At 60.4% G+C, this 112,699-nt stretch carries 112 protein-coding genes (1 of these 112 only partly in view); 62 read left to right on the top strand and 50 right to left on the bottom strand.

What is annotated here, in order from left to right; translation table 11 throughout:
- Positions 1–77: 77 nt before the first annotated feature.
- Positions 78–701 (bottom strand): c-type cytochrome, encoded by a 624-nt coding sequence (locus tag ABWV89_RS16080; protein ID WP_353399012.1) that lies wholly within the window; start codon positions 699–701, stop codon positions 78–80.
- Positions 702–800: 99 nt separating this feature from the next.
- Here ABWV89_RS16080 and yihA point away from each other — a divergent pair, with 99 nt between their 5' ends.
- Positions 801–1,535, top strand: coding sequence for a ribosome biogenesis GTP-binding protein YihA/YsxC (yihA, locus tag ABWV89_RS16075; RefSeq protein WP_353399009.1), 735 nt, complete (start codon positions 801–803; stop codon positions 1,533–1,535).
- Between the two features lie 43 nt (positions 1,536–1,578).
- Here the strand turns inward: yihA and ABWV89_RS16070 are convergent, their stop codons facing one another.
- Positions 1,579–2,502 carry a lysophospholipid acyltransferase family protein gene (locus tag ABWV89_RS16070; RefSeq protein ID WP_353399006.1) on the bottom strand — a complete coding sequence of 308 codons (924 nt, stop codon included), beginning with the start codon at positions 2,500–2,502 and terminating at the stop codon, positions 1,579–1,581.
- Between the two features lie 74 nt (positions 2,503–2,576).
- Positions 2,577–3,452 (bottom strand): lysophospholipid acyltransferase family protein, encoded by an 876-nt coding sequence (locus ABWV89_RS16065; protein WP_353399003.1) that lies wholly within the window; start codon positions 3,450–3,452, stop codon positions 2,577–2,579.
- Positions 3,453–3,671: 219 nt separating this feature from the next.
- Between ABWV89_RS16065 and metK the strand changes: the two genes are divergently transcribed.
- The 3 genes from metK (at position 3,672) to ABWV89_RS16050 (ending at position 7,755) form a co-directional block, all read left to right on the top strand.
- On the top strand, positions 3,672–4,859 hold the full coding sequence (metK, locus tag ABWV89_RS16060; protein WP_353399000.1) for a methionine adenosyltransferase: 1,188 nt from the start codon (positions 3,672–3,674) through the stop codon (positions 4,857–4,859).
- A 248-nt stretch (positions 4,860–5,107) separates the two neighbouring features.
- A complete protein-coding gene (locus ABWV89_RS16055; protein WP_353398997.1) occupies positions 5,108–7,186 on the top strand; it encodes a PAS domain-containing sensor histidine kinase in 2,079 nt (692 codons plus the stop codon).
- Positions 7,187–7,311: 125 nt separating this feature from the next.
- The gene (locus ABWV89_RS16050; RefSeq protein ID WP_353398995.1) at positions 7,312–7,755 is read left to right on the top strand and encodes a MarR family transcriptional regulator; all 444 of its coding nucleotides are present in this window, start codon (positions 7,312–7,314) and stop codon (positions 7,753–7,755) included.
- Between the two features lie 17 nt (positions 7,756–7,772).
- Here ABWV89_RS16050 and ABWV89_RS16045 read toward each other — a convergent pair whose 3' ends face one another.
- The 4 genes from ABWV89_RS16045 to imuA all read right to left on the bottom strand — a co-directional run bounded on the left by ABWV89_RS16045 (position 7,773) and on the right by imuA (position 13,938).
- Positions 7,773–8,375 carry a DUF2889 domain-containing protein gene (locus ABWV89_RS16045; RefSeq protein WP_353398993.1) on the bottom strand — a complete coding sequence of 201 codons (603 nt, stop codon included), beginning with the start codon at positions 8,373–8,375 and terminating at the stop codon, positions 7,773–7,775.
- An 89-nt stretch (positions 8,376–8,464) separates the two neighbouring features.
- Positions 8,465–11,635: an error-prone DNA polymerase gene (locus tag ABWV89_RS16040; protein ID WP_353398990.1), complete on the bottom strand. Its 3,171-nt coding sequence runs from the start codon at positions 11,633–11,635 to the stop codon at positions 8,465–8,467.
- Positions 11,636–11,654: 19 nt separating this feature from the next.
- Positions 11,655–13,100, bottom strand: a complete 1,446-nt coding sequence (locus ABWV89_RS16035) for a Y-family DNA polymerase (protein ID WP_353398988.1) — start codon at positions 13,098–13,100, stop codon at positions 11,655–11,657.
- Positions 13,033–13,938, bottom strand: a complete 906-nt coding sequence (gene imuA, locus ABWV89_RS16030) for a translesion DNA synthesis-associated protein ImuA (protein WP_353398985.1) — start codon at positions 13,936–13,938, stop codon at positions 13,033–13,035. Before imuA ends, ABWV89_RS16035 begins: the two co-directional genes overlap by 68 nt.
- Positions 13,939–14,288: 350 nt before the next feature.
- Between imuA and rfbG the strand changes: the two genes are divergently transcribed.
- The 8 genes from rfbG (at position 14,289) to ABWV89_RS15990 (ending at position 22,200) form a co-directional block, all read left to right on the top strand.
- Positions 14,289–15,371, top strand: a complete 1,083-nt coding sequence (gene rfbG / locus ABWV89_RS16025) for a CDP-glucose 4,6-dehydratase (RefSeq protein WP_353398982.1) — start codon at positions 14,289–14,291, stop codon at positions 15,369–15,371.
- Complete coding sequence (locus tag ABWV89_RS16020) at positions 15,368–16,198, top strand: NAD-dependent epimerase/dehydratase family protein (protein WP_353398978.1); 831 nt, start codon at positions 15,368–15,370, stop codon at positions 16,196–16,198. The genes rfbG and ABWV89_RS16020 overlap by 4 nt, the downstream gene beginning before the upstream one ends.
- A gap of 11 nt (positions 16,199–16,209) precedes the next feature.
- Positions 16,210–17,178 (top strand): glycosyltransferase family 2 protein, encoded by a 969-nt coding sequence (locus ABWV89_RS16015; protein WP_353398975.1) that lies wholly within the window; start codon positions 16,210–16,212, stop codon positions 17,176–17,178.
- A gap of 13 nt (positions 17,179–17,191) precedes the next feature.
- Positions 17,192–17,959 (top strand): glucose-1-phosphate cytidylyltransferase, encoded by a 768-nt coding sequence (gene rfbF, locus ABWV89_RS16010; protein ID WP_353398972.1) that lies wholly within the window; start codon positions 17,192–17,194, stop codon positions 17,957–17,959.
- The gene (locus ABWV89_RS16005) at positions 17,952–18,695 is read left to right on the top strand and encodes a class I SAM-dependent methyltransferase (protein WP_353398969.1); all 744 of its coding nucleotides are present in this window, start codon (positions 17,952–17,954) and stop codon (positions 18,693–18,695) included. The genes rfbF and ABWV89_RS16005 overlap by 8 nt, the downstream gene beginning before the upstream one ends.
- Before the next feature lie 102 nt (positions 18,696–18,797).
- Positions 18,798–19,355, top strand: a complete 558-nt coding sequence (locus ABWV89_RS16000) for a class I SAM-dependent methyltransferase (protein WP_353398966.1) — start codon at positions 18,798–18,800, stop codon at positions 19,353–19,355.
- A 27-nt stretch (positions 19,356–19,382) separates the two neighbouring features.
- Positions 19,383–20,414: a lysylphosphatidylglycerol synthase transmembrane domain-containing protein gene (locus ABWV89_RS15995; RefSeq protein WP_353398963.1), complete on the top strand. Its 1,032-nt coding sequence runs from the start codon at positions 19,383–19,385 to the stop codon at positions 20,412–20,414.
- Between the two features lie 10 nt (positions 20,415–20,424).
- Positions 20,425–22,200 carry a hypothetical protein gene (locus ABWV89_RS15990; RefSeq protein WP_353398960.1) on the top strand — a complete coding sequence of 592 codons (1,776 nt, stop codon included), beginning with the start codon at positions 20,425–20,427 and terminating at the stop codon, positions 22,198–22,200.
- A 133-nt stretch (positions 22,201–22,333) separates the two neighbouring features.
- Here ABWV89_RS15990 and phhA read toward each other — a convergent pair whose 3' ends face one another.
- Positions 22,334–23,251, bottom strand: coding sequence for a phenylalanine 4-monooxygenase (gene phhA, locus ABWV89_RS15985; protein WP_353398957.1), 918 nt, complete (start codon positions 23,249–23,251; stop codon positions 22,334–22,336).
- A gap of 1 nt (position 23,252) precedes the next feature.
- Entirely contained in the window at positions 23,253–23,570 is a 318-nt protein-coding gene (locus ABWV89_RS15980; RefSeq protein WP_353398954.1) for a 4a-hydroxytetrahydrobiopterin dehydratase, read from the bottom strand.
- A 162-nt stretch (positions 23,571–23,732) separates the two neighbouring features.
- Here ABWV89_RS15980 and ABWV89_RS15975 point away from each other — a divergent pair, with 162 nt between their 5' ends.
- From ABWV89_RS15975 to ABWV89_RS15960, 4 genes are all read left to right on the top strand, one after another.
- Positions 23,733–24,230 carry an Lrp/AsnC family transcriptional regulator gene (locus tag ABWV89_RS15975; RefSeq protein ID WP_353398951.1) on the top strand — a complete coding sequence of 166 codons (498 nt, stop codon included), beginning with the start codon at positions 23,733–23,735 and terminating at the stop codon, positions 24,228–24,230.
- Between the two features lie 260 nt (positions 24,231–24,490).
- Entirely contained in the window at positions 24,491–24,778 is a 288-nt protein-coding gene (gene groES / locus ABWV89_RS15970; RefSeq protein WP_353398948.1) for a co-chaperone GroES, read from the top strand.
- Positions 24,779–24,824: 46 nt separating this feature from the next.
- Positions 24,825–26,471, top strand: coding sequence for a chaperonin GroEL (groL, locus tag ABWV89_RS15965; protein ID WP_353398945.1), 1,647 nt, complete (start codon positions 24,825–24,827; stop codon positions 26,469–26,471).
- Between the two features lie 366 nt (positions 26,472–26,837).
- Complete coding sequence (locus ABWV89_RS15960; protein ID WP_353398941.1) at positions 26,838–28,379, top strand: C13 family peptidase; 1,542 nt, start codon at positions 26,838–26,840, stop codon at positions 28,377–28,379.
- 52 nt (positions 28,380–28,431) lie between these two features.
- On the opposite strand, the gene tal is transcribed toward ABWV89_RS15960, so the two are convergent.
- Complete coding sequence (gene tal / locus ABWV89_RS15955) at positions 28,432–29,385, bottom strand: transaldolase (RefSeq protein WP_353398938.1); 954 nt, start codon at positions 29,383–29,385, stop codon at positions 28,432–28,434.
- Between the two features lie 71 nt (positions 29,386–29,456).
- Between tal and ABWV89_RS15950 the strand changes: the two genes are divergently transcribed.
- Positions 29,457–30,305 carry a MurR/RpiR family transcriptional regulator gene (locus ABWV89_RS15950; protein ID WP_353398935.1) on the top strand — a complete coding sequence of 283 codons (849 nt, stop codon included), beginning with the start codon at positions 29,457–29,459 and terminating at the stop codon, positions 30,303–30,305.
- Positions 30,306–30,448: 143 nt separating this feature from the next.
- Here the strand turns inward: ABWV89_RS15950 and ABWV89_RS15945 are convergent, their stop codons facing one another.
- The 6 genes from ABWV89_RS15945 to ABWV89_RS15920 all read right to left on the bottom strand — a co-directional run bounded on the left by ABWV89_RS15945 (position 30,449) and on the right by ABWV89_RS15920 (position 37,380).
- Positions 30,449–31,474, bottom strand: a complete 1,026-nt coding sequence (locus ABWV89_RS15945) for an ABC transporter ATP-binding protein (RefSeq protein WP_353398932.1) — start codon at positions 31,472–31,474, stop codon at positions 30,449–30,451.
- A complete protein-coding gene (locus ABWV89_RS15940) occupies positions 31,471–32,484 on the bottom strand; it encodes an ABC transporter ATP-binding protein (protein WP_353398929.1) in 1,014 nt (337 codons plus the stop codon). The genes ABWV89_RS15945 and ABWV89_RS15940 overlap by 4 nt, the downstream gene beginning before the upstream one ends.
- Before the next feature lie 10 nt (positions 32,485–32,494).
- Positions 32,495–33,403 (bottom strand): ABC transporter permease, encoded by a 909-nt coding sequence (locus ABWV89_RS15935; RefSeq protein WP_353398927.1) that lies wholly within the window; start codon positions 33,401–33,403, stop codon positions 32,495–32,497.
- A 125-nt stretch (positions 33,404–33,528) separates the two neighbouring features.
- Complete coding sequence (locus ABWV89_RS15930) at positions 33,529–35,106, bottom strand: ABC transporter substrate-binding protein (protein WP_353398924.1); 1,578 nt, start codon at positions 35,104–35,106, stop codon at positions 33,529–33,531.
- Between the two features lie 52 nt (positions 35,107–35,158).
- A complete protein-coding gene (locus tag ABWV89_RS15925) occupies positions 35,159–36,385 on the bottom strand; it encodes a M20 aminoacylase family protein (protein WP_353398921.1) in 1,227 nt (408 codons plus the stop codon).
- Positions 36,386–36,399: 14 nt separating this feature from the next.
- On the bottom strand, positions 36,400–37,380 hold the full coding sequence (locus ABWV89_RS15920) for an ABC transporter permease (RefSeq protein ID WP_353398918.1): 981 nt from the start codon (positions 37,378–37,380) through the stop codon (positions 36,400–36,402).
- A 206-nt stretch (positions 37,381–37,586) separates the two neighbouring features.
- Here ABWV89_RS15920 and ABWV89_RS15915 point away from each other — a divergent pair, with 206 nt between their 5' ends.
- Positions 37,587–38,030 (top strand): ComEA family DNA-binding protein, encoded by a 444-nt coding sequence (locus ABWV89_RS15915; protein ID WP_353398916.1) that lies wholly within the window; start codon positions 37,587–37,589, stop codon positions 38,028–38,030.
- 102 nt (positions 38,031–38,132) lie between these two features.
- On the opposite strand, the gene ABWV89_RS15910 is transcribed toward ABWV89_RS15915, so the two are convergent.
- Positions 38,133–39,053: a porin gene (locus ABWV89_RS15910; RefSeq protein ID WP_353398913.1), complete on the bottom strand. Its 921-nt coding sequence runs from the start codon at positions 39,051–39,053 to the stop codon at positions 38,133–38,135.
- Positions 39,054–39,376: 323 nt separating this feature from the next.
- Complete coding sequence (locus tag ABWV89_RS15905; RefSeq protein WP_353398910.1) at positions 39,377–40,315, bottom strand: porin; 939 nt, start codon at positions 40,313–40,315, stop codon at positions 39,377–39,379.
- Between the two features lie 382 nt (positions 40,316–40,697).
- Between ABWV89_RS15905 and coq7 the strand changes: the two genes are divergently transcribed.
- A complete protein-coding gene (coq7, locus tag ABWV89_RS15900) occupies positions 40,698–41,333 on the top strand; it encodes a 2-polyprenyl-3-methyl-6-methoxy-1,4-benzoquinone monooxygenase (RefSeq protein WP_353398907.1) in 636 nt (211 codons plus the stop codon).
- 37 nt (positions 41,334–41,370) lie between these two features.
- On the opposite strand, the gene ABWV89_RS15895 is transcribed toward coq7, so the two are convergent.
- Positions 41,371–41,820, bottom strand: coding sequence for an OsmC family protein (locus ABWV89_RS15895; RefSeq protein WP_353398905.1), 450 nt, complete (start codon positions 41,818–41,820; stop codon positions 41,371–41,373).
- Positions 41,821–42,116: 296 nt separating this feature from the next.
- Here ABWV89_RS15895 and ilvA point away from each other — a divergent pair, with 296 nt between their 5' ends.
- Together ilvA and ABWV89_RS15885 are read left to right on the top strand one after the other, a co-directional pair.
- Positions 42,117–43,721, top strand: coding sequence for a threonine ammonia-lyase, biosynthetic (gene ilvA, locus ABWV89_RS15890; protein WP_353398902.1), 1,605 nt, complete (start codon positions 42,117–42,119; stop codon positions 43,719–43,721).
- Positions 43,722–43,732: 11 nt separating this feature from the next.
- Positions 43,733–44,854: a nicotinate-nucleotide--dimethylbenzimidazole phosphoribosyltransferase gene (locus ABWV89_RS15885; RefSeq protein WP_353398899.1), complete on the top strand. Its 1,122-nt coding sequence runs from the start codon at positions 43,733–43,735 to the stop codon at positions 44,852–44,854.
- Positions 44,855–44,900: 46 nt separating this feature from the next.
- On the opposite strand, the gene ABWV89_RS15880 is transcribed toward ABWV89_RS15885, so the two are convergent.
- The gene (locus ABWV89_RS15880) at positions 44,901–45,401 is read right to left on the bottom strand and encodes a type II secretion system protein N (RefSeq protein ID WP_353398896.1); all 501 of its coding nucleotides are present in this window, start codon (positions 45,399–45,401) and stop codon (positions 44,901–44,903) included.
- A 165-nt stretch (positions 45,402–45,566) separates the two neighbouring features.
- On the opposite strand from ABWV89_RS15880, the gene gspG reads away from it, so the two are divergent.
- The 12 genes from gspG (at position 45,567) to ABWV89_RS15820 (ending at position 57,464) form a co-directional block, all read left to right on the top strand.
- Entirely contained in the window at positions 45,567–46,007 is a 441-nt protein-coding gene (gene gspG, locus ABWV89_RS15875) for a type II secretion system major pseudopilin GspG (protein ID WP_502903231.1), read from the top strand.
- A 17-nt stretch (positions 46,008–46,024) separates the two neighbouring features.
- Positions 46,025–46,507, top strand: a complete 483-nt coding sequence (locus ABWV89_RS15870; RefSeq protein WP_353398893.1) for a prepilin-type N-terminal cleavage/methylation domain-containing protein — start codon at positions 46,025–46,027, stop codon at positions 46,505–46,507.
- Positions 46,507–46,926, top strand: coding sequence for a type II secretion system minor pseudopilin GspI (gspI, locus tag ABWV89_RS15865; protein WP_353398891.1), 420 nt, complete (start codon positions 46,507–46,509; stop codon positions 46,924–46,926). Before ABWV89_RS15870 ends, gspI begins: the two co-directional genes overlap by 1 nt.
- Positions 46,926–47,642 (top strand): PulJ/GspJ family protein, encoded by a 717-nt coding sequence (locus ABWV89_RS15860; protein WP_353398888.1) that lies wholly within the window; start codon positions 46,926–46,928, stop codon positions 47,640–47,642. The genes gspI and ABWV89_RS15860 overlap by 1 nt, the downstream gene beginning before the upstream one ends.
- On the top strand, positions 47,639–48,640 hold the full coding sequence (gene gspK, locus ABWV89_RS15855; RefSeq protein WP_353398885.1) for a type II secretion system minor pseudopilin GspK: 1,002 nt from the start codon (positions 47,639–47,641) through the stop codon (positions 48,638–48,640). Before ABWV89_RS15860 ends, gspK begins: the two co-directional genes overlap by 4 nt.
- Before the next feature lie 125 nt (positions 48,641–48,765).
- Positions 48,766–50,097 (top strand): type II secretion system protein GspL, encoded by a 1,332-nt coding sequence (gene gspL / locus ABWV89_RS15850; RefSeq protein ID WP_353398882.1) that lies wholly within the window; start codon positions 48,766–48,768, stop codon positions 50,095–50,097.
- Between the two features lie 3 nt (positions 50,098–50,100).
- Entirely contained in the window at positions 50,101–50,640 is a 540-nt protein-coding gene (locus ABWV89_RS15845) for a type II secretion system protein M (protein WP_353398879.1), read from the top strand.
- Positions 50,640–51,434 carry a type II secretion system protein N gene (gene gspN, locus ABWV89_RS15840; protein ID WP_353398876.1) on the top strand — a complete coding sequence of 265 codons (795 nt, stop codon included), beginning with the start codon at positions 50,640–50,642 and terminating at the stop codon, positions 51,432–51,434. The genes ABWV89_RS15845 and gspN overlap by 1 nt, the downstream gene beginning before the upstream one ends.
- Before the next feature lie 50 nt (positions 51,435–51,484).
- Positions 51,485–53,704 (top strand): type II secretion system secretin GspD, encoded by a 2,220-nt coding sequence (gene gspD / locus ABWV89_RS15835; protein ID WP_353398873.1) that lies wholly within the window; start codon positions 51,485–51,487, stop codon positions 53,702–53,704.
- A gap of 51 nt (positions 53,705–53,755) precedes the next feature.
- Positions 53,756–55,198, top strand: coding sequence for a type II secretion system ATPase GspE (gene gspE / locus ABWV89_RS15830; protein ID WP_353398870.1), 1,443 nt, complete (start codon positions 53,756–53,758; stop codon positions 55,196–55,198).
- 39 nt (positions 55,199–55,237) lie between these two features.
- On the top strand, positions 55,238–56,467 hold the full coding sequence (locus ABWV89_RS15825; protein WP_353398867.1) for a type II secretion system F family protein: 1,230 nt from the start codon (positions 55,238–55,240) through the stop codon (positions 56,465–56,467).
- Positions 56,468–56,561: 94 nt separating this feature from the next.
- Complete coding sequence (locus ABWV89_RS15820; protein WP_353398864.1) at positions 56,562–57,464, top strand: 5'-nucleotidase; 903 nt, start codon at positions 56,562–56,564, stop codon at positions 57,462–57,464.
- Between the two features lie 22 nt (positions 57,465–57,486).
- Here the strand turns inward: ABWV89_RS15820 and ABWV89_RS15815 are convergent, their stop codons facing one another.
- The 14 genes from ABWV89_RS15815 to flgB all read right to left on the bottom strand — a co-directional run bounded on the left by ABWV89_RS15815 (position 57,487) and on the right by flgB (position 71,648).
- A complete protein-coding gene (locus tag ABWV89_RS15815; RefSeq protein ID WP_353398861.1) occupies positions 57,487–58,776 on the bottom strand; it encodes a glycosyltransferase family 2 protein in 1,290 nt (429 codons plus the stop codon).
- Between the two features lie 249 nt (positions 58,777–59,025).
- Positions 59,026–59,802 (bottom strand): 7-cyano-7-deazaguanine synthase QueC, encoded by a 777-nt coding sequence (gene queC / locus ABWV89_RS15810; protein ID WP_353398859.1) that lies wholly within the window; start codon positions 59,800–59,802, stop codon positions 59,026–59,028.
- 62 nt (positions 59,803–59,864) lie between these two features.
- Complete coding sequence (locus ABWV89_RS15805) at positions 59,865–61,109, bottom strand: HDOD domain-containing protein (RefSeq protein WP_353398856.1); 1,245 nt, start codon at positions 61,107–61,109, stop codon at positions 59,865–59,867.
- Between the two features lie 4 nt (positions 61,110–61,113).
- The gene (gene flgL / locus ABWV89_RS15800; RefSeq protein WP_353398853.1) at positions 61,114–62,337 is read right to left on the bottom strand and encodes a flagellar hook-associated protein FlgL; all 1,224 of its coding nucleotides are present in this window, start codon (positions 62,335–62,337) and stop codon (positions 61,114–61,116) included.
- 30 nt (positions 62,338–62,367) lie between these two features.
- Entirely contained in the window at positions 62,368–64,284 is a 1,917-nt protein-coding gene (flgK, locus tag ABWV89_RS15795; RefSeq protein ID WP_353398850.1) for a flagellar hook-associated protein FlgK, read from the bottom strand.
- A gap of 19 nt (positions 64,285–64,303) precedes the next feature.
- The gene (gene flgJ, locus ABWV89_RS15790) at positions 64,304–65,224 is read right to left on the bottom strand and encodes a flagellar assembly peptidoglycan hydrolase FlgJ (protein WP_353398848.1); all 921 of its coding nucleotides are present in this window, start codon (positions 65,222–65,224) and stop codon (positions 64,304–64,306) included.
- Position 65,225: 1 nt separating this feature from the next.
- Positions 65,226–66,437, bottom strand: coding sequence for a flagellar basal body P-ring protein FlgI (locus ABWV89_RS15785; protein WP_353398846.1), 1,212 nt, complete (start codon positions 66,435–66,437; stop codon positions 65,226–65,228).
- A gap of 21 nt (positions 66,438–66,458) precedes the next feature.
- Positions 66,459–67,139, bottom strand: a complete 681-nt coding sequence (locus ABWV89_RS15780) for a flagellar basal body L-ring protein FlgH (RefSeq protein WP_353398843.1) — start codon at positions 67,137–67,139, stop codon at positions 66,459–66,461.
- A gap of 46 nt (positions 67,140–67,185) precedes the next feature.
- Entirely contained in the window at positions 67,186–67,968 is a 783-nt protein-coding gene (gene flgG / locus ABWV89_RS15775) for a flagellar basal-body rod protein FlgG (protein ID WP_353398842.1), read from the bottom strand.
- 36 nt (positions 67,969–68,004) lie between these two features.
- Entirely contained in the window at positions 68,005–68,742 is a 738-nt protein-coding gene (gene flgF, locus ABWV89_RS15770; protein ID WP_353398839.1) for a flagellar basal-body rod protein FlgF, read from the bottom strand.
- A 58-nt stretch (positions 68,743–68,800) separates the two neighbouring features.
- Positions 68,801–70,015 carry a flagellar hook protein FlgE gene (flgE, locus tag ABWV89_RS15765; protein WP_353398837.1) on the bottom strand — a complete coding sequence of 405 codons (1,215 nt, stop codon included), beginning with the start codon at positions 70,013–70,015 and terminating at the stop codon, positions 68,801–68,803.
- A 120-nt stretch (positions 70,016–70,135) separates the two neighbouring features.
- Complete coding sequence (locus tag ABWV89_RS15760; RefSeq protein WP_353398834.1) at positions 70,136–70,798, bottom strand: flagellar hook assembly protein FlgD; 663 nt, start codon at positions 70,796–70,798, stop codon at positions 70,136–70,138.
- Positions 70,799–70,815: 17 nt separating this feature from the next.
- On the bottom strand, positions 70,816–71,220 hold the full coding sequence (flgC, locus tag ABWV89_RS15755) for a flagellar basal body rod protein FlgC (protein WP_353398831.1): 405 nt from the start codon (positions 71,218–71,220) through the stop codon (positions 70,816–70,818).
- 26 nt (positions 71,221–71,246) lie between these two features.
- On the bottom strand, positions 71,247–71,648 hold the full coding sequence (gene flgB / locus ABWV89_RS15750) for a flagellar basal body rod protein FlgB (protein WP_353398828.1): 402 nt from the start codon (positions 71,646–71,648) through the stop codon (positions 71,247–71,249).
- A gap of 217 nt (positions 71,649–71,865) precedes the next feature.
- On the opposite strand from flgB, the gene flgA reads away from it, so the two are divergent.
- The 4 genes from flgA to ABWV89_RS15730 all read left to right on the top strand — a co-directional run bounded on the left by flgA (position 71,866) and on the right by ABWV89_RS15730 (position 74,220).
- Entirely contained in the window at positions 71,866–72,639 is a 774-nt protein-coding gene (gene flgA / locus ABWV89_RS15745) for a flagellar basal body P-ring formation chaperone FlgA (protein WP_353398825.1), read from the top strand.
- Positions 72,640–72,778: 139 nt separating this feature from the next.
- Positions 72,779–73,132 (top strand): flagellar biosynthesis anti-sigma factor FlgM, encoded by a 354-nt coding sequence (gene flgM, locus ABWV89_RS15740; RefSeq protein ID WP_353398822.1) that lies wholly within the window; start codon positions 72,779–72,781, stop codon positions 73,130–73,132.
- 64 nt (positions 73,133–73,196) lie between these two features.
- Positions 73,197–73,574: a hypothetical protein gene (locus ABWV89_RS15735; protein ID WP_353398819.1), complete on the top strand. Its 378-nt coding sequence runs from the start codon at positions 73,197–73,199 to the stop codon at positions 73,572–73,574.
- Between the two features lie 238 nt (positions 73,575–73,812).
- Complete coding sequence (locus ABWV89_RS15730) at positions 73,813–74,220, top strand: globin family protein (RefSeq protein WP_353398816.1); 408 nt, start codon at positions 73,813–73,815, stop codon at positions 74,218–74,220.
- A 110-nt stretch (positions 74,221–74,330) separates the two neighbouring features.
- Here ABWV89_RS15730 and ABWV89_RS15725 read toward each other — a convergent pair whose 3' ends face one another.
- The 11 genes from ABWV89_RS15725 to flhD form a co-directional block, all read right to left on the bottom strand.
- The gene (locus ABWV89_RS15725; RefSeq protein ID WP_353398813.1) at positions 74,331–75,047 is read right to left on the bottom strand and encodes an RNA polymerase sigma factor FliA; all 717 of its coding nucleotides are present in this window, start codon (positions 75,045–75,047) and stop codon (positions 74,331–74,333) included.
- Positions 75,048–75,050: 3 nt separating this feature from the next.
- Positions 75,051–75,848: a hypothetical protein gene (locus ABWV89_RS15720; RefSeq protein WP_353398810.1), complete on the bottom strand. Its 798-nt coding sequence runs from the start codon at positions 75,846–75,848 to the stop codon at positions 75,051–75,053.
- Positions 75,841–77,394, bottom strand: a complete 1,554-nt coding sequence (gene flhF / locus ABWV89_RS15715) for a flagellar biosynthesis GTPase FlhF (RefSeq protein ID WP_353398807.1) — start codon at positions 77,392–77,394, stop codon at positions 75,841–75,843. The genes ABWV89_RS15720 and flhF overlap by 8 nt, the downstream gene beginning before the upstream one ends.
- Positions 77,391–79,463 carry a flagellar biosynthesis protein FlhA gene (flhA, locus tag ABWV89_RS15710; protein WP_502903241.1) on the bottom strand — a complete coding sequence of 691 codons (2,073 nt, stop codon included), beginning with the start codon at positions 79,461–79,463 and terminating at the stop codon, positions 77,391–77,393. The genes flhF and flhA overlap by 4 nt, the downstream gene beginning before the upstream one ends.
- A gap of 5 nt (positions 79,464–79,468) precedes the next feature.
- Positions 79,469–80,626, bottom strand: coding sequence for an EscU/YscU/HrcU family type III secretion system export apparatus switch protein (locus ABWV89_RS15705; RefSeq protein WP_353398801.1), 1,158 nt, complete (start codon positions 80,624–80,626; stop codon positions 79,469–79,471).
- Between the two features lie 148 nt (positions 80,627–80,774).
- The gene (locus tag ABWV89_RS15700) at positions 80,775–81,395 is read right to left on the bottom strand and encodes a protein phosphatase CheZ (protein ID WP_353398798.1); all 621 of its coding nucleotides are present in this window, start codon (positions 81,393–81,395) and stop codon (positions 80,775–80,777) included.
- Between the two features lie 19 nt (positions 81,396–81,414).
- Entirely contained in the window at positions 81,415–81,801 is a 387-nt protein-coding gene (gene cheY / locus ABWV89_RS15695) for a chemotaxis response regulator CheY (RefSeq protein ID WP_353398795.1), read from the bottom strand.
- 52 nt (positions 81,802–81,853) lie between these two features.
- Complete coding sequence (gene motB, locus ABWV89_RS15690; RefSeq protein ID WP_353398792.1) at positions 81,854–82,816, bottom strand: flagellar motor protein MotB; 963 nt, start codon at positions 82,814–82,816, stop codon at positions 81,854–81,856.
- 27 nt (positions 82,817–82,843) lie between these two features.
- Complete coding sequence (motA, locus tag ABWV89_RS15685) at positions 82,844–83,704, bottom strand: flagellar motor stator protein MotA (RefSeq protein WP_353398789.1); 861 nt, start codon at positions 83,702–83,704, stop codon at positions 82,844–82,846.
- A gap of 171 nt (positions 83,705–83,875) precedes the next feature.
- Positions 83,876–84,412, bottom strand: coding sequence for a flagellar transcriptional regulator FlhC (gene flhC, locus ABWV89_RS15680; RefSeq protein WP_353398786.1), 537 nt, complete (start codon positions 84,410–84,412; stop codon positions 83,876–83,878).
- A gap of 56 nt (positions 84,413–84,468) precedes the next feature.
- Positions 84,469–84,810, bottom strand: a complete 342-nt coding sequence (gene flhD, locus ABWV89_RS15675; RefSeq protein WP_353398783.1) for a flagellar transcriptional regulator FlhD — start codon at positions 84,808–84,810, stop codon at positions 84,469–84,471.
- Positions 84,811–86,114: 1,304 nt separating this feature from the next.
- Between flhD and ABWV89_RS15670 the strand changes: the two genes are divergently transcribed.
- The 4 genes from ABWV89_RS15670 to ABWV89_RS15655 all read left to right on the top strand — a co-directional run bounded on the left by ABWV89_RS15670 (position 86,115) and on the right by ABWV89_RS15655 (position 89,496).
- Complete coding sequence (locus tag ABWV89_RS15670) at positions 86,115–86,939, top strand: flagellin N-terminal helical domain-containing protein (RefSeq protein WP_353398780.1); 825 nt, start codon at positions 86,115–86,117, stop codon at positions 86,937–86,939.
- Between the two features lie 178 nt (positions 86,940–87,117).
- Positions 87,118–88,536 (top strand): flagellar filament capping protein FliD, encoded by a 1,419-nt coding sequence (gene fliD / locus ABWV89_RS15665; protein ID WP_353398777.1) that lies wholly within the window; start codon positions 87,118–87,120, stop codon positions 88,534–88,536.
- Positions 88,537–88,756: 220 nt separating this feature from the next.
- A complete protein-coding gene (gene fliS, locus ABWV89_RS15660; RefSeq protein ID WP_353398773.1) occupies positions 88,757–89,194 on the top strand; it encodes a flagellar export chaperone FliS in 438 nt (145 codons plus the stop codon).
- Positions 89,195–89,196: 2 nt separating this feature from the next.
- Positions 89,197–89,496, top strand: coding sequence for a flagellar protein FliT (locus ABWV89_RS15655; protein ID WP_353398770.1), 300 nt, complete (start codon positions 89,197–89,199; stop codon positions 89,494–89,496).
- Between the two features lie 103 nt (positions 89,497–89,599).
- Here the strand turns inward: ABWV89_RS15655 and fliE are convergent, their stop codons facing one another.
- Positions 89,600–89,920: a flagellar hook-basal body complex protein FliE gene (fliE, locus tag ABWV89_RS15650; protein ID WP_353398768.1), complete on the bottom strand. Its 321-nt coding sequence runs from the start codon at positions 89,918–89,920 to the stop codon at positions 89,600–89,602.
- 178 nt (positions 89,921–90,098) lie between these two features.
- Between fliE and fliF the strand changes: the two genes are divergently transcribed.
- From fliF to fliR, 13 genes are all read left to right on the top strand, one after another.
- Positions 90,099–91,799, top strand: coding sequence for a flagellar basal-body MS-ring/collar protein FliF (gene fliF, locus ABWV89_RS15645; RefSeq protein WP_353398765.1), 1,701 nt, complete (start codon positions 90,099–90,101; stop codon positions 91,797–91,799).
- A gap of 51 nt (positions 91,800–91,850) precedes the next feature.
- Positions 91,851–92,846, top strand: coding sequence for a flagellar motor switch protein FliG (gene fliG, locus ABWV89_RS15640; RefSeq protein WP_353398762.1), 996 nt, complete (start codon positions 91,851–91,853; stop codon positions 92,844–92,846).
- Positions 92,830–93,579, top strand: a complete 750-nt coding sequence (locus tag ABWV89_RS15635) for a FliH/SctL family protein (RefSeq protein ID WP_353398760.1) — start codon at positions 92,830–92,832, stop codon at positions 93,577–93,579. Before fliG ends, ABWV89_RS15635 begins: the two co-directional genes overlap by 17 nt.
- Positions 93,572–95,119: a flagellar protein export ATPase FliI gene (gene fliI / locus ABWV89_RS15630; protein WP_353398757.1), complete on the top strand. Its 1,548-nt coding sequence runs from the start codon at positions 93,572–93,574 to the stop codon at positions 95,117–95,119. The genes ABWV89_RS15635 and fliI overlap by 8 nt, the downstream gene beginning before the upstream one ends.
- Positions 95,116–95,583 (top strand): flagellar export protein FliJ, encoded by a 468-nt coding sequence (gene fliJ / locus ABWV89_RS15625; protein WP_353398755.1) that lies wholly within the window; start codon positions 95,116–95,118, stop codon positions 95,581–95,583. The genes fliI and fliJ overlap by 4 nt, the downstream gene beginning before the upstream one ends.
- The gene (locus ABWV89_RS15620; RefSeq protein WP_353398752.1) at positions 95,580–97,250 is read left to right on the top strand and encodes a flagellar hook-length control protein FliK; all 1,671 of its coding nucleotides are present in this window, start codon (positions 95,580–95,582) and stop codon (positions 97,248–97,250) included. The genes fliJ and ABWV89_RS15620 overlap by 4 nt, the downstream gene beginning before the upstream one ends.
- A 244-nt stretch (positions 97,251–97,494) precedes the next feature.
- Positions 97,495–98,082, top strand: coding sequence for a flagellar basal body-associated FliL family protein (locus ABWV89_RS15615; protein WP_353398749.1), 588 nt, complete (start codon positions 97,495–97,497; stop codon positions 98,080–98,082).
- Between the two features lie 29 nt (positions 98,083–98,111).
- On the top strand, positions 98,112–99,116 hold the full coding sequence (fliM, locus tag ABWV89_RS15610) for a flagellar motor switch protein FliM (protein ID WP_353398746.1): 1,005 nt from the start codon (positions 98,112–98,114) through the stop codon (positions 99,114–99,116).
- Positions 99,106–99,600, top strand: a complete 495-nt coding sequence (fliN, locus tag ABWV89_RS15605; protein ID WP_502903230.1) for a flagellar motor switch protein FliN — start codon at positions 99,106–99,108, stop codon at positions 99,598–99,600. Before fliM ends, fliN begins: the two co-directional genes overlap by 11 nt.
- 5 nt (positions 99,601–99,605) lie before the next feature.
- A complete protein-coding gene (locus tag ABWV89_RS15600) occupies positions 99,606–99,998 on the top strand; it encodes a flagellar biosynthetic protein FliO (RefSeq protein ID WP_353398743.1) in 393 nt (130 codons plus the stop codon).
- 76 nt (positions 99,999–100,074) lie between these two features.
- Entirely contained in the window at positions 100,075–100,809 is a 735-nt protein-coding gene (fliP, locus tag ABWV89_RS15595) for a flagellar type III secretion system pore protein FliP (protein WP_353399284.1), read from the top strand.
- Positions 100,810–100,839: 30 nt separating this feature from the next.
- A complete protein-coding gene (fliQ, locus tag ABWV89_RS15590) occupies positions 100,840–101,109 on the top strand; it encodes a flagellar biosynthesis protein FliQ (RefSeq protein WP_353398740.1) in 270 nt (89 codons plus the stop codon).
- 37 nt (positions 101,110–101,146) lie between these two features.
- Entirely contained in the window at positions 101,147–101,914 is a 768-nt protein-coding gene (gene fliR, locus ABWV89_RS15585; RefSeq protein ID WP_353398737.1) for a flagellar biosynthetic protein FliR, read from the top strand.
- Here fliR and ABWV89_RS15580 read toward each other — a convergent pair.
- Genes ABWV89_RS15580 through ABWV89_RS15565 form a run of 4 tightly spaced genes read right to left on the bottom strand, consistent with a single transcriptional unit; the run spans position 101,911 to position 105,330 of the window.
- A complete protein-coding gene (locus ABWV89_RS15580; protein ID WP_353398734.1) occupies positions 101,911–102,708 on the bottom strand; it encodes a putative signal transducing protein in 798 nt (265 codons plus the stop codon). The genes fliR and ABWV89_RS15580 overlap by 4 nt on opposite strands.
- A gap of 14 nt (positions 102,709–102,722) precedes the next feature.
- Complete coding sequence (locus ABWV89_RS15575) at positions 102,723–103,418, bottom strand: hypothetical protein (RefSeq protein ID WP_353398731.1); 696 nt, start codon at positions 103,416–103,418, stop codon at positions 102,723–102,725.
- Positions 103,419–103,474: 56 nt separating this feature from the next.
- On the bottom strand, positions 103,475–104,104 hold the full coding sequence (locus tag ABWV89_RS15570; protein ID WP_353398728.1) for a response regulator: 630 nt from the start codon (positions 104,102–104,104) through the stop codon (positions 103,475–103,477).
- On the bottom strand, positions 104,101–105,330 hold the full coding sequence (locus tag ABWV89_RS15565; protein ID WP_353398725.1) for a hybrid sensor histidine kinase/response regulator: 1,230 nt from the start codon (positions 105,328–105,330) through the stop codon (positions 104,101–104,103). The genes ABWV89_RS15570 and ABWV89_RS15565 overlap by 4 nt, the downstream gene beginning before the upstream one ends.
- Positions 105,331–105,514: 184 nt before the next feature.
- On the opposite strand from ABWV89_RS15565, the gene ABWV89_RS15560 reads away from it, so the two are divergent.
- The 8 genes from ABWV89_RS15560 to ABWV89_RS15525 all read left to right on the top strand — a co-directional run.
- Positions 105,515–105,958: a hypothetical protein gene (locus tag ABWV89_RS15560; RefSeq protein WP_353398724.1), complete on the top strand. Its 444-nt coding sequence runs from the start codon at positions 105,515–105,517 to the stop codon at positions 105,956–105,958.
- A gap of 49 nt (positions 105,959–106,007) precedes the next feature.
- The gene (locus tag ABWV89_RS15555; RefSeq protein ID WP_353398722.1) at positions 106,008–106,370 is read left to right on the top strand and encodes a response regulator; all 363 of its coding nucleotides are present in this window, start codon (positions 106,008–106,010) and stop codon (positions 106,368–106,370) included.
- A gap of 31 nt (positions 106,371–106,401) precedes the next feature.
- On the top strand, positions 106,402–108,681 hold the full coding sequence (locus ABWV89_RS15550) for a chemotaxis protein CheA (RefSeq protein WP_353398719.1): 2,280 nt from the start codon (positions 106,402–106,404) through the stop codon (positions 108,679–108,681).
- Between the two features lie 63 nt (positions 108,682–108,744).
- Complete coding sequence (locus ABWV89_RS15545) at positions 108,745–109,626, top strand: CheR family methyltransferase (RefSeq protein ID WP_353398717.1); 882 nt, start codon at positions 108,745–108,747, stop codon at positions 109,624–109,626.
- Entirely contained in the window at positions 109,613–110,311 is a 699-nt protein-coding gene (gene cheD, locus ABWV89_RS15540; protein ID WP_353398714.1) for a chemoreceptor glutamine deamidase CheD, read from the top strand. The genes ABWV89_RS15545 and cheD overlap by 14 nt, the downstream gene beginning before the upstream one ends.
- A gap of 32 nt (positions 110,312–110,343) precedes the next feature.
- Positions 110,344–111,453, top strand: a complete 1,110-nt coding sequence (locus ABWV89_RS15535; protein ID WP_353398711.1) for a protein-glutamate methylesterase/protein-glutamine glutaminase — start codon at positions 110,344–110,346, stop codon at positions 111,451–111,453.
- Between the two features lie 58 nt (positions 111,454–111,511).
- On the top strand, positions 111,512–112,045 hold the full coding sequence (locus ABWV89_RS15530) for a putative pterin-binding protein (protein WP_353398708.1): 534 nt from the start codon (positions 111,512–111,514) through the stop codon (positions 112,043–112,045).
- Positions 112,046–112,047: 2 nt separating this feature from the next.
- Positions 112,048–112,699, top strand: the start of a protein-coding gene (locus ABWV89_RS15525) for an ATP-binding protein (RefSeq protein ID WP_353398705.1). Its footprint extends 1,790 nt past the window's final position; only the first 652 of its 2,442 coding nucleotides appear in the window; its start codon is at positions 112,048–112,050; its stop codon lies beyond the right edge, outside the window.

Raw genomic sequence — 112,699 nt, 5'->3', positions numbered from 1 at the left:
TGCCGACAAATATTAACCCTTGCTTATGGAAGGGTGGTCCCGGGGATACCCTCCCCGGAGCCGACTGGTCAGGCTGATCAGCGCAGGCCAGCAATGTAGTCGGAGACCGCCTTGATTTCCTTGTCGTTCATCTTGGCAGCGACACCCGTCATCTGGGCACTGTTGGCGCGAGCGCCGCTACGGAACGCATTGAGCTGGGCTTCGGTGTACTCTGCGTGCTGACCGGACAGGCGCGGGTACTGGGCAGGGATGCCGGCACCATTGGGGCTGTGACAGCCTGCACAAGCTGCAATCTCGCGATCGGGAATGCCACCGCGGTAGATGCGCTCGCCCAGAGCCAGCGTGTCCTTGTTCTTGGCATAGCCGGCTTTGCCGGGTTGCATGGCCAGAAAAGCCGCCACGTCCTTCATGTCCTGTTCGTTCAAGGTGGCCACCATGCCCTTCATGATGGCATTGTCACGCTTCCCCGACGCGAATTCCTTGAGCTGCTTGGCCAGGTATTCAGGGTGCTGCTGCGCCAGCTTGGGGTTTGCCGGGATCGTTGAGTTGCCGTCAGCTGCATGGCAGGCCACACAAGCACCGTACTTGGCCTGACCATTGGCCAGATCCACCTTGGCCTCCTGAGGGGCAGATTCGGCCTGGGCGCTGAACGACAGGGCTGCGAACGCAGCGGCGCAAAGGGAAGACGCAATGAATTTCATGTCGGCAAACTGGCGCAGCTTTGGACCGCGCTGTGGGGATAATGGAGTGATCGGGGTCAAAACCGCATGATTTTACAATGAGCGACCGGGAAAGCCCCAATGCCGCACCAAACATCTACCCAATCCTCTTCTGCTGACCGCTCCGCACTGGCGCGGCAGGCCAACTCATGGCTGCACACGGCCCGCTTTCTCACGGAGGCCCCCCAACTGCAGCACCTGCCGGACCTGGAAGTACCGGAAATCGCCTTTGTCGGCCGATCCAATGCCGGCAAGTCCACCTGCATCAACACGCTGACCCAGCAAAAACGCCTGGCTTTTGCCTCCAAAACCCCGGGACGGACGCAGAGCATCAACCTGTTTTCGCTGGGAAAACAAGGGCAGACGGACGCTGTGCTGGCCGATTTGCCAGGCTATGGCTATGCGGCAGTGCCGCAAGAAGCCAAGCGCCGCTGGCAGCGTGTCATGGCCAACTATCTGGTCACCCGCAAGAACCTGGTGGGCGTGGTCATCCTTTGCGATCCACGCCACGGCTTGACCGAACTGGATGAAAGCCTGCTGGAGGTGATCCGGCCACGTGTGGAAGAAGGGGTTCAGTTCCTCGTTCTGCTGACAAAGTCCGACAAGCTCAACCGTGCAGAAGGGGCCAAAGCGCTCTCCATCGCCCGCCTGCATGCCGGGGGCGGTCAGGCCATGCTGTTCTCTTCCCTCAAAAAGAGCGGTGTGGACGATGTGGCGTCTTTGCTGTGGAAGTGGGCACACCCTGACACCATTGAGGGGGCGTCATCTCCATCGTCGGCACCTGAGGCGCCCGACGAACCTCCGGCGCTGGACTGACTCCTGGACTGACACCCAGGTCCGCGCCGTGCCATGATTGGCATCAGGCGCGATCGTAAGGTGATGATTCGCCAGCCGGGCGCGTCTTGAAGCGTTTGTGTACCCAGTAGTACTGCTCGGGCATCTGCCGGATGTACTCTTCCAGACGACGGTTCATCAGCGCAGTGTCCACAGACACCTCGTCGCCTGGGACATCTGGCCATGCTGGAAGTGCAGTGACTTCGTAGCCCTGCGGCGTCATTCTGGCCACCACGGGCACAACTGGCGCCCTACCCATTTTTGCGAAGCGGGTCAGCGACGGGACGGTCGCCGCCAGGTGTCCGAAAAACGGAACAAAGATGGAATCGCGCCTGCCATAGTCCATGTCCGGCAGCACGTACAAGGGTTCGCCAGCGCGCACGGCCGAAACGAGGGGTTTGAGGCCTGCTTTCTTGGCCACGATATGAGGGTCCCCAAAGCGCCTTCTGCCTTGCGCCATCCAATGATCCACATCCGGGTTGGGCTGCTTGGCGTACATGCCGCAGAAACGACGCTTGCCATGTGCTGTCAGCGCAATCCATCCAGCGTCCATGCCGACAAAATGCGGGGCAAACAACACCGCCGGCTGATGGCCTTCCAGCACGCCTGCCTGATCAACAAAAGTCAAGCGGCTGCGCACAAGGTCTGCTTTGCCCTGCCAAAGCCAGCTGCGGTCGAGCCATGCCTGGGTGAAATAAATGAAATGGCGTCGAATCGCACGCCGGCGTTGCGCAGCAGATTGGTCCGGGAAACAGAGTGCCCAATTGGTCGAGGCGATGTGCCGGCGCCGAGCAGCCAGCCCATAGGCCAAGATACCCAGCACAAGCCCCATGGCACGCAACATCGGCAATGGAAGGCCAGACAGGGCTTGCATCAGCCACACCCCCAGCCGGCTACCGAGGTGGGAGCGGCGCTTGTAGGCTTCGTCTGGAGCAACGTGTTGGGACATCAAGTCTGGGTCGGCAAAAGAGACAATGAGAAGAGACGCACAAAAGCCCCGTCATGGCGAACCGCCGCGGGCCGCTATTGTGCCTCGCCTGACCGGCTGGGCGTAACACGCTGGTGGTCTGCGGACGGTGGCTTGTACCGGTTGTACGACCAGAGGTATTGACCGGGTCGCTCTTTGATAAGCGACTCCATGGCCTGATTGATCTGTCCTGCCGCCTCGACCGGATCTCGGGACAAGACGCCTTCAAAAGGCCTGACCCGAACGATGTACCCACGCCCCCAACTGAGCCGCTCCCCCCAGATCAGCAGCAGTTTCACGTTGCTGGTGTGGGCCAGTCTCGCCGAGAGGGTCATGGTGTAGGCGTCGCGGCCAAAGAATGGCGCCCATACCCCTTGTCCGTCAGGTGGCACCTGATCGGGCAACAGGCCGACAACGTCGCCGGCCTTCAAGGCCTTGATGAGCTGTTTGACGCCGGCGAGCGAAGTTGGAGCAGTGTGCAGTCCCGGCCTGACACGAGCCTGCGCTGCCAGTCCCTGCAGCGGCTTCTGGCGTGGCGGGCGGAACAGGACCGTGATGGGTTTGGCATCGCCGAACTTCTCCGCGTAAGCCCGTGCGCAGATCTCAAAGCAGCCCAGGTGAGGCGTGAGCAGTAACAAGCCATTGCCATGGGCTTGCGCAGCTTCTATGTGGGCCGCCCCCTCCCAGCCGATTCTGGAGATGCGGCCCAACCAGAGACGAGGCAGCTCTGCCACCATCTTGCCCGCCTCTCCCACAGAAGCGAAAGACACGCCGGTGTCCAGACCAGCCTGACGGACATTGGCCATCAAGCGCATCCGGTACCGGCTGGACAAGGCGAACGCCACCCACCCCATGAGCCATCCCACCGAATGGAGGAAGATCAATGGAACCACAGACAGGAGGCGAAAAAGCCTCTCAACCAAAAAAGTCATGCTTGCAATTGTGGCAAAGCCTGCAATTGACCCGAATCCGAAAACTTGATCGGGACTTGTCCCGAGTCTTTGACCCCGGGTATCAGGTTCGACCTGGGCTAAAATCAATGGGTCGCCGAGTTACTGAACTACTTGCGGGGCGACTGAAAAATGCCGCTAAAGCGTTCGCCGACCCTGAAGAACAGACCGGCAACGCCGATCAACCTGACAGGAGTTTATATGGCGAGCGACTTTCTCTTTACATCTGAATCCGTTTCCGAAGGCCACCCCGACAAGGTCGCTGACCAGATCTCTGACGCGATTCTGGACGCAATTCTCGAACAGGACCCACGCTCGCGTGTTGCAGCTGAGACTTTGACCAACACCGGATTGGTCGTCTTGGCCGGAGAAATCACCACCAATGCGCACGTGGATTACATCCAGGTGGCGCGCGACACGATCAAGCGCATCGGCTACGACAATACCGACTACGGCATTGATTACAAGGGCTGCGCTGTCCTGGTCGCCTACGACAAGCAGTCCAACGACATCGCCCAGGGCGTGGACCACGCGTCCGATGATCATCTGAACACTGGTGCTGGTGATCAGGGCCTGATGTTTGGCTATGCCTGTGACGAAACGCCTGAGCTGATGCCCGCGCCCATCTACTATGCCCATCGCATCGTGGAGCGCCAGGCTCAGTTGCGCAAGGATGGCCGGCTGGCCTTTCTTGGCCCGGACGCCAAGAGCCAGGTGACCATGCGCTATGTCGACGGCAAACCGCACAGCATCGACACCATCGTGCTCTCAAGCCAGCACACCCCGGACCAGAGTGAGTCCGCAACCAAGATGAAGGCCTCGTTCACCGAGGCGCTGATTGAAGAGATCATCAAGCCGGTTCTGCCCAAGGAGTGGCTCAATGACACGAACTACCTGATCAATCCGACCGGACGCTTTGTGGTGGGTGGCCCGCAGGGAGACTGTGGCCTGACCGGCCGCAAGATCATTGTGGACACTTATGGTGGCGCTTGCCCACACGGCGGTGGCGCTTTCAGCGGCAAGGATCCCACCAAGGTTGACCGTTCTGCCGCCTATGCCGCCCGCTATGTGGCCAAGAACGTGGTGGCCGCCGGTCTGGCTCGCCAATGCCAGGTCCAGGTGGCCTATGCGATCGGCGTCGCCCGCCCGATGAACATCACCGTTTACACGGAAGGGACAGGGGTGATCCCCGACGCTGACATCGCAAAGCTGGTGGCCGAGCAATTCGATCTGCGCCCGAAAGGCATCATCCAGATGCTGGACCTGCTCAGACCCATCTATAGCAAGACCGCGGCCTATGGGCACTTCGGTCGCGAGGAGCCCGAGTTCACCTGGGAGCACACTGACAAGGCTGCTGCACTCAAAGCGGCCGCGGGTCTCAAGAGCTGAACCCAGCGAGAGCGGACGAATCCGCCTGGCCGGCATACCAGGCCGTACCAAACCGCACCGGATCGTACAAATTGGTCCGAATGAATCCAAAGGGCCCCATCGCCAGAGATGGGGCTTTTTTCATGCTCAATTGTGAATACGTTCACCTTCTATCCAAGTGCCGCTGAATTTTCGGACAATCTCTCCGATAAGAACTACAGGTAGTGCTTTGCCCACTGCAAAGCTGTCAAAACACTGGAGCTCTGAGCATGGAAACCGACGTCAGCCCGACCAACAGCGTGCCCGACGAACAGGATCTGGAACAACAACTGGCGCAACGCACTGCGCAGCTTGAAAGCGCGCTTGCGCATGCGCAAGCCTTGTATGACAACGCGCCCTGCGGATACGTGTCGTTCGACAGGGATCTGAAGTTTGTCAAGGTCAATCAGACCTTGCGGGACTGGCTGGGTTATTCGGCCGACGCACTCCATGAGCGAAATCTCCTCGGGTTCGTGGATTCAAGCCAGGCCAACGACGTGCAACGGCGCTTTGACCGCTTTTTCAATGGTGAAGATTCGGACCCCATTGAGCTGGAATTACGCTGCCACGATGGAACGCGCTTTCAGGCCTTGTGCACATCGGTCCCGGTCGTCAATGAGGACGGCGAGTTTGTCTGCACCAACACCACGGTAGTTGACATCACCGACCGCAAGGCGGCCGAGCAGCGGCAAAGCTCGCACAGCCGGTTTCTTCAAACCATTACCGACCGGATTCCGGTGCAACTGGCTTACTACGACAAAGATCTGATCTGCCGTTTTGCCAATGCTGCCCATGCCAGCCGCTGTGGCAAGCTGCCCGGGGACATGATCGGCGCACACATGAGTGACCTGGTACACCCAGACCTGCTGCCGGTGATCCTGCCGCACGTCGCCGATGCGCTCAGTGGCTCGCCCCAGACGTTCGAGGCCGAACGCGACGCAGCGACAGGTAACCGCCACTGCTACGAAATTCACTACATCCCCGACCACCAGATGGGCAGCGTCGAAGGTATCTTCGTCGAACTGCATGACATCACCGAACGCAGGCGCACCGAAGAATTCGTGCTGGAAGCCAACCGCGATCTGGAAGAGAGGGTCAAGGAGCGGACGGCTGAACTGTTCAAGAGCGAGCAACGGTACCGGCTGATGGTGGACGCCATCCACGACTATTGCGTCTATTTTGTCGACGAGACCGGCAGCGTGACCGAATGGAGCGACAGCGCCCAGAGAATGCACGGTTTCGCTCGCGACCGGATTCTGGGTCAACACTATCGCCAGCTGCTGGCGGCTTCACGCGCCACGGACGAAGACGACGTCGTCGACGCGGACGAAGTTCTGAAGCTGGCGATGGCACATGGCCAGTGGGAAACGCGAGGCTGGAGGCTGCGTGATGATGGATCCCGGTTCTGGGCACACACCATCCTGACCGCCTTGCGCAACGAAGAGGGTGAACTGCAGGGGCTGTCGGCCATCACACGCGACATGACAGCGGCCAAGAGCCTGGAAGATGTGATGAACGACCTGAACCGCGAACTGGAGAAGCGGGTCGCTGAGCGGACACAGCAATTGGTGGCCGCCAACAAGGATCTGGACGTCTTCTCCCACATGGTCTCTCATGATTTGCGCGCGCCATTGCGTCACATCAACAGCTTTCTCACGCTTCTGATCGAAGACATGGGTGAGGTCAAGGATCCCGCGATCAAGCAGTACCTGGACAACATTTCATCTGCAGCAAAGCGCATGGCAACCATGATCGAAGGTCTGCTGGAATATGCGCGCCTGGGCCGTGTGGCCATCGAGTCTCAGCCTGTTCCCCTGGCACCCTTGGTCGAAGGCGTCATTGGTCACCTCAAGCAGGAAAACGCCGAGCGAAACATCAGCTGGCAAGTCGAAGGCGACCTGCCCGTGGTGCGAGGCGATGCCATGCTGCTTGCCGAGGTATTCACCAATCTGCTCAACAACTCCGTCAAATACACGCGACGCGAAACCCTGGCAGAGATCAAGATTGGCTGGCAGATCAGTCCAGTAGGCGGTCGCACTTTCTATGTGCACGACAATGGCGTCGGCTTTGACCTGGAAAAGGCCACCAACCTGTTCGTCATGTTCCAGCGCCAGCACCACTCGATGGACTTTGAGGGGAATGGCACGGGGCTGGCCTTGTCCCAGCGCATCATCGAGCGCCATGGTGGACGCATTTGGGCGGAGACTTCTCCTGGTGAAGGCTGTACGTTCTACTTCACACTGCCTTTTGACGGCCTTGAGCCTGAACTGGAGTTCCCTCAATCGGCCATGGCCGAACTGGCAGCCTGACCTGCAGGCTGCTTATCGCAAAAATATCCCCGGACGGCCGTTGTCGTGACGGGGATATTTCTTCCTGGGACTACACTCTTCACGATCGACGGCGGCTGTACCGCTGGCTCGAATATGCATAATGCATGTTGATGCGCGCCAGAGAATCCAAGCTTCTCCAAGCCAGCCAACTGGCTGACCTCGGTGTACTGCTGCAGAGGCATGTGCTGGCTCCCGCGCGCGGAGGTCAGTCGCAAGCATCGGCTGAAATATTGATGGGTTTGCTGAGATCGTCTGCGTTGACGGTCACGGCACTGGCCCGTGTGTCGGATCTTTCTCAACCGGCTTGCACTCGTGCTTTGGACAGGCTGGAAGCTGACGGAAAGATCAAGCGCTTGGCAAAGGGGCGGACGACACTCGTCCGCCTGACGGCGAAGGGAACACGGCAAGCCACTTCGATCCAGCGCAAACGACTGAGCATGGCCGTTGACTTCATCGATCTGCTATCGCCTGCTGAGCGAAAGTGCTTCGGTTCGGTTCTGGACAAATGGCTGGCTTGCGAGGCCAATCAGTCGCCAGACTTGAATTAGCAGGCGTCAAACACGGCTCAGGCAGCGGGCACGGAAGACCCGGAACTTTCGTCGTCTGACCTGCCCGGCGCCTTGCGGGATTTCGGATCCCACTGGAAGAACACGGGATAGAGGCGCTCGACCACTGGCCCGTTGAAATCCCAGGTCAGACATTGCCCCAGAAATGATGGGGGCAGGTTCGGATCGGCCGGCTGGAACGAACCGGATTTGGACTGGAACGCTGCCGTGGCCAGGTTGAACAGCAGCTCGCGCATGTGGGTGCAGCCCTGCACGCCACCCAGGTGGCGCTGGATGGTCTGCCGCCAGCCGCGTCCCAAGGTTTCGCCAATGAAACGCTGCATGGGTGGTTTGGCCTGCGGGCAGGTCTCGTGCGGGAAGCTGTCCATGTCCACGGCAATGTCGTGGATGACCATGTCGTCATCGATGGTCACGCGGATCAGCATGTGGTGGATGGCTTCGCCGGGCTCCCAGGTGCGCTCTTCGGGAATCACGAAGCGATAGGGCTTGGTGTCCTTGAGTTCGCCCTCGATATCCCACAGGCCGTCCTCGCGTTGGTAACCACGGTATTCGACGGCGCGGGTGTGTTTGAGTTGGCGGGGTTGGGGTGGCGGCAGCGGCAAAGTCAGGCCTCGTTCGGAAATCGTTTATGGGTTGAAAGCATTTTCGCTGACGGATGCCTGAAGCGCTGTCGCCAGGTTTTTCAGATGCCCTACCGGAAGTCCCGGCTCGACGTCATCAAGCTGCCCAGCAATGGCGTGAGGTCTTCCAGATGGCCGGCGATCAGGTTGCAGACTTCGCCTTCGCGCTGCCAGGTGCCGTAGATGGCCAGCAGGCGTGAGCGGGTCAAAGCGTCCCGGTGGCGCTCACGGATCTGGCGCCAGACCACGGCCTGCACCACGCCGGTTTCGTCTTCAAGACTGACGAACACCACGCCACTGGCGGTGTCGGGCTGCTGACGGATGGTGACGATGCCGGCGTAGCGCACCAGCCGGCCATTGGGCATGGCGTGCAGGGCTTCGGCGGTTTGCAGGCGCCGGCGGGTGAGCACCGGCCGCAACAGCTTGAGCGGATGACTGCGCAGCGTCAGGCCCAGTGAGGCGTAATCCCACACCACGGCCTCGCCCTCGGCGGCCTCGGGCAGCTCGTGCAGATCTTCCTCAACCGGTGCGCATTTGAGCAGGGCGGGCGCTGTTTTGAGCGCCGCTGCGTCCCACACCTGCTGGCGGCGGTGGCCGCTGAGAGAGAGCAAGGCATCGGCAGCGGCCAGGCACTTCATCTGGCCTTGATCGAGGCCCGCCCGCAAGGCCAGGTCTTCGCTGCTGTGAAACCAGTGTTCGCGCGCAGCCATGATGCGTTGCGCGGCATCCGCCTTCAGCCCGCTGACCAGACGCAGACCCAGGCGCACGGCCGGCATGGGGCTTTGCTGCCCCACCTGCAGCCCCTCCAGCGTGCAGTCCCAGTCGCTGTAGAGCACATCGGCTGGCCGCACTTCCACCCCATGGCGTTTGGCATCCTGCACCAACTGGCTGGGAGAGTAAAACCCAAGCGGCTGGCTGTTGAGCATGGCCGCCAGAAATTCGGCCGGGTGGTGGTGTTTGACCCAGCAACTGGCGTAGACCAGCAAGGCAAAGCTGGCGGCATGGCTCTCGGGAAAGCCATAGCTGGAAAAGCCTTTGATCTGCTCGAACACGCCTTGGGCGAATTCCAGCGTGTAGCCCCGCTCGGTCATGCCATCGATCAGGCGACGCTCGTATTTCTCCAGCCCACCCTTGCGTTTCCAGGCGGCCATGGCCCGGCGCAGGCCATCGGCTTCGTCAGGGGTAAAACCTGCGGCCAGGATGGCGATCTGCATGCATTGCTCCTGGAACACCGGTACACCCAAGGTGCGGCCGAGTGCTTCCCTGAGGGCCTCGCTGGGATAGCTCACCGGCACCTTGCCTTGGCGTCGGTCCAGATAAGGATGCACCGCACCGCCCTGGATAGGGCCCGGGCGGACCAGCGCCACCTCGATCACCAGGTCATAAAAGCAGCGCGGTTTCAGGCGCGGCAGCATGCTCATCTGTGCACGACTCTCGATCTGGAACACGCCCACCGTGTCGGCCTTGCAGATCATGTCGTAGGTGGATTCGTCCTCGGCCGGAATGTCCTGCATCTGGAAGTCGAAGCCGCGCCGTTGGCTGATGAAGTCGAGCGACTTGCGCAAGGCTGTGAGCATGCCCAGAGCCAGCACATCGACCTTCAGCAAACCCAGGGCATCGAGGTCGTCCTTGTCCCATTCGATCACCGTGCGGTCGGGCATGGCGGCGTTTTCCACTGGGACCATGCGCGTGAGCGGGCCGCGCGTGAGCACGAAGCCCCCGGTGTGTTGCGACAGGTGGCGTGGAAACCCCATGAGCTGCGAGGTGAGCTCGCCCAACTGACGCACGGCCATGCTGTCGGGATCCAGGCCGGCTTCCTGCAGACGCTCGGCGTCCACGCTCTTTTTGCCGTCCCAGCGGAAATGCCCTTTGGCCAATTCGTCGATGACGGGTTCGTCAAACCCGAGGGCCTTGCCCACATCGCGCACGGCGCTGCGTGGCCGGTAGGTGATGACCGCCGCGGTGAGGGCCGCACGCTCACGCCCGTATTTGCGGTACAGGTACTGGATGACCTCTTCGCGCCGCTCGTGCTCGAAATCGACGTCGATATCAGGCGGCTCGTTGCGCTCTTTGGAGATGAAGCGCTCAAACAGCACCTTGGTGCGATCCGGGTCCACCTCGGTGACGCCGATGCAATAGCACACCGCGCTGTTGGCGGCCGACCCCCTGCCCTGACACAGAATGCCTTGCGAACGTGCAAAGGCCACGATGTCGTACACGGTGAGGAAGTAGTGTTCGTATTTCAGCTCACTGATCAGGGCGAGCTCGTGCTCGATCTGCCCGTGCACCTTGGCCGGCACGCCCGCCGGCCAGCGCCGCCCTGCCCCTTCCCAGGCCAGTCGGCGCAGATAGCTGGCAGGTGTCTCGCCCGGCGGCACCACTTCATCCGGGTATTGGTAGCGCAGCTCGTCGAGCGAAAAGTCGCAACGTGCGGCCACGGCCAATGTCGCTTCCAGCAGGTCTGCCGGATAGCGTTGCGCCAGGGTCAGGCGGGTGCGCAGGTGCTGCTCGGCATTCGCCGCCAGGGCAAAGCCACAACGCGTCAAAGGCTTGCCCACCCGGGTGGCGGTGAGCACATCCTGCAAGGGTTTGCGTGAGCGGCGGTGCATGTGCACATCGCCCACAGCCACCAGCGGCACGGCCGTGAGCTCACTGCTCTGTCGCAGGCGATGCAGCCGGATTTCATCGTCCATCAGGCGCTGCTGGTCCACACCCAGCCAGCAGCGGCCGGTGAAATGGCGCAACAGCCATCGGGCCACCGCATCACTGAATGTCTGAGAAGTGCCCCGTGGCGGCACCGCAATCGCCAGGCAATCATCGAGCCGGTCGATCTGCCCGGTGGTGTCGTCCCAGGTGAGCTGGTAGTGGCCTTTGTCCGGACTCCGACGGCGCAAAAAGGTGATGAACTCGCACAGATTGCCGTAGCCGTTCAGGTTGCACGCCAGCAGCACCAGGGTGAAATGTTCTCCGCCCGATGCAGCCTCGACCTTGAACTGGCTGCCGATGAGCAGCTTCAGCCCGCAGGCCTTGGCCGCCACATGGGCACGCACCACACCGGCCACCGAGCATTCATCGGTGATGGCCAAGGCTTCGTAGCCCAGGGCATGTGCCCGATCGACCAGTTCTTCGGGATGGCTTGCGCCGCGCAGAAAACTGAAATTGGTCAGGCAACGCAACTCGGCATAGGCCGGCAGCGATGGCGGTGAAGATGGCAACGACGGTGGTGATGACCGGTCAGGCATGGGCGGATTCCTTCAACGCTCATGCAAAGTGACCGTGCAGGAACCAGGCAGGCTCGGTCTGCAAGCGGGTCTGAAACACCCAGAGCAGCCCTGCATGCTCAGAGAAGGCCACCCAGTAATCGCGCGCCACGTTGCGGTGCTGGTTGGCACTGGCGTCGCGGTCCCACCAGCCGCCTTCAATGCGCTGCGGCCCCATGAGCAGTTGCAACTCGCCCTGGTAGTGCGGCCGATGCTGGCGCACCAGCAGACGCAACGGTTCGGCCAGGATGAAGCTGGGCTGTGGCAGATCACCGCCATGGGCTATCGATGGCGAAGATGAAGGGCTTGAGCGCTTGCCTGAGCGGGTGCGGGTACGCTTGCGCGGCACCGACTTGAGCAACGCCACCGGTTCGCGCACCTGCAAAGGGCCGGCCGGCGGCTCGGCCACCGGCTGCCACTGGCACATCCATTCCAGCCGATGGTCTTCCAGCAACTGTGGGCGCACAACCTTGTCCGGCCCCAGCCGAGCCGACACCCGCTCCAGCACCAAGGGCAAAGGCTCACTGCCGGCTGTGCGCGGGTCATCGGGCAACCAGGACGCGCTGACCTCGGTGAGCGCATGCACCTCGTCGGCCGACAGGCGCAATTCGCACACCGGCGCTTCCAGCGTGACATGGGCCAGGTGTTCGGCCAACAAACGGCTGAGGTGCTCGACCTGCCGGGTGGGCTCTGCCGTGCGCACGGTCAAGGCGTCGCCCGCCTGGGTGCCTCGCGCCCGCATGGCATCGTGCAGCCAATGCAAAGTGAAGGCCGTGACCCCGCTGTGGCGCGCCGCCAGCCAGCCGGCCAGTTGCAACAACAGGCGGCGCGCACCGAAGACCAGGGCAGCCGCATCGTCCACCCGAAAAGGCAACTCCAGCCGTTGTTCAAACGCTTCGGGCAGTTGCACCCAGGTGTGCGCCTCGGGCGCATGACCGTAGAGCTGATCCAGCGCCTGCAACAGGTGTTTGTCGAAACGTCGGGCCATACCGCCACGCGGCAAGCGCCGAACATCCCCCAAGGTGCGGCAACCAATATGGGCCAAGGTGGTCTGGTGCGGCCAGGCGGCACTGAGCGCTTGCATGGGCAAAGCATCGAGGCGATCGGTCAACAGCGCTGCCTGGCGCATGCCAGGCAAACCCGCCACACCGGCTCGCGCAAACGCCAGTGCCGACAAGCCGTTCGGCCCCCAGGCCACCTGCCCCACGCCCAACTCGGCCGCTTCGACCTCCAGCCGCTCCCGTAAGGCGCGCGCACCACCGAACAGCCGCAAGCTGGCGGCCAACTCCATCAGCACGGATTCGTCTTGCAGCGTCACCCGCGGCGTGAACTGCAAAGCCCACACCGCCACCGCCTGCAGCGCCGCCTGAACCGTGGCGTCAAGCCCGGCGGACGGCAAGGGCAGTGCGTCGCCGGCTTCGGCCAGTCGCAGTGCGGACCACAACATGATCATCAGACTCCACGGGCCGCTCATTGGCGGCGACGGCCACGGTCTCTGCCGCCGGCTGGCCATGCGCTGCCTGCTGCGACAGCAGGGCTTTCACCCGTGGCGTCAGCAGTGCCTGCAAGCCACCGGGCACCGAAGGCAAGGACAAGGTTCGGGCCAGCGGCGGGCCTTTGCGTTTGAGAATGTCCACGGCCAGCGCCCAATCGGCATCGACCCGTGCCAATACGCGCAGCGGCGCTGGCGACGATTCCTGGGCGGCTTGTGCCGGACGGCACACAAACACCGGCGCTTTCGCTCCCCCGGCCAGCACCTGCAAACGGCGCAACTGATCGGGCCGAGCCTGCGGCAACCAGCTCAACACCAGCGCACCGGTGTTGGCCTTGAGCAGTTGCTCGGTCACCCACAAACGCTCGGCTGGTGTCTCGGCCCGGACCCAGACCAACTGTTGCGCGCTCACCCCCATCAATTGCAGCCCGGGCGGGTGCGGGTGCCGGGGTGGCCCGATGACCACCACCGTGCCCTCCGCCTGGCAAAACGGCCCCAGCATGGGGGCCAGCAGCCGCCACTCCAACACGCCGCTCTGGGCATAAAGGATTTCGGTCAGGTGGCCACAGGGCCAGCCGCCGCCGGGCAACTCGGCGTCCAGCGCGGCATGGCCACTGGCACACACCTGCTCCATGGGTGCGCCGAGCTGATCGGCACGCCACACCGCAGCAGCCACGGCAGGCGGCAAAGCTGGCGGCTGGTCAGGACGGCCGGGAGGTGAATGAAGAACAACAGAGGGGGCAGAAACGGCAGGGGGCACTGTGGCCTCCTGCCGGACAAGGGCGGGCTTCATGGCAGTTCAACTGGGCTGTGGTGCTCCGTATGGAGTGTCAAATACTGTTTATATATACAGTACTTAAAAGCCAGCGAAATGTCTAGAGCCTGTTCGCACTATTTTCACAAGATCCGCCGGGCATCATCGGCCTTGCGCATTTGGTTACAGCGACAAAAGCGCGCATCTCAACGCCTGGGAGCGAACCATTACAGTGATGCTCCGAAGCTACGCGACGAGGTCACCTCACAGGCAGGTCAGCCCCTTTGGCAAAATACACCGTATGGTTCTGCCGCACATTGCCTGGAAAGGCCTCCACCTCGCCCGCCACTCGCTGTCCTGAGCGAAACAAACTGGCACCCTTTTCCTCCATGCAACAAACACTTGATTTTGAAAAGCAGCTCGCTGGCCGCAAGATACTGGTCACGGGACACACGGGATTCACAGGCGGGTGGGTATGCACCTGGCTCAAGCGGATAGGTGCCGACGTGTCGGGATATGCCTTGCCGCCAGAAACCCGTCCGTCGTTGTTTGATTCGCTGGGGCTGGCAAAGTCCATCCCCACAACGTTTGCCGACATCTCTGATCTGAACCGGTTGCAAGAAGCTGTTCGCCAAGCCGAACCCGACCTCATACTGCACCTGGCTGCCCAGCCTTTGGTCAGACGGTCATACAGCGATCCCGTGGGAACCTTTCTGGTCAACGCCCAGGGAACAGCGCATGTTCTTGAAGCTGCACGTCACACCAAAAGCGTCAAGGGCGTGGTCTGCGTGACAACGGACAAGGTCTATCACAACAACGAATGGCATTGGCCGTACCGGGAGTCAGACGCACTGGGCGGGAAAGATCCCTACAGCGCATCAAAGTCCGCAGCAGAAATGGTCATCCAGTCTTATGCAGCGTCGTTTCCATTCGAAAAGGGTCTTGGACCAGCCATCGCTGTGGCTCGTGGAGGCAACATCGTCGGAGGGGGTGACTGGTCAGATGATCGGCTGATTCCGGATTTCGTGCGCAGCGTGACCCAAAACAAACCATTGATGCTGCGCTACCCCAAAGCCACCCGCCCGTGGCAGCATGTGCTCGCACTGGTACACGGCTATTTTGAGTTGATGGCCAGGCTGCTGGGCGACCAGGCATCGGAATTCGCCCGCCCCTGGAACCTCGGACCCACTGACACCGAGAGCCTCACGGTCGAAGCTGTCATGAACCTCATGAGCGCTGAATGGACAAGGCCTGATATCTCTTATACAGAACCCAACCTGGCCGAATCCGGCCTTCTGGCACTGGACAGCTCTCTGGCCAGGTCGAAACTGGGGTGGCGTCCTGTATGGGATACAACGCGCGTCATCCAGGAAACTGCTGCCTGGTATCGCGCGTACTATAAAGCCCCGGAGTCAGCGGAAGAGATCACTGTGGCGCAGATCGACTCCTGGCGCCAATCGCTGTTGTCATGATCTACGTCGTCGGGTCCCAGGGCCGCCTTGGCGCGGCACTTTCCGCGCAGCTTGAGCCAGAGGCCGTGTGCACCCCACACCGCTCCGTGTACGAAAGCTGGTGGGAAGACAGCGCAGCAAGCCGCATCGCCAAGTGGTTCGAGAGCAGTCCTGCAGGATCGACTGTCATCGTCGCTTCTGGCATCCTCGACCCACGGGCCCCAGCAGAGCAGATCAAAAAAGTAAACGTCGCTCTACCCACGCGCATCGCCGAGGGAGCGTCCATGGCTGGACTTCGGGTGCTCACACTGGGGACGATCATGGAGCACCTTGAGGATTCGTCAAATGCCTACATTCAGTCCAAGATCGCCCTGGGCCGGACGGTCACCGAGATGGCGGCTTCAGGCGACAACACTGTCCACGCACAACTGCATACGTTGTACGGTGGCGGACCGCCGGCACCTCACATGTTCCTTGGGCAGATGCTGAGCGCTCTGCGCAAACGCACCACGTTCAACATGTCTCCAGGGCATCAGCTACGCGAGTACCATCATGTTGAAGACCTTGCTGCAGCTTTGATTCGCCTGATTGACCAACCGGTCACAGGCATCACCACAATCAGCCACGGCAGCCCGACATCACTGAGGGATCTGGCACTGTACATCTATGAGCAGCTGGACCAACCCGGTAATCTGGTCCTTTCCGCCCTTCCTGAGCCAGCGAACGATAATTTCAATAGAGCATTCCCTCGCCCTGATTGGCTGTCAGGCGTCCGGTTCAGACCGCAGGCCAGCGGCGTATCAGACTATCTGAAAGAAATGCTGGCACTCCCTCCATTGAACTCATAAGGCCTCAAGAGTTGTCCAACGCCTGCTCCAAACCGCTGATTTCCATCTCGATTCCTGTTCTCAATGAAGCAGGCAATCTGCCCGTCCTGTATGAGCGCCTGGACTCCCTCGCACACAAGATGGAGAACCATTGCGAGATGGAGTTTCTGTTCACTGACAACCGGTCTGAGGATGGCACCTGGGAACAACTCAAGGAGCTGTCCAAGCGAGACCCTCGAGTGAGGGCAATGCGCTTTTCCAAAAATTTCGGATTTCAAAACTCGATCCTGGCCAACTATCTGCACACACGAGGCGACGCTGTTCTACAGATTGATGCCGATTTGCAAGATCCACCTGAACTGCTTGAACAGTTCTTTGAACTCTGGCAGCAAGGATACAAAGTCGTTTATGGCGTTCGCATCAAGCGTCCGGATGGCTTTTTTCTGGCAACCTTCCGACGTTTTGGCTACTGGCTGATTGACAAACTCAGCGAACACGAAATTCCACGGGACGCCGGCGATTTCAGACTCATTGACCGGTCGGTTGTGAAGGCGATTGCGCAATCAAAATCGGCATCCCCCTACATCCGTGGTCAGATCGCAGGCATGGGTTTCCAGCAGATTGGTGTGCCCTACGCGCGTGATGCCCGCCTGTCTGGAAAAAGCAAGTTCAATTTGTCTCGGCTTCTGCGCCTGGGCATTACAGCCGTTTTCAACCATTCGACGATTCCGCTCAGAGCCGCCACTTTTCTGGGTGTTGGCATATTGGTTCTGAGCCTGCTCGGAACAGCGTACTACCTGGCTCTCTACGCTCTTGACTCAACGCTGCCTCGGGGCTTTACGAGCATCCAGCTCATGATTCTTTTTGGCATAGGACTCAATGCCTTTTTCCTCGGCATCATTGGAGAGTACATTCTGCGCATTTATCGCCTGATGCGGTCAGACCCGATTGCCATCGTCGATGAATGCCTGAACATCAACACCAACGACCTGAAACTTTGAACGCAAGATGCCAATGAAAGCCGTCATACTCGCTGGAGGACTCGGTACCCGTATAGCGGAAGAGTCAGACACCAAACCCAAACCCATGGTGGAAATCGGTGGCCGCCCTCTGCTCTGGCACATCATGCGATCCTATGCACACCATGGCGTAAAGGACTTTGTCATCTGCCTCGGCTACAAGGGATATGTCATCAAGGAGTTTTTCTTCAACTACCACCGCCACATGTCCGACCTCCATATTGATCTGAGCACTGGCGAGCACCGCCTGGTCAACAGTCAAGCAGAGGACTGGCGCATCACCCTGGTCGATACGGGCGCAGAGACCATGACTGGCGGGAGGCTGAAGCGTGTCAAACACCTGGTCGATCAGGACACCTTCTGCCTGACCTATGGCGACGGACTGAGCAACGTTGATATCGGCGCCGAGATCGAATTTCACAGAAAGCACGGAAAGAAGGCCACCGTTTGCGCGGTTCAGCCACCTGGACGCTTTGGCGTCTTGAACATGGGACAGGAGCAACAGGTCTCGAGCTTTGAAGAAAAACCCCAGGACGAAATCGGCTGGATCAACGGGGGGTTTTTCGTGCTCGAGCCAACCGTCTTTGACACGATTGCCGGCGACCAGACATCCTGGGAGCGAGAACCTCTTGGAGAACTCGCCCGCCAAGGCGAACTGATGGCGTTCCAGCATCACGGGTTCTGGCGCCCATGCGACACTTTGCGAGACAAGCGCGAGCTTGAATCTCTGTGGAACAGCGGAAACGCTCCGTGGCATGTCTGATAAGACAACTGATATGCAGCGCCACGAAGTCGATGCCACTCCTCACAAGAAGCAGCCTTCGGAATCCATCGACTTTGATGACTATGCTGGATCCTACGATGCGCTCATGCACGAGAGCGTCGGCGCTTACACAAGCGATGTCGCCTACTTTGCTCAATACAAGGTAGATTTCGTCAAGCAGCGGCGTGCCCGCCCAGTGAAGAAGATTCTCGAGTACGGGTGCGGGACCGGACGAAACATACCGATGCTCAGAGATGCGTTCGAAGAAGCAGAGGTAATTGGCACCGACATCTCCCCAGCCAGCCTGGACATCGCGCGTCAGCACAACCCCGGTATACGCTTTGAAGTTGAAACCCCCGATCTCAAGCTCGACGGTTTTGACCTGGTCTTCGTCGCCAATGTGTTTCACCACATTCCACCGCCGGAGCGGGGGGGCGCCATGAAAGTCCTGTCATCGCGAATGGCGCCAGATGCAGAGATCTGCATCTTCGAGCACAACCCTTTCAACCCTGTGACACGCAGAATTGTCAGCACCTGTCCCTTTGATGCTGATGCCGTTCTCCTCAGGCCTTCTGAGCTTCGCAGACTGTACGACCGCTCGGGTATTGAGCTTGTTGACCAGTCATACTGCCTCTTTGTTCCCCCGAGATTCTCTGGATTGCTGTTTTTGGAACGGCACCTGACATGGCTTCCTCTGGGCGGGCAATACGTGGTAATCGGAACACCTCGTGCCTAACGTGCCTTCTCCGCAGATCAATCATTTTTTTCAGACATGCGCTCTATTCTGAAGTCCCCTCAGATCTATATGGCTTTTCAGAAACTCGTGGGAGGAATTCAAATGAGAAGCCACTGCCTGGACATTCTCCAGGCACATGAAGGCGAGAGGGTGCTCGACGTAGGCTGCGGGCCGGCCTATTACCTGAACGACTTGCCACGCCTCGACTACTATGGCTTTGATACCGATGAGCGGTACATTGACCATGCGAAGAGGCGTTTTGGCGAGAGAGGCCATTTCTTTGCAGAGCCGTTTGACGAGTCACGTGCACGCGAGCTGGGTCCTTTTGACGGCGTACTGCTCATGGGTTTGCTGCACCATCTGGATGATCAGTCTTGCCACTCGCTGCTTGGCGCGATCGCCGCTTCGCTGCGCCCAGGGGGCCGAGTTGTTGCTCTTGACACCGTTATCCATGAGGGCCAGCATCGGTTTGAGCACTGGCTCGCAGTTCACGATCGCGGTGAATTCGTCAGAACGCCTGAGGCTTTTCTCGATTTGGCCAAGCCACACTTTGAGTCAGTGCAAGGACAGCTGCCAAAGGCATCACTGACACCATCTATCTACTGGGTGATGACCATGCGCAAGCCAATCGCTGTCAGCGATGAGCCTGCCACCCCCTGAGTCGACGAGATTGCAGCTGGACGAACCGTGCTCGACTCGGATATTCACAGCCAGGCCGGGAATCATATGGCGCCCATGGCAATGAGTCGTCGCCGACACTGGGCAACTGCGTTCAAAGCGGCCGTCACTCTCACACTACTGGTCTACCTGTTTCGCAGTGGTTCCCTGGACCCATCTGCGATGGGCCTGCTGGCGACCAACCCAGTGCTTGCAGCGGCCACCGTTATCAACTGGGTATTGGTGTCCGCAGTCCTCGGTGCCTGGCGATATCGAACCTTGCTGTTTACTGTGAACATCCACCTCGACTGGATGCGAGCTCTTCATCTTCAGTTGTCGAGCCTGTTTCTCAATACTGTTGTTCCTGGCAGTATCGGGGGTGATGTGTGGAAGAGCCTGGCGGTAGCCAAGCATCATTCAGAACGGAAGCGAACGCTGCTTTTTCTCCTTCTGGTCGAGCGAGGCATTGGCCTTTCAGCACTTCTGGCGGCTTCTTCTCTCATTTGGTTGCTGACGGGCCGGTGGGGAAGTGATGCGGTGCAGCCTGACGAACACCTAACCCTGCTTTTCATCGTTCTGTCAGCAGGATTGGTCGGGCTACCCGTCGCCATGGGGCTTTTGATAGAGTGGAAAGCAGGATGGATCCGCCTTGGGACGATTTCCGGCAAGTTCTCCTGGCTTGGCAAGCTACTAGAGGGTGCAGAGGTCCTGCGCGGTCATCGACGACACCTCATCGGCGCGTATGTCATTTCCATGGCAATGCACTCGATCAGCATTGGCTACTTCTTTCTCCTGACCCGGGCCTTTCCTGAAGCATCTCTGGATGTGCAGGCAGTCGCCACTGTGTTTCCCATTGGAATATTGAGCGTCATGCTGCCCGTCTCGCTTGCTGGACTGGGCGTTGGCCACCTGGCATTCGAAACCTTGTTTGCCAGCATGGGGGCAAAGGGTGGTGCCAACGTGTTCAACCTCTACATTCTTGGTCAAGTCGGCCCCAACCTTCTCGGCGCGATTCCATTTGTTGTAGTGCGCAATCATGCGCAAATTGAAAAGCAGCCTTGAGTCAGCGGTCATGCAACCTCAGATGTCATCCAACTACACATTGCGTGATCGTGGCCTGACGCTCCCTCTGACGCTGGCTTTTGTTTCGCTGGCTGTGACTGTCGTGTGGATGGCTTCCACCAGGCATCTGCACATTGACGAACCTCACAACGTCTTCACGATGCAACTCGTGATGGCATGGGGTGATCCCGGGGCAGGCAATCCGGTGGACTTGCACCATGTGATCGGCGGCTTGATCACTCGCAACCTGCCAACGGCCAGTCAGCACTACCTGGTCTTGCGCATCCTGTTCGCGGCGATTTTCATCACAACCATGCTGGGTGTGGGGTTCGCTCTCCCGGTTTCTCCCCCAACTGGCACGAATGCAGGCAACACAAAGCTGGGTTGGCAGGTTCTGGCCCCTGCCGTGATCGCATTGTCCATGGGCGGCGCCTGGTTGCACGGCTTTGAGATCCGCCATGACCTGCTACAAGCATGTGGCATAGTTGCATTTGCCTGGTTGATTCGATCAGCTCGTGACCAGGTCTATGGCTGGGGAGCCAGATGGATGGCGGCTGCGATTATCGCGCTGATGCAACTGACGTCGCACAAAGCGTTCACGCTATGGATACCCGCATTGTTTCTGCTGGCCTACACCTATGGCCGCCATGGCAACAATGGCGACAGGTTCACCACACGAATCTTGTCCATGGTGCAAGAGTTGGCCAGGCTTTCCGCCCCTTGCGCAGTAGCCGCAGCGGCGGGGCTGGGCCTGCTTGCCTCAGCAGGCGCTCTTTCTGCTTACCTGGACAAATTGCAGGAGTTCGCCAACTACAGCGTCGTGTCGCGGCGATCGTCCTCGGTCCCTGCATTTCGTACGATGCTGCTGGCCTCACCTGTGGCATTTGTATTGTCTTTCGTCTCGCTGTGCTCAGTAGCCATTCATTTTCTTCGCGGCCTGAGAGTGTCACTGCCGCGTGCTTTGGACACGATTTCGCCCGGTGTGGCAATGCTGGCGTTCTGTGTGGTCGCGCTGATTGCCAACCCAAGGCCATATTCCTACAACCTGGTTTGGGTGTCTGCGGGCCTGGCTCTCGCTACAGCTGAAGGCTTGCAGCTGGTTCTTGGGCGGTGGTGGAATCGCCGTACAACGCTCCTAGCCCTGCTTGTGTCCGCTTCCATCGCGACACTTTTCCCTTTGTATCGCACACCATGGTTCTCTCAGTCCATGAGCGAGCAGATGCAGACAACCAAGGCGGTGGAGGCCATTACCAGCCCCCAAGATCGCGTGCTGGATGGAACCGGCCTGGTGACCAGCCGACAGGCGCCAAGCCGCGACTGGTTGCTGCACTCCTTGTTCTTGAAGAGCTATCACCGCACCCCATCTGCTCAGTTTGCCAACATCGTCAAACAAACCTATCCACCGGTGGTCATACTGGGCCACTATCGATGGCGCTGGCTGAAGCGCCGGGACAGGGAAGCAGTTGCCATGTGGTATCGACCCGCTTCACCTACATTCTGGGTGCTGGGCTATGACCTGAAGTCGCCAGATGGCGAAGTCGTTGAAATCAAGCGCACGGGTCGCTACGAAGTCACCGGCGGTAGTCAGCTTGATGGCCAACCCATCTTGAATCCATCAGTCCATCTCCTTTCCGAAGGCAAGGTACAGGTCAGTGGACCCGGTAAGGTCAGCATCAGATGGGTGGGGCCCAAGGCACCGAGCCTCATGGAAGTAGAGATGCCGAAGGTGCGGCAGCTCTACTTCCGTCCAAGTGCCGCGATGCTCAAATGGGGCTATTGGAAGTAGCACCTCAGGTTGGCTTGGTGGTTCCGGTGGTTTGGCTGGCCTAATGGTCTCACCCATCCAAGGACGCCTCTCGCTCTGTATCATTCTTGGCGCTCAGCTGCCGCGCACCGGGGTCATACCCCTGGCACAGCAACTAATCCCCTGCCATCGTCCGGTGATACCCGCCATGCCCGCGCTGCCACACCGTGTCGTCACCCAGCACGTCACCGGGCGCCAGATCCCCCCCCAGCACTGCCTGCTCGTACAAGGGAGCGAAGTCCACACGGGTGAAGTCCAGCAAGCTGTCCAGGTCGGGCAGCACGAAATAGGTTTCCTGGAAATCGTCGATGCGGTAGCGGGTGCGCATGACGCGCTCCAGCCCAAACCCGACCCGGTTGGGCGATGCACTCTCCAGGCAAAAGACCGACTCCGCCCGTGACGAGGCAATGCCAGCCCCGTAGATGCGCAATTCATCTCCCTCCTGCACCAGACCAAACTCCACGGTGTACCAGTACACCCGTGCCAGTTGCGCCAGATGCCCCAGGCGCTGAGCCCGCAAGCCGCCTTCACCGTAGGCCTGGATAAAGTCAGCCAACGCCGGGTGCATCAGCATCGGCACATGGCCGAACACATCGTGAAAGACATCCGGCTCTTGCAGGTAGTCCAGCTCGTGCGCTCCGCGAATGAACTGCCCCGCCGGGAAGCGCCGGTTGGCCAGATGTTCGAAGAAAACTTCATCCGGCACCAGCCCGGGCACCGCCACCACTTGCCACCCCGTCCGCTTCATCAAGGCTTCTGACAATGCCTCGAAGTCGGGAATCTGGTTGGCCGACATGGGCAAGTCGCGCATGCCTTCCACAAAAGCCGAACAGGCCCGCCCTGGCAGCAAATGCGTCTGGCGCTCGAACAAGGTCTTCCAGACGGCGTGCTCATCGGCCGTGTAGCGATCCCATCGTTGGGGAATGGTCCAGTCGGCGCGATCTGGCTGGTAAGCCTCACCAGCGGCCAGCCCGTGTAAAGCTTTTGAAGCCGGGCCGATCGAGCCCGCTTCGCTCGTGTCAGATGCGCTCATCTCACGCCCCGTCGGGTGATGCCATCGCCACAAAAGCGGCATCGGCCTGCTCGGCCCATTCAATGTCCAGCGTGGACAGCCCGCCCACATCGTGTGTGGTCAAGGTGATGTCCACCCGGTTGTAGACATTGAACCATTCAGGGTGATGGTTCATGCGCTCCGACACCTCTGCCATCCGGGTCATGAAGGCAAAGGCCTGGACAAAGTCGTCGAAGCGAAACGATCGCTGAATGCTGGTTTTGTCTGCGCCAGCAGTCCACAAAGGGGCTTTCTGAGTCAGCTGCGCCTGCAGCACTGAAGTATCGATGGGGGTGGCCATGGGCAGTCTCCTTATGTCCTTTTTTCCTTATGTCTTTTTGCTTTTTGATGATCACACCGGGTGGAGGGATGAATGTCATTCCGATGTTCAGTTTCATCCACATCGAAGACAATTTGCTCTCATTTCCCATCCGGTTCAGACACCAACAGGAGAGACCCTTTCATGAGTGACGACATCAGCGATCTTTCCTTGCACCCATCATCACTGGACCGGCTCGACCGGCGCATCCTGGCTGCGCTGCAATCCAACGGCCGCATGAGCAACCAGGACCTGGCCCAGGCCGTGCACCTGTCCCCCGCCCAAAGCAACCGCCGTCACCGCCGACTGGAGAGCCTGGGCTACATCAGGGGCTACGAAGCCCGGCTCGACCGGGAAAAGCTGGGGCTGGGGGTCATGGCCTTCGTCCATGTGTCGATGGACCGCGGCCAGCACAAGGAAGTGCAGAAATTCCAGCGCACCGTGGCCAAGATGCCCCAGATCCTGGAGTGCCACGCCGTCACCGGCGACTTTGACTATGTCTGCAAGGTCGTCGCCCGTGACCTCAAAAGCCTCTCGGACTTCCTGCTCGGCTCCCTGGCCCAGCTCAATGGCGTCAGCAGTGTGCGCTCCAGCATCTGCCTCAACGAGCTGAAGTCATCGGGCGAGATGCCCCTGGATTGAAGAACGTCCAACCGCACAGACTGATTTCGCCATATGGAAATATCGGGTTTTCCCGGTATTTCACCTTTCTTTTCAAGACCTCGTCTTGAAATCGACATACACCGCCCTTATCATTAGCACTCGTTGGGATTGAGTGCTAACAGCACCTCCCCACATCGATCTGCGGTCAACGTACAGGGCCGCCCCTGAGGCGGACATTGACGTTGGCCGTCCTGTTTGATGACTGCAACCAAACCAACCAACTCTCTACAGGAGATGAAATGAAACTTCGTCCTCTCGCCGATCGCGTGATCGTCAAGCGCCTGGAAAACGAAACCAAGACCGCTTCGGGCATCGTGCTTCCCGACAACGCAGCAGAGAAGCCCGACCAGGGTGAAGTGCTGGCCGTCGGCCCAGGCAAGACCAACGACAAGGGCGAAACCAAAGCCCTGAGCGTGAAGGTCGGCGACCGCGTCCTGTTTGGCAAGTACAGCGGCCAGGCCGTCAAGGTTGATGGCGACGAGCTGCTGGTCATGAAAGAAGACGACCTGTTCGCAGTGGTCGAGTAATCACTTCACTCTGACAACACCAATTTTCTGTAAAGGAACCTGAACAATGGCAGCAAAAGACGTAGTTTTCGGCGGTGAAGCCCGCGCCCGCATGGTTGAGGGTGTGAACATCCTGGCCAACGCCGTCAAGACCACCCTGGGCCCTAAAGGCCGCAACGTGGTGCTCGAGCGCTCCTTCGGCGCCCCTACCGTGACCAAGGACGGTGTGTCCGTGGCCAAGGAAATCGAACTCAAGGACAAGCTCCAGAACATGGGCGCCCAGATGGTCAAGGAAGTCGCTTCCAAGACGTCTGACAACGCCGGTGACGGTACCACCACCGCTACCGTTCTGGCCCAGTCCATCGTCCGCGAAGGCATGAAGTATGTCGCCGCCGGCATGAACCCCATGGACCTCAAGCGCGGCATCGACCGTGCTGTTGAAGCCCTGATCGCCGAACTGCAAAAGTCCTCCAAGCCCACCACCACCAGCAAGGAAATTGCTCAGGTCGGCTCCATCTCTGCCAACAGCGACGCCTCCATCGGTGAAATCATCGCTGCTGCAATGGACAAGGTCGGCAAAGAAGGCGTGATCACCGTTGAAGACGGCAAGTCACTGCAGAACGAACTCGACGTCGTCGAGGGCATGCAGTTCGACCGCGGCTACCTCAGCCCCTACTTCGTGAACAACCCAGAAAAACAAGCCGCGATCCTGGAGAACCCGTTTGTTCTGCTGTTCGACAAGAAGATCAGCAACATCCGTGACCTGCTGCCTACCCTGGAAGCTGTGGCCAAAGCCAGCCGTCCTCTGCTGATCATCGCAGAGGAAGTCGAAGGCGAAGCCCTGGCAACGCTGGTGGTCAACACCATCCGTGGCATCCTGAAGGTTGTGGCCGTCAAGGCACCTGGCTTCGGCGACCGTCGCAAGGCCATGCTGGAAGACATCGCCATCCTGACCGGCGGCAAAGTCATTTCCGAAGAAGTGGGCCTGAGCCTCGAGAAAGTCACCCTGGCTGACCTGGGCCAAGCTCAGCGTATCGAAGTCGGCAAGGAAAACACCACCATCATCGACGGCGCTGGCGCTGCTGAAGACATCGAAGCACGTGTCAAGCAGATCCGTGTTCAGATCGAAGAAGCCACCAGCGACTACGACCGCGAGAAGCTGCAAGAGCGCGTGGCCAAGCTGGCTGGCGGCGTGGCCGTCATCAAAGTCGGTGCTGCTACCGAAGTCGAGATGAAGGAAAAGAAAGCCCGCGTGGAAGACGCCCTGCACGCTACCCGCGCTGCTGTGGAAGAAGGCATCGTGGCTGGTGGTGGTGTGGCTCTGCTGCGCGCCAAGCAATCCGTTGGCGAAGTCAAGGGCGACAACGCCGACCAGCAAGCTGGCGTGAACCTGATCCTCAAGGCCATCGAAGCACCTCTGCGCGAGATCGTCTCCAACGCCGGTGGCGAGCCATCCGTCGTGATCAACAAGGTGCTGGAAGGCAAGGGCAACTTCGGCTTCAACGCTGCCAACGACACCTATGGCGACATGATCGAAATGGGTATCCTGGACCCAACGAAGGTGACCCGGACGGCTCTGCAGAACGCAGCTTCCGTCGCGTCCCTGATGCTGACCACCGAGTGCATGGTTGCCGAGACACCGAAGGAAGACGCACCGATGCCTATGGGTGGTGGTGACATGGGTGGTATGGGCGGCATGGGCATGGGCATGTAATGTTGCTCCTTGCCTGAGGCGCCATGGCGGCGTTGCAAAGGCTTGCCGTAGCGATGCTACTGCCTACGCCCTTGTGCCTTGCCATGACGTCTCATGCTGCGTCGTAGCCGCATTATTGGCTCGCGACTGCACACCTCGAAGCCCCGCGATAACTTCGCGGGGTTTTTCTTTTTGGGCAAGCCTTTCCTGAGAAGCCACACCGCGCATTGCAAAGGCTTGCCATGACGTCTCATGCTGCGTCGTAGCGGCCTCATTGGCGCACGATTGCACACCGAAGCCCTGCGATGAGGTCGGGCGAGCCATATGGCTGTACGTTCTTCGTGCACACTAAGGGCCTGGAAAACAAGAACTGCAAGGGAGAACCCAGTGAACGAATCCGTCGATTCCGTCGATTCCGTCGAACCCGTCAAGCCCACTGCTCTACCAGACGCTCCGGTTCACACCACTTCAGCCGTGAAGTGGATTGCACAGGGTCTGCGTGGCGGCATAGGTCTGAGGATTGGTCCATTGCCACCGCAAGCGAGCTGGATCGCGCTCGTCCTCTCGCTGCTGGCATTGAACGCACTCAACCTTGCCAACGAGCGCTTCTACATGGATGGCGAAGTCTTGTTCAGCCTCAGCGGGTTTCTGTACGGATGGGCTGCAACCGGGCTGACCTTGCTTGCTGCCATGTGCTTGTTCGCCTCCAGTACGCAGCATCACAGGCATGCCCAGGCCCTGACCGCCTGGTTCACCCTGCTGACCGCGGCCCATATTCCCATTCTGCTTGTCTCTCTGGGGATGGCATGGCTGTACATGGGAGACCACCTGTCACCCGTCATGATGACCACCACTGGCAGCACATTGACCATGGTCGTCATGTTGTCCTGGGTGCTGTTGGTCAATGTTCGAGCGGCGAGCCGGGTGGTTTCACACAAGGGCTATGTCTCAGCCATTGCCCTGCTGGTTCTGGCCATCATGCTGGTTGAGTTGCGGTGGTTGAACTCAAGCGCATGGGAGTACGACTACTCATCCGAACCGGAGCGCCCACGCCTTGAACTGAGCCAGGAACTCTTTGAGCGTCAGCAGGCCCTGTTGCAACAGACGCTGGATCAGGTCGAACCGTCACAGCCAGGCGATAGCCCCAGGGTATACGCCCTCTTCTACGCCCCATACAACGAAGACGTGTTCTTGCGCGAAAGTCGGATGATGCAGTCGGTGGCCCACGAGCGAATGGACGCTGAGGGCAGAACCGTCACACTGCTTAATCACCCGACCACCGCCGATTCGATCGCCTGGGCAACGCCACGAAACTTGAAACACAGCATAGAAGCCCTGGCCAGCAAGATGAACCGCGAGCAGGACGTCCTTTTGCTCTATCTCACCTCGCACGGTGGACGGGACCACCGCCTGGCGAGCTACCACTGGCCTCTTGAAGTGCCCAGCCTGACGGCAATCGAGCTCAAGTCCATGCTCGATACCAGTGGTATCAAGTACAGAAGCATCGCTGTCTCCGCGTGCTATTCCGGCGGCTGGGTCCCGCCGCTGGAAGATGACAACACATTGGTATTGACCGCCTCTGACAAAGACCACACTTCATATGGCTGTGGCAACCGTTCGGACCTGACCTATTTCGGGCGCGCCATGTTCGATGAAGGCATGCGAGAAACGTTCTCTTGGGAGGCCGCGTTCGTCGGCGCAGTTGAACGCATCAAGCGCCGGGAGGAGGAAGGGAAAAAACGCGATGGTTTTTCCAACCCGCAGATGTCTGCAGGCCAGGGCTTTCTGGCTCATTGGGATAGCGCGTTTGAAGACGCGCTTTCCCGCCGTGCTCACCAACAGAAAGCCAAGGTTCTGGCCGGCTGCGTCAAGGATTCAGCCGATGCCGGAGCCGGAAATCAACCCCCAGCCAGCGAACAGGCATGCTGATGAGCCCACGCACCCGCCACCGCCTCGCTGGTTGGACCGGCGGCTAACCTCGCTATTGGCTTTGCGCCTTCATCAGGTCTTCCAACTTGAAGGTATCTGCAGCAAATGCGCGGATACCTTCAGCCAGTTTTTCTGTGGCCATCGCGTCCTCGTTCATGGCGTAGCGGAAGCTGCGCTCATCCAGGCTGACGAATGGAATGTCCATGGACTTGGCCGCGTCTGCATCCAGCGCTTTCGACAGCGGTGCGTCACTGGCCGCCAGCTGGCCCAGCAGATCCGGGCTGATCGTCAGCAGGTCTGAGCCGGCCAGCGCAGTGACTTGGCCAATGTTGCGGAAGCTCGCCCCCATCACCTCAGTGGCAATACCGAACTTCTTGTAGAAATTGAAAATGCGTTTGACCGACTGGACGCCAGGATCATTGGCACCTGCCATCGCAGCCTCGTCCCAGTTCGCGCCTGCCTGCTTCTTGTACCAGTCATAGATACGGCCAACGAAAGGTGAGATAAGCTGAACTTTGGCCTGACCGCAAGCCACCGCCTGCGGGAAAGAGAACAGCAGCGTCAGATTGGTATGGATACCGTCTTTTTCCAGCCGCTCGGCAGCCTGAATGCCTTCCCATGTCGCGGCAATCTTGATGAGCACCCGGTCCACATGCACGCCATCGCCCTGGTACAGATCGATGATGCGGCGGGCACGCGTGACCGTGGCTTCCGTGTCAAAACTCAGGCGTGCGTCCACTTCAGTAGAAACTCGGCCGGGGATCAAACCCAGGATTTCGCGGCCAAACCGCACCAGCAGGCGGTTCATGGTCTCGTCCAGGTCGCTCAAGCCGTACTGCTTGACCGTTTCCTTCAAAAGATGAGCGTACTCTGGCTTCTGGACCGCCTTGAGCACCAGAGACGGATTGGTGGTCGCGTCCTGGGGCGCATACGCCGCGAGCTGGTTGAAATCGCCCGTGTCTGCGACCACGGTGGTGAATTGTTTGAGGGCTTCAAGTTGGTTCATGCGACCATTATCCTGTAATAATGTTACGTTGTCGTTCCAAGATTGTTTTTCCCGTCACCGAGTTCGCCCCCATGCTTGATCGCATCAAGGCTTCATTGCCATCTCTCGCTCCGGCCGAACAGCGCGTCGGCAAGCTAGTCCTTGCTGACCCGAGAGCATTTGCCAGCCTGCCTGTAACGGAACTGGCAGAGCGGGCCCACGTCAGCAAACCCACAGTGGTGCGATTTTGCCGCAGCATGGGCTATGACGGGCTGTCGGACTTCAAACTCAAGCTGGCCGGCACGGTGAGTGAGGGCGTGCCGTTCATTCACCGCAGCGTCGATGTGGACGACAAAGTCAGTGATGTACTGGTGAAGGTGGTCGACAACACCGTCGCCGCCTTTCTCAAGTACCGCAACGACGCATCGACACACGCCGTCGAGAAGGCTGTGGATGCGCTGGTGGCCACCTACCGCCAGAAAGGCCGAATCGAGTTTTTTGGCGCCGGCAACTCCGGCATTGTGGCGCTGGATGCCCAGCACAAGTTTTTCCGCCTGGGCATCAATGCCATCGCCTACAGCGACGGTCACATGCAGGTCATGAGTGCGTCACTGCTCGGCCCAGGGGATTGCGTCGTCATCATCTCCAACTCGGGCCGTACTCGAGACCTGATGGACGCGGCAGACATCGCGCGCCGACACGGTGCCACCGTCATCACCATCACTGCCAGCGGGTCACCACTGGCTGCGGCAGGCCATATTCATCTGGCGGCCGATCATCCTGAAGGCTACGACCGCTACAGTCCCATGACCTCGCGCCTGCTGCATCTGATGATCATCGATGTCGTGGCCACCTGTCTGGCCCTGCGCATTGGAGGCAAACAGCTGCAGCCGCTGCTCAAGGAAATGAAGAACAACTTGCGGAGCAAAAGGTACGCTTGATCGTGCGCGTTGCGCACTGATCAAGCACCCCCTGCGCCGCTGATGCCGCTTCCCCCAGAGGGGGACGATGCCTGCGGCTCGGCGAAGCCTGCGCCGCGGCATCCCGGTAGAACGCACGAACTCGGGACCAAGCCTGCCTCGGATCAGATTCGGCCTTCTTCGACGGCATGGCAGGCGATGCGAATGCCTGCGAAAGACTGGAGCACCGGTCGTTCCGACCGGCAGCGCTCATTCGCGTGAGGGCAACGTGGGTTGAAAGCACAGCCGCTTGGCGGATTCAACGGGTTGGGCACTTCACCCTGCACCGGCGTCCTGGCCTGTCCGGTGTCGTGCATTTTTGGAATGGCATCAAGAAGCATCCTGGTGTATGGGTGCCGAGGCGAGGCAAACAGGCTGGTCTTGTCTGCCAGTTCCACCAGACGCCCCAGGTACATCACGCCCACCTCGTCACTCACATGCCGCACCACCGCAAGGTTGTGGCTGATGAACAGGTAAGTCAGGCCACGCTCCCGCTGCAATCGCTTCATGAGATTGAGGACCTGCGCCTGGACGCTCACATCCAGCGCGGATGTGGGCTCATCACACACCAGAAAATCAGGCGCCGTGGCCATGGCCCGTGCAATGGAGATACGCTGCCGCTGGCCACCAGAGAACTGGTGAGGAAAGCGCGACGCATCCGCCGGGCTCAGGCCGACTGAACTCAACAACTCTCCCACCCTATCATCTACGGCGGCATCCGACTGGAGCAAGCCATGCTCGCGCAACGGTTCCCCCACAATGTCAGCCACCCGCCATCGCGGATTCAGGCTGGCATAGGGGTCCTGAAAAATCATCTGGACCCGGCGCCGCAAAGCGCGCCCGTTGTCGCCGCCGGCATAGGTTTGATGGGCATCCTTCCCGTCGAACACAAACTGCCCCCGGGACGGTCCATACAGGCCGACAAGAAGCTTCGCCACCGTGCTCTTGCCGCACCCCGACTCACCCACCAATGCCAGCGTTTTCCCCTTCTCAATCGAGAACGAGACGCCGTCCACGGCGTGCAGCAATTGCCTGGGCTTTCTCTCCAGCAGGCGGTTGAGCCAAGGCGCTGAAACGTCGAAGCTCCGCGCCAGATCATCCACTTGCACCAGCGGGCTGGAGACAACCGCACTCATCTCATTGCCACTCATTCATTGACTCCTGCGGTTCGCACCGAAGACGGGTCATGAAGCCAGCAAGCCGCTTGAGTGGCCCCCGCGTTCATCAGGTCGGGGCGTTGCGCGTGGCAACGGTCAAACGCTCTCTCACAACGAGGATTGAACGCGCAACCCTGTGGAATCGCATTGAGTCGCGGCATGCTGCCATCGATCTGGTGCAGAAACTCGCGCTCCATGGACATGTCCGGAATGCAGTCCATCAGTCCGCGGGTATAAGGGTGTGCAGGGTGGTTGATGACCTCATGGACTGGCCCGATCTCTGCCACACGGCCAGCGTACATCACCGCCACGCGGTCGCAGGTTTCCGCGATGACGCCCATGTCATGGGTGATCAGCATGACCGCAGCCCCCCGCTCCTGGCAAACCCTCTTGAGCAGCGCAATGATCTGCGCCTGGATGGAGACATCCAATGCAGTCGTAGGCTCATCTGCCACAATCAGGCTCGGCTGAGCCGCCAAGGCAAGCGCGATCACCACCCGCTGACGCATACCTCCGGAGAACTGGTGAGGATAGTGATCGATGCGTTCTTCGGCAGCAGGGATGCCGGTATCGACCAGCAGCTGAATGGCCCTCGCACGCGCTTCCGCCTTGCTCACCGGCAGATGCGCAGTGATGGTTTCCATCAACTGACGCCCTACTGAGTACAAGGGATTCAGCGAGGTCAATGGATCCTGGAAGATCGCACCGATTTTCCTGCCCCGGATTCGTTGCATCTCGCGCCCATTCAATTGATCGATGCGCACTCCTTGCAACCAGATTTCTCCCGAGGCCACATGCCCTGGCGCCTCCAGCAAGCCAATCACAGACGCACCGGTCAAGGACTTTCCTGCGCCTGACTCTCCCACTACGCCCAGTATTTCACCTGGGGCAATGGAGAGCGATACACCATCCAACGCGCGCAGCGTCTGATGACGTGTCGGAAACTCCACCACCAGGTCCCGAATTTCCAGCAATGCACCAGCAGCCTCCTTGTCAGCAGTCACGTCAGGCCTTTCATTGCAGCTTGGGATTGAGCGCATCGCGAAGCCAGTCACCCAGCAGGTTCACGCTCAATGCAATCAGCACCAGCATGGCGCCTGGGAAAATACTGATCCACCAGCTTCCAGCAAACAGATAGTCGTTACCAGTGCGGATCAGTGTGCCCAACGATGGTGTCGTTGGTGGCACACCAACACCCAAGTACGATAAGGTGGCCTCAGTGATGATTGCAGTGGCGACCTGGATCGTCGCCAACACCAATACAGGCCCCATCACATTCGGGAGCACATGGCGAAGCATGATCCGCAGTCTCGAAACGCCAATCACGCGTGCCGCCTGTACATATTCCTTTTGGCGCTCCACCAGGGTTGACCCTCTGACCGTCCGCGCATACAGCACCCATCCAGTCAAAGTGATGGACACCACCAGCACCCCGTAGGCCACCATGCCTTCTGAGTTGGGAAAGATCGCGCGGCCGACGCCTGCAATCATCAGGGCAACGAGAATCGCCGGAAACGACAGCATGACATCGCACAGTCGCATCAACAGTGCATCGACCCAGCCACCCAGAAACCCCGAGACAAGCCCCAGCACCACGCCGATGACGGCAGACAACAGTACCGACGTCAGGCCCACCACCAGGGAGATGCGCGTTCCATAAAGGATCACCGACAGCATGTCGCGCCCCTGGTCATCAGTTCCCAACACAAAATCGGATGTCCCGTCTTCCATCCAGACAGGAGGCAACTCGGCATTCATCAAATCCAGCGTGGCCAGATCAAACGGATTGTGCGGAGAAATCCAGGGTGCGAGCAGAGCGCCCAGCACACACAGGAGGGCGATCAGTGCAGCCATCCACGCCGAAGGCGTTTTGACAAAACTGAACCCTATGTCGCTGTCGAGCCAGCGGCGAATGGCTTGCATGCAGGTGACGGGTATAAAGCGGAAAAGGTGAAAGCAATACAACCAGGGCAATGCCCGGATGCGGGAGCAGTATGAACAAAAAAGGGGCGCCGCGTGTTCACGGCACCCCGATCCAGAACGTCCGATTACTTCACTGACATGTAACGGAACGGCATCATGTTGTCGGCCTGCTGGGTCAGCTTGACCTTGTTCGCCACACCCCAGGCCAGCGCTTGCTGGTGCAGGGGCAAGTGGCCGATGTCATCCGAATGCATCTTGAAGGCTTCCCGAATCATGGCATCGCGCTTGGACTTGTCCGTCTCGGACTGAATCTTCGCTGTGAGCTCATCAATCTTGGGGTTGCAATAGGCTCCCAGGTTGAACTGTCCCGCCCCCTTTTCTTCCACGCAGTGGATGTTGGCCATGAGCACGTTGTGGGCATCATAGGTGCTGGGTGTCCACCCCAGCATGAAGAAGCTGGTGTCGCGCTTGAGAACCTTGGGGAAATACGTCGCCTTCGGCTCTGCCTGCAGATTCACCTTGACATTGATCTTCGCAAGGTTCGCGGCCACGGCCTGACAAATGCCTCCGTCATTGACGTAGCGGTCGTTGGGGCAATTCATACTGATTTCGAAGCCGTCGGCGTAGCCCGCATCTGCCATCAACTTCTTGGCTGCTTCCACGTCATACGGCAGGCGCTTGTTCAGCGATGCATCGAATCCGTTGACCCCCTCTCCCACCATCAGCCCCGTGGGCTTGGATGCACCCCGCATCACGGCGCGCTGAATACCCTTGATGTCGATGGACTGATAGAAGGCTTGGCGAACACGCTTGTCCTTGAACGGGTTCTTGCCCTTCACGCTCGAGTAGAGCAGTTCGTCGCGTTGCTGGTCCATGCCCAGGAAAATGGTGCGCAGCTCTGGTCCTTGCTGAACCTTGGCCTTGCCGCTGCCATTGATGCGAGCCACGTCCTGAAGCGGAACCGGCTCGACCACATCGACCTGCCCGGACAGGAGCGCGGCTACCCGCGTCGCGTCGTTGCTGATCGGCGTGTACTCCACATTGACCACGTTGCCTTCAATCTTGCCCCAGTAGTTGCCATTGCGGACAAAGGTGGTCTTCACGCCAGGCTGACGTGAGCGCAGGCGGAACGGCCCCGTGCCGTTGGCCTTGAAGGAAGCTGCATTCTCGATACCCTTTCGGCGGTCAACCGGCAGGGTTGCCTTGTTCTCTTCACACCAGGCCTGGCTCATCACATATACCGTGGCCAACGCGTCCGGCAACAATGGATCTGGAGCCTTGGTCACTATCTCAATGGTGAAGTCATCCTTCTTTCTCACCTCGGCAATCGAGGAGGTGGCCGCCTTCTGGTCCGAGCCTTCACCTTGCGCGCGCGCAATGCTGAACAGGACATCGTCAGCAGTAAAAGGCTTGCCATCATGGAACGTCACACCTTTGCGCAGCTTGAACTCCCACACAGTCGGCGATGTTTGTGTCCAGCTGGTGGCCAGACGAGGTGTCAGCTTGAGGCCTGAATCGCGGCCAACCAAGGGCTCATAGACGTTGCCTGTCACGCTCAGCAGTGTTGTTTCATTGAGCGAGTGCGGGTCCATCGACAAGGCATCACCCTGATTGCCGATCCGGATGGTTTGGGCCTGCACGGCACTCGTCAGGCCCAAAGCTGACACCACCAAGGTGGCTGCCAGTGTTTTCTTGAACGTCATCTCGCTCTCCTCTCGCATGGATTGGTTGGATAGAACACAAAATGCCGCAGTCTCAATCGCTGCGGTTTTCACCAGTCAGCGGCATGGCCGCCTCCACCAGACTGGCATGTAACGCTGCCCCCAAGGGTAAAACGTCGTCGTTGAAATCGTAACGGCTATTGTGCAGCACACAGCTGCCTCGTCCACCCTGCCCGAGCCTCAGGTAAGCCCCGGGCTTGACTTGCAGCATGAAAGCAAAGTCTTCTGCGCCCATACTGGGCTCCATGGCCTCGTCGACCTGGTCATGACCGACCAGCTTTCGGGCAACATTGGCAGCAAAGTGCGCCTCTGCCCTTGTGTTGATCGTTGCCGGATACAGGCGTTCATAGTGCACATGAGCCTGCGCGCCCATCGCCATCGCAACGCCGCTGCAAACCTCGTTAAGTCGCTGCTCCAGCATGTCCTGCACCGCCGGATCGAACGCCCGCGCGGTGCCCGTCAGCCTGGCCGTCGAAGGCACAACACTGAATGCACCAGGGTCGCCCGCCTCCATCGCGCACAAGCTGATCACTGCCTGGTCCAGTGCACGCACATTCCGGGCCACGATGCTCTGCACGGCCGTGATGATATGGCCCGCTACGACCACCGGATCAACAGTCTGATAGGCATGCGCGCCGTGGCCACCTTTGCCTGTGATGTCGATGGTCACACGGTCGGCAGCGGCCATCATCGGTCCAGGATTGACGCCAACGAAACCGGGCGGCATTTGCGGCCAGTTATGCATGGCATAAACCTGGTCCACAGGAAAACGCTCAAACAGCCCATCTTCAATCATGGCGCGCGCGCCCGCATACCCCTCCTCGCCCGGCTGGAAGATGAGCACCGCGGTTCCGTCGAAGTTCCGGGTTTCGGCGAGATATCGGGCTGCACCGACCAGCATGGCAGTATGCCCGTCATGGCCACAGCCATGCATGAGGCCCGGCTTGGTGGACTTCCATGCAAAGTCGTTGTGCTCTGCCATTGGCAAGGCGTCCATGTCAGCCCGCAATCCCACCGCCTGACCGGAAGCAGTACCTCGTCCATGGACGACCGCCACCACGCCAGTCTTGCCAATACCCGTGTGCAGCTCATCCACACCACAGACCTTGAGCGCGTCAACCACGCGTCCGGCAGTGAAATGCTCCTCGAAACCCAGCTCGGGGTGAGCATGCAATTCGCGGCGAAAAGCCGTCAACTCCGAGTGCATCTTTGCAATGTGTGCAAAGGGTCGGCCATGGGGTTTGATTTGTGCCATCGACATGGGAGAGCAAGGTATCAATGCGCTGCCGTCCGCTCGGCACGCAAGCGGGGATCAACAGAGAAATAGAGCAGGTCCACCACCAGGTTGATCACCACAAAGATAAGCGCGATCATGCAAAGATAGGCCGCCATGATGGGCACATCGGCAAACGTCACCGCCTGAATGAACAGCAAGCCCATGCCAGGCCACTGGAACACCGTCTCGGTGATGATGGAAAAGGCGATCACCTGCCCCAGCTGAAGCCCCGTGATCGTCATCACGGGCACCAGGGTATTGCGCAAAGCATGACCGAAGTGCACTGCCTTGTCTGAAAGTCCTCTCGCTCGTGCAAACTTGATGTAGTCGGTTCGCAGCACTTCCAGCATTTCAGAACGCACCAGACGCAGGATCAGCGTCAGCTGAAACACCGCCAGAGTGACGGCTGGAAGCAGTACATGACGCCACCCTTCCACGGTCAACAAGCCTGACGACCAAGCTCCGACCATCACAGGATCACCCCGCCCGAAGCTGGGCAGCCAGGACAACTCCACGGAAAACACCAGTATCAGCAGGATGCCGATGAGGAAGGTGGGGAGAGACACGCCCAGCAACGAACCTGCCATCACCACCTGTCCGAGCCAGCTGCCGCGCCTGAGAGCAGCGAACACACCCAAGGGAACACCGATGAGCACCGCCAGGGCGGAAGCAACAGCCGCCAGTTCGAAAGTCGCCGGGAATCGTTCCACGATCAGCCGGGAAACACTTGCCCCCTGTTGAAGGCTGATCCCGAAATCACCCTGTATGGCATTACCCAGGAAGCGCCAGAACTGCACCACAAAGCTCTGATCCAGCCCCAGATCTGCCCTCAACTGACGAATCTGTTCTGGAGATGCATCCTGTCCCAGCATGGCATACACCGGGTCGCCCACGTACTGAAAGAGAAGAAAAGCGACCAGTGCCACCACGACCATGACCACAAGGGCTTGAACGAGGCGCCGGAGTATGAAGGCAAGCATGCAGTGAAATGAAGGGTTCTATGCTGACGGTGGCCTCGTCAACGGCCTGACTCGTCCAGATCCTGAGTGTAGCGTTCATCGCTCGGGCGCGGGGCATTCACTTGCCGGCACCTGTCGCAGACACAAGTTTGCGACGGATCACGTGCCCCATCATGGGTATGCACTCCCCAGACTGGTGGATTTCTTGGCGCGTGGACTTGCATAGCATGGACCCAAGAAAGCAAAACGATGTCAGGGAGGATGAGATGCAAATCATGCGCCAGTGTGGCCGATACATGGTTGTCGGCTTGATGATTGCCGTTCAAGCAACGGCCTTTGGCTTTGTTGAGGCCAATACGGCCCCACCGGATGACCTGAGCTCCATCCGGGGCATCGGACCCGCAACTGCGAAGCGGATCATTCAGGCCAGAGAGACCCGTTCATTTGCTCACTGGAAGGATTTCATTGCACGGGTTCGCGGCATCGGAGAGAAGCGCGCCAAGCAACTTTCCCGAGGCGGTTTGCGTGTCCGCGGCAAAGCTTACGGAGACGAACAGAAGTGGCACTCCATCGCGCCGAGGTCTCCTGGCCAGCGCAAACACCGGCAACTTGTCGACCCGTTTGCAACGCCTGCCCCCAGTCACCCCGCCGCCGAAGCCTCCGCCGAATAGATACAACTGACATGCCACGCCGCGCGAGACAAAAAAAAGCCGCTGGCAGCTGCCAGCGGCTTTTTGAGCATCACTGCAAGCACCCGCGAGGGGTGCGGCACATCAGAAGGTGTGCTTGATGCCAGCGCCGATGCGGCTCTCAACGCCACCGTAGTTAGCCACGGCTGCGTCGTTGTCCTTGCGGAAACCAGCGTAAACGGTGGTGCGCTTGGACAGGGAGTAAGCCACTGCCACGCCGAAGCTGTTGGCGTCGTCGCCAGCGTCAGGACGAACCATGGTGTAGCCGGCAGACAGGGTGGTCTGACCGAAAGGAACGTCAACACCAACGGTGAAATCGTTGGAATCAGCTTCCTTCTCGTTGCCGTAAGCGGCCAGGATCTTGGCAGCGCCCAGATCGTAAGAACCGTTCACGCGCAGCAACTTGCGATCAGCCATGCCGTCCATGCTCTCGACCTGGTAACCCAGAGCCACGAACACAGGGCCATTGCCGTAGTTCACGTTGAAAGCGGTAGCGCGCAGGTTGGCTTCAGCAGCGCTCTTGAAGTTGGTGCTGACTGCACCGCCGAAACCGCCCATGGAAGGCAGGCTGTAGTACACGCCGCTGTTGGGGTTGGCGATGTAGTTGTAGCTAGGAGCGATGCCAGCTGGGGACAGCACGGAATCGAACACTGGGTTGGAAGCACCAGCGACGTCGTCGTATGCGTTCCAGAACTTGCCCAGCTTGACGGCACCGAAGCCACCGCTCAGGCCCAGCCATGCCTGGCGGGTGAAGTCGCCAGAAGCGCCGTTGGTCAGGTCGACCTTGGACTCGTAGTTGAAGTTGGCAGACACGCCGCCGCCCAGATCTTCAGAGCCCTTGATGCCCCAGCGGCTGGTGCTCACACCACCGTTGGACATTCTGGCGCTGGCGTCCTTGTCCTTGTGGATGACGACGTCGGCGATACCGTACAGGGTGACGCTGGATTGAGCCATGGCAGCGCCGGAAGCGACCAGGACTGCCAGTGCAATCAGAGACTTTTTCATGTCAGAGGTTCCTTAATTGAAAAACCGACCCGGTCAGTGTTTTTGAGTCGGTGTGTTTTGCATTCACAGGGATATTGTTAAACGACTCTGACTGCCAGCCAAGGGTTTTCCCCTGCAATTTGATGAGCCAAGGGTTTTTTGTATTTTTTATGACACAGCGCCCCTGAGCAGCCAATCGCAACAGGCACTGGGATCTGATTCTTTCGATTTAGTTTCAGCCGTCGGGTAGAACACCGATAAGACATGGCGCATAAAAAAACCCGCCGTTTTCACGGCGGGTTTTTGATCTGATCAGATCAGAGCTGGGTCACCCCAGCGCTGGATCAGAAGTTGTGGCGAATGCCCAGGCCGAAACCGGTTGATGCCTCACCAGCATCAGCTGCTTTGAGAGCGCCATTCTTCTTTTCGCCGTCACGCAGGACTGCAACATAAGCGAAGGTGCGCTTGCTCAGAGGGTATTTTGCCTCGACCATCAGGTCGGTGTCTTTGGCTTCGGTATCGCGAGCGATATCGAGTGCCAAGCTCACAGGACCGGCCTTGGCCATGCCGCCGATGGTGAAGCCCTTGGAAACGCCAGCCGGGTCGTTGTAAGACAGAGCAACAGCAAAGTCACCCATGGTGTAACGGCCACCCAGGGTCACGTTCTTCTCGGCGTCTTGCACCTTGTTGTAGCCCAGAGCCACGCGGAAAGGACCATTGATGTAACGAGCGTTCAGGTCGTACTTGGCCTTCTCGTCTTCACGGTTGCCCTTCAGCACGTAACCGATGGTGGCGTCGAAACCGCCCATGTTAGGAGTGGTGTATGCAATCTGACCACTGTTACGAGCACCGCCCAGCACTGCACCAAACTGGCTGATAGCAGCCGAGTAGTTGGCGGCACCAGTCAGTTCCCAAGTAGCAACAGAGTAGAAAGTGGGGTTCAGCGTGCGGCCCAGGGACAGCTTACCGAAGCCGCCAGCCAGGTACATATACGAATGGCGGGAGAAGTAGTTACCGCCGCCTTGACCGGTGGAACCATCTTCCAGGCTCAGGCCCGCTTCGTAGTTGAAGCCAGCCTTCAAACCGCCGCCCAGGTCCTCTTCACCCTTGATGCCCCAACGGCTGGTACCGTTGTTCATCGTGCCAGGGCTCGCCAGCTTTGCAGAGGTGCCCGTGGATTTGGACAGAGCGACGTCGGCCACGCCGTACAGGGTAACGGAAGACTGAGCAGATGCAACGCCAGCAGCGGCGATTGCTGCCATGGCGATCAGGGTCTTTTTCATATTGAAAGTTCTCCAAGGTTGAGTAATGAGGCTGCGGGTCTTTGCGCCCCCGAGCCAAGCTCCGTTTAGGGAAGCTAGAGCGATTGCACCAGATCGGGACGTCACATGCAAAGAAATTGATGATTTCAGCCATGCTTTGTCGCGACCGGGCAACAGGGTATCGGTGAATTGAAACCGTATTAACCCGTTTGTTTGCAATCACCCCGTGGTCTGCAATTGCTGGTTTCAGAAGAAAGCAAATGTGTCCGACCATTGAGTTTGGAATCGCCCTGCCGATGAACCCACTTTCGCCGTAGGGTCATTCGATTTTCGGTGCTGCGACAGGGCCCGGCAAGGGGCAGTCAGCGACCACCGCGCATGGCTTGGGCGCACAATAGTGCCCATGGATGCACTGATTCATGCCGCCGACGAGGCGCTTCGAACCCTTTTTGCCAAACCGGGGGCCTCGCGCGCATGCCCGACCTTGCCTGCTGATTCCGATGGTGAGATGAGCGACTCGGAGCGCGCGCTCTCAGGTGCACTGATGCGCGTCAATCATGTGGGTGAAGTGTGTGCACAGGCGTTGTACACCGCCCAGGCCCTCGCTGCACGAACCGGGCCGCATGCCGACGAGTCTTTGGCGCGCCACCTGGAAGCCGCCGGACGAGAGGAAACCGACCATCTGGCCTGGACGCAGCAGCGGCTGGATGAACTGGGAGCCCGGCCCTCGGTGCTGAACCCGCTTTGGTACTCGGGTGCCTTCGCCATTGGCTGGGTAGCTGGCAAGCTGGGCCCGGGCATCAGCCTGGGCTTCGTCGTAGAGACCGAACGTCAGGTAGAAGCCCATCTGGACGGCCACATGAGCCGCTTGCCCGCAGGCGACCAGACGTCAAGAGCCATCGTGGCGCAGATGAAGGACGACGAAGCCCGCCACGCCAGCGAAGCCCAGCGCGCCGGCGCAAAGGAACTGCCGGCCCCGGTCAGGGGGCTGATGACCGCAGCGGCGAAAGTCATGACCACGGTGGCCCACAGAATCTGATTCCGGGACGGTAGCGCGGCTGCTTCCGACAGGGCGATCAGGCTTCTACGAGCTCATAGCCGGTGGTGACTTCCGCAGTCTTGCTCAGCATGATCGTGGCAGAGCAGTATTTCTCGTGACTCAGTGCAATGGCCCGCTCGACAGCTGCCGCCGGCACACCTTTGCCAGTCACGGTGAAATGCAGGTGGATCTTCGTGAACACCTTGGGCTCTTTCTCTGCGCGCTCTGCCGTGAGTTTGACGGAGCAACCGCGAACATCATGCCGGCCGCGCTTGAGCATCAGGACAATGTCGTAGGCAGTGCAACCGCCAGCGCCGGCCAACAGCATTTCCATGGGCCGGGCGGCCAGATTGGCGCCCCCATTCTCCGGACGGGCTTCATCCGGGGCGCCATCCATGGCCACCACATGGCCACTGCCAGTTTCCGCCACAAACCCCATTGCCGACCGGGCACCCGTTGCGCCGGTCCATGTCACTGTGCATTCCATGCTGAAAAACTTCCTGTTCACGCAACAAGCGTGAGAAAAACGTCACACCATATAGAGTCAGCTACCTAAAAAATAGCGAAAACCTGGCCAACTCTGTTGCGACGCAACATAAATTAGTTATACTGAGATCATTGTATTGAAGGTTGTCTCCTCTACCCTCCACGGGTGGATTCAAACCCGGACCGCTACGCGCGAGTCCGGGTTTTTTTTGCCTGCAACGCAGCACTGCAGGCCGGCGAACACAGAAGCCCGGAGTCGGGGCCGTATGATGCGCTTCTGTGCCCGGATCAGATCCTATGACCAAGCGAACGCCTACCAAAACACCGCCAGACGCCTCCGCAAGCCCCAAAACCCGCCTCAAGCCGGCTGATTACCTCAAGAGAATCCTGACGGCCCGGGTATATGACGTTGCCAAGGTCTCCAACCTGGACCGGGCCAAGCAGCTGAGCAAGCGGCTGCACAACACCGTCCTGCTCAAGCGCGAAGACCAGCAACCTGTGTTCAGCTTCAAGCTTCGAGGCGCCTACAACAAGATGGCACACCTCTCGCCTGAGCAACTCCAGCGCGGCGTCATTTGCGCGTCTGCTGGCAACCATGCCCAAGGCGTCGCTTTGGGCGCCACCAAACTTGGCACACGGGCTGTGATCGTGATGCCAACCACAACCCCCCAGCTCAAGGTCGATGCCGTCCGGTCGCATGGCGGCGAAGTGGTCCTGTATGGCGAGAGCTACTCGGATGCATACAAGCACGCTGTAACACTGCAGAAGAAGGAGGGGCTGACGTTCGTGCATCCGTTCGACGATCCGGACGTGATCGCCGGACAGGGAACCATCGCCATGGAACTCCTTCGGCAGCTGCAACAACTGGGGTCGACTCAGCTCGATGCCGTGTTTGTGGCCATTGGTGGTGGCGGGCTGGTCTCGGGCGTGGCGAATTACATCAAGGCGGTCAGGCCGGAGATCAAGGTCATCGGTGTCCAAACCGACGATTCCGACGCCATGCTCCAGTCGGTTCAGGCCAGAAAGAGAGTGACCCTGAACGATGTAGGCCTGTTTGCCGACGGCACGGCCGTCAAACTGGTGGGCGAGGAGACGTTCCGCATCGCCAAGGGCCTGGTTGACGAGTTTGTGGTGGTCAACACCGACGAAGTCTGCGCAGCCATCAAGGACATTTTTGTCGACACGCGCAGCATTGTGGAGCCCTCAGGGGCAATGGCCGTCGCCGCCATGAAGCAATACGTCGCGAAGCACAAGACGAAAGGCGAGACATACGCCGCCATCCTGTGCGGCGCCAACATGAACTTCGATCGTCTGCGGTTTGTCGCCGAGCGCGCAGAAGTGGGCGAGGAGCGTGAGGCACTTTTCGCCGTCACCATTCCAGAGGAACGTGGCAGCTTCCGGCGGTTTTGCGAATTGATCGGCGACCTGCCGGGCGGCGCACGCAACGTCACCGAGTTCAACTACCGGATTTCCGACCAGGACGAAGCTCATGTGTTCGTCGGTTTGACGACACACGGCAGGGGCGAATCGGAAAAGATCGCCAAGACCCTGCGAAAGAACGGCTTTGACGCCCTGGATCTGACCCACGACGATCTGGCCAAGGAACACGTTCGACACATGGTGGGCGGTCACTCGCCACTGGCCCAGGACGAGCGCCTGCTCCGGTTTATCTTTCCTGAGCGCCCCGGCGCACTGCTGAAGTTCCTCAGCCTGATGCGCCCCGGGTGGAACATCAGCCTGTTCCATTACCGCAACCAGGGCGCTGACTACGGGCGAATCCTCGTGGGCCTGCAAGTGCCTGCCAAGGATGACAAAGCGTTTGCCCGATTCCTCGACACACTGGGTTACCCTTATGTCGAAGAAACCGACAACCCGGTATACCGGTTGTTCTTGCGACGATAAGGACAGACTGAATGACAACGGCCACCGAGCGTTCTGCATCCCAACATACTCCGCCACCGGTGGCCGTGACCATGGCCCTTCCCGAGATCGAGCCAACCGGCGACGCCCAGCTGGATCACACGCTGGCTGGCATGCTCTCCAAGCCATACCAGCCGCGTCGGGCACTCGGCCGCATCGAGAGCCTGGCTTCCCAGTTGGCACGTATCCAGCAGCAAGGCGAAACGGGATTTGGCAGCCTGTCATTCCAGTTTCCACAGGCGGTTGTCTTCGCCTCAGACCATGGCGTAGCGGATGAAGGTGTAGCTGATTTGCCACAATCAGCCACACTGGAGACCGTTCGAGCACTTCTGGATGGAGAAGCGCACACCAACCGCCTGGCAGTGCAGCACGGATTTGGACTCACGGTGGTGGACGCTGGAGTGGCCACTCATGTGACACCCGGGCAAGACTCGCCAGTTTCTGCGCAGCTCATGCAGCGCAAGATCGGCTACGGCACCCGAAATATGTTGCTCAGCCCAGCCATGTCCGGTGCTCAGGCGGTTTCGGCGGTCAATGCAGGCATGGATGTGGTCAAGCATTTGCCGGGCAATGTGCTGGCCATTGGCAGCACAGGCGTGGCGGGCCATGCCAGCGCAAGTGTGTTGCTGTCCCGTTTGTGTGGCGTCCCGCTGGTGGATGCACTGGGTCAGGACGGAGACCTGGACGAAACAAAGCAGCAGAGCCGCTCAGAGAAACTGTTCGCCGCGTTGACGCGACACCGCAAGGCCACGTCTCCCATGGATGCATTGGCTTCGCTGGGAGGTTTTGAGATTGCCATGATGACGGGCGCCATGCTGCAGGCAGCCAGTGAACGCCGCATCATCCTGGTGGACGGATTTGTGGCTGGTGCTGCTGCATTGGTCGCAAGAGGCATGTCCCCCAACGTGGATGACTATCTTGTCCATACACACCGCTCCCACCATGCTGGCCATCGCTTGTTGCTGATTCACATGCAAGCCCAGCCACTGCTCGACCTTGATATACGAGCAGGTGAGGCTGTCGGCGCATTGACCGCCTGGCCATTGCTGCAGTCAGTCCAGACGCTACTGAGCGAGGTGCCGGGACAGACCATCCCGGAAGTCCAGCTTCCATGACCCTCGCTGGCTGACCGCTTCGAAGCGCTTGGTGGTCTGACGCCTCTCAGAACGGAAGCAACGGCTTCTGGGGCGGCTTGGGCATGTCCAGTTCCAGCTCCCTGGCATTGTCTTCGGTCGACAGTCGCACCCCCTGGGCAGAGACTGATCTGAGGATCAGCCCATCCGCCACCACCGAACCAACCCTGTATGGACGTGGCGGCTTGTCATCAATGGCGATCAGGGCAGCCCCCTCCTCGCCTCGCTGGTTGACCAGCCCCATCAATGCCAGGCGGGTTTGCACCACCGGGGCTTCCGCTTCGGGCGCGTCCGCGGGGGTGGAATCGAGCAGCATGGCCACGGCCACCGGGTTGGCTTCTACCGGAGACTGCAAGCTTGTGTTGACGGGCGTCCATTCCGAACGACCGGCCCACCGCAAGCCCCAATAAGTGGCGCTGAGCGCGACCAGAAGCCACAGCAAGGCTGCCAGAGCGGCAGGCCAGCCAGAGCTTTGACCAGACGTCAACATGCCGCCAGTGTGACGGCCGAATGCGAATGAGGGCGACATATGCGCATTATGATCGAGGCTGGCTCACTGGCCAATCGATGGCCGATCGATCGCATGCGGCCTTGAAGGCCCATGCCGGTTGAACTTTTCAGGCCCTGGTTGGTCGGACGACCTGTCTGCCCACAGGCCAAGGCGCTGTCCAATTTGATGCGGGAGAGGACCCAAGTGATTTCCAGAACCCAGATCGCCCGACAACGAGGCGAGCGAGGCTTTACCTTGATCGAACTGCTGGTGGTGCTCGTCATCATCTCGGTTCTGGCCGTTCTGATCGTGCCGAACGTACTGGACCGCGCGGACGATGCGAGGTCGACGGCGGCACGTTCGGACGTCAACAACCTCATGCAGATGCTCAAGCTCTACAAGCTGGACAATCAGCGTTACCCCACAACAGAGCAAGGCCTGCAAGCGCTTGTCACCAAACCGACCACTGGGCCCAAGCCACTGAACTGGCGACCCTACATCGACAAGCTTCCGGCAGATCCGTGGAATCAGCCTTATCAGTACCTCAATCCGGGCCAGCACGGCGCCGTCGACGTCTTGTCCCTCGGTGCTGACGGCCAGCCCGGTGGCGAGGGCGTTGACGCAGACATTGGCAGCTGGCAGTAAGCCGGCAACTGACGCCTATGCAGGTAGCGCGTCATGAGCAGGGGTTCACCCTTCTTGAGCTCCTGGTCGTCCTCACCATCGTGGCGTTGGTCACCACGGGCGTGAGCTTTGCGATTCGGGATGACCGGTCGACCCAGCTCGAGAGGGAAGCCCTGCGCATTTCGGCCATGCTGGAATCTGCCCGAGCGCAATCGAGAACCAGCGGTGTGCCCGTGCGGTTCACGCCCAGTGCGACCGGGTTCGAGTTCACAGGTATTCGAGCCCACAAGACTGACCGGGCGGATCTCACTGGAACCAAGCCATGGATGCAGTCAGACACGCGAGTGAGCATCGTTTTTCCCGCCAATGAGGAAAGCCTGATCCTGGGGCCTGAACCCATGATCGGCCGGCAGCAACTGGTCCTTCGCCTTGGCGACCGACGCCTGGTCGTTGCCACTGACGGGCTTGGGCCGTTCGAGGTGGTCGCATCAGAATCAGAAGGCGGTGGGAGCGAACAGTGATGTGTCAACCTATCCCTCACCATGCCCCTCGCAGGCGCCTGCCACCGTGGCGCACCCGGTCGGGAGGATTCACACTCATCGAAATCCTGGTGGCTTTGACCGTCGTGGCGATCACGGTTGCTGCCGGCATGCAGGCCACTGCAGCGCTGACCAGCATGTCCTCACGCCAGTCGGAGCAATGGTTGGCCCAGATGTGTGCGGAAAACGAACTGGTGCGCCTTCGCCTGGCTCGCAGACTGCCCGAGGTGGGAGAAAGCGACATCGACTGCCAGCAAGCGGGTGAATCGATGCGTGTTCACCTTTCCGTCCAGCACACGCCTAACCCGAACTTCCGCCGAGTGGACGCCGTGGTCGAGGGTTTGCAGTATTCGCCGCCACGCAGGCTGATGAACATTTCAACGGTGCAAGGGCGCTTCTGATGACGAAGCCAAGCCACGCCATATCGAGAGGGTTCACACTCATAGAGGTGTTGGTGGCCATCACACTGACGGCCATTCTCGCTTTGATGAGCTGGAGGGCCATTGACGGCATGAGCCGTTCGCAGACGCTGTTGCAGGACAGGTCCAATGCACTGCTCAGGATTCAGGGCGGACTCGATCAGTGGCAGGCGGACCTTGATGCCCTCGCCCAGACCGGGGAACTCGACGCCTTGCGTTTTGATGGCAGAGTGTTGCTGCTCACCCGCCGCGACAGCGCGGAGTTCGGTATCGACAGCCCGGGCGTGCGCGTCGTGGCCTGGACCCGCCACGATGGCCTCGATGACGCCACGCGCGGGCAGTGGGCAAGGTGGCAATCTCCTCCGCTTCAGCAACGAGAGCAGTTGGCACGCGCGTGGACCGCTGCCATCAAATGGGGAAACGGCGATAGAGACTCCGGTGACGGTGAGCGCATGGAGGGACAGTCCATCGCCTTGTTCGGCATCGATGACTGGCAGATCTACTACCACCGCGGCGATGGATGGAGCAACCCGCAGTCTGACGCTGAAATGGATGATGCGCCCAGCGCAGCCGCGGGCGCCGGCGGCAACCAGATCCCCAACGGTGTTCGGCTGGTGCTCGACGTGGCTGAAGGCCAGGGGGTCAGCGGGAAAATCACGCGCGACTGGGTTCGCCCCACGCTGGAGGCTGGCCGATGAACAGCGCGTTTGCACGTCAAACGCTCCGCCGACAACAGGGCGCCGCATTGCTGCTGGCGATGCTGACCGTGGCCCTGGTGGCAACCCTGGCTGCTGGCGCAGCCTGGCAGCAGTGGCGGGCCATCGAAATCGAAACAGCCGAAAGACAAAGAGTCCAGGCATCCTGGATTCTCACCGGCGCTCTGGACTGGTCCAGACTCATTCTCAGGGAAGACGCTCGCGCCAATCGCAACAGTGGCAACGCCGATCACCTGGGTGAACCATGGGCCACACCGCTTGAAGAGGCACGCCTGTCGAGTTTTCTTGCCGTGGACAAAGACAACAACGCAGACGAAGACGTCATGGAGGCCTTCTTGTCGGGCGAGATCATCGACGCCCAGTCACGCCTGAATTTTGCCAACCTGACCAAACGTGTGGGTGGTCGCGACAATGCCGTTCACATCGTCATCTCCACCGAAGACCTCCAGACCTTCAAAAGGTTGTTTGAAACCCTGGGCCTGCCCCCTGAAGAATTGGAGAACGCCGCCAACCTCATGGCCAGAAGCGCCGACCTCGCCATCAATGACCCCAAGCCATCTGCGACCCCGCTGGTCCCGACGCGTTACTCCCAATTGAGCTGGCTCGGGCTGAGTGACGCCACGCTGGCGACCATCGAGCCGTACGTGACCATGCTGCCTGAGCGCTCCAAACTCAATATCAACACGGCCAGCGCAGAGGTACTGAGCGCAGTGATCGAAGGCATGGATCTGGCACTCGCCCAGTATCTCGTGGCGCAAAGAGCCGTCACCCCCATGGGAACTGTGGAGGATTTGCAACGCTTGACCCCCACTTTGAGTGAGGAAGCCATCGATGCCGACCTGCTGGATGTGAGAAGCCGCTACTTTGAGGTGAGAGGCAGGCTCAGGCTGGATAACACCATCATCGAGGAGCGCTCACTTGTTTCGCGAAGAGGCCTGTTCATGCAGGTGGTGTGGCGCGAGCGAATGAAAGGCGGTTGAGGCTCGATGAATCTCACAAACTCCAACCAGACACTGGGGTCTCGACCACTACAATCACTCAGCACAGGCTCGCAAGTGCTTGTCATGCCTGAATATTTCAATTTTTCACGCCCTCACTGACCGACGTGCTCATCGTATCTCCCGCTCACCTCTCTCGCCATGTCGAGCCTGGCCCCACGGCAGAGGTCGAATGGCGCTCGAGTGCTGATGGCCGCCAGATCGGCCGCCAGGGCCACAGCGGCCTTTCGGTACTGGAAGACGCGTCGACGTCGGGCGTGGTGGGGCTGTCGCTGTTGCCCAAGGACCCGGAAGTCATTCTGGTTCTTCCACCGCTGTCGGTGTCCTGGCACCGGGTCACTCTGCCCAAGGCGCCGCAGAACAAGATGCGAGCCGTGCTTGAAGGCCTGCTGGAGGACGATGTCCTCACTGACGCGGCCGATCTGCACTTCGCGCTGGAACCTGGCGCCAAGCCAGGAAAGCCCGCCTGGGTGGCTGCCTGCAACAAACCATGGCTGAAAGGCTGGCTCAACGCACTCGAGGCGTCCGGGCACCCGGTTTCCAGAATCGTGCCGGCTCTGGCGCCTGTGCTCGAAACGAGTATGGACATGGGTCACAGCAAGATGCCTTCGGTGCGACCCGTCATGCACTGGGCACACATGGCAGAACAAAGTCAGTGGGTGGCCAGTGCCAGCCTAGACGGGGCCAGCTGCCTGCCGCTGCCTGCCTCGAAGGGCGACGCCATGCACTTCATCTCGGGCCTGTCCCGACAGGTGCAGGCTGGCGATCAGGGACCAGCGGCCGGCGAGACCCTGGTGGAGTGGATGGCAGATCCCGCTGTTTCGGCTTTGGCCGAGGCAGCGCTGCAAAACAAGGTGGAGCTGATCACAACCAATGAATGGCTGCTCAGAGCCACCCAGGGTCGGTGGAACCTTGCTCAGTTCGATCTGACCTTGTCGTCCAGAACACGTGCTGGACAAAGATGGCGTGAGGGCTGGCGGCAATGGTTGAGCGCGCCGCAGTGGCGACCGGTTCGATGGGGTGCCGCCTCTCTGGTGGCCATTTCGCTGCTCGGGCTGAACTTGACAGCCTGGCAGGAGTCATACGCCATTGACGCCAAAAAAGCCTATGCGGCACGTCTGTTCAAAGAGACGTTCCCCAATCAGCCCATGGTCCTGGAACCCGAACTTCAGATGCAACGAGAGCTCAACCAGATCAGACAGGCCAAAGGGCAGCTGGGAGCAGGTGACTTTGAAGCCATGCTGGCGGCAGCGGCCCAAGCGATGCCGGATGGCATGGAGTCCCCCATGCAACTGACCTTTGCCAGCGGGCAGACCCAGATCAGTGGCTGGAGTGGCCCTGACCATGAAGCAGACACGATGCGGCGGGCACTGTCGATGAAGGGTTGGCGAACAGCCATGGACGCAGACAGCCTGATCATCGAACCGGGTGAGGATTGATCCATGAGTGCGGCATCAACTCTCAAGGCAGGCGCAACACTTTCCAGGCTGAGGGCTGCCATGAGCGCCCAGCTTCAGGGGATGAACCAGCGTGAACGCGTCATGGTCGGCGTGGCCGCTGCACTGGTGGCTGGAGCCCTTTTGTGGGTCGTCCTGATCGCCCCTGCCATCAGAACACTGCAGTCAGCCCCCGAGCAGCATGCATCGCTCGACGCGACGCTGGAGCGCATGCAGCGCTGGGCCGAGCAGGCAGAAGCCATCAAGAGCGTGCCAACCGGAGACGTACCGGCACGAGGCAAGGTGCTGGCGGCGATCCAGGGGTCGCGAAGCACCCTGGGCGAAGGCAGCGTTGTCACTGTCAATGGAGACAGGGCTGTCGTGCAGCTGGGGCCAACCAATGCGCAAGCCTTTGCGCGCTGGCTCAGCCAGATGCGTGTGAATGCCAGGGTCGTGCCCGTGGAGGCGCAGATTCGCCGCGTGGGGCGCAACTGGACAGGCCGCATAGAGCTGGCGGGACCAGGACTGAGCGGAGGAGGCAACTGATGCGATGGCCATCCCCTTCCCGTCTCGCCTGGCTATTCGGCATTGCCGGCGTCGTCATTGGGACCGTCATGTTCGCTCCGGCGTCATGGCTGGCAGCTGCTGTCATGTCGGCGACGCAAAACAAGGTGCAACTTGTCAATGCCCGTGGAACCATCTGGCGTGGGCATGCTGATCTGGTGCTCACCGGAGGCGACGGCAGCAGGACCTTGACTGCTCTACCCAAAGGTGTTCACTGGCAAATGGGATTGCGCTGGGCCACCTCACAGCCAGCCTTCGAAGTGAAGCTGAGTGCACCTTGCTGCACACCAGAGGTCCTCAATGCGCTGATTTTGCCCGGCTTCTCCAGCAGCACAGTCCGTGTTCATGCACCCAGGAGTCAGTGGCCAGCCCAGTTGCTGGCGGGACTGGGTACGCCCTGGAACACCTTGCAGCTCGACGGAATGCTCACAGTGGAGGCTCGCCGATTCGAACTGAACTGGGCCAAGGGCCGGCTGATCGCTGACGGCAATGTCCGCCTCGAGGCCGTGGATGTGTCTTCTCGTGTGGCCACCATCCGTCCGCTGGGCTCATACAGGGTAGAAGTCTCCGCCAGCAGGCAATCCCAGCAGGCTGTCATTCTGCTTCAGACTGAGCGGGGAGCACTGGAGCTTGAAGGCGACGGCATGTGGGTAGGCGGAAGACTGCGGTTTGAAGGCGAAGCCAGCGCTGCGCCTGGCAAGGAAACCGCTTTGAACAACTTGCTGAACATCCTCGGCCGCCGCCGGGGCCCGATTTCCGTGATAAAGATCGGTTGAGCAGGTGCTATGAAAGAGGACATTGGCGCTCGCGCGCTAGGATTGAACGAATGAAACAAGATCGACGGCAGCCTGGAGCACCCTACCCTGACGCACACACGCGCCCGCTGGCGCTGGCGCTGCGCAGTGGCAAGGCAGCAGTCATTGCGCTGAGCCTGAGCGTCGCAGCAGTGGGCGCATCGCTCACCGGCAGCTCAGCGCTGGCGCAAACCAAGGGCAGCAAGGAACCCGTGGAGCTCAATTTCGTCGAAGCAGACATCGAGGCAGTGGCGCGCACCATGGCCGCCATCACCGGACGCAGCGTCGTCGTTGACCCGAGGGTCAAAGGAGTGGTGACACTGTCGACCGACCGCCCTGTTCCGCCGATGGCTGCGCTGGACCAGTTTGCCGCAGCGCTGCGCATGCAGGGCTTCACTCTGGTTGACAACAATGGCCTGTACAAGATCGTGCCGGAAGCGGAAGGCAAGTTGCAAGGCGCAGTGGTCAGCGCTGGAGGCGTCGAGGACATCAAGGCTTCCAACCAGATCGTCACGCAGATTTTCAGGCTCAACCATGAGTCGGCCAACAATCTCGTCCCGATCCTGCGCCCTCTCATCGGCGCCAACAACACAATCAACGTCAACCCTGGCAACAACTCGCTGGTCATCACGGACTACGCTGACAACCTCCAACGCATCGGCCGCATCATTTCTGCGCTGGACATTTCAGAGGCGACCGACGTCGAGATCATTCCCCTGCAGCATGCACTGGCCATCGACATCGTCCCCCTCGTTGCCAAGCTGGTGGAGCAAGAGGGTGCGGGCTCAGCTGCGGCCAAAGGCGTCACCACGTACCAGACAACATTGGTGGCCGACCCGCGCAGCAACAGTGTGATCCTGCGTGCAGCCAACCCTGCGCGACTGGCGCTGGTCCGGTCGGTGGTCGAAAAGCTCGATCGCCCCATGTCGGATCAGGTCTCGGGCAATATTCACGTTGTCTACCTCAAGAATGCCGACGCCAAATCACTCGCAGCGACCTTGCGCGCCGCACTGGCCGGAGAAGCATCGTCAGTCAGCAGCTCCGGGGGCTCCGGCTCTCGCGGCATGGTGCAGGCTTCTGCCGGAGGCGCTGGCGCAGCAGAGGGAAACAAGGCCACAGCCCCGGTAGCGGCTTCTGCCGAGCCTTCCACCGGCGGCCAGATTCAGGCTGATCCGGCAACGAATTCCCTGATCATCACGGCGCCAGAACCCCAGTACCGGCAACTGCGCGCTGTCATCGACCAGCTCGACTCCAGACGGGCCCAGGTGTTCGTGGAGAGTCTGATCGCAGAGGTCAATGCAGACAAGGCTGCTGAATTCGGCATCCAGTGGCAAGGCCCGCTGGGCAATCTGGGGGAAAGCCTGATCGGTGTCATGGGGACAAACTTCGGCTCGGGTGGAGACAACATCCTGACCAACACCATGGCCATTGCCCAAGGTGATTACACCTCGGTCACGGCACCATCCACAGGCATGAACTTCGGGCTGGCGCAGCGGCGCAATGGTGTCTATGTGCTGGGCTTTCTCGCGAGATTCCTGCAGGAGAACGGTGACGGCAACATTCTTTCAACGCCAAATCTGCTCACGCTTGACAACGAGGAAGCCAAGATCGTGATCGGCCAGAACGTGCCGTTCGTGACTGGCCAATACACCAACAACAACACCTCGGGCGACACGGTCAACCCGTTCCAGACCATCGAACGCAAGGATGTGGGCCTGACTTTGAGGGTGAAGCCTCAGATCAGCGAAGACGGCACCATCAAGATGACCATCTTTCAGGAGGTCAGCAGCGTGCAGGCCTCCTCGGTCAACTCATCGACGGGCCTGATCACCAACAAGCGCACCATTGAATCCACGGTGCTGGTCGACGACGGTCAGATTGTGGTGCTGGGTGGATTGCTTCAGGACGAATACTCCGGCAACGAAGAGAAGGTGCCGGGCCTGGGCGATGTACCCATTCTGGGCAACCTGTTCAAATCAGAGGCACGCAGCCGCCGCAAGACCAATCTGATGGTATTCCTGCGGCCAGTCGTGCTGCGTGATGCCAAACGGACGCAGGACTTTTCCCTGGACCGCTACGAGTTGATGCGCGTGTTCCAGAAAGATGCGCAGCCGTCCAAGAGCTATCTGGCGCCCGTCAACGAGGCACCCGTGATGCCTCCCCAACGCGCGCCACAAGCGTCCGAACAACCCGAGGTGAGCAAGCCACAAGAGGCTCCCACCCCAGCGGTACAGATCCCTCTGGCAAACTGATCTTCCGTTCGCCATCACCCTCTCATTGCCCCAGTCCACGCCAAGAGCCACATGAAGCACCCACTGCCCTATGCCTTCGCCCGCGAGCATTTGTGGCTCCTGGAAGACGACGGCCAGCGTGTTGCCCTGGTCGGCAGTGAGTCTCCTGCTGGCACCAGCGCGGAACAGGCCAAGCGCATGAGTGCCCTCTCGGAGATCATGCGCCAGCACGAAGTGCATGAATTGCTCTGGGAGCCGGCCGAGACACTGAAGCAACGAATCAGCGCAGCCTACTCGCAGGGAGAATCCAGCGCGGCCGCCATCGTCTCCGAGGTTCAAAGCGATGCCGACCTCAGCCGCATGATGCAGGAGCTGCCGGCTATCGAGGACTTGCTGGAAACGGCAGACGATGCGCCCATCATCCGGATGCTCAACGCCTTGCTGACCCAGGCGGCCCGGGATGGTGCAAGCGACATTCACATTGAACCTTACGAACGCCACTCCAGCGTCCGCTTTCGGGTCGACGGTTCCCTGCGGGAAGTCGTACAGCCCAACCGGGCTTTGCATGCTGCACTGATCTCCCGGCTGAAGATCATGGCCGAGCTGGACATCTCGGAGAAGCGCTTGCCGCAAGACGGGCGCATCAGCTTGCGCATCGGCACCAGGGCGGTGGACGTGCGCGTCTCGACACTGCCCAGTGCCCACGGCGAACGTGCCGTGTTGCGATTGCTCGACAAGAGTGAAAACAAACTAAACCTTGAAGCGGTCGGCATGCAGGGCGACGTGCTGGAGCAGTTCAAGCAACTGATTGAGCAGCCACATGGCATCATCCTCGTGACAGGCCCCACTGGCTCGGGAAAGACCACCACGCTCTATGCAGCGCTGCAGCGCCTGGATGCCAGCACGCTCAACATCATGACCGTGGAAGACCCGATCGAGTACGAACTCGCCGGGGTTGGTCAGACGCAGGTCAATGCCAAAATTGAACTGACCTTTGCCAAAGCGCTTCGTGCCTTGCTGCGACAGGATCCGGACGTCATCATGATCGGCGAGATTCGCGACTTCGAAACCGCCCAGATTGCGATTCAGGCCTCCTTGACCGGGCACCTGGTGCTGGCCACATTGCACACCAATGATGCCCCCAGTGCCGTGACCCGACTGACAGACATGGGCGTTGAGCCTTTCTTGCTGTCCAGTTCGCTGCTGGGCGTGCTGGCACAACGCCTGGTGCGACGTTTGTGCGAGCGCTGCAAGCGGGAAGATGATCAGGGCCGCTGGCACCCGGTGGGCTGTGATCACTGCAACCAGACTGGCTACAAAGGGCGAACCGGCATTTACGAGCTGCTGGTCACAGACGAGAACATTCGCGCACTGGTGCACAAGCAGTCTGCAGAGGCTGAGATCGCCAAGGCGGCACGTGCCACCGGGATGCGGACGATGCGAGAAGATGGTCAACGTCTGGTCGAGACGGGTGTGACCTCGGCCCAGGAAGTGATCAGCGTCACACGCGATTGAAGCAATTGAAGCGATTGAACGCCACAGCACAAGACGCCCATGCCTGCCTACGCATTTGAAGCTCTCGACACCAAAGGCTCCACGCAAAAGGGGCTGATCGACGCTGAAACCGCCAGGGCTGCCCGAGGCATCTTGCGCTCGCGAAATCTGGTTCCTCTTGCGGTAGAACCAGCCACGCAATCCGAGTCCGAGCAGCGCGGTTCCGGCTTGAACAGAACGCTGTGGAACGCCAGGGTGTTCAACTCCACTGCGCTGGCGGTATGGACCCGGCAGCTGGCGGGCCTCGTCAGTTCTGGTCTTCCGCTGGAGCGCGCACTGACCGCACTGTCGGAAGAGGCTGAGGACCCGAGGCAGCAACGCCTGGTCGCCACCTTGCGCTCCGAGGTGAACGCCGGTTCACCCTTTGCTCAGGCACTCTCGCAGTTCAGACGCGAGTTTCCCGTGACCTACACGGCCGTGATTGCGGCGGGAGAGCAGACCGGGCAGTTGGGCGATGTCCTGGAGCTGTTGGCAGACGACATGGAGAACCGTGAGGCGCTCAAGAGCAAGGTGGTGACTGCATCGTTCTACCCTGCCATCGTCGCGATCGCTGCTGTGGTCATCGTCATGTTCCTGATGGCTTATGTCGTACCCCAGATTGCCACCGTGTTTGAAGGCTCCAAGCGTGCCTTGCCCACGCTGACCGTGATCGTGCTTGGCATCAGCAGTGCTGTTCGCAACCATGGCTGGTGGCTGCTGGCAGGTTTTGCGGCGGCCATGGGAGGCATGTACATGGCGTACAGGCACGAAGCGACCCGCCTTCGCCTGGATGCCATGTGGCTTCGTATGCCGCTCATCGGCCGGCTTGCGCGGGGCTACAACGCCGCCCGGTTCACCGGAACCCTGGCCATGCTCGCAGGCGCTGGTGTGCCCATCCTGAAGGCGCTCCAGACAGCCGCAGAGACCTTGTCCAATACAGCGATGCGAGCTGACGCACTTGATGCGCTGATCCTTGTGCGTGAGGGTGCGCCCCTGGCGTCGGCATTGTCGAGCAAGAAGCGTTTTCCCCCGCTGGTGGCGATGTTCTGCCGCCTGGGTGAGCAAACCGGTGAGCTGCCCGTGATGCTGCAGCGGGCGGCAACACAGCTGGGCGCCGAAGTCCAGCGCCGTTCGATGCGAATGGCCACCATTCTGGAGCCATTGCTGATTCTCGGTATGGGCGGTATCGTCCTCATCATTGTGCTGGCCGTCATGCTGCCCATCATCCAGATGAACCAGCTGGTCAAATAGGCGCTGCCTTTCACAACGGCTTCCCTGCCTCTACACTCACTACTCTCTCATTGGACTGACCGCCCCAGGGCGGCCAGGGTTTGGACTCTCAATCATGGCTGTCAGTCTGGAAGGCAAACTGGTGGTGGCGATCTCGTCACGCGCCCTCTTCAATTTCGAAGAGGAAAACCGCGTGTTCGAGACAAGCGACGACCATGCCTACATGCAGATGCAACTCGAGCGGCTTGAAGAGCCCGCCAAGCCAGGCGTCGCGTTTTCTCTGGTGCGCAAGCTGCTCGCTTTCAATGACACGAACACACAGCGTGTGGAAGTCGTGATCCTCTCCCGCAACGACCCTGTCTCAGGCATGCGCGTCTTTCGCTCGGCCCAGCACTATGGCCTCACGATTCAGCGCGGAAGTTTCACACGGGGTCAGCCACCCTGGCGTTACCTTCGTCCGTTGCGGGCCAACCTGTTTCTCTCCACGCACCTGGCTGATGTGCGTGCAGCGCTTGATGCTGGTGTGCCTGCTGCGCAGGTCTACCCCCAATCGGTTCTGGCCAGCGATGCCCACCCCAACGAAGTCCGCATCGCATTCGACGGAGATGCCGTCCTGTTCTCTGACGAGGCTGAGCGGGTTTTCCAGTCGGAAGGCCTCAATGCCTTCCAGGCCCACGAGGCGAGCAAAGCCTCGCAGCCCCTGGCTGGCGGCCCGTTCAAGCCTGTGCTGGAAGCGCTGCACCGACTTCAGGCCGAAGGTCGGCAGCCGGATCAGCCCATGCGCATCAGAACGGCCCTGGTAACCGCTCGCAGCGCACCTGCACATGAGCGGGCCATCAGGACCTTGATGTCGTGGGGTATTGAAGTCGACGAGGCGATGTTCCTCGGCGGTTTGCCCAAGGGCGAATTCTTGCGTGAATTCGAACCAGACTTCTTTTTCGATGACCAGACAGGGCACATCGAGTCTGCCTCGCAACATGTCCCGGCCGGCCACGTCGCCAGTGGCGTGAGCAACTGAGCAACTGAGCTTGTGAAGCGGATCAGTTCACCGCTGTCACTGCCCCACCCACTGGCGCCCAGATGATGGGCGACGACCGCTCGCCTCCCTCCATGACCGCTTCTACGCTGATCTGGTGCAATGGCTCGGCGGGACTCTCTTTCAAGGACAAGGTGAATCCGCACATGGGATCGGCTTCGGCGAACATGACCTTGACGTCCGGTCGCGCCTGCCTGCTGACCTGAAGCATCTGTCCTTCAGCCGCACCGTTGATGCGCACCACGCAGTGGTCGATCGGATCCTTGAACCAGGCCAGTGCCCACCCTTTAATCTCGATGGGTCCGTCGGCCGTCCTCTGCACATCGTCGAGGTGCCCCAGAATGGGAACGCCAGAGAGATCTTCTTCCATGACGGGGAAGGCCAGCTGCCGTGGCGCCGCCGTGTAGTCCAGCATGCGCTGCAGCGACGCCATCTCGGCTTGCAGAAGCTGCAGGTAGTCGGGTGAGGGAAGGGTTTCTTCATCACAGCGGTTGTGCATGAGGAAGAACTGGCTATCGAGGCAATGCGAGCTGAACGCCCTGCCCCTGACCGATTTGCGATGCTTGAACTCTTGCCATGAACGGGTGACATAGTGATTGATCCGGAAGGCATCCCAGCACACCACTTGACTCAGGGCGTGCTCAAAAGCAGGCGGACGCTCGAAGCCCAGCATCGTCGTTTTGGGTTCTCCATTGGTGTGCACATAGGCTTTGCCCGCCTGAAGCCTGACGTTGTGCGGGCAGGTGAAGTCGAGGATGCTCTGCGGACGGACGATGGTCTTGAAATGGTGATTGACCAGGCGGTGTTGTCCGGCGTGCCAGGTAAAGCGCTCGACCGAACTGCCCGGCTGATGCCGCAGTTGCATCGAAGCTCCGTAGGTGGCCCAGTTCAGGGCGACAGCTCCAACGTTCCGCCCCTGCTGTGCCAGGAAGGGCAGCAGACCGGGGTTGCCGGCGCTCGGCCAGATGAGCTCGTCAGCATCGATGAACGCCATCCAGTCCACCTGCCGGCCGTAAGTGCTGGCCAGATACCGGTAGGCAGGCAGCTGTGGCTTCCATCCGGGCAGGCTGGGCCAGTCCACCAGATCAACCACTCCTGCAATGGCCAGTTGCTGGAGCATCTCGGTGGTGCCATCCGTGCTCCGGTTGTCGGCGATGAAGAAACGCCGCACGCCCATCAGACGATGGTGTGCCACCCACTCCAGCAGATAGGGTGCTTCATTCTTGACAATACACGCCACACCCAGACGTGGCCATGCACCATCGCCGGGCCTGGCCCCGGGATTCCACATCATGGTCGGCCAAGCAATTTGGAAGTGATGGCAACGCGGCGTTGGCCGCCATTGCCCGTGCTGAATCCTCTGCACAGAGGTGTTCAGACTCAACGAACCAGCACAAACCGTGCCCAATGGAAAGCACTGGTACCAATCCGGTCAGGCACAGATGATGCCGATTTTTGCGGCGAGAGGCTACCCACATTCGAGGGTGAATCTGGCCAATGAAATCCCCTCTCTCACCTCTTCAACGTGGGGAAAGTCCACACATCATGGCGATGGTGAGCGATCACTCATGGAGTAGGCTTCCCAGCCTTTGGCCCGCAGTTCGCAGGCAGGACAACGCCCACAGCCATACCCCCAAGCATGGCGGTGATCGCGGTCGCCCAGATAGCAAGTGTGTGTGTGCTCCAACATCAGCTCGATCAGCTTGTTGCCACCTTCAGGAACCCCGCTGGCTTCTCCCATATCGTGCGCCAGCGCCCAGGTCTGTGCCTTGTCGATCCACATCAAGGGCGTCTCGACCAGAAAACGGTGGTCCATGCCCAGAGAGAGTGCCAGTTGCATGGCCTTCATGGTGTCATCGCGGCAATCGGGGTAACCGGAAAAGTCGGTTTCACACACTCCGGTCACGAGGGCCGTCAGACCACGCCGGTAGGCCAGCGCAGCTGCCAGTGTCAGGAACAGCAGGTTGCGTCCGGGAACGAACGTATTGGGCAAACCGTTGCTTTCCATGGCGAACGCCATGTCGCGTGTGAGGGAGGTCTCGCTGACCTGGCCCAACACGCCGACGTCGAGCACATGGTCCTGCCCCAACTTCCCGGACCACATGGGAAACGTCTCGCGAAGCCTGGCCAGTACATCAAGGCGTGCCTGCATTTCGACGCTGTGGCGCTGGCCGTACAGGAAACCCAGTGTCTCCACCCGTTCATATTGCTGCAATGCCTGCGCCAGGCAGGTCGTGGAGTCCTGCCCACCGGAGAAGAGCACAAGAGCAGCGCGATGGACGCCGACAGGGCGAGGCGACGAAGTAGATGGCGTTGGCATACGCCGATGTTAGCGTCGTATACCCCTGTTGCGCCGCATTTGCCGCGCAAACGCCGCGGCTTTCACGCGGCAGCCAAAGCTTTCTCGGCGAAATGATCTCGGCTGGTGGCGATCATTCGCAGCAACGCCCTGTTCGCATGATCGAGACTGAAATCGTACTCGTCGCACGCTTTGGGGATGTCCCCCAACTGGTCGACTCTTGTCTGCGCTTTGGCCATGCCAATGTAGGCGCTGTAAGGGCCGGAATCTCTCAGCGCCGCATCCAGCAGGCGACCGGAGAGGGGCAGGCGATGCAGCACAGCCCCCAGGGACTCGTGCATGAACTGGTCAAGCTCGGTAAAAGTGCTGGCCAGGTGTACCTCTGCACGCAGGTTGCGATCGGCACTGCTGTCCAGCAGGTGCTGCGCCAGGCGCGCACGCATGACCGCAGCATATCGAACGGGATGCATGTCCATGTCCTGACAGGCGCCGCGCTGCTGCTGAAGCAGCCAGCGACCAAACGCGTCGAAGCCAATCATCATCAAGGCGTGTTTGAGAGACCCGATCTCCTGACTCAGGCCAAATGCCGCCGAATTGGCCATGAGGAGCAGCCGATACGTCATGACAGGGTCCTGACGAACCAGGCGTTCGATCCGGTCAATCGATGTGTCTCGCCTGAGCAGCTGCCGCAGCTGCTCGATAACCAGAGCATCGCAGCCCGGCTTGGACGCCTTGCTGTTGTGCAAGACATCCTCGTTGGGCCACTCAAGCAGCCCCCAGGCTCCCGATTCATCCAGACAATGGGCCGCCAGGGCCTGGCTCGCAACGCCCTCGTAGAGCTGACCGCGCACGATGGGATTGGGCACCACATTGCCGCCTGACCTGCCGCCGGGTCTGGACTGCAGCGCCACCAGCGCATCGTGCGGACTGATGGTAAGCAAGCTGCGAACATCCACTGGCGGGATCACTTCCCCCTGCACTTCTTGCAGCGACGCGTGGCGAAGCACGCGATGGCCACGGCGTACGGCCACGGCCACATGGGCCAGCCGGTCCGGCACCTGAAACCAGCCAGCTGGCAACTCCAGCCAGGTATTGCCCAGCGGAGGCAATGACAGCAGATCATGCGCAAGCGACTCGTCTTCAGGCGCCAGTATGAGTGATGGCGCGGCCTTGGGCCAGTCGTTGCCCATGGCCCGAAGCAAATGCTCTCCGTCCACATCCTGCCGAACCAGCGTGCGAATCACCAGCCTGACCGCTACGAGCTGTCGCGTGCGGCTCCAGACCGGCTGATAGCCCATCGCAACGCTGTCAAGAACGGTCCGGGGCATGGTGTTATCCGATGTACTGGAAGAGCGACAGGCGCTGGACCTGCGCGTACGACTGCAACGCGGCCTGCAAGCCCACCTGCTGGTTCTGGAAATCCGAGATAGCCTCTACCAGATCGACGTCTTCCAGATTCGAGATTTCGCCTTCCAGCGCAGCCTGCCGGTCGCTGAGCAACATGTCCGTGGAATCTGCGCGATTGAGCCAGGCGCCCGCCGCGCTTCGGGCCTGCATGATGCGATCCAGACCGGCATCCAGCTCCGATGTGGCGTTGCCCACAGACTGGGTCAGCGCCGCACTGGTGGTGGTGTCCGAAGTGCGAAGGGCGTCGATGGCGTCCTGCATGACCTGGAAGATATCGGTCGAGGCCGTCACAGCGGTCAGGTCGACGCTATCGCCATTTGCCGGCATGCCAGAGACTTGCACGGCCATACCGTCGAATCCGATCTGCATGCCCGACTGGTAGGGCTGATTCACTTGTCCCGGTACTGGCGTACCTGTGGTGACGTTGGTCACCGTGTACTCGATCACACCGCCACCCACGTCCGCGAAGCTGATGGCATAGTCGTTGCCGGTGAGAGCCGCCGGATCTGTGACTTCGCCGATGTCCGTGCGAACACTGCCGGTGTTGGTCGCTGGCAAAGACGGATCGAAAACGCCATTGCCCTGGGGTACTCTCATGAAGACGGCATGCCCATCCATGGATTGGGGCAATGATGAGCTGGTGGCAGCCTCCTGTCCCCGCTGCCCCTGAAACTGGACACCCCCACCCGAAGGCCCCTGCACTTCGACGAAGGGCAAGGAGCTGCCACCCAGGCCGCCGAACAGGGTGCGCCCCGATGTGTCCGTTCTGTTGGCCACGGCCAGCAACTCGTCGCGCAGGCCTTCGATTTGCTGGGCAAGATCCTTGTGCTCGCGAGGTGTGTAGGTGGCATTCCCCGCCGCGATGAACAGTTCGCGCACCTGCTGGATCAGCTCTGTGGCATCACCCAGTGCGCTTTCCACCTGGGACAGGCTGGTGCGTGAGGCTTCGATGGAGCGCTGATCAAACGCCGCGCGCTCCTGTCGATTGCGCGCCGCCTCCGCCATCACCGCAGCCACGGGGTCGTCGCTGGCCCGCAAGACACGCTTTCCTGTCGAAATGCGCTCCTGCTGCTGGGACAGATCGTTCTGTCGCTTCTGAAGCGTCGCGATCGTGGTTTCGTAGCTGTGTGCGGTGGCAATGCGGGTCATGTTGATCCTCTTTCACATGGCAGAGGAGGTTTAACGTCCAACGGTCTGCATCAGGGTATCGAAACTGCCCTGCGCAACTTGCAGAAACTTGGCTGCCGCTTGGTACGACTGCTGATACTGCAGCAAGCGGGCTGCTTCTTCATCCAGGTTGACCCCGGCAACCGACGAACGGGCATCCTCGGCCGAAGCAGCGACCTGCTCTGAAAATTGGGCGGAGAACTTGGCACCCTGGACTTTCGTGCCGAGGTGGGAGATCAGGCTGCTGTAGCTGTCACCCATGGCAATGCCGTCATAGGCCGGGGTATCGCGCAGCGCCAGCATGGCTTCAGCATTGCCTCCGTTCTGGGCAATCTGGCCAGGAAGTGCCGCCGTGACATCGAAAGAGTCACCCGGCGCAGGGGAGCCGCGCAAGGTAAGACTCCAGCCATTGAACTCGATGGGCTGACCGGGTGTGTAGTTGTAGGTCGCTGGAGGTCCCGGGTTGTCTGGCGCAGGGTTGCCCGGCCCCAGACCAGTGGCGACAAAACTGCCGTCGGCCTGAAACGTGATGGTGACCGGATCGGTCAGATTGGCTGACGGGCTGACCGGATACAAGGCTTCGACGCTGACGCCGCCATTGTTCGAGACACCGGGTGAAACCTGCACCGGGCTGGCAACTGCGAGCTGGTTGGGAGCACTGAGTGCCACATCCAGATTCTTGGCTGCCTGCGCGTAAGGCCGGATGAGGAACTTGTCACCATTGTTGGCCGCCCCTGCATCAAGCTCGATGGACAGACCGTCAATCTGTACTGGCAGGCCCGGATAACTCGTCACGGTGTTGTCCGAGATGCGACGGATACTCACGCCGGCAGCATCAAAGCTCAACTCGTAGTCAGACGCCACCAACTGGCTGGCATCCAGCACCGAAGCGTGCAACTGGGCCGTCCCGGTGTTGTCCGTGTGAGCAAGCCCCGGTGCGTCCGCTGGCGGGACGAACAAGTCGGCGCCAGGATTGCCGTTCATGTCCAACCCCAGTGTGTGCTGGGTGTTCATCTGGGTGGCAATGGACAATGCCATGCGGCCCAGCTGGTTGGTCATGGAGGGAAGGTCATCGTTGAGAAAGACCATCAGACCGCCAAGCTCTCCGCCCAGGTTGGCGTCAGCCATCTCCATGGACACACCCGCCTGCATGAAGGTCACATGGGACCTGCTGGCGTCCATGGGGTCCCGAGTGACTTTCAATTCGTTCGCGTTGCGACCCAGCACCAGCGGCTGGCTCCCGCCTGCAAACACGCTGATGCTGCCATCGTCTGCATTGACGGTGCTCACCTGCACCAGTTTGCTGAGCTCGGCAATGAGCTGATCTCGCTGGTCCAGCAAGTCGTTGGGTTCGCCCCATGCCCCCTGGTTCTCGAGCACCTGCTGGTTGAGTTCGGCAATTTCGCCAGCCAGACGATTCACGTCCGCCACTGTCTGAATCGCTTGCTGGCGACCGCTCGAAGCCAGGTAGTCCAGCTGAGCAGCGGTGTCGCGCATGCGCGAGGCCAGATCGTCGGCTCGCGACAAGGCCACGACGCGTGCTGAGAGGTCGGACGGAGAGTCGGCGACATCCGACCAGGCATTGAGCATGTCATTGACCGCAGCACCCAGCCCATCGTCACCCAATGGAAAGAACGACTCCAGGCGCTGCATCTGGCTCAGACGGGTGGAGTCTGCCGCCGCCACGGATGCAGTAACCTGCGCTTCGCGTGTGAGGAACGCGTCGTGCGCACGGCGCACTGTCGACAGCTCGACACCTTTGCCGTAGAACAGGCCACCAAGCTCCTGGTAGCCAGCCTGCCGTGTATGAACTTCCTGACGGGAATAGCCTTCGGTGTTGACGTTGGCGATGTTGTGCCCCACGACCTGCAAGGCCGAGAGGTGCGTGGTCAGAGCACGTGAACCGATATTGAGCGCAGCCGTTGACATGTCATGGTCCTCCTGGACATCAGCTGTCTTGGGCGCGTTGCAGCGATAGCGCCATGTTGATGGCCCGGCCAAGCTTGGAGGCGTAGTTCGGGTCGGTTGCGTAGCCAGCTTGCTGCAAGCCGCGTGCGAAGCCCTCGACGGAGTCGAGCTCCTTCATCACCTTGGAATAACGTGGACTGTTGCCGATGAGCTTTGCGTAATCACGGAAAGCATCTGCGTAAGAGTCATAGGCGCGGAATTTGGCCACCAGCTTGCGCGGCTTGCCATTGATGTACTCCGTGGTCACCACCTCGGCCACATCGCCCTTCCATGAGGAAGTCGCCTTGATACCAAAGAGGTTGTGTGAGTTGCTGCCGTCCCGGTGGCGGATTTCGCTCTTGCCCCAGCCAGTCTCGTGCCCCGCCTGTCCGATCATGAAGCTGGCCGGAATCCCGGTCTCGCTTTCGACCTGCCGGGCCGCCCTGGCATGCTGATCCACGAAGTTGGCGCTGCGCCCGCCTGAGCTGGCCTTTGCGACCGTGCTCGTACCCTGGCTTCGGCGGCCACTCCACGAAGGCTCTTCCTTGGCACTGGTGATCGGTTGCGCTGGCAGACCGCTTCGCGCTTCCTGGCTCAGCGAAGCCATTTGCTGGCTGAGTTGGCGTTCAATCGCCGAGGACAGGCCACCCGGCATGCCCGCCAGATGCCCTGCCAGCTGCTGATCGAGCAGATCCTCCCCGAGGTTCTGCCCTCCGCTGTCAAGCAGGCCGGACTTCATGGTCGCCTGGCGCATGCTCTTGATGATTTCCCGCATGAACAACGATTCGAACTGGCGAGCGGCTTCCTTGAGGGCCGCCTTGCCCTTTTCCCCGCCTTGCGACGCACCGTAATGCAAGCTGTTGAGCGCGGTCGGGTCCGCGCTCAGGCCTTGCACCGACGTCATGGACGAGGTGGCGTTCATGTCAGATGACCTCCAGCTCCGCGTTCATCGCGCCTGCGGCATCAATGGCCTGGAGAATGGCCAGCAGATCCTGCGGGGTGGCGCCCAGCCCATTGAGCATGCGCACCAGATCCGACAACTGCGGGGCCGCGTTCATCTCGATCATTGACCCACCCTCCTGGGTGATCTTGATGTCGCTTTGCTCTGCGACCACCGTCTCGCCTTTGGGTGAAAGCGGGTTGGGCTGGCTGATCACAGGTGTGCTGCTGATGGTCACCGACAGATTGCCGTGAGCCACTGCGCATGGACCCAGCGTGACAGCCTGGTTCATCACTATCGATCCCGTCCGTGTATTGATGACCACCTTCGCACGCGGAATGGTCGCTTCCATCGGAATTTCTTCCACTTCAGCCAGGAAGCCGACACGCTCATGAGGATTTGCCGGGGCCAGAAGGCGCACGGTGCGGCCATCGACCGCTTGCGCTGTGCCGCTGCCCATGCGCACGTTGATGGCATCGGCCACACGCTTGGCAGTCTGGAAATCCGCAGACTTCAGCCCGAGATCGATGGTCTGCCCCAGTGCGAAGGGCGTCGGAACCGAGCGCTCTACCTGTGCACCATTGGGAATGCGGCCAGCGCTGAGATGGTTGATCTGCACTGACGAGCCACCTGCCGAGGCCCCGGCTCCGCCCACGACGAGGTTGCCCTGCGCCAGTGCATAAATCTGTCCGTCCACGCCCTTGAGTGGCGTCGCGATAAGGGTGCCTCCCCGAAGGGATTTGGCGTTGCCAATGGAGGACACGGTCACGTCGATGGCCTGACCGGGCTGCGCAAAGGCTGGCAACTCGGCCGTGACCAGCACCGCCGCCACGTTCTTGAACTGCAGCTTGGCGTCTGCAGGAAGTGTCATGCCAAGGCTTTGGAGATAGTTCTGCAGGCCCTGAGAAGCATAGGGCATCTGGGTGGTCTGGTCGCCCGTTCCATCGAGGCCGACAACGACGCCAAAGCCGGTGAGCTGGTTGGTGCGAACGCCCTGAACTGCGGCGATCTCCTTGATGCGCATGGCGTTGGCGTCTTCCACGGCCAAAGCCAATGACGCGACCAGAATGGTCAGCAGCCACAACAGCCGGACGCCGAGTGGGAGCCAGCTGCGCCGCAGCCAGCGCGTGGCATCCAGACCTGCGCCGCATGGCGGCCGGGGTGCCGTGTGATCGATGAGAACGCCGAATTTCATGATCATCATCCTAAGAAGAGATCAGAACGGGAAAACGTTCAAAAAGATGCGGCTTAACCAGCCAATTGTTTGCGCTTCGCCGATGGCACCCCTGCTACGGGAATCGACACGAACGTCAGCAACTTGAGCCGAAGCGACCACATTGCCTGGCCGGATGGTCCGTGGATCCACACGCCCCGAGAAGCGCAGGACGTCCACGTTGTCGTTGACGCCCACCTGTTTTTCGCCAACCACGACCAGGTGGCCATTGGGCAGGACCTGCTGCACGGTGGCTGTGATCGAGCCTGAGAAGGCGCTGTCATTGACGGTATCGCCCTTGCCCGCAAAATTGTTGGCCGACTCTCCGCCCAGGTCGAAATTCTTGGTCTTGACCAGATCGGCCGCCCGGATACCCGGAATCGCCGAGACGCCACCCGAGGCGCTGCCCGTGCGATCGATGGAGGAAGTCGACTTCTGGGAAGCGCTGACTTTCTCGGTGATCTGGATGGTCAGGGTGTCCCCCGGGAATCTGGCCCGCGGATCTTCAAAGGCCGGGCGGTAGCTCGCGGCCTGGAACAGGCTTCCCGTGTGTTGGGCCGGCGCAGGCGCGACGTTTGCGTAGTCGATGGGCTGAGCGGGCGCCACTTCGACCGGCTTGGTCATGCAACCGGCGACCAGAGCGGTCACACCAACAAACATAAGAGTGGCAATGGAGCGAGACATGGGCACAACCTTGAATCAGGTGAACGGGTTCAGGACAGCAGCTTGATCACAGCTGGCCCAGGCGCTGGAGCATCTGGTCAGAAGTCTGAATGGACTTGGAGTTCATCTCGTAGGCGCGTTGGGTCTGGATCATGGAAACCAGCTCCTGCACCACATTGACGTTGGACGTCTCGACGTAGCCTTGCATGATCTCGCCCAGGCCTGCTGTGCCAGGCGCGCCGACGATGGGTGCGCCCGAAGCGACAGATTCGCTGTAGAGATTTTTCCCTCGGGGTTCAAGCCCTGCAGCATTGATGAAATTGGCCAACTCGATGTTGCCGACCTGCTGAGGCTCAGGGTTGGCAGGCAGCTTCACGGTCACGATGCCGTCGGCACCCACGGTGATGCTCTGGGCCTCCGCCGGCACCGTGATGTCCCCGGCAACCGGCAGTCCGCCCGATGTAACCAGGCGGCCATTGGCGTCCACCTGCAGGCTTCCGTCCCGGGTATATCCTGTGGTGCCATCAGGCATGGTGACCTGGATGAAACCCGCCCCATTGACCGCCAGATCCAGCTGGTTGCCTGATTGCTGCAGACTTCCCTGGGTGAACTGACGCGCAGTGGCCACGGTGCGGACACCCAGGCCAAGCTGCAGGCCGGTGGGCAACTGGTTTTGCTCGCCGGTGTTCGCACCTACCTGCCGCAGGTTCTGGTACATCAGGTCCTCGAACACGGCGTTCGATCGCTTGAAGCCATTCGTCGACACATTGGCCATGTTGTTGGCAATGACATCCAGCTGAGTCTGCTGGGCCTGCATGCCCGTCTTGGAAATCCACAGTGAGTTGATCATGGTGGGCCTCTATCGTTGTCTCGGATGGGTAGGGAATCAGTTGTGGCTGAGCAGCTGACTGGCGGCCTTGTCGTTGGCTTCGCCGTTCTGCATCATTCGCATCTGGATTTCGAACTGGCGGGCGACGGCGATCATGCCGACCATCGCTTCGATCGGGTTCACGTTCGAGCCTTCGAGCGCACCGCTCTGCACGCGGGCGTTGGGATCGGCCAGCAATGGCGCCTGCTGCGCCGTGCGGAACAGTCCGTCTTCACCACGCTGCAGCGGGTTGTCTTCAGTGGGCGTCACCAGCTTCAGGCGGCCCAGCGGCTGTGCGGGCAGGTCACCCACCTTGGCGCTGATGTTGCCGTCGTCACCGATGTTGATGGTGGCGTTGTTGGGCACCACGATGGGCGTCTCGCCCTCACCCAGCACAGGCAATCCCTGAGGATTGACCAACGTGCCGTCAGCATTGACCTGGAAGGCGCCGGCACGGGTGTAGGCCTCCGTACCGTTCAGGCTTTGCACAGTGAACCATGCACCGTCCCTGGCCGCAACATCAAGCGGCCGACCGGTCGGGTTGATGGCGCCAGGCGCGGCATCGTGTCCCGCCGTTGCCTCGAGGTTGAACACACGGGTGGTCGCACCATCTCCACGCACGGGCACCGAGCGAAATGTGGCCAGCTCGGCTCGAAAGCCGGGCGTAGACACATTGGCCAGGTTGTTGGCCAGGAGCTGCTGCCGGTGTGACGCGGCGGTGGCGCCGGTCATGGCGGTGTAGATCATGCGGTCCATGGCAATCTCGCTTCAGTTCGGTCGCAGGTGTGCGTGACTCAGTGCGGGGGTGAGTTCATCAACGCATGTTGAACAGCGTGCTGAGGATCTGGTCCTGCGTCTTGATGGACTGTGCACTGGCCTGATAGGCGCGCTGGGCTGTCATCATGTTCACCAGCTCGGCGGTGAGGTCGACGTTGGAGTCCTCCAGCGCACCTGCACGCAAGTAGCCAAGCTTGCCTTCACCGGGAGCGCCCCGCACCGGTTCGCCGGAGTCGAACGTCATGGTCCAGTTGCCGCCACCGGTGGGCTGCAGACCCTGAACGTTTCGGAAGTTGACCAGTGCAATCTGGCCGGCGGCTTGTGACTGGCCGTTGGAGTAGCGAGCGGTGATCACACCAGCGTCACTGATGCCCAGACTGGTGAGTTCGCCCGGGCGATAGCCATCTTGCGCCAGGTTGGTCACGGCAAAGTCTGCACCGAACTGGGTGACCTCGGTGAAGTCAAGGTCCACCTGGAACACCTGTGCAGGGTCGTTGGGCGAGGCCAGTTGAAGCTGCGGAATCACAGTGGCTGGATCAAGCGTTCCGTCATCCAGAAAGTTGATCTGGAATGGCACCGAGGCGGCCGCGTCGGCTCCGTTGACACTGGTGTAGACGTTCCACTGGTTGTTGCCGATCTTCTCGAACACCAGACCCACTGGAATTTCGATACCTTGGGGGTCGAAGGCATTGAGCGAGGTGCTGTATGTGCCAAAGGGGGTGGGCGGGACCACAGCCGCTGCGATCGGTGCGCGCGCATCGAGGTTGAACTCGGCGGTGATTTCTTCGGTCTGCCTGGCGGGAATCGGGCCACCGGTGGGCAAGGTGAGTGGCACCGACTCAAAGCCCTGGCGGACGCCGTCATTGTCTGTCTGGTAGCCCATGAGCTGGCCGCCATCGTTGGTCACGATGTTGCCGTCACGATCGAGCTTGAACATGCCAGCTCGCGAATAGGCCATGGACCCGTCAGGCATGCTCAGCTCAAAGAAACCGTTGCCGTTGATTGCCACGTCCAGATCGTTGCCGGTCACTGTGATGTTGCCCTGGGTGAACTCCTGGGACACCGTGGCCACAGCCACACCAATACCGGCATTGATACCGCCGGATGCGTTGATGGAGGCCGCGTAAACTTCGGAAAACTCGGCTCGGGAAGCTTTCATGCCGACGGTGTTGGCGTTGGCAATGTTGTGGCCGATCACGTCGAGGTTGCGGCTGGCGGCGTTGAGGCCGGAGAGTCCTTGCTGGAATGACATGTTGTGGTCCCTTTCTGGTGGGAAGGCTGCTTGGCCGTTAGGCGGTCAGTCCCTGAAGCGTGTTGGAGTGGCTGAGCGAATGATGTGAAAGAGGTGTCTGAGTGGTCAGGTGCTGCCGGTCTACATGAAGGCGCTGACCTGGTCGTAAGTCATGGTCCGCCCGTTTTGGAGGTTGAGCTGGACGGCACCGTTGGAGAAGCTGACCGAGTCGACCTTGTAGCGGGCCATGGGTTGAGCCACCACAGCTTCGTCACCGTTGGTGGCGCGAATGGCAAATCCCCTGACCTGGCCGACGTCGACCGAGTCAGCGTCCCACTCGAAAGCGTGGGTGCCCGCGCTGAGCGAACCCATGTCGACGGTATCGATGATCTCGCCGTTGACACCCATGATGTCCACGTAGACCTGGCTGGCATCGGTGTCGACCTTGACCGCGCCTTTGCCGACGGTTTCTTCCCAGGCAAGGTCGTTGCCTTCGACCAGCGCTTCACGGCCGATCAGGGAGGCGCCCTGGAGCGACTGCATCGACGCGTTCTGAGCTGCCATGCCCTCGAGCGTTTCGTTGAGCTTCTGGATGCCACTGACCGTGTTGATCTGTGCCATCTGGGTGGTCATCTGTGCGTTATCCATCGGGTTGAGCGGATCCTGGTTGTTGATCTGCGCAACCAGTAGCTTGAGAAACCGGTCCTGCATCTCCTCCGCGTTCTGCGGCTTGTTGGAGGTGGTGGCGGTGGTGCTGCCGATGGTGGTGCCGAGATTGGATATGTCGATTTGCTGGGCAAACATGGTGGTTCACTCCTGGGTCACTGTCCCATTTGCAGGGTCTTGAGGAGCAGCGTCTTGGCGGTGTTCATGACCTCGACGTTGTTCTGATACGAGCGCGATGCGGAAATCATGTTGACCATCTCTTCCACCGGGTTCACGTTGGAGTGGGTCACATAGCCTTCGCCGTCGGCAGCTGGGTGATGCGGGGCATACTCCCGGCGGCCGGGTGCATCGCTTTCCTTGATGTCCTGAACCTTCACCCCCGCAGAGCCCTCGTTGCCCATGGGCACGGTCTGGAACATGATGTGGCGGGACTTGTAGGTCTCGCCATCGGGTCCGGCCACGGCGTCGGCATTGGCCAGGTTGCTGGCTACAACGTTGAGGCGCTGGGCCTGCGAGCTGACGGCGCTGCCCGAGACATTGAAGATGGTGAACATTGACATGTTTCAGTCCTTCCCGTGTGTGCCGATCACTGACCCGTGATGGCACTGAGCATGGTCTTGACGTGACCATTGATGAACCGCAAGGTCGACTCGTAGCGGATGCTGTTGTCGACGAAGTTGGCGCGTTGCTGATCCAGGTCGACCGAGTTGCCATCCTGGCTGGGCTGGGTTTGTACCGTGTATGCCAGCTCGGGGTTTTGCACGCTCGGTGCGTTCAGGCGCATGTGGCTGGCGTGTGTCACAGCAGCTGTCTTGACGTCTGCTCCGCCCGAAACGGACTTGAGCGCATCGGCAAAGTCGAAGTCGCGAGCGACGTAGCCTGGGGTGTCCGCGTTGGCGATGTTCGATGCCAGTACTTGCTGCCGGTGCGAGCGCAGCATGAGTGCGTCGCCATGAAAGTCCAGGCGGGCAGTCATTTGTTCGAGCATGCAGACCTCCGGTGCGGATGGTGTTTGTGGTCGCCTGAAACCGGTGTTTCATGCGGGCTTGGCGTCAGTATGGAAAAACTTGAGGGTTGGCAATGGACCGAACAAAACCCCTGAATCGCCGTATTTCCCCGCTTCGCCCTGCACGAGCCGCTACTAAAGTGAGATCTGCCAGACATCGTCTGGTGACTTGAACAGCAAGCACCAGGAGCCGACTGCCATGCACCACTTTCACACCCTCATATCAAAGCTCAGCCAGTTGCCCCGCGGGGCATGGGCGATGGCGTTCCTCTCTCTGGCTGTCTGCGTCTGCGTGCCTCCCGCCCAGGCACAACAGGCCCGGCAGGCGGACGGCGTTCAGCAATTGCAGCAACTTGCCTACGACTGGCTTCAGCCCGCACTGGCCTCTTCGTTGGGCAACACCAGCACTGGCCCGCTGCGGCCGGAAGTGGTCATGGGCACGCTTGACCCCCGCCTCAAACTGGCAGCCTGCTACCGGGTAGAGCCCTACCTGCCCACTGGCACCCGGCTGTGGGGGCGAAGCCGCATCGGTCTTCGCTGCCTGGAGGGGCAGGTCAGGTGGAACGTTTTCTTGCCCATCACCATCAAGGCCTGGGGACCCGCCTGGGTGCTCAAGCGAAACGTCACCGCTGGTGAGGTTCTGACTGAAGAAGACGCTGCGCTGGCCGAAATTGATTGGGCGGAACAGCATGCCAGCGTGCTGGCCAACCCTGAAAACTGGGTGGGCACGCAGGCGTCCTATTCATTGCTCGCCGGGCAGGCACTGCGCCAGAACATGGTCAGACAGGTCCCGGTATTCAAGCCGGGCGCTCAGGTTCGGGTGCTCAGCAAGGGCAATGGATTCCTGGTCACGGTGATCGGCCGCGCCATGACCCATGGGATCGAAGGCGAGTCAGTGCGCATCCGGCTCAAGGGTGGCCGGATCGTGACGGGTACGGTGCGCAACGGGCAGGTTGAGGACGTGCTTTTGTAGATTTCGTGCATTTTTGGGCCATCTGGGCTCTCGAGTGTGAAAAAAATCTCAAGAAATCGGATGGCTAGGGCTAAAGTTCTCTCAGGGCAGGCCGATGCTCACTGCATGACGCCCAATTCTCTTGGGCCTGGAGAGTGATATGAAGATTGATTCAAACCCCGATTCCTACATTGGATCGGTTGCAGGTGGCCCGCAGAAGGCTGACCAGGCAAACCAATCCAATGAAGCCGCCAATGCCGCTCAGGCAGGGCAGGCTGCGCAAGCCAAAGGCGCGGCGCCAGCTGCCACTGCTGCACAGCCCGGCGTGTCCGTCTCCCTGTCGGACTCGACCACGCAAGCGCTTTCGAGCGGCGGCAGCGAAGTGTTCAACAGCGAAAAAGTCGAAGCCATGAAGCAAGCCATCGCCAGCGGTACCTTCGAAGTCAACGCAGAAGCGATCGCCGACAAGATGCTGTCCAACGCAGCAGAGATGCTGGGTGGCGCCAAGTCCTGAGCATTGATTTGATCGAGCGGCCTTCCTTCTCACGCACAACCGTCCTTTACAAGGGGTAGCGATCATGACAGCAGAATCCCAAATTGCCAGCGCAAAGTCCCATCCTTGGATCCTGACCTTGCGCGCCGAGCTCGACAAGCTCGAACTCGCACTGCTGGAGAATGACGCACACGGTGTGCGAGACAGCAGCGAACGCATCAATGCCGTGCTGCAGGCGCCGCCGCCGGCATCGGACTTCAAAGCGGCCGGAGAGGCCTTGATCGACGAATTCGAGAAAGCAGCACAACGCTTTGCACGCCTTCGCCAGGCTGTGCTCCGGTCTGCCGCGCAGACGGACCGTGCTGTCAACTCACTGATGCCGCACCGCCAAAGTGCCACCTACGGCCCTGGCATGGGGCAAGGCCGGCCAGGCGGCCCCGGTCAGGCCTACCTGAGCGCCTGACGCCCCAGCCCCAGCCCCAGCAGGATCACTCTCCCTCCAAACGCCGGCCATGCCGGCTTTTGGCGTTTCTGGGGCGGCATCTCCTGCTGGCCACGGTCTCAGGCCAATGGCCAGGCACATGTCTTGCATTTCCTTGTACATGCTCCGTTTCAGGCACCACAGGCGTGCATGGCGCGGCGAGGGCACCAGCGAGCCCATTGACTTGACTCTGCAACTGACTGCATGACCGGGAGAAACCATGACACCATCCACCATCGCCACCGTTCAATCCACCTGGCCTGCCGTCGCCGCCATCGCCCCTCAAGCCGCCGCCCTCTTCTACCAGAACCTGTTTGAAGCCGACCCCAAGCTCAAACCCCTCTTCAAGGGTGACATGGCTGAGCAGGGCAACAAGCTCATGCAGATGCTGGGGTTGGCCGTGAAAGGTCTGAGCGATGTGGAATCGCTCTTGCCTGCTTTGCACCAGCTGGGCGAAAAGCACGTTGACTACGGAGTCAAACCAGAGCATTACGATACTGTTGGCGCCGCTTTGCTCAAGACGCTTGAGCAAGGCCTGGGTGACGCCTTCACTCCCGAGGTGAAGACCGCCTGGGCCGAGGTGTATGGCGCAGTGGCCACGGAGATGAAAGCTGCGGCTTACGCCTGAACCATCCCGTTCAGCCGCTGACGTTTGCTTCCCAAAAAAGAAGCTGCAGATGCCTTCCTGGCATGTGCAGCTTTTTCAACCTTGGGGCAAAGAAACTGGTTCAATCGATATCAATGGGCTCGCAGCTTGGTGCGCAGTCTTGCGATGGACTGGCTGTGGAGCTGGCAGACGCGGCTTTCGGTCACACCGAGCACAGCCGCAATCTCTTTCAGGTTCATGTCATGCTCGTAGTACATGCTCATGATGTACTGCTCGCGCTCGGGCAGTGTTTTGATCGCGTCAACCAGCGCCATGCGCATGCGCTGATCTGTGAGCACCGCTGAGGGATCTGCCTCCGACTCGCCCATGTGACGGTCCAGAAAATTCTCGTCATCGCCGCTGGAGCCACCCAGGTCTTCGATGTAGACAAGCTGCGTTCCCCTGACCTTGGCCAGGAGATGCTGGTAGTCGTCAAGCGCCATGCCCAGCTCATCAGCAATTTCCGATTCCTTGGGTGCACGGTGCAAACGCTGCTGCAGTCGGTTCACGGCCTGCTCGATTTCCTTCTGACTCTTGCGCGACCCACGGGACATCCAGTCACCATCGCGCAGCTCATCAATCATGGCGCCGCGTATGCGCTGACTGGCAAAGGTCTCGAACTGAACCCCCTGCGTGGGCTGAAACCGTGCAATGGCCTCGGTCAGCCCGATCATGCCGACCTGGATCAGATCATCCAGCTCGACACTCGGTGGCAACTTGGCAATCATGTGATGGGCCAATCGCCTGACCAGCGGACTGTACTTGCGCAGCTGGTCTTCTCTGTTGAGTGTGCCTTTGGCGGTGTACATTGTTCAACTCCAGTACGTGGCGCCTGCCACGGCAAACTTTCCCAGCACGGGCTCTTCTGGCTCGTGCTCCCCCCAGTTCACGGCGGCTGAGCTGGCTTGATCCAGCGCCAGATGCCCCCAGGATTGCTCCGGCCAGGCCACCACTTGGTGGCCCAGATATCGTTGCGCACATTCCCCGACGTTGCTCATCACTCGCGTGAGCAATTCGCTTTCTGTGTATCCAGATCTTTTATCGGCACCTGGCAGCAAAGCTGGAGACAGTCCTGCGTGGTACAGGACTTTCACCGCGCCGTAAGCGTCCAGGCAGGACTGTGGATCAGCCACCACGGGCACCACTGCCGTGGCTTTCATGCCGCCCATCAAACTGGCAATATGCTGCGCAGGCGCGTAGAGAAGCGTGATGACCGAACTGCCAAAAGGTGCCAGAAGACGCGAAACCGCGAGGCGCGCGCCCCCTGCCCTGGCCGTCGCCTGCAATGTCTTGATGCCTTGCTGCGCGGGCAGTACCAGCCAGTCTTCCCGGGAGCCGCCGCGCTCGACGTTGACCACCGAGGAATCATGCAGTGCATGCAGCAGTCCCCAGCGCTTTCCTGGCGAAGCCTGATGCAGCGGTGCCTCACAGGCATGCGCATCCAGCACCACTGCCTGTCGGCCGGCTGCATTGATCTGTGCCGCCAGCTCGCAAAGAATCTCATAGCCCTGCTCGGCGAAAGCAGGACAGGCCACACACAACACCAGCGGCCCCTCATGGAGCTTTGAGCGTTGCAGGCCCAGCGCCTGATGGACGCCGGGATCAAACATTCAGCGCCCCCATGTTCATCTGGGTCTCGCCAGAGAATGCGCCAAAGTACAGACCCATCTCGGCAGAAGTGGGGTCGAAGGCCGACTTGCCGTTGGTGGCCATGGACGCGCGCACGAGGGCAGGCGCATCCGGGTTCTGCCAGTCCTCAGGCACACGCTGACCATTGGCCACGCCCCGAAGCGTGACTTGATGACGGATCAGGGAATCCAGTGCTGGCCCCAGCTTGACGGCCTCATCCACCTTGGAGAGGATCACGCCGTGCAGCTTCTTGGCCTTGAAGCCGCGCAACACATCATCGATCGTGTCGCCATGGGAGCCCGCATTGAGCACCAGCGTCTTCTTGACCTGTGGCATCTCAAGCATGTCGAGCATGTCCTGCAGGCGTTGGTCGCGCTGGCCCAGGCCGGCGGTGTCGATGATGACCATGCGCTTGTTGCTGAGCAGGCCCAACAAGTCCTTGAGCGCCGCCCGATCGTGCGCGAGATGGGCGACGACGCCGATCATGCGTCCATAGGTACGCAGCTGCTCGTAGCCCGAGACCCGATAGGAATCCAGCGTGATCAGGCCCACACTGCCGGCACCGTGCATCTGGATGCACTGGGCTGCAAGCTTGGCTGCCGTGGTGGTCTTGCCGACGCCTGTTGCGCCGACGAGTGACACAACACCACCCTCTTCGCACAAGGTCTGACCGGCACCTGCAACCTTCAGGTTGCGCACAATCACATCCATGATCCAGCGCATGGCGCCCGCGGCATCCAGCTCGGCAGGCAGGCGCTCGAGCAATGCCTTGGACATGCTTGGCGAGAAGCCACCACGAATGAGTTTGAGCATCATCCCCGACTGGATGGGGTTCTGCTTGGAGGAACCCAGCCAGGCCAGGGTATTGAAGCGCTCCTCAATCATGTCCTTGAGAGCATTGAGCTCTACCTGGACGTGCCCGTCCTGGCCGCCGCCGCTCTTGACAGGCGGCATGGCCAGCGTGGGCGAAGACGGCGGTGCAACCGGGCGGGTGCGGATCGGCGCTGGCGCCTGCGCGGAGGTCACCGGACGAGCCTGAGGCTGAGGTGCTGACTGAGGTTGGTTGAAGCGCTGAATCGGTACATGGATTTGCGGCTGGCGCTGCGCTGGAGCAGCAGTTTGCTCTGCCTGCTGGCGTGCAGCCGCCTGTGATGCGGGTGTCTCGGGCGCTCCGCCCATGGCTTCACGGCGTTTGCGCAGCATGCGTTCACGCACGTAGTCCTGGAAAGACAGGGTGCTCATGGCCATGGCTTCGGTGTCGTCTTCGACCGAGCTGCCGGATTCAGGTTGAGCAAAGCCGGGGCGCTCCAGCGCCGACCGTTCGGTCAGGTCCGCTTTCGGCATGGGCGAAGGCTTGGGCAGACCGCCAGGCATGACGTTGGCCAGACTCTCTTCGCTGGTTGCCATCACTTCAAACCCTCCATCAATTGACTTGCTGGAGAGGATCACGGCGTCTTCGCCAAAGACCTGGCGTGCCTTGTCCATGGCTTCACGAGAGGTGGATGCAAAAAAGCGCTGGATGTTCATGCGGAAATCTCCCCAAGAATCGGGCCGATACGAATCAGATGGGTTTCAGGAATCTCGCTGTGTGCCAGTACCTGAAGGCGTGGCGCAGAGCGTCGGAGAAGCCGGGCCATGGCGGTCCGGATGGCGTCGGGTACGAGCAGGCAGGCGGGCACGCCCTTTTCTTCCTGCTGGTTGGCCACGTCGGTGGCTGACTTGCTGAGCATTTCGGCCACACCCGGGTCGAGCGCTGTGCCATTGACGCCAGACAGTGCCTGCATCAGGAGGCGTTCCAGTCCAGGTTCGATGGCGATGACTTCCAGCTCTTTGACCGGGCCATAGATCTGCTGAACGATGGCCGGCGCCAGCGCCACACGGACACGGCGGGCCAGCTCGACCGGGTCGGTTGTGCTGGCGGCATGCTCGGCCAGGGATTCGATGATCGATCGCATGTCGCGCACGTGTACCGCTTCTTCCAGCAACAGCTGAAGCACTTTCTGGAATGCGGCGATCGTGATCATCTTGGGTACGACTTCCTCGATCAGTTTCGGGGCCAGGCGGGTCACATGTTCGACCAGCTCCTGGGTCTCGGTCCGGCTGAGCAGCTTGGCTGCCTGGACTTGCATCAAGTGTGACAAATGGGTTGCCAGCACAGTCTCGGAATCAACCACCGTAAAACCGGCCATCTGCGCGTTTTCACGTTGCTTCTCGTCGATCCAGTGCGCAGGCAGGCCAAAGGCGGGGTCTTTGGTGGGTGTACCGATCAGAGGCGTGTTGATGCCACCTGGATCAATGGCCAGGAACATGCCGGGGTAGCACTCGCCTTCTCCCACCACCACGCCACGCAAGGTGATGCGGTAGGCACTGGGGCTGAGCTCGAGGTTGTCCCGCACATGGACTGCTGGAGGCAGAAAGCCCACCTCCTGCGCAAACTTCTTGCGCACACCCTTGATGCGTGTGAGCAGGTCTCCCTGGCGGTTCTTGTCCACCATGGCAATCAGTCGATAACCCAGCTCGAGCCCCAGCAGGTCGACCGGCTGGAGGTCGTCCCAAGTAGCCTCGCCATCGGACTCCTCCTTGGGCGCCTCTTCCACGGGTGGTGGGCGGCGCTCAGCCTGCAGGCGGAACCAGGCGGCAGCCAGCAGACCAGAGCCAAAGCTGAGGAAAAGGAAGTGAGGCATGCCGGGCACCAGGCCCAGCAAGAACAGCACACCGCCGGTGATGCCCAGCACACGCGAGGACATGAGCAGCTGGTTGACAATCTGGCCACCCAGGTCGTTGTCCTTGCCCACGCGCGAGACCACCATGGCGGCTGCCACCGAGATCAGCAAAGCGGGAATCTGGGCGACCAGTGCGTCACCGACGGCCAGCAGAATGTAGCTGTTGGCCGCTTCGCTTGCACCCAGGTCATGCTGGGCCATGCCGATGATCAAACCGCCGATGATGTTGATCAGCAGAATCAGAATGCCTGCAATCGCGTCACCCCGAACGAACTTGGATGCACCGTCCATGGAGCCGAAGAACTCGGCTTCTTCGCCAATCTCCGAGCGGCGCCGGCGTGCCTCTGCCTCGTCAATCATGCCCGCACCCAGGTCGGCATCGATGGCCATCTGCTTGCCAGGCATGGCATCCAGGGTAAAGCGTGCCGAGACCTCTGCAATCCGCTCAGAACCCTTGGTGATCACCACAAAGTTGATGACCACCAGAATCGCAAAGACGATCAGGCCGACCGCAAAGTTTCCGCCAATCAGGAACTGTCCGAAAGCTTCAATCACCGCACCTGCGGCCCCAGGCCCAGTATGGCCGTCCATCAGCACCACACGCGTGGAAGCGACGTTGAGCGAAAGGCGCAGCAAAGTGGTCAGCAGCAGCACCGTCGGGAAGACCGAGAAGTCCAGAGGACGGCGCATGTATGCCGAGACCATCATCACGATCACGGCCAGCGCAATGTTGGTGGAGAAAAAGGTGTCCAGCAGCCAGGCAGGCAGTGGCAGCACCATCATCGACAACACGGCAATCACCAGCATGGGCGCTGCCAGCCCTTTGATGACTTCCGGCTGTCCGCCGAGCAAAGTTTGCAACTTGCGCAACATCGGGTTCATCGGTCAGTCTCCGAAACGTTCTTCTTCCAGTGCGGATCGAGTTCTTCTGGAACCTCTGGCACCGGAACGGCGCCTGGCATCGCGCCCCGGCCGTCAAGGGCAGCCTTGAGCTGGTAGACGTAGGCCAGCACTTGCGCCACTGCGGTGTACAGGGCCGACGGAATCTCCTGATCCAGTTCCGCGTGGGCGTAGAGTGCACGTGCCAGCATGGGAGACTGCAGAACAGGTACCTCGTGTGCTTTGGCCACATCGCGAATGCGCATGGCCAGCAGGTCCGCGCCTTTGGCAATGACCCGGGGTGCGTTCATGGTCACATCGTCGTACTGGATGGCCACGGCATAGTGAGTCGGGTTCATCACCACCAGGTCGGCCTTGGGCACGGCGGTGATACTGCTGCGTTGCGCAAGTTCGCGCTGGCGGGCGCGACGCTTGCCCTTCATCTGGGGATCGCCCTCGGTTTCCTTGTTCTCGTCCTTGACTTCCTGGAGGGACATCTTCAGGCGATGTGCATGCAGGACTTTCTGCATCGGAAAATCGATCAGCGCGAACAGAAGCACCACGGCCAGCAGCATGCCAACACCGAGCGACATCCAGGTACCCAGTTGGCCCAACGCGCCTTCCAGCGGACGCAGCAGCAAGGTGCCGAACACTTCAATGTGGCCATCGACAAAAAACCAGGCGACTGCGCCCACCACAGCTGTGGTCCCGGACAACTTGGCGGTCTCGAAGACTTGCTGGCGTGAAAACAGTCGCTTGACGCCCGCCAGTGGGCTCAGACGGGTGATATCGGGGACCAATGGCTTGGTCGACAGTGCCCATGCCCCGGAGGCGAAGGTGGTGAGCACCGCGACCACCACCATCAGAATCCCCAGTGGGACATAGACCAGCAGTCCGTCACCCAGCGCTTCGTGCAGTCGCTCAAGCAGTATCTGGGGACGTGTGAGTGTCGCGTGGTCAAAGGCAAACTGATTGCGCAAACCGGTGAGCAGGCGCTCAAAACCAAGCGGCATCAACAGCATCAGCGCTACAGAGCCCCCACCGAGCACCGCCAGATTGCTCAGATCCTTGGAGCGCGCAACCTGACCGTCGTCACGCGCCTTTTTCAGGCGCCTGGCGGTAGCGGGTAAGTTTTTATCCTGGCTGGAGGAGTCCATTGATCTGATTCATCTTGGGGGTGATGAACCAGATTCTGCGAGTCAGCCGCCAAAACTAAAGTGAGATAAAGCGGGAGGAACCCCCGCTTTTCAACTGGCATGGTCCAAACGCCAGTTTCGTCACACCGGTTGACCCCGGCGATAGCCTTCAGAAGCCAAGGCTGGCGAGAAGATCGTCCACTTGCTGCTGGTTGGTGACGACATCGGCCCGACCTTCCGGGCTGACCACGGGGCCGGCCAGCTCATGCGCCTCGTCCTGGCCCGGGGTACCTGTCGGAGCGGATTCCAGCAACAAGCCCAGCAACTGCTCTTCTATCGTGGCAGCCAGATCCACCACCCTGGTGATGACCTGACCGGTCAGATCGTGAAAGTCCTGCGCCATCATGATCTCGGTCAGACGGGCATCGTTCTGCTCACTTTTGTCGGCGACTTCTCGCGCCCATTCGATCAGCTCCGGCATGGCTTTTCCGAGGCCTGGCACAGCGCTGATGGTGTCGGCCAGCTGGCGTGCACGCGCGGTGATGTCGGCCTGATCCGTCTTGGCCAGCTCCACTTGGCCCAGCACTTTCTCAGCCGCTTCTCCGGTCAGCCGCTTGATGTAGTTCAACCGGCTCTGCGCGTCCGGCAGCTGGTCGGCGGTGCCTTTGAGCTTGTCCTGATAGCCCAGCTGTTTCAGCGCATCGTGCAACTGGCGGGTGATGGTCCCCAGCTTCTGGAACATCTCGGGATTGCCCTGAGCTTGAGCCTGTTCCTTTTCTTGCTCTTCCATGGATGACTCCGTTGTCGACTCAGAGGCCCAGTTTCTTGAAAATGTTCGCGAGCTTGTCTTCGAGGGTTGCCTTGGTGAAAGGCTTGACGATGTAACCAGCCGCCCCACCCTGGGCCGCCTGGACAATGTCTTCCTTTCGAGCCTCGGCGGTCACCATCAGCACCGGCAAGTGCTTGAGGTTCTCGTCCGCCTTGATCTCGTTGAGCAGCTGGAAGCCATTCATGTTGGGCATATTGATGTCGGTCACGACGAAGTTGAAGTTCCCGTTGCGCAGCTTGTTCAACGCAATGGATCCATCTTCTGCCTCATCGGCATCAGTGTGCCCAATTTCCTTGAGCAGGTTGCGCACGATGCGGCGCATGGTCGAGAAGTCGTCAACGATCAGAAATTTCATCGGACTGGACATGGATACCTCCGTAGAGGAAGGTTACAAAGCAGGGAGTCGCAGCGAAAGCTTTTTAGCGACGCCCATCCGTAGGTTTCGACATATTGAGCGGAATCTGAAGCTCAGGGATCGGTGTAATGGTCTTCGGCCGTGAAGAAGGCATCAGCCTTTGTTCTGCATCGCGGGTCATGACCAGAAGGCTGATGCGCCGGTTGGCTGGCGACAGGGGGTCGTCCTCAATCAAGAGCTGGCTGGAGGCCACCCCTTCAACGCGCGCCATCTTGCTCGAAGGTAATCCGCCAGCGACCAGCTCCCGCCGCGACGCATTTGCCCGGTCTGTCGACAATTCCCAGTTGCTGTAGCCGCTGTCGCCCGTGCTGTATGGCGTTGCATCGGTATGACCGGACAGCGCAATCTTGTTTCGCACGTCGGCCAGCGTGGCGCCGATCTCACGCAGGATCGTTCGCATGTGGGGCCTGACAAGGGCACTGCCTGAATCGAACATCGGCCGGTTCTGCCCATCGACAATCTGGATCTGCAGCCCGTCGTCGGTCTGCATCATCTGGATCTGGTCACTGAACTCGGACAGGACCGGATTGCTCGCCACCAGCTCGGTCAGCTTTTGCTGCAACTGTTCGATCTGCTTTTCTTCCTGTGCCCTGGTCAACTCGGGGTCGGATTTCACGTCCGCGAGCTGAGCACCCATGGTTTTTTCGGCACGCTCGGCGTCGCCCCCATCGACCTGGCCAGAGGCTTTGCTCAGATCTCGTCCGCCACCAGGCAGGATGGCATTGCTGTTGCCAGTGCCGTTGCCCCCGATCAGGGTGACCCGCATCGGGTTATGAAAGTAGCTTGCAATGCCTTGCAACTCGCCTTTCGACGTGGATCCCAGCAGCCACATGAGAAGGAAGAAGGCCATCATGGCGGTCACAAAGTCGGCGTAGGCAATCTTCCAGGCACCACCGTGTGCAGCGTGACCACCTTTTTTGATCCGCTTGATGATGATGGGTTGAAGTTTCTTGCCGTCGCCCGCCATGGTTGCGTCCTGCCTCTCCGTTCCGGGTTACTTGTTGCCCTTGACGTGGCCTTCCAGCTCGGTGAAGGTCGGTCGCACGTCAGAGAAGAGCACCTTGCGGCCAAATTCGATGGCGGTCGCTGGCGCGTACCCTTGCATACTTGCCAGCAGCGTGGTCTTGATGCACACAAACTCCTTGCTGGCCTCTTCCATCTTCTGCTCCATCAGGCCGCCAATCGGTTCGAACACGCCATATGCGAGCAAGATGCCCAGGAAGGTTCCCACCAGCGCGGAGGCAATCATGCCGCCCAGAACCGCAGGCGGCTGACCGACCGAACCCATGGTGTTCACCACACCTAGCACGGCAGCCACAATGCCGAACGCCGGCAGCCCGCCGGCCAGGCGCCCCACAGCAGCCACTGGCGCATGCGCTTCCTGGTGATGGGTTTCAATCTCGGCGTCCATCAGGGACTCGATTTCGTGTGCATTGAGGTTGCCAGAGACCATCATGCGCAGGTAGTCGGTGATGAACTCCACCACGTGGTGGTCACTGGAAATGTTCTCGTACTTCTTGAACAGGGGTGATTGCTCCGGGTTCTCCACGTCCTGCTCGATCGCCATCAGGCCTTCCTTGCGAGCCTTCTGCAAGATGTCGAACTGCAGCGCGAGCAATTCCATGTAGCGAGCCTTGGTCAGATGGCTGCCCTTGAGACAACCGGCCATACCCTTGAAGGCTGCCTTGACCACTTTCATCTGGTTGTTGATCAGGAACGCGCCAAGCGCCGCCCCCAAAATGGTGGTCATCTCGAAAGGCAGCGCCTTAAGCACCACGCCAATGTTTCCTCCGTGCCCGATGTAGACACCGAAGATGCAGGCCATGGAAAAAAGAAAACCGATGACAACAAACATGCTGTTTATCCCTCTGATGGACGGGTCCAGTGACGGCTTTTAACCCCTCTTCATTTCTATCGACCAACTGTAGGACTGATTGAGAGAGGGCATAAACGCAAAATGGACCCTTGCAAGGGTCCATTTCGTCCGATGAACAATGCGCGTGCCCGACGCGCCCCGGTTGCACCGTCAGTGCAGGCGCAAACCGCCTCGGGCTGCACCCTTGCCTGCGCGGGCTGGTGGTGCGCACAAGCCACAGACAAAGTTCTTGGCGTTCTCGTATGGCTCGGTCACGAAGTGACCGCCGCAGCAGGAGCAGGTGGTCAGCGTCAGCATGCCGTTGTCGACAAACTTCACCAGGCGCCAGGCGCGTGTGACCGAGAGAAGTGGCTCCACCCCACTGGCCTGCATCTGATCAGAGTAGAGTCGGAAGGCGCGGATGACGGCGTCGATCTCTTCGAGTTCGCTCGTCTTGGACAGATACTCGTGGATGTTCAGGAACAGCGACGCATGAATGTTGGGCTGCCAGGTCAGAAACCAGTCGGTGGAGAACGGCAGTTGCCCCTTGGATGGAGAGCGGCCAGCCACTTCCTTGTACAGGCGCAGAAGACGCTCGTAGGACAAGCCGGTTTCGTACTCCAGCACCTGCAGGCGTGCGCCCAGCTGAATCAGGGAAATCGCGCGATCAATATCGCGGGACTCGTTCAGAATGCTCTTCGCTGCCATGATTGTGTTCCCTCGTGAGTTGTTTCAGTCCAGTTCTTGCCGCTGCGCACCGGCTATCAGTGCGTGATGCTGGTTACCGACTCGTTGAAACGGCCAGCCATCAGGATGGAAGCGTGCAACTGGGTGGTCGTGGTGTTGTCCACTTTCTTGACGTTGTGGTTTGTCAGCAGGTTCCACACCATTTCGTCGTCGATGCGGAAGCGGCACAGCAACATGTTGCTGGAGGCAATCTTGAGCATCTGGCCTGGCGAGAGCATGACCAGCAGGTCAGCGGCTTCTTCCGTCAGACCCAGGCGGAACAGTGCTTCAGCACGGTCCTTGCGGATCAGATTCTGGGCCAGCATCAGGTAGGTGAGGTTGGCTTCGCGGATCTCGGCGAGAAGTTGTTCGCTGTCCATCGTGTTCTCCTTGAATGTGTGCGTTGCTGTGTTCATCGGGTAGAGCCGCTTGGGTTTGCAATTTCTTGCGGCATGTGAGTAATTGTGTCGACCCTGAAACATTCTTGAATCGGGAAACAGATGATTGGTGCGTCAGCATGGCACTGACGTCGTGTCATCCAGCTTCCTAACTCGGAAGTACTCAGTTGATGCTATTTCGTGACGCTCCTCACGAAAATATGCGTCCTCAAGACCACAAAACGTTCATGACCACCCCCACGGCCCTACACGCTCGCCACACGGTGTCTGGTGGTCGCTGCAGGCGGATTTCTCGCGATGCGTGCGAAACATCACGAAACAAATAGGCTCAAGTTTGTCTGCGCACTGGCGATGCTCAAAAGCGCATGCAGTGTGACGAGATCACATGGAAGCGAGCATCAACCTCAAGGCGTGCTTGCCATCGAGCCCGCTCCTTCGCTTGTGACGGCCAATAGGCACCGGCACAAACCAGCGCAAGGTGTCGGTGTGCTTCTGTGCTCAATCTGCGGGCCCCTCATCCTGTTGCCCCCTGCCGAGCAAGTTCCTGACGACAGGCGCTGCACCGTCTTGCATGTTGTCCGTTCCCTCTTCCCCGACAGCAAGGCATGAAGACCATGCGGATACCAGGAGGGTCTACCAGGAGGGTTGATGCGGCGGGTCTGCCTCGACCGCTTGCGAATTGCCGCTTGCCAACGCCGATCGGCACACCAAAGAACGGCATCCATCGGTGAACATCAAAGCCATCACATGCAACATGCATATTTTGAAGAATCTTCAAGTTGAACTTGTATCTGTACCCTCCAGGTGAACCGATGAGGGTTCAACGCGCCGCCGCACTTTCCATGCTTTCCATTCGGCCTGCCCGCATGACGCACACAAGCCAATGCGTTGATTCCATCGGCGCTCCTGCAAACCAGCAACACACAAATGCAAGTTTGCCTGCCATCAAAGAAGAGAAAGCGGAACATAAGCGAGCGAAAGCAAGCCCATCTTCAGTGACGCATTCCACGAAACGCTCGAATTGCCTTGCTCTTCCCCGTCTTTTCCAAGCAACTGCTTACATGTTGCGGCTAAAGAATGTCGTCGTGCCACCGACATTGAACTCAACGAACTTCTAAAAAGGTTCGTCGTCCGGCAAGCGAAACCGCGAGCAAGGTCGGTAGCCAGATAAACAGGCAGCCGACAACGCGCGGAAGCACAACCGGTCAAAGCCGTCAGCTCTTCGGAGCAGGCAGTCAGATCGGCAGCGATGCCGGAGTACCTTTGTCATTTATTAGGAGTTAGACATGAGCACCATCAACACCAACGTGATGTCTCTGAACGCACAGCGCAACCTGGCCCAGTCCTCTATGTCGCTGTCCACATCCATGCAACGCCTCTCCTCGGGTCTGCGCGTCAACAGTGCAAAAGACGATTCGGCCGGCCTGGCCATCGCCGAGCGCATGAACGCACAGGTCAAGGGCATGAACGTTGCCATTCGCAATGCCAACGACGCCATCAGCCTTTCGCAGACCGCTGAAGGCGCGCTGGGCAAGGTTGGCGATTCCCTGCAGCGTATGCGTGAGCTGGCAGTGCAGTCTGCCAACGCCACGAACTCTTCCAGCGACCGCACCAACCTGGACGCCGAGTTCCAGCAGCTCAACGCTGAAGTGACCCGTGTGCTGACCGGCACCGAGTTCAACGGCACCTCTTTGCTCGACACCTCGGCCACCCTGACCTTCCAGGTCGGCGCCAACAACGTGTCTACCGATCAGATCGACATCGCAACAGGCGACCTGACCGCTGGCACCGGCATCACCGCTGTGACCTCTGGTGACATCACCACTGCAGCCAACGCCCTGTCCGCCATGGACAACCTGGACACTGCCATCGACGAGATCACTTCTGCTCGCGCCGACTTCGGTGCTGCCCAGAACCGCTTCGAGTCGGTGATCGGCAACCTGCAGGTCGCCTCCGAGAACCAGGCGGCTTCCCGCGGTCGAATCATGGACGCAGACTTCGCAGTGGAAACGGCGAACCTCTCACGCGGCCAGATTCTGCAGCAGGCAGGTACCGCCATGGTGGCCCAGGCCAACCAGATGCCACAGGGCGTACTGTCCCTGCTGCGCTGATCGGCACAGCCAGAAACGCGCGCCTCATCTGGCGCGCGCTTTCCCCGGTGGCGGTGGGCGGCAACGCCCCCGCCACTGTCTGCTTTTGAAGCGCTGCAACGCATTCAGCATGCGCAGATCATATGACTCCAGCACACCTGAGCCCCGTGTGATCTGCACATTCTGAGGAGTTCCCATCATGGCTACCATCAGTTCACCAGGCCTCGCAACCGGCCTCGACATCCAGGGCATCGTCAGCCAGCTGGTGGCGCTCGAGAAGGCGCCCCTGACGCAGTTGTCCGAACAAAAGACATCGCTGCAAACCAAGATGTCGACCTACGGCAACATCAAGTCGCAGTTCTCTTCGCTGGCAGACGCGGCCAACCTGCTCAAAGGCAATGGCGGCTGGGACTCGGTCACGGCCAGTTCATCCAACGACTCCGCCATCAAGGTTTCTGCGGCCGCTGGTACAGCGCCAACATCGATTTCGATGGAAGTGCAATCGCTGGCCAAGGCCCAGTCCATCGCCACCGGCTCGTTTGCCGACGGTGAGGCAGTCGGCACTGGCAGCATCACGATTGAACTCGGCGCATGGAACACCGGAACCTTCACTGGCAACGGCAGTACCCCTGTCAGCATCACCGTTGGTGCAGGCGAGGATTCTCTGAGCGACATTGCCGCCGCCATCAACGATGCCGAGGCAGGCGTCACCGCTACGGTCCTCAAGGATTCCAACGGTGAGCGTCTGCTGCTGCGTTCTGCCGAGACCGGCGAAGAAAACGGATTCCGGATCACGGTGGATGACGACGACAACACCGACAGCGATGGCGCCGGTCTCTCCCGCCTGGCTTTCGGTGCCGTCAACACCAACGGAACGAGCCAGACTCAGGCAGGCCAGAACGCCATCTCCTTTATCAACGGGGTGCAGATCAGTACGGCGAGCAACACGTTGTCCGACACCATCGCCGGCATGACGATCGAGCTCAAGCAAGAGACCACCGCACCAGTGGAAGTCAGCGTGGGCATCGACAAGGAGAGCGTCAAGGGCAATATCGATGCCTTCGTTCAGGCCTACAACATGATCAACACCACGATCGCCACGGCCACCCGCTATGACCCGGGTACCGAGGTTGCAGGCCCCCTGCAAGGTGATTCGACCGCGGTCGGCCTCCAGAACGCCTTGCGCGCCATGATGCGGTCGGTGACCAGCGGGGACACCTACAGCCGCCTGTCCGACATCGGCATCGAATTTGGTGAAGGCGGTGCACTCAATATTGACTCGGCCAAACTCGACGCTGCCCTGGACGGTGAGTTCCAGGGCGTCAAAAACCTGTTCACAGTGGATACAGGGGATGCAGCCACGGAAGGCTTTGGCCGCAAGATCGAATCTTTCGCCCAGGGGCTGATCGACGCCGACGGCATGATCAGCAACCGTCGGGAGGCTTTGCAAAAGGCCATTGAACGCAATGAAGACGAGCAGGACAGGGTCAATGACCGCGCCTCTCGCGTTGAAGCCCGATATCTGGCACAGTACAACTCAATGGATGCCGCTGTAGGGCGGCTCAATGCGCTGAGCAGTTTCGTTTCGCAACAAATTGCCCTCTGGAACGCCAGCTGAACCGGTTTTCCTCAGGACTTTGGTCCTCTTTGGCCAGGAATTGGGTCTTTTGACCTGATCCTGGCCATTTTTATGCCCGTTTGGCCACTCCTGCCGGACTTGAATGATCTGAAGCCGTGAACACCGTGATTTGCCACCGGCATTTGCGGTACCACCGCCCCTACAGTCGCCGCACAGGCTGCCGATAGGAATAAGCATCAGATACAAGGAATCGAAACCCATGTTCACTTCCGTCCATGCCCGTGCCGCCCGTGCCTATCAGCGCGTTGCCACCGAGACCAGCGTCCAGGGCGCTGACGCACACAAGCTGGTGGAACTGCTCTTTGACGCTCTCCAGCGTCACCTGGGCACGGCCGCCAGCGCCATTGAACGACGAGACATCGGTGCCAAAGGCACGTCCATCGGCAAAGCTGTCCGCATCATCGAGGAAGGCCTCAAGGCTGGCCTCAACGTGCGCGAAGGCGGTGAGCTAGCGGTCAACCTCCGTCAGGTCTATGACTACAGCATTGTCCGCCTGACCCACGCCAACCTGCACAACGACGCAGCTGCAGTGGCAGAGGTTCAGGCATTGATCGAACCCATTGCTGAGTCCTGGAGCCGCATCAAGGGCCCCGAGCCGGCCTACCTGCAACCTGTGACCACCCCCGCTGGAGCCTGATCATGGAGCACACTTTGCTGGACTACTACAAAGCCATCGAGAACGCCAGCCTGAAGATGCTGGAAGCGGCCCAGACCGAAGACTGGGACGAGGTTGTCAAACTCGAAGGCGCATGCGCCATCCTGATTGCGCAGCTTCGCCACCGTTCCAAGAGCCTGCCTCTGGCGCCCGAAGATCGCAAGGAAAAGACCCGGATCATGCAACGCATCCTCCGCACCGACGCAGAGATCCGTTGCCTGGCAGAACCCTGGCTCGCCGACCTGGAGAACATGCTTGAGGCACAAGGTCAGCCACTTCACTGAACCCTGGTCAGGGGGGAAACCCTCACACCAACAGGACCGGCCGCAGTCTCCTGCCAGGGAGACACGGCCGGTTTTGCGCTTTTGCGCAGCGAATGACGCTGGTTCAGACGCTCATGTTCATGATGTCGGTGTAGGCCTGAACCATGCGATTTCGCACGTTCAGCGTAGCCTGGAATCCGATCTGGGCCTTTTGCATGGCCAGCATGGTCTCTTCCAGGCTCACGTTGGGGTTGCCCATCTGAAGCTCGGTTTGCAGCTCGGCGACCTTGTTCTGCGAGGCACTGACCGACTGCAAGGCCGACTTGAAATTGTCGGCAAACCCCGTCCCTACGCCGTCGGCTGCGCCCGTGGCAGGGCGCTTGAAGGCAGCGGCGCCTGTCGGGCTCAGCGCCTGACTCTGCATGGGGTTGATTCGCATATCCATGACGGACTCCTTCCATTGAACGGACAGGAACCAATGCTAGAGGCCGCCCGTTTTCAGTGCTGGAGGAATAAGGCGGGAAAGCGCCGCCTTTTTGTTGCTATGGCCGCTCAGGCAGGGCCGAATAATCAATGTCAATCAGGGGCGAAACCCCATCGACAACGATAGAGCGAACACCACCATGAGCACAACGCTAGCCGAAACGCCAGTGACCCCCCAGGTCACACCGCCACGCAACGCGCTGACTGCCGGGTTTTCCCGGCTGAGCAATGCACAGAAATTGCGCCTGGGTGGAGGCGTCCTGGCCATGTTCATCCTTGCCCTCGCAGCGTTTTTCATGACGCGCGAGCCTCAATGGCGGGTGCTCTACTCGAACCTCAGTGACAAGGACGGCGGCGCCATCGTTGCACAGCTGACCCAGATGAATGTGCAATACAAGCACAGCGACAGCGGCCAGTCCATCATGGTTCCGGCAGACCGCGTCCATGACGTGCGGCTTCGACTCGCCTCTCAGGGCCTGCCCAAAGGGTCCGTGGCGGGCTTCGAGCTGATGGAAAACAACCGCTTCGGCATGACGCAATTTCAGGAACGCCTGACCTTCCAGCGAGGACTGGAAGGCGAGCTCACCCGTTCCATCCAGTCGCTGTCCTCGGTCGAAGCTGCTCGCGTCCACCTTGCGCTTCCCAATCAAAACGGATTTTTCCGCGCCCAACAAAAGCCTTCAGCGTCCGTCCTGCTCACGCTTCACCCAGGCCGCTCGCTGGACAAGGCGCAGGTCGCCGGGATCATCCACCTGGTCGCCTCCAGCGTCCCGGAGATGAACCCCAAGGCGGTCAGTGTCGTCGACGAAGGCGGCAACCTCCTCTCTGCCAGCCCGGACGCCAATGCACAGACAGCCGACGTCAAGAAGCTGCAGTACACCCAGCAGATCGAGCAGCTCTACACCCGACGCATTCTGGACATGATCGAGCCACTGGTTGGTGTGGGCAACGTCAAGGCACAGGTCAGTGCACTGGTGGACTTTTCAGAAGTCGAATCCACCAGCGAGCAGCATCGGCCCAACCAGGGCGGAGAGCCAGGCACCATCCGCAGCCAGCAAATTGTGGAAGACGGTACCGCACCACAGGCACAGCCCGCTGGTGTGCCAGGTGCCGTGACCAACCAGCCTCCCGAAACCGGCACTGCTCCCATCAATGGCGATGCAGCGCCGGTAGGCGCCGGCCAGACCAGCGAAACAGCTGGCAAGACGCGCCGCGAATCAGTGACCAACTACGAAGTCGACAAGACCGTTCGTGTGGTCCGGGAATCCAGCGGAAACGTCAAACGCCTCACGGCCGCCGTGGTGGTCAACAACCGCACTACGCTCGACAAGAACGGCAAGGAAACCTCCACGGCCATCCCGCAGGAGCAGCTGGACAAGATGGCCGCCCTGGTGCGAGAGACCATTGGCTTCAGCCAGGAGCGCGGTGACTCCGTCAATGTGGTCAATGCCGAATTCAACGTGGTCAAGGAAGAAGAACCCGAGCCAATTGCCTGGTACCAGGCGCCAGACAACGTTGCGCTGGCCAAGGACATGGCCATGCCGGCCAGCCTGATCGCGATCGGCTTGCTCATCTTCATGGGTCTGGTGCGCCCCATGCTCAAGCTCATCAAGGCGCCCGCCCCGGTGGAAAAGTCTCCCGAAGTCTCGCAGATCAGCGCCATCGTCAACGACTCCCCCGAACGCCCTGGTCTGCCGCAGCCCGCCCAGGAGGAGGCCTCGACCGACCTCATGTCGCCAGAAGAGGCCCGGATGGCCGATGCTCGCCGGCTGGCGATCGAGAACCCCATGGCCGTTGCCAACATCGTCAAGGGCTGGGTCAACGGCGAGGTGCCGGCCTGATCGGCTTCGATCTGACTGCACCACGAATACACGCTACACGGATCAATCACCATGGAAGAACAGGGACTCCAAGACGCCGCCATCTTCCTCGTCTCACTCGGCGAGGAGGAAGCCGCCGAAGTGTTCAAGCACCTGGCCCCCAAAGAGGTCCAGAAGCTGGGCGAAGCCATCGCCAACATGCGTTCGGTCTCGCGCGAGCGTGTCGAAGAGGTGATGTCTCGCTTCACGGACGAGGCTGCATCCCAGAGCCTGCTTGTCTCCGACACCAACAACTACGTCAAGGCAGTGCTGCGCAGGGCACTGGGCGACGACAAGGCGTCTCTGCTCATCGACCGGATCATGCAAGGCAGCGACGTCTCGGGCATCGAAAGCCTGAAATGGATGGATGCACAGTCCATCGCCGAGCTGCTTCGCAACGAGCATCCGCAGATCATGGCCGCCATCCTGGTTCACCTGGAAACCGACCTGATCTCTGGCGTGCTCAAGCACCTGACCGAGCGCATGCGCAATGAAGTGATGATCCGCATTGCCACACTCGAAGGCATTCAGCCCGCGGCGCTCAACGACCTCAACGAAGTGCTCTACAAAGTGCTGCAGGGCGGAGACAAGGTACGCAAGACTTCTCTGGGTGGCGTGCAGACAGCCGCCGACATCATCAACATGATGGGCTCGGCCATCGAATCCACCGTGATGGAGTCGATCCGTGAAGTCGACCAGGATCTGGCGCAAAAGATCGAAGACAAGATGTTCACATTCGAGGATCTGTCCAAGCTCGACAACAAGTCGGTACAGACCATCCTCAAGGAAGTGTCGACAGATGCGCTGGTTGTGGCTCTCAAAGGTTCCTCCGACGAGCTCAAGGAGCTCATTCTGGGCAACATGTCTTCTCGTGCTGCCGAAGCATTGCGCGAAGACCTTGACTCACGTGGCCCGGTGCGGCTGTCCGAGGTCGAGGGCCAGCAGAAGGAAATTCTCAAGATTGTTCGTCGCCTGTCCGACGAAGGCACCATTGTGATTGCAGGAGGCGGTGATGACGGCTTCGTTTAAACCCCTGTCCAAGAACGAGCCGCCCAAGCCGACGTCTCATCATCAGCGATTCATTCCCCGCGAAGAAATCTCTGAATTCGACAGCTGGAGCTTCGGCGCCGTCGACGGCAGCGACATCCCGCCGCCGGTCGACAAGGAGGCGGAAATTGCGGCCGAGCGGGCGATCCAGGATCGCATCGACCATGCCGTGCGCGAGGCGCGCCAGCAGGCCTACGCAGAAGGCCACGAGCAAGGCCGACAGCTGGGTGCGAAGGAAACACGCGAAGCCCTCGAAGCGACCATCCGCAAAACCGCCGAGCAAGCGGGTGTTCGGATGGCCCAACTGCTGCACAACGTCACCGACCAGCTGCGCCGAGCCGAAGACGGCATGGCACACCAGATGCTGGAACTGGCCTGCGAGATCGCCCGACAAGTGCTGCGCCAGGAGCTGTCAATGGACAAAAAGGCCGTTCATCTGGTCACCATTGAAGCGCTGTCCCAACTGATTGATGACGGCTTGCCAGCTTCGGTTCGAATGAACCCGGTCGACCATGCGCTCATGAAGGGCGCGCTGGAAGAAAACCTGAGCAAGCACCCGATCGAGCTGATCGCCGACCCTTCCATTACCCCTGGCGGTTGCATGGTCGAGTCTCCCAGCACATCTGTCGACGCCACGCTGGAAAAGCGCTGGAAGCGTGCCATCGGCAATATCGGCATGGACATGCCCTGGAACCCGGAGGCCGCCGATGAGTGAGTCGGGCAACAGTCGCTGGGAGAACTTTCTCGACGATGCGTGCCACAACGCCAGCACGCCGACGCCGCTGGAAGTGCGCGGCACCCTCACGCGCCTGGCCGGCCTGGTGCTCGAGGCTGTCGGCCTGAAGGTCCCTGTCGGCTCCCAATGCGAGATCGGCAACGGACAGAAAGAGCCCGTGCTGGCAGAGGTGGTGGGTTTCTCGAGTGACCGAGCCTACCTGATGCCCGCTGGCGACACGCACGGCCTGTCCAGTGGCGCATATGTCGCCCCTCTTTCGCCCTACCGGCCAGAACCCCGGGTGGGCCGGGACAACCCCAAGCCATCGTCCGCAGATCGAGGTGTCCTCCGTCTGCCCATGGGTGCCGGTCTTCTTGGCCGGGTGGTCGATTCGCATGGAAATCCGCTGGACCACCAGGGTCCGATTCAGAACGTCCATGTCAGCCCGATGGACCGCGCCCCGCTCAATGCCATGGACCGCGATCCTGTCCGGGAGCCGCTGGACACCGGTGTGCGCGCCATCAACGCACTGCTGACGGTCGGCCGCGGACAGCGACTGGGACTGTTCGCCGGCTCCGGAGTCGGAAAAAGTGTCTTGCTGGGCATGATGGCCCGTTACACAAAAGCTGACGTGATTGTGGTTGGCCTGATCGGCGAACGTGGCCGCGAAGTCAAGGAATTCATCGAGGACATCCTCGGTGAAGAAGGTCGCCAGCGATCTGTCGTGGTGGCGGCGCCTGCCGATGCACCACCGCTGGTGCGGATGCAAGGCGCTGCCTATGCCACCGCCATTGCAGAAGGCTTCAGGGATGACGGTCTGCATGTGCTGTTGCTCATGGACTCTCTCACCCGCTATGCCATGGCCCAGCGAGAGATCGCCCTGGCCATCGGAGAACCGCCGGCGACCAAAGGGTATCCGCCCAGCTGCTTCGCTCGCCTGCCGCAGCTGGTCGAGCGAAGCGGAAACGGTCTCAACGGACGCGGCTCGATCACGGCCTTCTATACAGTCCTGTCAGAAGGCGACGACCAGCAGGACCCCATCGCCGATGCGGCACGGGCCATTCTGGACGGACACATTGTGCTCTCCCGATCACTGGCGGAGTCCGGGCACTTTCCGGCCATCGACGTCGAAGCGTCGGCTTCCCGCGTCATGCACAACGTCGTCAAGCCCGAGCATTTCGAGATGGCAAGGCGGTTCCGGGGTCTGTACTCGCGCTACCAGAAGAGCCGGGACCTCATTCAGCTCGGCGCCTATGTGGCGGGCAGTGACCCTGAAACAGACTCTGCCATCGCCCTGCACCCGGCCATGCAAGAGTTTCTCCAGCAAGGCATGCACGAAGCGTCGACACTGGATGCCACCCTCAAGGGCATGGCTGCCACTTTGCAGGAGAAGAAGCAGCCCAATGCGTCACAGGCCTTTGCACAGCAACAGGCTGCCTATGCCCAGGCACATGCCCAGGGTCAGACCCAACCTGTCCATGCCGCAGAGGGCATGGACCCCAACCCATCCTATCCCACCCATGAAGGGAGCATCGCATGACATCCATGACCAGCCTGAACAAGGTCGTCGATCTGGCTGAAAAGCGACGTGATGCCGCCTTGAGCGCACTGGCACAGCAACAGCGGGAAATGGCCATGGCACAGGCCCAGCTGGACCAGCTCGAGAGCTACTCGGCCGAAGCACAGCAACGCTGGGCCGGACGCACCGGCGTCCAGCTCGATGCATCCCTGCTGCACCACCACCGACACTTCATGGACAAGATTCGCCATGCCGTGGAGTTCCAGCGCAGCGTCATCGGCAACAAGCAAGCCCAGATTGACCGTTGCCAGATCGCGGTGCATGCGGCAGAGCGTGACGTGGCCGGACTCAAAAAATATGTCGAACGCCAGCTCTCGGCACAGGAGCTCTCGCGCCGCAAGCGCGAGCAGAAAGACACCGACGAAATGGCCATGAACGTCTACCTTCGTCAAATGCGCGCCAACAGTGAAGGAGCACGCCCATGAGTACCGCCAGCAGTGCCACCCAAGCGACCAGCGCCGCTGCTGCAGCAGGCCATCGCACCCATGGACACGTCACAGGCCAGGACACACCTGGTGATGTCTTCTCCAACCTGCTGTCACTGCTCAGCGCAACGCACGACGGCGATGATGCGGCCTTGACACTCTCCGCTCCGGACGATGAAGCCCAGGGCGATATGGATGCACCGCCTTCACTGACGGCCGCTCCCGACGATGCAACGCCTCTCCCGACGGGCAGCCCTTCCGGGATTGCGGCTGCCGTGATGAGCGGATGGCCTTTGTCGCCCGCTGCCGTGAAGACTCCAGGCTCCCACGAGCTGGCGGCCAGCCGGCAGGTCCTCAGCCAACTGTCACAGCCAGTCACCGGCAAAGAAGACCTGCTCCAGGCCGCACCTGGAAAAGCTCTGGCCGATGCCAGCCAGGAGGCACTGCCCCAAGTCAGTGCCATGCGCACGGAAGGCGAAGGCACGGCAAAGGCGCAGCCTGATGTCACCCCGCTCGCTACCGAGTCAACGGCGAGCAGAAGTTCAAAACCGGGCATCGACACCCGAGCCCTGGGCATGCAGACCACCGCGCCCGGACAGCGGATGGATTTGCCCCCACATGGCGCAACGGCCATGCAAGCCAGCCAGACCTCGGCGGCAGCGTCCACACAGGCGGTCGCTTCCGGGCAGAGTGCCGTGACCAACACCAACGGTCTTGAGGCCGGCGTTGCGCCAGCACCGGGCTCAGAAGCCGCCGGCGCGGAAGCTGGAGCCGAAGCAGGCAAAGCAGCGCCGCCAGCCCAGGGTGTCTCAGCACAGCAAAAGCAGGCTGCCAGGCTCAAGGCTCACGCACCTGCCAACGCACAGGTATCGGTCACGACCCAATCCTGGCGCAGCACAACCAGCCTCACACCTGGCAATGTGGCTGCCGCCAGCTCAGGTCGCCTCAATGGATTTGCAGCCCGCGGCGCAGAGCCCGGCACCGCTGCATCACCTGCGGCCGGTGAAAGTGCCACGCGCATGGTCGAGCAGGAAGCGGCAGACATCGTCAGACCGGCGGCCGACACGCAGACAGGCGGACAGTCATCTGCCCGCCAGGGCGATCAAAGGCCCGCCGCGCTACCTGAGCATCTTGCCAGCCAGCTCCCGGATTCGGCTGCAGAAAGCACAGAATCCGACGCCTACAACTCTGCCGACAAGCTGCCAGAAGCACAGGACCCGCTGGCCACCGCCGATGCCGAGGAAGAAATATCCCCCGAACTGGGTCGATGGGGCGCGAACCAGGTGCGCCAGGCCACTTTGCGGGTGGGCGACTCCGCCTCCGACGCCATTGACATCCAGTTGCGCATGAACGGCCAGGAAGCTCAAGTGTCGTTCCGCACCGACAACGCGGAAGCGCGTGCCAGCCTTGAGCAAAACGCCAACGAATCCCTGCAGGACATGCTCGGTCGCAGCGGCATCCAGCTCTCGGATGTCTCTGTCAGCGGTCAGCACCAGGACGGCAGCCAGGCATCCCAGCAAGGCAACGGGCAGCCAGGCAGCAGCCAGAACGGCAGCGCCCACCGCTCCGGAGATCGCCACGGCGAAGCAGAGGCAGTGGCGCCCCAAACGGCCAGACCGGTGCAGCGCCGAAGCGACGGCAGCGAGCCACTGGACCTGTTCGTGTGATCTGAAAGACCCTCTGCATCACCTGCACCGGACGCGCCGTGGGCTTTGCGAGATGAGGCATCCGAAACAAAGCGCATCGTCCGAAAAGTCACGGCCCGCTTCGGGTTCGGGCCAAAACGGGCGTCTGGGCGTCGGAATAAGGGGGTTTTCCGGCGCTTTTCTGCCCTACACCGCTTCGACTGCCATCGAATAATTCCTTCAACACCTGCCGAATCACCACGGCAAGACCACCTGGAGGAAAACCATGTCTGACGCTGCTGCTGCCACCGCCGATGCTTCGGCGGCAAAGCCCAAGAAGAGCAAGAAGATGCTCTTCATCATTCTGGGCGTCGTGCTGCTGCTCGGCCTTGTGGCCGGGGGTGGTGCCCTGTACATGATCAAGGCCAATACCACCGAAGAAGGTGATCATGAGGCGGAAGAGGAAGAGGTGCACTACGAAGCACCCGATCCTGGCACGCCACCGACGTTTCTTCCCCTCGAAAGCATGGTGGTGAACCTCGCCGACCCGGGCGGAAACCGATACGCCCAGCTGGGCATCACGCTTCAGCTGCAAGATGCAGCCACGGAAGAGGCCATCAAGGTCTACATGCCAACCATCCGCAATGGCATTCTGCTGATCATTTCACAGCGCACTTCCGAGCAAATGCTGGGCATCGAAGGCAAGGAAAAACTGGCCAGAGACATCATTGCCGAGATCGCTCACGTCATGGGCTACCAGGTAGAAGAGCCCGAAGGAGCTGAGGAAGCTGACCGCCACAAGCGCCGCAAGCGTCGCCGTGCCCCACCCAATCCGGTGCAGGAAGTCCTCTTCTCAAGCTTCATCATCCAGTAACCCCGCAGGCATCTCACAGAGAGTACAGCATGGCCGAGTCGTTTCTCTCACAGGAAGAAGTCGACGCGCTCCTTGAAGGCGTGACAGGCGAAAGCCAGGCACCCAAGGAAGAGGCAGCGCCGACCGGCGGCGTCCGCGACTACAACCTGTCTAACCAGGAGCGGATTGTTCGCGGGCGCATGCCCACGATGGAGATCGTCAATGAGCGTTTCTCCCGCAATCTGCGCCTCGGCCTGTTCAAGATGATCCGCAAGAGTCCGGAGATATCCACCACGCCGGCCAAGGTCCAGAAGTACAGTGCCTTCCTGCGTGAACTGGTGGTCCCCACCAACCTCAACATCATGGCCGTGCGGCCCCTGCGCGGCAATGGTCTGGTGGTGTGTGAACCCACCTTGCTCTTTGGTGTGATCGACAGCCTGTTCGGCGGCAACGGCAAGTACCAGACCCGCATCGAAGGCCGCGATTTCTCCCCGACGGAGCAGCGCGTGATCATGCGCCTGGTGGAAGTCATCTCGGAGGAATACAAGAAAGCCTGGACGGGCATCTATCCTCTGGAGCTCGACTATCAGCGCTCCGAGATGCAGCCCCAGTTCGCCACGGTAGCCACTTCGGGTGAGATCGTGGTGTCCTCGTCCTTCACCCTCGAAATTGGCGACCTCACCGGCTCATTGCACATCGTCATCCCCTACGCCACCCTGGAGCCGATCCGTGACGTGCTGTATTCCACCGTCCAGGGCGACGCCATGGAAGTCGACCGACGCTGGGTGCGACTGCTCAGCAACGAGATTCAGGCGGCCGAGCTCAACATCGTCGCAGAACTGGCCCAGACGGAAGCCACGGTGGAGCAACTGCTGGCCATGCAGGTCGGCGACTTCATCGAGCTGGATCGTTCCCCCACCATCGAAGCCAAGGTCGAAGGTGTTCCCCTCTTCGAGTGCCAGTACGGCACTCACAAAGGCAAATACGCACTGCGCGTCGAGCGAAAGCTGCGAGGCGCGGAAATGAACTGGTTGGGAGACAACTATGTCAACTGATACCCCTGAAAACACTGAAGCCGAGACCGACGTCGACGCCGCATTTGCCGCCGCTGCCGAACCTCAGGGCGACAAGTCTGCCGAAGAGGCGATGGCCGATGACTGGGCGCAGGCGCTGGAAGAGCAGGCCACCAACGTCACTGTGGATGAGGACGGCGCGCCGGCCTTTGAAACCGTCACATCGCCGACATCACCCCAGCAGGCCAACGCAGCGCTCAATGACATCCAGATGGTGATGGACATTCCGGTGCAGCTCTCCGTGGAGCTGGGCCGGACCAAGGTACCCATCAAGTACATCCTCCAGCTTGCACAGGGGTCCATCGTCGAACTCGACGCACTGGCGGGCGAGCCCATGGACGTCCTCATCAATGGCTATCTGATCGCCCAGGGTGAGGTGGTCGTGGTCAACGACAAGTTTGGCATCCGGCTGACCGACATCGTCACCCCGTCCGAGCGCATGCGCCGCATCTCCAAAGGAAGCTGAACCACATGCTTCAAAACGCCCTGCCCGCACTGTTCCTGTTGGTCGTCATGGTGGTTGTGGCCGTTGTGCTGCAACGCTATCGACGCAACCTCCCGGGTCTGCGAAGCAAGCAGGGACCTGCGCTCACAGTGATGAATGGCGTCTCTCTCGGTCCCCAGCAGCGACTGGTGTCCGTGCAGGTGGGCAGCGGCGAGAACAGTACCTGCCTGGTGCTCGGCGTGGCGCCCGGCGGCATCCAGCTCTTGCATCAGATGCCAATGGCAGACCTGGGCATACCGACTGCGGATGGTGGCTCGGCCACGGAATCCGGCACCGCTGCCGAGGCAGATGCATCAGTGACTGGCGCATTCGCACGCAAGCTGGCCGACCTCAAAGGGGGCAAGCAAGATGCCAGCTGAACGCATTGCAACGGGTGCCGGCGGCCTCAGAGTGAAAGCGGTCCTGTACGCGCTCATGCTGCTGATGCTGGGCTGCATGCTGGCCGGCACAGCGCATGCACAAGGCACCACAGGCAACCCACCCATCGGCCCAGGCGCCACACTGCCACTCGTGGTGGGCGAAGGCCCGCAAGGAACCTCATACTCGGTGCCCATCCAGACACTGCTGTTCTTCACGGCACTGTCCTTCCTGCCGGCCATTCTGCTGCTGATGACTGGCTTCACCCGCATTGTCATCGTCCTTTCCCTGATTCGTCAGGCTTTGGGCACGCAGGCCGCACCGCCCAACCAGGTGATCGTCGGGCTGTCCCTGTTCCTGACCTTCTTTGTCATGGGTCCGACGCTCGACAAAGTCTACACCGATGCCTACGAACCCTATACGCAAAACCAGATCAGCTTTGACGTCGCGCTCGATCGCGCACAAGGACCCGTGCGCGGCTTCATGCTCAAGCAGACGCGGCAATCCGACTTCGAGCTGTTCGCCCGCCTGGCCCAGCTACCTGAGAACGTGACTGCGGAAGAAGCCCCGTTTCGCGTGTTGGTACCAGCCTTCGTGACCAGCGAGCTCAAGACAGCGTTCCAGATCGGGTTCATGATCTTCATTCCGTTTCTGGTGATCGACATGGTCGTGGCCAGCGTGCTCATGTCACTGGGCATGATGATGCTATCGCCGGTTCTGGTGGCCTTGCCATTCAAGCTCATGCTCTTTGTGCTGGCCGACGGATGGAACCTGCTTATCGGCTCGCTGGCAGCCAGCTTTGTCACCTCTTAGCGACGCCATCACTTCAGGAGTGCAACCCACATGGATCCGCAAGCTGTACTGACCATGGGGCAAAACGCCCTGTTTCTCATACTCACGGTCGCTGCCCCCATTCTCGCCACGGTGCTTGGCGTGGGTCTGCTGATCAGCCTGTTTCAGGCCATCACGCAGATTCACGAAGCCACGCTCTCGTTTGTGCCCAAGCTGGTGGCAGCGATTGCCGTGTTTGCGCTGGCAGGTCCGTGGATGCTGACCACCATGGTCGAGTTCATCCGCTCCACCATCCTGGCCATCCCGCAACACGCAGTCTGAGCCAGAAAGTCCAAAAGGCAGACTGGAAGCGGCACCCGTGCTGACCTTCACCGAAGCGCAAATCATGGCCTGGGTATCGCCCATATTCTGGCCTTTCTTGCGCGTGCTGGCCGTGTTCTCCAGCGCGCCCATCTTTTCTGCCCGCTCAGTCCCCATGCGCACCCGCGTGGCGCTGGCCTTTCTGGTCGCTTTGTGTGCACAGGCATTCCTCGGCGACCAGCCGACCATTGCACTCAATGACTCGCGGGCCTTTGCCGTGGTTCTGCAGCAAGTCGTGGTGGGCGTGGCCATTGGCCTGGCCGTGCGCATCGTCTTCTCTGCGGTGGAACTCGCGGGCGAGATCATCGGCCTGCAGATGGGCTTGAACTATGCAGGCTTTTTCGATCCCACCACCAACTCACAGACCAGCGCCGTCGGCCGGTTTTTTGGCAACACCACCATGCTTCTGTTCATCGTGATGAACGGTCACCTGATGGTGTTGCATGTGGTGGCCTCGAGCTTCCAGACCTTCCCGGTCGACGGCAGCGCCTTTGATTCGCTGGCACGTCTGCAGATGCACGAACTCGGCACCGTGGTGTTTCGCTACGGCTTGTGGATAGCGCTGCCCATGATCGGCATGCTGCTGTTCATCAACATCGTGCTGGGCTTCATCTCTCGCATTGCGCCTCAGATGAACGCCTTTGCCATCGGCTTCCCGCTCACCCTCTCCGCTGGCTTGCTGGGCATTGCCTTCACGGTTCCCATGCTGGACAGGCCCATTGTCGGCCTGCTCAAGGTCGCGACAGACCTGTTCCTGGGAAGCTAACGTTCCCTGGCCAAGGGCCTGAGCTGCCCGTCGTATTTGACGACTTCGTCGATGGTGCCATCGGCCTCGTGGTCCAGTTCTGTGCGGATCAGTTTGTCGAGCTGAAAGTACTCCACGCGATACGGATGCCCGGTCTGCTGATCGAGGTAACGCATGCTGTGCATGACGCCATGAACAAACTGCATCTCCATGTCGACCACCTTGTCTCCGTTGGTGTCGACAGCTGTCAGCACCGGCCGATGGGCTTCAATTGAAGATGTCGTCTCGAAAACACCATCAAAGTCGTTGTCGAACAACTCTGTGGCATCTGCACCCCCGTTTGCGTACTGCACGTCGACGTCGACTTTCCCATCACGGTTTCGGTCCTGCTGGTAACGCACCGGTTCGCCCCGATGGTCATACGTCCACTGCACTTCTGGCAACCCGTTCGAATGGATTGCGACGCTGCTATGGGTGGTATCCGGGAAAGGCAGCACCAGCCCCACAGCGATGCCAAGGCCGCAGGCCAGACCCAGGGAGAGCCACGACCCTGATCGCCCGGCGCTCGCATTCCGGCTCTGGAGGCTGCTCCCATCATCTTGAGGTGACGCAGCTTCCCACTCGCTGATCAGCTCACGCGCGCGGTCGACCTCCTGGTCGTCCACTTCTACCCTGACAAGGTTGGCCGCGGGCAGCTCTCCCATGGCCCCTTGCAGGTGTTCGCCCAGCACCACTGACGAGATCCCCTGCTGACGCAACACATCCTTGACCACATGCGCTTCCAGCGAGTTGGCGGCCTGGTAAACGATTTGCATGCCTGGCTCCTGATTTATCGGGTCGAGAAGCCGGTGCAGCTGGGGTAAGGTGCAGGCTCATTCGGAATGCGCTGGCACACCTTGATCGGCATCAGGGCCGAGAGGCGCTGCAACCAGTTGGCTTGCTCGAACAGTTTGTCGGCCGTGGTCGTCGGGCCGCGCTGGGACCACTGCACGGTGTACATGTCCTGCTCGCCCTTGATGGTAGTGATCAGCGCCACTTCGCTCACAGGTTTCGCGCCCGATCGAACTTCTCCGCACCCTACCAGCACGGTGAATGCATCGCCGCCCGTCAGCTTGCCTTCGTTGACCTTGGTGGCCCGAAACGTCGAAGGGCAGGCCTTCTGGTAGCCGCCAGCGATCATCTCCGCCAACAGCCTCGGGGTGGCTCGCGGCTGGGTGGCCATACCTTTGGCGCCCGTGACGGTGATCATCTGGCTCCAGTTGTCCAGCGACTCGCCGCGTGGAATGGCCTCCTGGATGAACGACTGCCCGTTGTCATTGCTGTGGACCACCTGAAACGTCAGGGGCGCCCTGAATGCGACCAGCTGGTGGTAGATGGGCATGACCATGGTGGCCATCTTCTGCGCCTTGGCCGCCGGTGTGGCACTGGTGGCGCCTACCGGATTGACGGCGCTCAAGACAGCCGGCACAAGCGCCAGTGCGAGAAGCCTGCGCATCTGGCGCAATGGCATTGTTTGACACTTCATCTGCCTCCCCCTGCTCTCGGCTCAGCCGCTATGGGTTTTATGTTCTGGCGCCAGGTTCAGACCAGTCCGTTGCGAATGGCGTAGACGGTCAGTTCGGCGTTGTTGCTCAGGTGAAGCTTCTCCAGCACGCGCGCCCGATAGACGCTCACCGTCTTGGGGCTGAGCATCAGTTCTTCTGCAATGTCAGAGAGCTTCTTGCCCGATGCAATCTTCTGCAGTGTCTGCAGCTCGCGCTCGGACAGGCTGGCATGCAGCTCTTCGGACTCGGGGGCATTGAGGTTGTCCACCAGCATCTGCGCGACCTCGGGCGTCACATACTTGCGCCCATCCATCACCGTCCGAATCGCTCCCACCAGCTCGGCCGGCTCCCCCGCCTTGTTCAGATAGCCACGGGCGCCTGCCCTCAGGCAACGAATGGCATATTGGTCCTCCGGGTACATGGACACCACCAGGGTCTTGATCTCGGAGCCCTCTTCCCGCAAGGTGGACAAGACTTCGAGCCCGCCCCGGCCCGGCATGTTCAGGTCGAGCACCAGCACATCACAGGTGGTATTGCGCAGCAGCTCCCTGAGTTCCGGATAGCTGCCGGCCTCACCCACCACCTGGATGTCAACCGCCTCGGCAATGGTGTCCCGGATACCGCGGCGCACAACAGCGTGGTCGTCGCAAAGAATGACGCGAATCATGATGCAGAGTTTCCTTCAGAGGGAGGCGACAGTGGCAAGTCGGACTGGGCCGCCGGCTGTGTGGCAGCAACGGGAGTGACAGCTTGCACAGCCTGTGCCAGCAGCGCGTCCTGCCCAAGAGCGGCTGCCGCTGCGAGGCTTTCTTCATCCAGTGGCACAGACAGAATGATGGATGTCCCGCGCGAGGACGAGCTCACGTCCAGCCAGCCGCCTACTTTGGCCGCTCGCTCTTTGAGCCCCAGCAGCCCGAATGACTTGGCCTTTCGCATGGCGTCGGGTCGCATGCCTTGCCCGTTGTCACTGACTTCCAGTGTCAGAACGCCCTCGCGATCGCTCAGATCGATCTCGACACTGCGAGCCGCCGGTGCATGCTTGGCGACATTGGTCAGGGCTTCCTGGGCGGTGCGGTAGGCCACGAGCTGCACCGGCCGCGACACGTCCAGTTGCTCGGAAGAAGACCTCACCGTCACACGGACCCCGGTTCGCCGCTCGAAGCTCGCCGCCAGCCATTGGACGGCGGCCACCAGGCCTTGATCGAGGATCGGAGGGCGCAGGTTCATCATGATGCGCTGACTCGCGCCCAACGCATGCTGGAGCATCTCAAGCGCCGTGTGGACGTGTTGCCGCGTTTCATCGTCCAGTGCGCGGCGCGACACCCACGACAGGTCAAGCTTCACGGCAGCGAGCGAGCCACCAATATCGTCGTGGATCTCACGCGCGATGTCGGCACGCTCCTGCTCGATGGTGGTCTGCAAGTGCTCTGCCAGTTCGGCCAGGCGCTGTCGGCTCTCAGCCAGTTCTTCGTCCGCTCTGGCTTTGGCCTCCCGGGTACGAGAAACCTCCATCGCGCGTTCGATCACGTGCGCCAGGCGGCTCATGTCGTCCTTGAGCAAATAGTCGTGCACCCCTTCATGCATGGCATCCACCGCAGCGGCTTCGCCAATGGCACCCGAAAGCAGCACAAACGGAATCTGCACATCCCGCTTGCAGACCTGGTGCCACGCATCCAGTCCGGTGAACCCCGGCAGGTGGTAGTCGGCCAGGACCATGTCGTACTTTCCACTGTCAAGTTCGCGCAAGAAGGCGTCCATGGAGTCAACCAAAGTCAACTCATGGACCAGCTGGCTGCGTTGCAGGGCGAACTTCACCAACGCGTGATCGACGCGGGAATCTTCCAGGTGAAGGATGCGAACCGGGGGTTGGTTCTCGCTGGTCTCCGGGTTCATGTGAAGCAATTAGGGGTAATTACCGTGTTGTTTGGACGATCAAAACCCAATCTGGACGCCTGCAGCACGAAATGACGCTGAATTTGGCCCGTAATTGGTCGATAGAGGAAATTCCCACTCGGGAAAATTGTACTGCCCGAGCCGAAGAAGCACTGTCTACAACCAACCGTCACACCAAATGCACATGGAACAACCAGCGACGCAGCCCAATCAGCCGTCTGTTGCACTGCCCGTGAACCTCGTGGCAGACCTGCAGGACTCGTTGATCATGGCAATGACTGACCTACAGCGGCTCGAGGGGCTGCTAGACCATGCAACTGGCAACCTGATGGACCGCTTCGGCACCGCCAATCGGGCACTCAGTCACCTGACAGTCAACCAGGACGACGACCTCAGCAATATCCGCAAGAGTCTGCATCAGGCCGTGACGGAGCTGCAGTTTCACGACATGGCCACCCAGCTGATCGTGCACACCGGCAAGGTGCTGCAGGGATGCGCCTTCCGCCTGGCCAATGAGGCCATGGAGCCGGAAGAAGACGAGATTCCCGTCGACATGGACCCCATGCCGGACAGGCCGAGCCCTGTCACACAGAGCGAGATGGACGCCGGTTCCGTCGAGCTCTTCTAAAGCCCCCGATCCCACCAGCCGATACAGATACGAACAACGGAGTACTTCCATGCAATCCATCCTCGCAGTCGACGATTCGGCCTCCATGCGGAAAATGGTTTCGTTCACCCTCACAGGCGCTGGCTTTCACGTGGTGGAAGCGGTGGACGGAGAGGACGCGTACGAAAAGGCACAGTCCCATGCCATCGATCTGGTCCTGACGGACCAGAACATGCCTCGCCTGGACGGCCTGGGCCTGACGCGCAAGCTGCGCGAACACCCCAAATTCGGTTCCACCCCCATCCTGATCCTGACCACCGAGTCGAGCGATCAGATGAAACAGGCCGGCCGCAGCGCTGGCGCGACCGGGTGGCTGGTCAAACCTTTCGATCCGGGCCGCTTGATCGAAGTTATCCAGAAAGTCATCCGCTGACCGTGCGAATGAGGGAGTCCTGGAGTCACACATGGGTGAAATGACAAACGAAAGCCAGAGCGCAGGCGACAACTTCGACCTGACGCAGTTCTACGCCATCTTCTTTGAAGAGGCGTCCGACAACCTCGACCAGATGGAGCAAATGCTGCTGGCGCTGGACGTGGACGCCGCCGACGACGAAGAACTCAACGCGATCTTCCGCTGCGCACATTCCATCAAGGGCGGCGCCGCCACGTTTGGCTTTGCCGATGTGGCCGAGATGACCCACAAGATGGAGTCATTGCTTGACAAGCTGCGCCGGCACGAGCTCAAGCCTACGGCCGAGATGGTTGACGTACTGCTCGAAGCCTCCGATGCACTCAAGCTCCAGCTGGCCAGGCACCAGGGCAAGGACGTGGAGTTGCCCGACTACTCCGATCTGGTGCAGCGCATTTTCGACCTCGCCCAAGGCGGCGGGTCGGCACCGGCGCCCGCGCCCGTGGCAGCTCCTGTGGCTGCGCCGGCGCCCGTTGCGGCGCCAGCTCCTGCCCCCGTTCCGGCTCCGGAAGCTGCTCCCGCTGCACCCGCTTCTCCCAAAGTGGCAGTAGCTCCGGGCGAACGCGTTCTGGAGATCCACATCGGCCCCATCGACAGCGTCAGTCAGGCCGACCCCATCGCCGAACTGTTCCGTGACATCGACGGCCTGGGCAAGATCGAAACCCTGCCATGTGACCAGACCGACAAACGCGTCTTTCAGGTGGTCACCACCAGTGCTGACGACGACCTGCTGGACCTGTTCACCTTCCATGTCAGTCGTGAGCAGATTCAAATCATCGACAACACGGCCGAAGAAGAGCCGCAAGCGCAGACACCTGAAGCGCCCGCTCAGGCGGCGGCACCGGTTGTGCAGGCCGCCAAGGAAGAAGATGACGGGTTCGGATTCTTCGATGGTGCACCGGGCACGCCCGGCGCGTCAGCTGCGCCTGCCCAGCAAGAGGAAGCCCCTGCCACTCCCGCGCCTTCTGCACAGGATGCACCGGCACAGGCACAGGCACAGGCATCGGTACCCGCACCCGCTGTAGAAGCGGCGCCGGCACCGGAAGCCACCTCTGCCACAGCCGCATCCAAAGCCAAGGCACCTGCAAAAGCCAGCTCTTCGTCCTCCATGGAGTCGAGCACGCTGCGCGTTTCCGTGAGCAAGGTCGATCAGCTGATCAACCTCGTGGGCGAACTCGTTATCACCCAGGCCATGCTGGCGCAGAAGAGCCAGGAGCTGGATGTCAGCGCCAACCAGCCACTGCTCGCAGGTCTGACGGACCTCGACCGCAACACCCGCGACCTGCAGGAAGCGGTGATGTCGATTCGCATGATCCCGATGTCGGTGGTCTTCAACCGGTTCCCGCGCATGCTACGCGACCTGGCGTCCAAGCTGGGCAAGAAGGTCGAGCTGATCACACACGGCGAAGCCACCGAGCTGGACAAGGGTCTGATTGAAAAGATCACCGACCCCCTCACCCACCTCATCCGCAACAGCTGTGACCACGGCATCGAGATGCCGGACGAGCGCACAGCCAAAGGCAAGCCAGCCAACGGCACCATCACGCTCTCGGCATCACACCAGGGTGGCTCTATCCTGATCGAGGTTCGCGATGACGGCAAGGGCCTGTCACGTGAAAAGCTCATTGCCAAGGCAAGAGACCGCGGTATCGATGCCCCGGACTCGCTCACTGATGGCGAAGTCTGGAACCTGATCTTCGCCCCTGGCTTCTCCACGGCCGACCAGGTCACCGACGTGTCCGGGCGCGGCGTCGGCATGGATGTGGTCAAGAAGAACATCACGGCGCTCGGCGGCACTGTGGAGATCGACTCGGCTGAAGGCTACGGCATGAGCGTGAAGGTGCGCCTGCCCCTGACCCTGGCCATCATGGACGGCATGTCGGTCCGCGTGAGCGACGAGGTCTACATCCTGCCGCTGGCAAGCGTGATCGAGTCATTCCAGGTCAACCCGGCGGACATCAACACTGTCGCACAAGGCGCCCAACTGGTGAAGGTGCGCGACGAATACATGCCTGTCATCGAACTGGAGCGTGTTTTCCAGGTGCCCCGGTTCGAGTTCAACCAGACCAGCCCCATCATGGTGGTCGTCGAGGCCGATGGTGCCCGCGTGGCGCTCATGGTCGATGAACTGCTGGGACAACAGCAGGTGGTGATCAAGAACCTGGAGACCAACTACCGCAAGGTGGACAACGTTTCTGGTGCGACGATTCTGGGCGACGGCACCGTGGCCCTGATTCTCGATACCTCCGGACTCGTCCGGCGCTCACGCCATTGACGAATGACCACGCATGAGCCGCTCTTTCGCCCCACACGGGCCTATTGACCAGATCAATCGATCATGCTGCAAAGTACTGCAAGACCGGCCAAGCCAACTGCCTTTCCGGTGCCAGCGAGCACCGGTGGCGAACCGTTGGCCGAAGGTCGGGAGTTTGTCTGGTCCAGCGCCGATTTCACCCGGATCAAGGCGCTGATCTACAAAAAGGCGGGCATCAGCCTGCACGACGGCAAACATGCCATGGTGTACAGCCGCATCTCCCGGCGCCTGCGGGAGACGGGTCACACCAGCTTCAAGGACTATCTCGACTGGATCGAAGCGCACGACGGTCCCGAATGGCAGGAGTTCATCAACGCCCTGACCACCAACCTCACAGCCTTCTTTCGCGAACAGCATCACTTCGAGATTCTCAAAGAGACCCTGTCGCGCGAGAAGTCACGCGACTGGAAGATCTGGTGCTCTGCCGCCTCCACAGGAGAAGAGCCCTACTCCATCGCGATGACCGCCACCGAAGCGCTCGGCCCAAGCGGGCGATTCACGCTGACCAACAGCGACATCGACACCAAGGTGCTCAGCAACGCCGCACGGGGCATCTATCGAGCCGAGAACATCAAGGGGTTGAGCCAGGAGAGGCTGCAACGCTTCTTCATGCGTGGAAAGGCCAGCAATGCCGGCCTGCTCCGTGTCAAGCCAGAGCTGCAAAAGCACATGAACTTCTTGACCGTCAACCTGATTCAGGATCTGCCGTTCAAGGAGTCTTTTGACGTTGTCTTCTGCCGCAACGTCATGATCTATTTCGATGGCCCGACACAGCGGGCCGTCCTTGAGCGCATCCACAAGGTCATGAAGCCAGGCGGTCTGCTGTTTGTCGGCCATGCCGAAAATTTCAGCGACGCACGCAACCATTTCGCCTTGCGCGGGAAGACTGTTTATGAACGCCTCTGAAGCCAGCGCCCTGTCAACGCCGCGCGCGGCCGCCAGCTCTGCAGCCCTGGCTGCGGCAAAGGCAGCCACTGTCTCGCGCATTGACGAACTCAAGCGCCAGTCACGCAAACCCGGCGAAGCGTCGTTCTTCTACCACGACCATCACTTTCGCCACGATGCGGTCAAGGTGCTGCCTGGCGAGTACTTCGTGACCGGTCACGACATGGTGCTGATGACGGTGCTCGGCTCCTGCATTGCAGCCTGCATATGGGACCCGAAAGCCCGGGTCGGCGGCATGAACCATTTCATGCTGCCTGAAGGCGGCTCGGACACCTCCGGCCGATACGGCTCGTATGCCATGGAACTGCTGATCAACGAAATGATCAAGCTTGGCGCCCGGCGCGAATCCATGCAGGCCAAGGTATTCGGCGGCGGCCAGGTCATGCACAGCTTTACCACGATGAACGTCGGAGAGCGCAACACACAGTTCGTGCTGGACTACCTCCAGACCGAACGCATTGCCGTGGTCTCCAAGGACGTGCTCGACATCTACCCTCGCAAGGTCTGCTACTTCCCGACAACGGGCAAAGCCATGGTCAAGCGGCTCGCCCACTCTCACCCCGAAACGCTCGAGACACAGGAGCGCAAGGGCAGTGCAGCCGTCGTGGCACAGAACACCGATGGTGGATCTGTCGACCTTTTCTGATGGTGCCATTGCGATAGGGAGGAAACAGAAAAATGGCCAAAATCTCAGTTGTGGTGGTAGACGACTCAGCGCTGGTACGCAGCCTGCTGTCGGAGATCATCAACCGGCAACCCGACATGGTCTGCGTGGGTGCGGCCAGCGACCCGCTGGTGGCCCGGGAGATGATCCGGGAGCGAAATCCGGACGTCATCACACTGGATGTCGAGATGCCACGCATGGACGGGCTGGAGTTCCTGTCTCGGCTCATGCGGCTTCGCCCCATGCCGGTGGTCATGGTCTCGACCCTGACAGAGCAAGGGGCCGACATCACACTTCGTGCCCTGGAAATGGGGGCAGTGGACTATGTGGCCAAACCAAGAATCGGCGTGGCCAGCGGACTCAACGAGCTTGCCCACGACATCGTCGACAAGATCCGTGTCGCCGCCAGCGCCAAAGTGCACAAGCACATTGCGCCGCCACCGACCGGACCTGCGCCAGCCAGCCCTGGACCCAACACAAACAGTCCCGCGCCTGCAGCGACCAGCAAACCCCTTCCCAGGTTGTCGACCGAGAAGATCATCTGCATTGGCGCTTCCACCGGTGGCACAGAAGCCATCCGCGAAGTGCTGATGCCGATGCCACCCGATTCACCGGCCATCGTCATCACGCAGCACATGCCCCCGGGCTTCACGTCAAGCTTTGCAGCCCGGCTCAACAACCTCTGCCGCATCCGCGTCTCTGAAGCACGCAACGGCGAGCGCTTGCTGCCCGGTCATGCCTACATCGCACCCGGCGGCCACCATTTGCGGATCGATCGCAGCGGCTCGAACTATGTGGCCGTGGTGGAGGACACCGAGCCAGTCAACCGGCATCGTCCCTCCGTCGAGGTGCTCTTCAAGTCTGCAGCCCGCGTACTGGGACAGAACGCACTTGGCGTGATGCTCACGGGCATGGGCGCCGATGGAGCCGAGGCCATGCGTGAGATGAAGGACGCAGGAAGCTACAACTACGTGCAGGATGAAGCGAGCTGCGTCGTTTTTGGCATGCCCCGCATGGCCATCCAGCACGGAGCCGCCCACGAAGTGCTGCCGCTGGCACAGATTGCACCTGCTCTGCTCGGCCGCCTGGCCAGCACGCCTGGTGGCGTGCGCCATCGAATTTGAGCAGCGGCAGACAGCAATGGCCATGCACCGAACCGTTCAGACAGCAGAGGTACCCGACATGACGAACCCATCCGCCATCGATTTGAAACGCAGAGACATGATCGTCGGCGCAGCAGCAGCTGCCGCCGGCATGCTGCTTCCCATGAGTGGATGGGCACTGGATACCCCCAAGGGGCGTCCCATTCTGACGCTCAGTGGCAACATCGGCGAGCCCAACAACGGCGAAGAAGCACGGTTTGACATGGCCATGCTTGCGGCCATGGAGCAACACAGCTTCATCACCCACACCCCGTGGTACGACCAGCCGCGCAAGTTCACCGGTCCACGCCTGATCGATGTCCTCGATGCCGTCAAGGCAGACGGCGCCAAGATCAAGGCGCGCGCCATCAACGACTACGCGATCGAGATACCCGTCTCGGATCTCAAGGCGCACGATGTCGTGCTCGCCCGTCTCCTCGATGACAAGCCCATGGCCATTCGGGAGAAGGGACCTTTGTTCGTCATCTACAACTTCGACAGCAGCGCGGAGCTTCGCAAGAGCACGTACTACGAGCGCTGCATCTGGCAACTCAAATCCATACAAGTGATCTGACCATGAGCAAGCTGACCAGCATTGGAACCTGGCGTTCGCGGCACTGGTTTGCCGCGCTTGGCATCATGCTGGCCATCACCTTGACGCCGCTGGGGTGGATCCAGTGGCAGCAGACCCGGCTGCTCGCCGACATGGCCAGCAACCAGCTCGACTCCATCATGTGGCAGGCCTACCAGGCAGAACGTGAGCTGGACCGACTCAATCAGACGGTGCACACGACACTGGACAACCTGCCAGTGGGAGACACCTACGCGCTGCAGGAGCGGTACGAAATCTACATCAGCAGAGTGGATCTCCTCCGGCAAATGCCCCGACGCGATCTCATTGAGAAGGCAGCGGACTTCAACGCACTGGAGAAGCAGACGCAGCATTTCCAGGCCTGGGCCGACCCCATCTTTGCCGACCCGGACAACCTTCGGCAAAACGCAGTGCTTCTGGACCTCCAGTCCCGTATCGGTAGCTTGCACCCCAGCATGGTCGACCTCACCTGGAACGCCAGCCGTGCTGTTTCAACCTTCGTGGACGAGCGCAACCGTCAGTTGCGCGAGCAGTCCGTCAAGATTCTCGTCATGGCCGTGGTCAACACGGCAGCACTCATCGCCTTCGTGCTGGTCCTCGTGCACAACGTGCGCAAGCAACAACGACAGAACCGCC

Source organism: Hydrogenophaga sp. 5NK40-0174, from assembly GCF_040372165.1.
Taxonomy (GTDB): Bacteria; Pseudomonadota; Gammaproteobacteria; order Burkholderiales; family Burkholderiaceae_C; genus Hydrogenophaga.
The sequence above is the reverse complement of the archived record's forward strand: the minus strand, read 5'-3'. Positions and strand labels throughout refer to the sequence as shown.

Bases quoted from the DNA above. Each gene is read 5' to 3' on its own strand.
- ABWV89_RS16080 (WP_353399012.1), bottom strand. From the start codon at position 701: ATGAAATTCATTGCGTCTTCCCTTTGCGCCGCTGCGTTCGCAGCCCTG.
- yihA (WP_353399009.1), top strand. From the start codon at position 801: ATGCCGCACCAAACATCTACCCAATCCTCTTCTGCTGACCGCTCCGCA.
- ABWV89_RS16070 (WP_353399006.1), bottom strand. From the start codon at position 2,502: ATGTCCCAACACGTTGCTCCAGACGAAGCCTACAAGCGCCGCTCCCAC.
- ABWV89_RS16065 (WP_353399003.1), bottom strand. From the start codon at position 3,452: ATGACTTTTTTGGTTGAGAGGCTTTTTCGCCTCCTGTCTGTGGTTCCA.
- metK (WP_353399000.1), top strand. From the start codon at position 3,672: ATGGCGAGCGACTTTCTCTTTACATCTGAATCCGTTTCCGAAGGCCAC.
- ABWV89_RS16055 (WP_353398997.1), top strand. From the start codon at position 5,108: ATGGAAACCGACGTCAGCCCGACCAACAGCGTGCCCGACGAACAGGAT.
- ABWV89_RS16050 (WP_353398995.1), top strand. From the start codon at position 7,312: ATGTTGATGCGCGCCAGAGAATCCAAGCTTCTCCAAGCCAGCCAACTG.
- ABWV89_RS16040 (WP_353398990.1), bottom strand. From the start codon at position 11,635: ATGCCTGACCGGTCATCACCACCGTCGTTGCCATCTTCACCGCCATCG.
- ABWV89_RS16035 (WP_353398988.1), bottom strand. From the start codon at position 13,100: ATGTTGTGGTCCGCACTGCGACTGGCCGAAGCCGGCGACGCACTGCCC.
- imuA (WP_353398985.1), bottom strand. From the start codon at position 13,938: ATGAAGCCCGCCCTTGTCCGGCAGGAGGCCACAGTGCCCCCTGCCGTT.
- rfbG (WP_353398982.1), top strand. From the start codon at position 14,289: ATGCAACAAACACTTGATTTTGAAAAGCAGCTCGCTGGCCGCAAGATA.
- ABWV89_RS16020 (WP_353398978.1), top strand. From the start codon at position 15,368: ATGATCTACGTCGTCGGGTCCCAGGGCCGCCTTGGCGCGGCACTTTCC.
- rfbF (WP_353398972.1), top strand. From the start codon at position 17,192: ATGAAAGCCGTCATACTCGCTGGAGGACTCGGTACCCGTATAGCGGAA.
- ABWV89_RS16005 (WP_353398969.1), top strand. From the start codon at position 17,952: ATGTCTGATAAGACAACTGATATGCAGCGCCACGAAGTCGATGCCACT.
- ABWV89_RS16000 (WP_353398966.1), top strand. From the start codon at position 18,798: ATGAGAAGCCACTGCCTGGACATTCTCCAGGCACATGAAGGCGAGAGG.
- ABWV89_RS15990 (WP_353398960.1), top strand. From the start codon at position 20,425: ATGCAACCTCAGATGTCATCCAACTACACATTGCGTGATCGTGGCCTG.
- phhA (WP_353398957.1), bottom strand. From the start codon at position 23,251: ATGAGCGCATCTGACACGAGCGAAGCGGGCTCGATCGGCCCGGCTTCA.
- ABWV89_RS15980 (WP_353398954.1), bottom strand. From the start codon at position 23,570: ATGGCCACCCCCATCGATACTTCAGTGCTGCAGGCGCAGCTGACTCAG.
- ABWV89_RS15975 (WP_353398951.1), top strand. From the start codon at position 23,733: ATGAGTGACGACATCAGCGATCTTTCCTTGCACCCATCATCACTGGAC.
- groES (WP_353398948.1), top strand. From the start codon at position 24,491: ATGAAACTTCGTCCTCTCGCCGATCGCGTGATCGTCAAGCGCCTGGAA.
- groL (WP_353398945.1), top strand. From the start codon at position 24,825: ATGGCAGCAAAAGACGTAGTTTTCGGCGGTGAAGCCCGCGCCCGCATG.
- tal (WP_353398938.1), bottom strand. From the start codon at position 29,385: ATGAACCAACTTGAAGCCCTCAAACAATTCACCACCGTGGTCGCAGAC.
- ABWV89_RS15950 (WP_353398935.1), top strand. From the start codon at position 29,457: ATGCTTGATCGCATCAAGGCTTCATTGCCATCTCTCGCTCCGGCCGAA.
- ABWV89_RS15945 (WP_353398932.1), bottom strand. From the start codon at position 31,474: ATGAGTGGCAATGAGATGAGTGCGGTTGTCTCCAGCCCGCTGGTGCAA.
- ABWV89_RS15935 (WP_353398927.1), bottom strand. From the start codon at position 33,403: ATGCAAGCCATTCGCCGCTGGCTCGACAGCGACATAGGGTTCAGTTTT.
- ABWV89_RS15930 (WP_353398924.1), bottom strand. From the start codon at position 35,106: ATGACGTTCAAGAAAACACTGGCAGCCACCTTGGTGGTGTCAGCTTTG.
- ABWV89_RS15925 (WP_353398921.1), bottom strand. From the start codon at position 36,385: ATGTCGATGGCACAAATCAAACCCCATGGCCGACCCTTTGCACACATT.
- ABWV89_RS15920 (WP_353398918.1), bottom strand. From the start codon at position 37,380: ATGCTTGCCTTCATACTCCGGCGCCTCGTTCAAGCCCTTGTGGTCATG.
- ABWV89_RS15915 (WP_353398916.1), top strand. From the start codon at position 37,587: ATGGACCCAAGAAAGCAAAACGATGTCAGGGAGGATGAGATGCAAATC.
- ABWV89_RS15910 (WP_353398913.1), bottom strand. From the start codon at position 39,053: ATGAAAAAGTCTCTGATTGCACTGGCAGTCCTGGTCGCTTCCGGCGCT.
- ABWV89_RS15905 (WP_353398910.1), bottom strand. From the start codon at position 40,315: ATGAAAAAGACCCTGATCGCCATGGCAGCAATCGCCGCTGCTGGCGTT.
- coq7 (WP_353398907.1), top strand. From the start codon at position 40,698: ATGGATGCACTGATTCATGCCGCCGACGAGGCGCTTCGAACCCTTTTT.
- ABWV89_RS15895 (WP_353398905.1), bottom strand. From the start codon at position 41,820: ATGGAATGCACAGTGACATGGACCGGCGCAACGGGTGCCCGGTCGGCA.
- ilvA (WP_353398902.1), top strand. From the start codon at position 42,117: ATGACCAAGCGAACGCCTACCAAAACACCGCCAGACGCCTCCGCAAGC.
- ABWV89_RS15885 (WP_353398899.1), top strand. From the start codon at position 43,733: ATGACAACGGCCACCGAGCGTTCTGCATCCCAACATACTCCGCCACCG.
- ABWV89_RS15880 (WP_353398896.1), bottom strand. From the start codon at position 45,401: ATGTCGCCCTCATTCGCATTCGGCCGTCACACTGGCGGCATGTTGACG.
- ABWV89_RS15870 (WP_353398893.1), top strand. From the start codon at position 46,025: ATGCAGGTAGCGCGTCATGAGCAGGGGTTCACCCTTCTTGAGCTCCTG.
- gspI (WP_353398891.1), top strand. From the start codon at position 46,507: ATGTGTCAACCTATCCCTCACCATGCCCCTCGCAGGCGCCTGCCACCG.
- ABWV89_RS15860 (WP_353398888.1), top strand. From the start codon at position 46,926: ATGACGAAGCCAAGCCACGCCATATCGAGAGGGTTCACACTCATAGAG.
- gspK (WP_353398885.1), top strand. From the start codon at position 47,639: ATGAACAGCGCGTTTGCACGTCAAACGCTCCGCCGACAACAGGGCGCC.
- ABWV89_RS15845 (WP_353398879.1), top strand. From the start codon at position 50,101: ATGAGTGCGGCATCAACTCTCAAGGCAGGCGCAACACTTTCCAGGCTG.
- gspN (WP_353398876.1), top strand. From the start codon at position 50,640: ATGCGATGGCCATCCCCTTCCCGTCTCGCCTGGCTATTCGGCATTGCC.
- gspD (WP_353398873.1), top strand. From the start codon at position 51,485: ATGAAACAAGATCGACGGCAGCCTGGAGCACCCTACCCTGACGCACAC.
- gspE (WP_353398870.1), top strand. From the start codon at position 53,756: ATGAAGCACCCACTGCCCTATGCCTTCGCCCGCGAGCATTTGTGGCTC.
- ABWV89_RS15825 (WP_353398867.1), top strand. From the start codon at position 55,238: ATGCCTGCCTACGCATTTGAAGCTCTCGACACCAAAGGCTCCACGCAA.
- ABWV89_RS15820 (WP_353398864.1), top strand. From the start codon at position 56,562: ATGGCTGTCAGTCTGGAAGGCAAACTGGTGGTGGCGATCTCGTCACGC.
- ABWV89_RS15815 (WP_353398861.1), bottom strand. From the start codon at position 58,776: ATGATGTGGAATCCCGGGGCCAGGCCCGGCGATGGTGCATGGCCACGT.
- queC (WP_353398859.1), bottom strand. From the start codon at position 59,802: ATGCCAACGCCATCTACTTCGTCGCCTCGCCCTGTCGGCGTCCATCGC.
- ABWV89_RS15805 (WP_353398856.1), bottom strand. From the start codon at position 61,109: ATGCCCCGGACCGTTCTTGACAGCGTTGCGATGGGCTATCAGCCGGTC.
- flgL (WP_353398853.1), bottom strand. From the start codon at position 62,337: ATGACCCGCATTGCCACCGCACACAGCTACGAAACCACGATCGCGACG.
- flgK (WP_353398850.1), bottom strand. From the start codon at position 64,284: ATGTCAACGGCTGCGCTCAATATCGGTTCACGTGCTCTGACCACGCAC.
- flgJ (WP_353398848.1), bottom strand. From the start codon at position 65,224: ATGAACGCCACCTCGTCCATGACGTCGGTGCAAGGCCTGAGCGCGGAC.
- ABWV89_RS15785 (WP_353398846.1), bottom strand. From the start codon at position 66,437: ATGAAATTCGGCGTTCTCATCGATCACACGGCACCCCGGCCGCCATGC.
- ABWV89_RS15780 (WP_353398843.1), bottom strand. From the start codon at position 67,139: ATGTCTCGCTCCATTGCCACTCTTATGTTTGTTGGTGTGACCGCTCTG.
- flgG (WP_353398842.1), bottom strand. From the start codon at position 67,968: ATGATCAACTCACTGTGGATTTCCAAGACGGGCATGCAGGCCCAGCAG.
- flgF (WP_353398839.1), bottom strand. From the start codon at position 68,742: ATGGACCGCATGATCTACACCGCCATGACCGGCGCCACCGCCGCGTCA.
- flgE (WP_353398837.1), bottom strand. From the start codon at position 70,015: ATGTCATTCCAGCAAGGACTCTCCGGCCTCAACGCCGCCAGCCGCAAC.
- ABWV89_RS15760 (WP_353398834.1), bottom strand. From the start codon at position 70,798: ATGTTTGCCCAGCAAATCGACATATCCAATCTCGGCACCACCATCGGC.
- flgC (WP_353398831.1), bottom strand. From the start codon at position 71,220: ATGTCAATGTTCACCATCTTCAATGTCTCGGGCAGCGCCGTCAGCTCG.
- flgB (WP_353398828.1), bottom strand. From the start codon at position 71,648: ATGCTCGAACAAATGACTGCCCGCCTGGACTTTCATGGCGACGCACTC.
- flgA (WP_353398825.1), top strand. From the start codon at position 71,866: ATGCACCACTTTCACACCCTCATATCAAAGCTCAGCCAGTTGCCCCGC.
- flgM (WP_353398822.1), top strand. From the start codon at position 72,779: ATGAAGATTGATTCAAACCCCGATTCCTACATTGGATCGGTTGCAGGT.
- ABWV89_RS15735 (WP_353398819.1), top strand. From the start codon at position 73,197: ATGACAGCAGAATCCCAAATTGCCAGCGCAAAGTCCCATCCTTGGATC.
- ABWV89_RS15730 (WP_353398816.1), top strand. From the start codon at position 73,813: ATGACACCATCCACCATCGCCACCGTTCAATCCACCTGGCCTGCCGTC.
- ABWV89_RS15725 (WP_353398813.1), bottom strand. From the start codon at position 75,047: ATGTACACCGCCAAAGGCACACTCAACAGAGAAGACCAGCTGCGCAAG.
- ABWV89_RS15720 (WP_353398810.1), bottom strand. From the start codon at position 75,848: ATGTTTGATCCCGGCGTCCATCAGGCGCTGGGCCTGCAACGCTCAAAG.
- flhF (WP_353398807.1), bottom strand. From the start codon at position 77,394: ATGAACATCCAGCGCTTTTTTGCATCCACCTCTCGTGAAGCCATGGAC.
- flhA (WP_502903241.1), bottom strand. From the start codon at position 79,463: ATGTTGCGCAAGTTGCAAACTTTGCTCGGCGGACAGCCGGAAGTCATC.
- ABWV89_RS15705 (WP_353398801.1), bottom strand. From the start codon at position 80,626: ATGGACTCCTCCAGCCAGGATAAAAACTTACCCGCTACCGCCAGGCGC.
- ABWV89_RS15700 (WP_353398798.1), bottom strand. From the start codon at position 81,395: ATGGAAGAGCAAGAAAAGGAACAGGCTCAAGCTCAGGGCAATCCCGAG.
- cheY (WP_353398795.1), bottom strand. From the start codon at position 81,801: ATGTCCAGTCCGATGAAATTTCTGATCGTTGACGACTTCTCGACCATG.
- motB (WP_353398792.1), bottom strand. From the start codon at position 82,816: ATGGCGGGCGACGGCAAGAAACTTCAACCCATCATCATCAAGCGGATC.
- motA (WP_353398789.1), bottom strand. From the start codon at position 83,704: ATGTTTGTTGTCATCGGTTTTCTTTTTTCCATGGCCTGCATCTTCGGT.
- flhC (WP_353398786.1), bottom strand. From the start codon at position 84,412: ATGGCAGCGAAGAGCATTCTGAACGAGTCCCGCGATATTGATCGCGCG.
- flhD (WP_353398783.1), bottom strand. From the start codon at position 84,810: ATGGACAGCGAACAACTTCTCGCCGAGATCCGCGAAGCCAACCTCACC.
- ABWV89_RS15670 (WP_353398780.1), top strand. From the start codon at position 86,115: ATGAGCACCATCAACACCAACGTGATGTCTCTGAACGCACAGCGCAAC.
- fliD (WP_353398777.1), top strand. From the start codon at position 87,118: ATGGCTACCATCAGTTCACCAGGCCTCGCAACCGGCCTCGACATCCAG.
- fliS (WP_353398773.1), top strand. From the start codon at position 88,757: ATGTTCACTTCCGTCCATGCCCGTGCCGCCCGTGCCTATCAGCGCGTT.
- ABWV89_RS15655 (WP_353398770.1), top strand. From the start codon at position 89,197: ATGGAGCACACTTTGCTGGACTACTACAAAGCCATCGAGAACGCCAGC.
- fliE (WP_353398768.1), bottom strand. From the start codon at position 89,920: ATGGATATGCGAATCAACCCCATGCAGAGTCAGGCGCTGAGCCCGACA.
- fliF (WP_353398765.1), top strand. From the start codon at position 90,099: ATGAGCACAACGCTAGCCGAAACGCCAGTGACCCCCCAGGTCACACCG.
- fliG (WP_353398762.1), top strand. From the start codon at position 91,851: ATGGAAGAACAGGGACTCCAAGACGCCGCCATCTTCCTCGTCTCACTC.
- ABWV89_RS15635 (WP_353398760.1), top strand. From the start codon at position 92,830: ATGACGGCTTCGTTTAAACCCCTGTCCAAGAACGAGCCGCCCAAGCCG.
- fliI (WP_353398757.1), top strand. From the start codon at position 93,572: ATGAGTGAGTCGGGCAACAGTCGCTGGGAGAACTTTCTCGACGATGCG.
- fliJ (WP_353398755.1), top strand. From the start codon at position 95,116: ATGACATCCATGACCAGCCTGAACAAGGTCGTCGATCTGGCTGAAAAG.
- ABWV89_RS15620 (WP_353398752.1), top strand. From the start codon at position 95,580: ATGAGTACCGCCAGCAGTGCCACCCAAGCGACCAGCGCCGCTGCTGCA.
- ABWV89_RS15615 (WP_353398749.1), top strand. From the start codon at position 97,495: ATGTCTGACGCTGCTGCTGCCACCGCCGATGCTTCGGCGGCAAAGCCC.
- fliM (WP_353398746.1), top strand. From the start codon at position 98,112: ATGGCCGAGTCGTTTCTCTCACAGGAAGAAGTCGACGCGCTCCTTGAA.
- fliN (WP_502903230.1), top strand. From the start codon at position 99,106: ATGTCAACTGATACCCCTGAAAACACTGAAGCCGAGACCGACGTCGAC.
- ABWV89_RS15600 (WP_353398743.1), top strand. From the start codon at position 99,606: ATGCTTCAAAACGCCCTGCCCGCACTGTTCCTGTTGGTCGTCATGGTG.
- fliP (WP_353399284.1), top strand. From the start codon at position 100,075: ATGCTGGCCGGCACAGCGCATGCACAAGGCACCACAGGCAACCCACCC.
- fliQ (WP_353398740.1), top strand. From the start codon at position 100,840: ATGGATCCGCAAGCTGTACTGACCATGGGGCAAAACGCCCTGTTTCTC.
- ABWV89_RS15580 (WP_353398734.1), bottom strand. From the start codon at position 102,708: ATGCAAATCGTTTACCAGGCCGCCAACTCGCTGGAAGCGCATGTGGTC.
- ABWV89_RS15575 (WP_353398731.1), bottom strand. From the start codon at position 103,418: ATGAAGTGTCAAACAATGCCATTGCGCCAGATGCGCAGGCTTCTCGCA.
- ABWV89_RS15570 (WP_353398728.1), bottom strand. From the start codon at position 104,104: ATGATTCGCGTCATTCTTTGCGACGACCACGCTGTTGTGCGCCGCGGT.
- ABWV89_RS15565 (WP_353398725.1), bottom strand. From the start codon at position 105,330: ATGAACCCGGAGACCAGCGAGAACCAACCCCCGGTTCGCATCCTTCAC.
- ABWV89_RS15560 (WP_353398724.1), top strand. From the start codon at position 105,515: ATGGAACAACCAGCGACGCAGCCCAATCAGCCGTCTGTTGCACTGCCC.
- ABWV89_RS15555 (WP_353398722.1), top strand. From the start codon at position 106,008: ATGCAATCCATCCTCGCAGTCGACGATTCGGCCTCCATGCGGAAAATG.
- ABWV89_RS15550 (WP_353398719.1), top strand. From the start codon at position 106,402: ATGGGTGAAATGACAAACGAAAGCCAGAGCGCAGGCGACAACTTCGAC.
- ABWV89_RS15545 (WP_353398717.1), top strand. From the start codon at position 108,745: ATGCTGCAAAGTACTGCAAGACCGGCCAAGCCAACTGCCTTTCCGGTG.
- cheD (WP_353398714.1), top strand. From the start codon at position 109,613: ATGAACGCCTCTGAAGCCAGCGCCCTGTCAACGCCGCGCGCGGCCGCC.
- ABWV89_RS15535 (WP_353398711.1), top strand. From the start codon at position 110,344: ATGGCCAAAATCTCAGTTGTGGTGGTAGACGACTCAGCGCTGGTACGC.
- ABWV89_RS15530 (WP_353398708.1), top strand. From the start codon at position 111,512: ATGACGAACCCATCCGCCATCGATTTGAAACGCAGAGACATGATCGTC.